This window comes from Micromonospora sp. NPDC003241 (assembly GCF_053589795.1).
In genome coordinates, this window is record NZ_JBSFSO010000017.1 from 1 (window position 1) to 115343 (window position 115343).

94 protein-coding genes and 2 pseudogenes (1 of these 96 running past the window's edge) are annotated in these 115343 nt (G+C 71.8%); 33 read left to right on the top strand and 63 right to left on the bottom strand.

Going from position 1 to position 115343, the window contains the following annotated elements; genetic code table 11:
• Both ACWDVW_RS15925 and ACWDVW_RS15930 read left to right on the top strand, forming a co-directional pair.
• Positions 1 to 108, top strand: a 108-nt coding sequence (locus ACWDVW_RS15925; RefSeq protein ID WP_449949272.1) for a ricin-type beta-trefoil lectin domain protein, incomplete at its 5' end; no start/stop codon positions are given.
• Between the two features lie 152 nt (positions 109 to 260).
• Entirely contained in the window at positions 261 to 1475 is a 1215-nt protein-coding gene (locus tag ACWDVW_RS15930; protein WP_449949018.1) for a DUF2786 domain-containing protein, read from the top strand.
• A gap of 137 nt (positions 1476 to 1612) precedes the next feature.
• Here the strand turns inward: ACWDVW_RS15930 and ACWDVW_RS15935 are convergent, their stop codons facing one another.
• Complete coding sequence (locus ACWDVW_RS15935) at positions 1613 to 2827, bottom strand: S8 family peptidase (protein ID WP_449949021.1); 1215 nt, start codon at positions 2825 to 2827, stop codon at positions 1613 to 1615.
• A gap of 221 nt (positions 2828 to 3048) precedes the next feature.
• Positions 3049 to 3513 (bottom strand): MerR family transcriptional regulator, encoded by a 465-nt coding sequence (locus tag ACWDVW_RS15940; protein WP_449949023.1) that lies wholly within the window; start codon positions 3511 to 3513, stop codon positions 3049 to 3051.
• Between the two features lie 123 nt (positions 3514 to 3636).
• Here ACWDVW_RS15940 and ACWDVW_RS15945 point away from each other — a divergent pair, with 123 nt between their 5' ends.
• Positions 3637 to 4362, top strand: a complete 726-nt coding sequence (locus ACWDVW_RS15945) for an SDR family oxidoreductase (protein WP_449949026.1) — start codon at positions 3637 to 3639, stop codon at positions 4360 to 4362.
• A 9-nt stretch (positions 4363 to 4371) separates the two neighbouring features.
• Here ACWDVW_RS15945 and ACWDVW_RS15950 read toward each other — a convergent pair whose 3' ends face one another.
• Positions 4372 to 5295: an NADP-dependent oxidoreductase gene (locus ACWDVW_RS15950; RefSeq protein ID WP_449949028.1), complete on the bottom strand. Its 924-nt coding sequence runs from the start codon at positions 5293 to 5295 to the stop codon at positions 4372 to 4374.
• Positions 5296 to 5387: 92 nt separating this feature from the next.
• Between ACWDVW_RS15950 and ACWDVW_RS15955 the strand changes: the two genes are divergently transcribed.
• Positions 5388 to 6311 carry an AraC family transcriptional regulator gene (locus tag ACWDVW_RS15955; protein WP_449949031.1) on the top strand — a complete coding sequence of 308 codons (924 nt, stop codon included), beginning with the start codon at positions 5388 to 5390 and terminating at the stop codon, positions 6309 to 6311.
• A gap of 57 nt (positions 6312 to 6368) precedes the next feature.
• On the opposite strand, the gene ACWDVW_RS15960 is transcribed toward ACWDVW_RS15955, so the two are convergent.
• Positions 6369 to 9488, bottom strand: coding sequence for a BTAD domain-containing putative transcriptional regulator (locus ACWDVW_RS15960; protein ID WP_449949034.1), 3120 nt, complete (start codon positions 9486 to 9488; stop codon positions 6369 to 6371).
• A 144-nt stretch (positions 9489 to 9632) separates the two neighbouring features.
• Here ACWDVW_RS15960 and ACWDVW_RS15965 point away from each other — a divergent pair, with 144 nt between their 5' ends.
• Positions 9633 to 10589, top strand: a complete 957-nt coding sequence (locus ACWDVW_RS15965; protein ID WP_449949036.1) for a hypothetical protein — start codon at positions 9633 to 9635, stop codon at positions 10587 to 10589.
• A 249-nt stretch (positions 10590 to 10838) separates the two neighbouring features.
• On the opposite strand, the gene ACWDVW_RS15970 is transcribed toward ACWDVW_RS15965, so the two are convergent.
• Positions 10839 to 11540 (bottom strand): CPBP family intramembrane glutamic endopeptidase, encoded by a 702-nt coding sequence (locus tag ACWDVW_RS15970; RefSeq protein ID WP_449949038.1) that lies wholly within the window; start codon positions 11538 to 11540, stop codon positions 10839 to 10841.
• A gap of 236 nt (positions 11541 to 11776) precedes the next feature.
• Between ACWDVW_RS15970 and ACWDVW_RS15975 the strand changes: the two genes are divergently transcribed.
• Complete coding sequence (locus ACWDVW_RS15975) at positions 11777 to 13456, top strand: ricin-type beta-trefoil lectin domain protein (RefSeq protein ID WP_449949040.1); 1680 nt, start codon at positions 11777 to 11779, stop codon at positions 13454 to 13456.
• Positions 13457 to 13459: 3 nt separating this feature from the next.
• Here ACWDVW_RS15975 and ACWDVW_RS15980 read toward each other — a convergent pair whose 3' ends face one another.
• The 14 genes from ACWDVW_RS15980 to eccD form a co-directional block, all read right to left on the bottom strand.
• Positions 13460 to 14284, bottom strand: a complete 825-nt coding sequence (locus tag ACWDVW_RS15980) for a zf-HC2 domain-containing protein (protein WP_449949043.1) — start codon at positions 14282 to 14284, stop codon at positions 13460 to 13462.
• 44 nt (positions 14285 to 14328) lie between these two features.
• Positions 14329 to 14817 carry a sigma-70 family RNA polymerase sigma factor gene (locus tag ACWDVW_RS15985; RefSeq protein WP_449949045.1) on the bottom strand — a complete coding sequence of 163 codons (489 nt, stop codon included), beginning with the start codon at positions 14815 to 14817 and terminating at the stop codon, positions 14329 to 14331.
• 227 nt (positions 14818 to 15044) lie between these two features.
• Positions 15045 to 18437 (bottom strand): right-handed parallel beta-helix repeat-containing protein, encoded by a 3393-nt coding sequence (locus tag ACWDVW_RS15990; protein WP_449949047.1) that lies wholly within the window; start codon positions 18435 to 18437, stop codon positions 15045 to 15047.
• Complete coding sequence (locus ACWDVW_RS15995; RefSeq protein WP_449949048.1) at positions 18434 to 20656, bottom strand: hypothetical protein; 2223 nt, start codon at positions 20654 to 20656, stop codon at positions 18434 to 18436. The genes ACWDVW_RS15990 and ACWDVW_RS15995 overlap by 4 nt, the downstream gene beginning before the upstream one ends.
• A gap of 75 nt (positions 20657 to 20731) precedes the next feature.
• Entirely contained in the window at positions 20732 to 21766 is a 1035-nt protein-coding gene (locus tag ACWDVW_RS16000) for a hypothetical protein (RefSeq protein ID WP_449949051.1), read from the bottom strand.
• Positions 21763 to 33678 (bottom strand): WXG100-like domain-containing protein, encoded by an 11916-nt coding sequence (locus ACWDVW_RS16005; protein ID WP_449949054.1) that lies wholly within the window; start codon positions 33676 to 33678, stop codon positions 21763 to 21765. Before ACWDVW_RS16005 ends, ACWDVW_RS16000 begins: the two co-directional genes overlap by 4 nt.
• A 32-nt stretch (positions 33679 to 33710) precedes the next feature.
• Positions 33711 to 34046, bottom strand: coding sequence for a hypothetical protein (locus ACWDVW_RS16010; RefSeq protein ID WP_449949057.1), 336 nt, complete (start codon positions 34044 to 34046; stop codon positions 33711 to 33713).
• A complete protein-coding gene (locus tag ACWDVW_RS16015; RefSeq protein ID WP_449949059.1) occupies positions 34043 to 34513 on the bottom strand; it encodes a YbaB/EbfC family nucleoid-associated protein in 471 nt (156 codons plus the stop codon). Before ACWDVW_RS16015 ends, ACWDVW_RS16010 begins: the two co-directional genes overlap by 4 nt.
• A gap of 15 nt (positions 34514 to 34528) precedes the next feature.
• Entirely contained in the window at positions 34529 to 36847 is a 2319-nt protein-coding gene (locus ACWDVW_RS16020) for a hypothetical protein (protein ID WP_449949061.1), read from the bottom strand.
• A 45-nt stretch (positions 36848 to 36892) separates the two neighbouring features.
• On the bottom strand, positions 36893 to 37216 hold the full coding sequence (locus ACWDVW_RS16025; RefSeq protein ID WP_131053792.1) for a hypothetical protein: 324 nt from the start codon (positions 37214 to 37216) through the stop codon (positions 36893 to 36895).
• A 13-nt stretch (positions 37217 to 37229) separates the two neighbouring features.
• Entirely contained in the window at positions 37230 to 37526 is a 297-nt protein-coding gene (locus ACWDVW_RS16030; RefSeq protein ID WP_387256962.1) for a WXG100 family type VII secretion target, read from the bottom strand.
• A 28-nt stretch (positions 37527 to 37554) separates the two neighbouring features.
• Positions 37555 to 37854: a hypothetical protein gene (locus tag ACWDVW_RS16035; protein WP_396694401.1), complete on the bottom strand. Its 300-nt coding sequence runs from the start codon at positions 37852 to 37854 to the stop codon at positions 37555 to 37557.
• A gap of 58 nt (positions 37855 to 37912) precedes the next feature.
• A complete protein-coding gene (gene eccB, locus ACWDVW_RS16040) occupies positions 37913 to 39310 on the bottom strand; it encodes a type VII secretion protein EccB (protein ID WP_449949065.1) in 1398 nt (465 codons plus the stop codon).
• 5 nt (positions 39311 to 39315) lie between these two features.
• A complete protein-coding gene (eccD, locus tag ACWDVW_RS16045; protein WP_449949067.1) occupies positions 39316 to 40713 on the bottom strand; it encodes a type VII secretion integral membrane protein EccD in 1398 nt (465 codons plus the stop codon).
• 137 nt (positions 40714 to 40850) lie between these two features.
• Between eccD and eccCa the strand changes: the two genes are divergently transcribed.
• Positions 40851 to 44846, top strand: coding sequence for a type VII secretion protein EccCa (gene eccCa / locus ACWDVW_RS16050; protein ID WP_449949070.1), 3996 nt, complete (start codon positions 40851 to 40853; stop codon positions 44844 to 44846).
• 7 nt (positions 44847 to 44853) lie between these two features.
• Here the strand turns inward: eccCa and ACWDVW_RS16055 are convergent, their stop codons facing one another.
• Together ACWDVW_RS16055 and ACWDVW_RS16060 are read right to left on the bottom strand one after the other, a co-directional pair.
• A complete protein-coding gene (locus tag ACWDVW_RS16055) occupies positions 44854 to 46050 on the bottom strand; it encodes a S8 family serine peptidase (RefSeq protein WP_449949073.1) in 1197 nt (398 codons plus the stop codon).
• A gap of 12 nt (positions 46051 to 46062) precedes the next feature.
• Complete coding sequence (locus ACWDVW_RS16060) at positions 46063 to 47595, bottom strand: S8 family serine peptidase (protein WP_449949075.1); 1533 nt, start codon at positions 47593 to 47595, stop codon at positions 46063 to 46065.
• A 132-nt stretch (positions 47596 to 47727) separates the two neighbouring features.
• Between ACWDVW_RS16060 and ACWDVW_RS16065 the strand changes: the two genes are divergently transcribed.
• A complete protein-coding gene (locus ACWDVW_RS16065; RefSeq protein WP_449949078.1) occupies positions 47728 to 49662 on the top strand; it encodes a hypothetical protein in 1935 nt (644 codons plus the stop codon).
• Here ACWDVW_RS16065 and ACWDVW_RS16070 read toward each other — a convergent pair.
• Positions 49581 to 51275, bottom strand: coding sequence for a hypothetical protein (locus ACWDVW_RS16070; RefSeq protein WP_449949081.1), 1695 nt, complete (start codon positions 51273 to 51275; stop codon positions 49581 to 49583). The two genes, ACWDVW_RS16065 and ACWDVW_RS16070, sit on opposite strands and share 82 nt — an antisense overlap.
• Positions 51276 to 51519: 244 nt before the next feature.
• On the opposite strand from ACWDVW_RS16070, the gene ACWDVW_RS16075 reads away from it, so the two are divergent.
• Together ACWDVW_RS16075 and ACWDVW_RS16080 are read left to right on the top strand one after the other, a co-directional pair.
• A complete protein-coding gene (locus ACWDVW_RS16075; protein WP_449949083.1) occupies positions 51520 to 52920 on the top strand; it encodes a S8 family serine peptidase in 1401 nt (466 codons plus the stop codon).
• A gap of 105 nt (positions 52921 to 53025) precedes the next feature.
• Positions 53026 to 54555: a DUF3592 domain-containing protein gene (locus tag ACWDVW_RS16080; protein ID WP_449949086.1), complete on the top strand. Its 1530-nt coding sequence runs from the start codon at positions 53026 to 53028 to the stop codon at positions 54553 to 54555.
• Positions 54556 to 54643: 88 nt separating this feature from the next.
• Here ACWDVW_RS16080 and ACWDVW_RS16085 read toward each other — a convergent pair whose 3' ends face one another.
• The 3 genes from ACWDVW_RS16085 to ACWDVW_RS16095 form a co-directional block, all read right to left on the bottom strand.
• Positions 54644 to 55747 carry a glycoside hydrolase family 53 protein gene (locus ACWDVW_RS16085; RefSeq protein ID WP_449949089.1) on the bottom strand — a complete coding sequence of 368 codons (1104 nt, stop codon included), beginning with the start codon at positions 55745 to 55747 and terminating at the stop codon, positions 54644 to 54646.
• Positions 55748 to 55935: 188 nt separating this feature from the next.
• The gene (locus ACWDVW_RS16090) at positions 55936 to 57480 is read right to left on the bottom strand and encodes an MFS transporter (RefSeq protein ID WP_449949092.1); all 1545 of its coding nucleotides are present in this window, start codon (positions 57478 to 57480) and stop codon (positions 55936 to 55938) included.
• 204 nt (positions 57481 to 57684) lie between these two features.
• Entirely contained in the window at positions 57685 to 58266 is a 582-nt protein-coding gene (locus tag ACWDVW_RS16095) for a TetR/AcrR family transcriptional regulator (RefSeq protein WP_449949095.1), read from the bottom strand.
• Between the two features lie 234 nt (positions 58267 to 58500).
• Between ACWDVW_RS16095 and ACWDVW_RS16100 the strand changes: the two genes are divergently transcribed.
• On the top strand, positions 58501 to 59244 hold the full coding sequence (locus ACWDVW_RS16100; RefSeq protein ID WP_449949098.1) for a DivIVA domain-containing protein: 744 nt from the start codon (positions 58501 to 58503) through the stop codon (positions 59242 to 59244).
• Positions 59245 to 59289: 45 nt separating this feature from the next.
• Positions 59290 to 59862, top strand: a complete 573-nt coding sequence (locus ACWDVW_RS16105; RefSeq protein WP_449949101.1) for a GNAT family N-acetyltransferase — start codon at positions 59290 to 59292, stop codon at positions 59860 to 59862.
• Positions 59863 to 59945: 83 nt separating this feature from the next.
• On the opposite strand, the gene ACWDVW_RS16110 is transcribed toward ACWDVW_RS16105, so the two are convergent.
• Positions 59946 to 60623 (bottom strand): hypothetical protein, encoded by a 678-nt coding sequence (locus tag ACWDVW_RS16110; RefSeq protein ID WP_449949104.1) that lies wholly within the window; start codon positions 60621 to 60623, stop codon positions 59946 to 59948.
• A gap of 39 nt (positions 60624 to 60662) precedes the next feature.
• Positions 60663 to 61286, bottom strand: a complete 624-nt coding sequence (locus tag ACWDVW_RS16115; RefSeq protein WP_449949107.1) for a CGNR zinc finger domain-containing protein — start codon at positions 61284 to 61286, stop codon at positions 60663 to 60665.
• 85 nt (positions 61287 to 61371) lie between these two features.
• Between ACWDVW_RS16115 and ACWDVW_RS16120 the strand changes: the two genes are divergently transcribed.
• The 5 genes from ACWDVW_RS16120 (at position 61372) to ACWDVW_RS16140 (ending at position 65334) form a co-directional block, all read left to right on the top strand.
• Complete coding sequence (locus ACWDVW_RS16120) at positions 61372 to 61950, top strand: hypothetical protein (protein ID WP_449949110.1); 579 nt, start codon at positions 61372 to 61374, stop codon at positions 61948 to 61950.
• 461 nt (positions 61951 to 62411) lie between these two features.
• Positions 62412 to 62765 (top strand): ArsR/SmtB family transcription factor, encoded by a 354-nt coding sequence (locus ACWDVW_RS16125; protein ID WP_449949113.1) that lies wholly within the window; start codon positions 62412 to 62414, stop codon positions 62763 to 62765.
• The gene (locus ACWDVW_RS16130) at positions 62762 to 63028 is read left to right on the top strand and encodes a hypothetical protein (RefSeq protein ID WP_449949116.1); all 267 of its coding nucleotides are present in this window, start codon (positions 62762 to 62764) and stop codon (positions 63026 to 63028) included. The genes ACWDVW_RS16125 and ACWDVW_RS16130 overlap by 4 nt, the downstream gene beginning before the upstream one ends.
• Positions 63029 to 63042: 14 nt before the next feature.
• Positions 63043 to 64011 (top strand): NAD(P)-dependent alcohol dehydrogenase, encoded by a 969-nt coding sequence (locus tag ACWDVW_RS16135; protein ID WP_449949275.1) that lies wholly within the window; start codon positions 63043 to 63045, stop codon positions 64009 to 64011.
• 66 nt (positions 64012 to 64077) lie between these two features.
• The gene (locus ACWDVW_RS16140; protein ID WP_449949119.1) at positions 64078 to 65334 is read left to right on the top strand and encodes a PP2C family protein-serine/threonine phosphatase; all 1257 of its coding nucleotides are present in this window, start codon (positions 64078 to 64080) and stop codon (positions 65332 to 65334) included.
• A 14-nt stretch (positions 65335 to 65348) separates the two neighbouring features.
• Here the strand turns inward: ACWDVW_RS16140 and ACWDVW_RS16145 are convergent, their stop codons facing one another.
• Positions 65349 to 65702: an STAS domain-containing protein gene (locus ACWDVW_RS16145; protein ID WP_449949121.1), complete on the bottom strand. Its 354-nt coding sequence runs from the start codon at positions 65700 to 65702 to the stop codon at positions 65349 to 65351.
• A 187-nt stretch (positions 65703 to 65889) separates the two neighbouring features.
• Here ACWDVW_RS16145 and ACWDVW_RS16150 point away from each other — a divergent pair, with 187 nt between their 5' ends.
• Both ACWDVW_RS16150 and ACWDVW_RS16155 read left to right on the top strand, forming a co-directional pair.
• Complete coding sequence (locus ACWDVW_RS16150; protein WP_449949124.1) at positions 65890 to 66309, top strand: ATP-binding protein; 420 nt, start codon at positions 65890 to 65892, stop codon at positions 66307 to 66309.
• A gap of 33 nt (positions 66310 to 66342) precedes the next feature.
• Positions 66343 to 66420: pseudogene (locus ACWDVW_RS16155) on the top strand (VOC family protein); the annotation flags it as partial.
• Positions 66421 to 66448: 28 nt separating this feature from the next.
• Here ACWDVW_RS16155 and ACWDVW_RS16160 read toward each other — a convergent pair.
• Positions 66449 to 67603, bottom strand: a complete 1155-nt coding sequence (locus ACWDVW_RS16160) for an acyltransferase family protein (RefSeq protein ID WP_449949127.1) — start codon at positions 67601 to 67603, stop codon at positions 66449 to 66451.
• Positions 67604 to 67798: 195 nt separating this feature from the next.
• Here ACWDVW_RS16160 and ACWDVW_RS16165 point away from each other — a divergent pair, with 195 nt between their 5' ends.
• Positions 67799 to 68662 (top strand): LytTR family DNA-binding domain-containing protein, encoded by an 864-nt coding sequence (locus ACWDVW_RS16165; protein WP_449949130.1) that lies wholly within the window; start codon positions 67799 to 67801, stop codon positions 68660 to 68662.
• Between the two features lie 5 nt (positions 68663 to 68667).
• On the opposite strand, the gene ACWDVW_RS16170 is transcribed toward ACWDVW_RS16165, so the two are convergent.
• The 3 genes and pseudogenes from ACWDVW_RS16170 to ACWDVW_RS16180 all read right to left on the bottom strand — a co-directional run bounded on the left by ACWDVW_RS16170 (position 68668) and on the right by ACWDVW_RS16180 (position 69559).
• Entirely contained in the window at positions 68668 to 68829 is a 162-nt protein-coding gene (locus ACWDVW_RS16170; RefSeq protein ID WP_449949133.1) for a hypothetical protein, read from the bottom strand.
• Positions 68825 to 69072, bottom strand: a pseudogene (locus ACWDVW_RS16175) (hypothetical protein); the annotation flags it as partial. The pseudogene ACWDVW_RS16175 and the gene ACWDVW_RS16170, both read right to left, overlap by 5 nt.
• Positions 69059 to 69559 (bottom strand): winged helix-turn-helix transcriptional regulator, encoded by a 501-nt coding sequence (locus ACWDVW_RS16180; protein ID WP_449949136.1) that lies wholly within the window; start codon positions 69557 to 69559, stop codon positions 69059 to 69061. The pseudogene ACWDVW_RS16175 and the gene ACWDVW_RS16180, both read right to left, overlap by 14 nt.
• A 72-nt stretch (positions 69560 to 69631) precedes the next feature.
• Between ACWDVW_RS16180 and ACWDVW_RS16185 the strand changes: the two genes are divergently transcribed.
• The 3 genes from ACWDVW_RS16185 to ACWDVW_RS16195 all read left to right on the top strand — a co-directional run bounded on the left by ACWDVW_RS16185 (position 69632) and on the right by ACWDVW_RS16195 (position 72753).
• Positions 69632 to 70600: a zinc-dependent alcohol dehydrogenase family protein gene (locus ACWDVW_RS16185; RefSeq protein WP_449949139.1), complete on the top strand. Its 969-nt coding sequence runs from the start codon at positions 69632 to 69634 to the stop codon at positions 70598 to 70600.
• A 408-nt stretch (positions 70601 to 71008) separates the two neighbouring features.
• The gene (locus ACWDVW_RS16190) at positions 71009 to 71191 is read left to right on the top strand and encodes a hypothetical protein (RefSeq protein ID WP_449949142.1); all 183 of its coding nucleotides are present in this window, start codon (positions 71009 to 71011) and stop codon (positions 71189 to 71191) included.
• 56 nt (positions 71192 to 71247) lie between these two features.
• The gene (locus tag ACWDVW_RS16195) at positions 71248 to 72753 is read left to right on the top strand and encodes a cellulose binding domain-containing protein (protein WP_449949145.1); all 1506 of its coding nucleotides are present in this window, start codon (positions 71248 to 71250) and stop codon (positions 72751 to 72753) included.
• Positions 72754 to 72811: 58 nt separating this feature from the next.
• Here the strand turns inward: ACWDVW_RS16195 and ACWDVW_RS16200 are convergent, their stop codons facing one another.
• Positions 72812 to 75256 (bottom strand): ATP-binding protein, encoded by a 2445-nt coding sequence (locus tag ACWDVW_RS16200; RefSeq protein WP_449949148.1) that lies wholly within the window; start codon positions 75254 to 75256, stop codon positions 72812 to 72814.
• Positions 75257 to 75826: 570 nt separating this feature from the next.
• On the opposite strand from ACWDVW_RS16200, the gene ACWDVW_RS16205 reads away from it, so the two are divergent.
• A complete protein-coding gene (locus tag ACWDVW_RS16205) occupies positions 75827 to 76114 on the top strand; it encodes a hypothetical protein (protein WP_449949151.1) in 288 nt (95 codons plus the stop codon).
• Between the two features lie 169 nt (positions 76115 to 76283).
• Here ACWDVW_RS16205 and ACWDVW_RS16210 read toward each other — a convergent pair whose 3' ends face one another.
• The 5 genes from ACWDVW_RS16210 to ACWDVW_RS16230 all read right to left on the bottom strand — a co-directional run bounded on the left by ACWDVW_RS16210 (position 76284) and on the right by ACWDVW_RS16230 (position 80870).
• Positions 76284 to 76454: a hypothetical protein gene (locus ACWDVW_RS16210; protein WP_350698235.1), complete on the bottom strand. Its 171-nt coding sequence runs from the start codon at positions 76452 to 76454 to the stop codon at positions 76284 to 76286.
• An 84-nt stretch (positions 76455 to 76538) separates the two neighbouring features.
• Positions 76539 to 77195: a hemerythrin domain-containing protein gene (locus ACWDVW_RS16215; RefSeq protein ID WP_396750253.1), complete on the bottom strand. Its 657-nt coding sequence runs from the start codon at positions 77193 to 77195 to the stop codon at positions 76539 to 76541.
• 237 nt (positions 77196 to 77432) lie between these two features.
• Entirely contained in the window at positions 77433 to 78845 is a 1413-nt protein-coding gene (locus tag ACWDVW_RS16220; RefSeq protein ID WP_449949156.1) for a carboxylesterase/lipase family protein, read from the bottom strand.
• A gap of 26 nt (positions 78846 to 78871) precedes the next feature.
• A complete protein-coding gene (locus ACWDVW_RS16225) occupies positions 78872 to 79762 on the bottom strand; it encodes an MBL fold metallo-hydrolase (RefSeq protein ID WP_449949158.1) in 891 nt (296 codons plus the stop codon).
• A gap of 211 nt (positions 79763 to 79973) precedes the next feature.
• On the bottom strand, positions 79974 to 80870 hold the full coding sequence (locus tag ACWDVW_RS16230) for a helix-turn-helix domain-containing protein (RefSeq protein WP_449949161.1): 897 nt from the start codon (positions 80868 to 80870) through the stop codon (positions 79974 to 79976).
• A gap of 205 nt (positions 80871 to 81075) precedes the next feature.
• Here ACWDVW_RS16230 and ACWDVW_RS16235 point away from each other — a divergent pair, with 205 nt between their 5' ends.
• Entirely contained in the window at positions 81076 to 81744 is a 669-nt protein-coding gene (locus ACWDVW_RS16235) for an NAD(P)-dependent oxidoreductase (protein WP_449949163.1), read from the top strand.
• Positions 81745 to 81798: 54 nt separating this feature from the next.
• Positions 81799 to 82236, top strand: coding sequence for a hypothetical protein (locus ACWDVW_RS16240; RefSeq protein ID WP_449949166.1), 438 nt, complete (start codon positions 81799 to 81801; stop codon positions 82234 to 82236).
• A 20-nt stretch (positions 82237 to 82256) separates the two neighbouring features.
• Here ACWDVW_RS16240 and ACWDVW_RS16245 read toward each other — a convergent pair whose 3' ends face one another.
• Positions 82257 to 83411: a sensor histidine kinase gene (locus ACWDVW_RS16245; protein WP_449949169.1), complete on the bottom strand. Its 1155-nt coding sequence runs from the start codon at positions 83409 to 83411 to the stop codon at positions 82257 to 82259.
• Between the two features lie 167 nt (positions 83412 to 83578).
• Between ACWDVW_RS16245 and ACWDVW_RS16250 the strand changes: the two genes are divergently transcribed.
• The 4 genes from ACWDVW_RS16250 (at position 83579) to ACWDVW_RS16265 (ending at position 86752) form a co-directional block, all read left to right on the top strand.
• Positions 83579 to 84751 (top strand): sensor histidine kinase, encoded by a 1173-nt coding sequence (locus ACWDVW_RS16250; RefSeq protein ID WP_449949172.1) that lies wholly within the window; start codon positions 83579 to 83581, stop codon positions 84749 to 84751.
• A gap of 158 nt (positions 84752 to 84909) precedes the next feature.
• Positions 84910 to 85557: a response regulator gene (locus ACWDVW_RS16255; protein WP_449949175.1), complete on the top strand. Its 648-nt coding sequence runs from the start codon at positions 84910 to 84912 to the stop codon at positions 85555 to 85557.
• A gap of 191 nt (positions 85558 to 85748) precedes the next feature.
• The gene (locus tag ACWDVW_RS16260; protein WP_449949178.1) at positions 85749 to 86438 is read left to right on the top strand and encodes a hypothetical protein; all 690 of its coding nucleotides are present in this window, start codon (positions 85749 to 85751) and stop codon (positions 86436 to 86438) included.
• 134 nt (positions 86439 to 86572) lie between these two features.
• Positions 86573 to 86752: a hypothetical protein gene (locus tag ACWDVW_RS16265; RefSeq protein ID WP_449949181.1), complete on the top strand. Its 180-nt coding sequence runs from the start codon at positions 86573 to 86575 to the stop codon at positions 86750 to 86752.
• 7 nt (positions 86753 to 86759) lie between these two features.
• Here the strand turns inward: ACWDVW_RS16265 and ACWDVW_RS16270 are convergent, their stop codons facing one another.
• The 6 genes from ACWDVW_RS16270 to ACWDVW_RS16295 are packed head-to-tail and all read right to left on the bottom strand — an operon-like array spanning position 86760 to position 92642.
• Positions 86760 to 87674 carry an alpha/beta hydrolase gene (locus ACWDVW_RS16270; protein WP_449949184.1) on the bottom strand — a complete coding sequence of 305 codons (915 nt, stop codon included), beginning with the start codon at positions 87672 to 87674 and terminating at the stop codon, positions 86760 to 86762.
• A gap of 4 nt (positions 87675 to 87678) precedes the next feature.
• Positions 87679 to 89223 carry an aldehyde dehydrogenase family protein gene (locus tag ACWDVW_RS16275; protein ID WP_449949187.1) on the bottom strand — a complete coding sequence of 515 codons (1545 nt, stop codon included), beginning with the start codon at positions 89221 to 89223 and terminating at the stop codon, positions 87679 to 87681.
• Entirely contained in the window at positions 89220 to 90035 is an 816-nt protein-coding gene (locus tag ACWDVW_RS16280) for an ABC transporter ATP-binding protein (RefSeq protein ID WP_449949189.1), read from the bottom strand. The genes ACWDVW_RS16275 and ACWDVW_RS16280 overlap by 4 nt, the downstream gene beginning before the upstream one ends.
• A gap of 1 nt (position 90036) precedes the next feature.
• Entirely contained in the window at positions 90037 to 90792 is a 756-nt protein-coding gene (locus ACWDVW_RS16285) for an ABC transporter permease (RefSeq protein WP_449949192.1), read from the bottom strand.
• Between the two features lie 11 nt (positions 90793 to 90803).
• A complete protein-coding gene (locus ACWDVW_RS16290; RefSeq protein WP_449949195.1) occupies positions 90804 to 91568 on the bottom strand; it encodes an ABC transporter permease in 765 nt (254 codons plus the stop codon).
• A gap of 3 nt (positions 91569 to 91571) precedes the next feature.
• A complete protein-coding gene (locus tag ACWDVW_RS16295; RefSeq protein WP_449949198.1) occupies positions 91572 to 92642 on the bottom strand; it encodes an ABC transporter substrate-binding protein in 1071 nt (356 codons plus the stop codon).
• A 146-nt stretch (positions 92643 to 92788) separates the two neighbouring features.
• On the opposite strand from ACWDVW_RS16295, the gene ACWDVW_RS16300 reads away from it, so the two are divergent.
• Positions 92789 to 93271 (top strand): MarR family winged helix-turn-helix transcriptional regulator, encoded by a 483-nt coding sequence (locus ACWDVW_RS16300; RefSeq protein ID WP_449949201.1) that lies wholly within the window; start codon positions 92789 to 92791, stop codon positions 93269 to 93271.
• Between the two features lie 207 nt (positions 93272 to 93478).
• Here the strand turns inward: ACWDVW_RS16300 and ACWDVW_RS16305 are convergent, their stop codons facing one another.
• From ACWDVW_RS16305 to ACWDVW_RS16325, 5 genes are all read right to left on the bottom strand, one after another.
• On the bottom strand, positions 93479 to 96241 hold the full coding sequence (locus tag ACWDVW_RS16305; RefSeq protein WP_449949204.1) for a CBM35 domain-containing protein: 2763 nt from the start codon (positions 96239 to 96241) through the stop codon (positions 93479 to 93481).
• 89 nt (positions 96242 to 96330) lie between these two features.
• A complete protein-coding gene (locus tag ACWDVW_RS16310) occupies positions 96331 to 98469 on the bottom strand; it encodes a glycoside hydrolase family 36 protein (RefSeq protein ID WP_449949207.1) in 2139 nt (712 codons plus the stop codon).
• Between the two features lie 110 nt (positions 98470 to 98579).
• Positions 98580 to 99923: an ABC transporter substrate-binding protein gene (locus ACWDVW_RS16315; RefSeq protein ID WP_449949209.1), complete on the bottom strand. Its 1344-nt coding sequence runs from the start codon at positions 99921 to 99923 to the stop codon at positions 98580 to 98582.
• Between the two features lie 75 nt (positions 99924 to 99998).
• The gene (locus ACWDVW_RS16320; RefSeq protein WP_449949212.1) at positions 99999 to 100949 is read right to left on the bottom strand and encodes a carbohydrate ABC transporter permease; all 951 of its coding nucleotides are present in this window, start codon (positions 100947 to 100949) and stop codon (positions 99999 to 100001) included.
• A 13-nt stretch (positions 100950 to 100962) separates the two neighbouring features.
• A complete protein-coding gene (locus ACWDVW_RS16325) occupies positions 100963 to 101874 on the bottom strand; it encodes a carbohydrate ABC transporter permease (protein WP_449949215.1) in 912 nt (303 codons plus the stop codon).
• A 184-nt stretch (positions 101875 to 102058) separates the two neighbouring features.
• Here ACWDVW_RS16325 and ACWDVW_RS16330 point away from each other — a divergent pair, with 184 nt between their 5' ends.
• Positions 102059 to 103090, top strand: a complete 1032-nt coding sequence (locus tag ACWDVW_RS16330; protein WP_449949218.1) for a LacI family DNA-binding transcriptional regulator — start codon at positions 102059 to 102061, stop codon at positions 103088 to 103090.
• Positions 103091 to 103314: 224 nt separating this feature from the next.
• Here ACWDVW_RS16330 and ACWDVW_RS16335 read toward each other — a convergent pair whose 3' ends face one another.
• A complete protein-coding gene (locus ACWDVW_RS16335) occupies positions 103315 to 104205 on the bottom strand; it encodes a hydroxymethylglutaryl-CoA lyase (RefSeq protein WP_449949220.1) in 891 nt (296 codons plus the stop codon).
• An 86-nt stretch (positions 104206 to 104291) separates the two neighbouring features.
• On the opposite strand from ACWDVW_RS16335, the gene ACWDVW_RS16340 reads away from it, so the two are divergent.
• The gene (locus ACWDVW_RS16340; RefSeq protein ID WP_396694313.1) at positions 104292 to 104948 is read left to right on the top strand and encodes a GntR family transcriptional regulator; all 657 of its coding nucleotides are present in this window, start codon (positions 104292 to 104294) and stop codon (positions 104946 to 104948) included.
• A gap of 30 nt (positions 104949 to 104978) precedes the next feature.
• Here ACWDVW_RS16340 and ACWDVW_RS16345 read toward each other — a convergent pair whose 3' ends face one another.
• From ACWDVW_RS16345 to ACWDVW_RS16400, 12 genes are all read right to left on the bottom strand, one after another.
• On the bottom strand, positions 104979 to 105938 hold the full coding sequence (locus ACWDVW_RS16345) for an ABC transporter ATP-binding protein (RefSeq protein WP_449949223.1): 960 nt from the start codon (positions 105936 to 105938) through the stop codon (positions 104979 to 104981).
• Positions 105935 to 106972: an ABC transporter ATP-binding protein gene (locus ACWDVW_RS16350; protein ID WP_449949226.1), complete on the bottom strand. Its 1038-nt coding sequence runs from the start codon at positions 106970 to 106972 to the stop codon at positions 105935 to 105937. The genes ACWDVW_RS16345 and ACWDVW_RS16350 overlap by 4 nt, the downstream gene beginning before the upstream one ends.
• A complete protein-coding gene (locus tag ACWDVW_RS16355; protein ID WP_449949229.1) occupies positions 106969 to 107835 on the bottom strand; it encodes an ABC transporter permease in 867 nt (288 codons plus the stop codon). The genes ACWDVW_RS16350 and ACWDVW_RS16355 overlap by 4 nt, the downstream gene beginning before the upstream one ends.
• The gene (locus ACWDVW_RS16360; protein ID WP_449949232.1) at positions 107828 to 108841 is read right to left on the bottom strand and encodes an ABC transporter permease; all 1014 of its coding nucleotides are present in this window, start codon (positions 108839 to 108841) and stop codon (positions 107828 to 107830) included. Before ACWDVW_RS16360 ends, ACWDVW_RS16355 begins: the two co-directional genes overlap by 8 nt.
• On the bottom strand, positions 108841 to 109476 hold the full coding sequence (locus ACWDVW_RS16365; protein ID WP_449949235.1) for an isochorismatase family protein: 636 nt from the start codon (positions 109474 to 109476) through the stop codon (positions 108841 to 108843). Before ACWDVW_RS16365 ends, ACWDVW_RS16360 begins: the two co-directional genes overlap by 1 nt.
• Before the next feature lie 11 nt (positions 109477 to 109487).
• The gene (locus ACWDVW_RS16370) at positions 109488 to 110660 is read right to left on the bottom strand and encodes a CaiB/BaiF CoA transferase family protein (protein WP_449949237.1); all 1173 of its coding nucleotides are present in this window, start codon (positions 110658 to 110660) and stop codon (positions 109488 to 109490) included.
• Positions 110661 to 110851: 191 nt separating this feature from the next.
• Positions 110852 to 112267, bottom strand: a complete 1416-nt coding sequence (locus ACWDVW_RS16375) for an FAD-dependent oxidoreductase (protein ID WP_449949240.1) — start codon at positions 112265 to 112267, stop codon at positions 110852 to 110854.
• On the bottom strand, positions 112264 to 113052 hold the full coding sequence (locus ACWDVW_RS16380; protein WP_449949243.1) for an alpha/beta fold hydrolase: 789 nt from the start codon (positions 113050 to 113052) through the stop codon (positions 112264 to 112266). The genes ACWDVW_RS16375 and ACWDVW_RS16380 overlap by 4 nt, the downstream gene beginning before the upstream one ends.
• A 1-nt stretch (position 113053) precedes the next feature.
• Positions 113054 to 113563 carry a BMC domain-containing protein gene (locus ACWDVW_RS16385; RefSeq protein WP_449949246.1) on the bottom strand — a complete coding sequence of 170 codons (510 nt, stop codon included), beginning with the start codon at positions 113561 to 113563 and terminating at the stop codon, positions 113054 to 113056.
• A 1-nt stretch (position 113564) separates the two neighbouring features.
• On the bottom strand, positions 113565 to 113852 hold the full coding sequence (locus ACWDVW_RS16390) for a EutN/CcmL family microcompartment protein (RefSeq protein ID WP_117230277.1): 288 nt from the start codon (positions 113850 to 113852) through the stop codon (positions 113565 to 113567).
• A gap of 19 nt (positions 113853 to 113871) precedes the next feature.
• Positions 113872 to 114501: a hypothetical protein gene (locus tag ACWDVW_RS16395; RefSeq protein WP_350698211.1), complete on the bottom strand. Its 630-nt coding sequence runs from the start codon at positions 114499 to 114501 to the stop codon at positions 113872 to 113874.
• 1 nt (position 114502) lies between these two features.
• Positions 114503 to 115343: the 3' portion of a methyltransferase domain-containing protein gene (locus ACWDVW_RS16400; RefSeq protein ID WP_449949249.1), read on the bottom strand. Its footprint extends 317 nt past the window's final position; the window shows 841 of its 1158 coding nt (coding positions 318–1158); its start codon lies beyond the right edge, outside the window; it ends in the stop codon at positions 114503 to 114505.

The window sequence follows — 115343 nt, forward strand, 5'->3', positions numbered from 1 at the left end:
CAATCCGGCCGCTGCCTCGACGCCTGGAACACCACCAACGGCGCCCAGATCCAGCTCTACGACTGCCACGGACAAACCAACCAGCAGTTCCGGCTCGCAGCCAGATGATCGTGACCGACCTGGCCGGTACGCAGATCCACCGACTGCGCGGCAAGGTCTGACACCTGCGAGGTGTGACTGATGAACCGGGCGGGCTCGACGTCAGGTCGGGCCCGCCCACCGCTGCACATCAACGACCCGGGCTCCGTAGGCTTGGGCTGGTGACATCGGTGCGGGAACGGATCAGGGCGGTTCTCGCCGGGGCGGTCGACTACGAGGCGGGGCTGGACGCGCTGACCGTCACACCGTCGGTCGACGTCGACCCGGCGCTGGTGGCGGCGCGGGACGAGGCGTTCGCGCGGCTGTGGCGGGGCGGGTGGCAGCCGACCGAGCTGCACCGGGTGGTCGCGCGACGGGGCCTGCCGCGCCAGGCCGAGCTGGTGACCGACGCGGTCGCCGAGTACCTGCGACAGTTTCCCCGCGCCACGGTCGACGGGCGGTGGCTGGCGCAGGCGGACGCCCTCGGGGCGCAGGTCTGGTGGGCGGACGACGCCACGTACGTCGACGCGCTCGTGGCCCGCTGGCGGCTCGACCGGGTGGCCGTACTCGACCTGGTGTTGGGCCTGCTCGCCATCCTGGCCGCGCTCCCGCCGATCGAGGTGCTCGTCCCGCCGCCCGGTTCCGCCGCCGCGCCGGTGGGCGGGTCGGGGTCGTCGCGGACCGACGCCCGGCTGCTGGATCGGGTACGCGCCCTGCTCGCCAAGGCGGAGTCGACGACGTTTCCGGCCGAGGCGCAGGCGTACACCGCCAAGGCGCAGGAACTGGTCACCCGGCACAGTCTGGACGAGGCGCTGTTGGCAGCGCGTAACGGTGGCACGACTCGGGTGGTGCCGTACGCGCGCCGGATCGGTGTGGACCACCCGCACGACGGGGAGAAGGCGTCCCTGCTGGCCGCCGTCGCCAAGGCGAACCGCTGCCACACGGTCTGGTCACCGGAGCTGGGGTTCAGCACCGTCTTCGGCTTCGACACCGACATCGACGCGGTGGACCTGCTCTACACCTCGCTGCTGGTGCAGGCGCACCAGGCGATGGCCCGGACCGAACCGCCGGGCGGTAAGGCCGGGCGAGGCAGGCTGAAGGCGTACCGTCAGTCCTTCCTGGTGGCCTTCGCCGACCGGATCGACGAACGGCTGACCGCCGCGGCGCAGGTCGCGTTGGCGCAGGCCACCGATCGGCGGGACGGGAACGGTGCGAGCGACGCGGCCGACCTGCTGCCGGTGCTCGCCGCGCGGGACGAGCAGATCCGCGAGACCATGCGACGGGTCTTCCCCGACACGGTCCGGTCCCGGGCCATCCGGGTGGACAGCCGCGACGGCTGGGAGTCCGGCCGGCAGGCCGCTGACCGCGCCTCCCTGCCGACCGACACCAGGCGGTGACAGGTTCCGCCCGTCCCACTGCGCACCAGTTGGTGCGGCAGGAGCGCCCTGGCCCGCACACCCAGGTCGGCGGCGGGCGGTTCCGGCGACCGGACGACCGTCCGCACCGGGTCACGGTGCGGACGGTCGCCCCGCTGTCAGCTCCCGAAGGTGCCGATGTAGAGCAGGCGGTTGGGTGAGCCGGCTCCGGGGTTGATGACGACGTTCGGGGTCGCGGCGGCGACGATCGCCGCGTTCACGGTCGCCGGCGACGCCGACGGGTTGTTCCGCAGATAGATCGCGGCGGCGCCGGCCACGTGCGGGGCAGCGAACGAGGTGCCGCTGCCGGTGTACGTGGCGGTGTTGCTGGTCCGCCAGGCGGCGGTGATCGAGACACCCGGGGCGAACAGGTCCAGCGCGGTGCCGTAGTTGGACCAGGCGGGACGGGTGTCGGTGCGGTCGGTGGCGCCGACGGTCAGCGCCTCGGTGACCCGGGCTGGTGAGGTGCCGGTGGCCGGTACGCCGGAGTTGCCCGCGGCGATGGCGTAGGTGATTCCCGCGTTGATGGATCGCCGGACCGCGGCGTCGAGGGTGGTGCTGGCGCCGCCGCCGAGGCTCAGGTTGGCCACCGCCGGCCGGGTCGCGTTCGCGGTGACCCAGTCGACACCGGCGATGACCCCGGCCGTGGTGCCGGAGCCGCTGTTGTTGAGCACCCGGACCCCGACGACGGTGGCGTTCTTGGCCACTCCGTAGGCGCTCCCGGCGGCGACCGAGGCGACGAAGGTGCCGTGCCCGTTACCGTCGTCGGTGTTGTAGTCGTTGTCGACTGCGTCGTAGCCGTGCACCGCCCGGCCACCGAAGTCCTGGTGGGTGATCCGGACTCCGGTGTCGACCACGTAGATCCGGACCCCGTTGCTCGGACCGTAGGTGAACGACTGGTTCAGCGGAAGGTACCGTTGGTCGATCCGGTCGAGACCCCAGGACGGCGGGTTCGGCTGGGTGGCCAGCGCCTGTACCCGCTGGTCCTGCTCGACGTAGGCGACGGCCGGGTCGGCCGCCAGGCGGCGGGCGGCCCGCTCGGTGAGGGTGGCGGAGTAGCCGTTCACCGTCCGTCCGTAGAGCCGGTCGACCTGGCCACCGCCGTGCCGGGCGGTGACACGCTCGGCGCTGGCTCGGGTGAGCTGCTGCCCGTCCCTGAGTACGACGATGTAGCTGCCCGGGACGGCGGTCGGCAGGTCGGCGCCGAGAACGGTGCCGGTGACCGGTGCGGCCGCCGCCGGGTTGAGCCCGGCCGTGGCGAGTAGTGCGCCCGCGAGCGTGGCGGCGCCCAGAGTGCCGAGCCGGCGGCGGGTGACGAGGTGGGTGAGCCTCACGTGGCTGCTCCTTCCTGGGCCGGCCGTGGCAGCGGCCGGCACATGCCGCGCCTGAATCCATAGTGGACGATGGGGCGCGGGAAACCTTGTGGTGCACCGGGTTCGGTGCGACACCCAGGCTAGGCAAGGATGAGCCATCGATGGTTGCGGTTGCTTTAGGCTTCTGTTGCCGGGTTGCTCCAGCGGTAACGAAAACACGTGGGCCGCGACATGCCTGCCGCTCAGCGGGCGGAGGCGGTCATCGGACGGCCTGACGCCCCACGGTCAGAAGTGACCGACGCGGCGGCGTCGACGGGCGCGTACGGCGTCCAGGGCGGCTCACGCAGCGCAGGGCAGTGTTCGGCGGTCGGATGGTTCGCAATGTCGATCATGCGGTCGAGGGCGTCGCGGGCGGCGGCGAGATCGGCCATGGCGGCGGTGATCCGGTCGCGCTCGGCGGTCAGCAGCGCGAACGCCTCGCGGGAACCGTGTCCGGCGTCGACGTAGGGCATCAGCTGCAGGATGGTTCGGCTGGGCACACCGGCGGCGAAGAACTGTTGGATCAACCGCACCCGTTCGACGGCTGACTCGGGATAGGTGCGCTGGCCCCTGGGAGACCGCTCCGAGGTGAGCAGACCCTGCTCCTCGTAGTACCGCAGCGCTCGCGTACTCACGCCTGAGCGCCGCGCGACGTCACCGATCCGCATCCACGTCCTCCATCGGCTCCACAATCCGACTTGCCCTTGACGTCAACGTCAGCTTTTACCGTAGTCGACGTCGGGCCGGACACGGTCCCACCCCGAATCGACCCAGGCAGGGAGCACGGAGCCATGAACATCGCCGACCAGATCGCCCTCGTCACCGGATCCAACCGCGGTATCGGCCGCCAGTTCGTGCTCGAGCTGCTCGATCGCGGGGCGAGCAAGGTGTACGCGACGGCCCGTCGCCCCGAGATCCTCGACTTCGACGACAGTCGCGTGGTGCCGCTGCGACTCGACCTGCTCGACCACGAGTCCGTCGTCGCGGCGGCGGCGACCGCGCGTGACGTCACGCTGCTGGTCAACAACGCCGGCATCGCGACCGGCGCCCCGCTCGTCACCGGCGAGCTGACCGAGGTCCGCCGCGAGATGGACACGCACTTCTGGGGCACGCTCGACGTGATCCGCGAGTTCGCCCCCGTACTCGCCGCCAACGGCGGTGGCGCGATCGTGAACGTGCTCTCGGCGCTGTCGTGGTTCGCCGGCCCGGGCACCGGCTCGTACGCCGCCGCCAAGGCCGCCGAGTGGAACATGACGAACGGCGTACGCCTCGAACTCGCCGCCCAGGGCACCCTGGTCCAGGGCGTGCTCCTCGGCGCCGCCGACACGGACATCACCGCCGACTACGACGGACCCAAGATCGACCCCCGCGACGTCCCGCGTCGAGCGCTCGACGGGCTGGCCGCCGGGTCGATCGAGGTGATCGTCGACGACTGGACCGCGATGGTGAAGGCCTCGCTCGCCGGCGACCCGGCCCCGTTCTACACCCGGATCACCGAGATGCTGGGCGCCCGCTGAGCGCCGACCTCACGGCACCAGGATCGTCTTGCCCCGGACGCGTCCGGACTCGGCGTCGCGGTGCACCGAGGCCAGGTCGGTGAGAGGACGCGACGCGGCGATGTCGAGACGGACGGCACCGGCGTCCACGAGGGCGACGAGGGCGGCGAGGTGGCGGGTGTCGTTGCGGGCCACGAAGCGTAACGCCGCCGTCGCCGACCCGGCGGGTGCCGTCAGCGCACCGGCGGCGGACACGACGACGCCTTCTGGGCGCACCAGCGACATCAGTGCCGCGGCGTGCCGGGCACTGACCACGACGACGTTGAGAATCACGTCGACCGGGGTGGCGAGCGCCTCGCCGAGGGGCGTGGTCGTGTAGTCGACGATCTCGTCGGCGCCGAGATGGCGGACCACGTCGGCACTGCGCGGGCTGGCCGTGGCGATGACGTGGGCACCGGCGTACTTGGCGAGTTGGACCGCGAACCCGCCGACGCCACCGCCCGCCCCGTTGACCAGCACCCGCTGCCCCGCGGTGATGCCCGCGTGCTCGAACACCGCCTGCCAGGCCGTGACACCGGCGATCGGGATGGCGGCGGCGTGCGGAAGGGGAACGGAGGTGGGCGCCGCCACGACGGTGTCGGCGGCGGCGGTGACGTACTCGGCCGCGGCGCCGCCCGTGTCGACCCGTCCGATCACCCGATCGCCCACGGCGGGGGTGTGCACGCCGCCGCCGAGTTCGACGATCGTGCCGGCGACGTCCCCGCCGAGGGTGTACGGCAGATCCAGCGGAAGGACGGCCCGCAGCAGTCCACGGCGCAGGCCGACGTCGGACGGATTGAACGAGGTCGCGGCGACCTTGATCAGTACCTCACCCCGCCCCGGCGTCGGGCGCGGCACGTCTTCCTCGCGGATGACCGAGGCATCACCGTACTGGTGGATTCGCAGGGCTCTCACCACTCGAACCTATGGCGGCATCCGAAGACGATCCATGCTCCTGAGTCCCCTGTTCATACTCGATCGTCTTCGGTGGCGATAACCTGCCCACGATGGACGTACTCAGTGACGTGATCACGGTCCTGCGAGCCGGCCGGCCGCGCTCCGCGCGAATCGCGTGGCACGCCCCGTGGGCGCAGCAGTTCGCACCCGTACCCGGCTCCGCCGGTTTCCAGATAGTCCTGCAGGGGCCGTGCTGGCTCATCGCCCCGGACACCGGCCCGGTGCCGCTTGCCGCCGGGGACATCGTGTTCCGGCCGCACGGTCGTGGCCACACGCTGGCCGACAGCCCGACGACCGCACCCACCGCGCCCGCCTGCGACCCGAACGACCCAGCCCTGGCGCGGTACGTCTCGGACGTCGGCGACGCCGCTGCCACGGTCACCCTGTGCGGCGCGTACCAACTCGATCCGGTCCATACGCATCCGCTGCTCGACGACCTGCCCGAGCTCATCCATCTGCCCGCGCACCTCGGGCGACACCCAGAACTCCGCGCCACCGTGGACCTGCTCGCCGGCGAGCTGGAACGGCCTCGCCTCGGTACCGACGCCGTCATCCCGGCGTTGCTCGACACCCTGCTGCTGCACATCCTGCGGTCCTGGCTCGACCACAAGCCGGCACCCGGGACCGTGACCACGGGCTGGGCAGCGGCACTCAACGATCCGGCCACCGCCGCCGCACTGCGGGCCATCCACAGCGACCTCGCGCGGCCGTGGACCGTCGCGACACTCGCCGCCGAGGCGGGGCTGTCCCGTGCGCCGTTCGCGCGCCGCTTCACCACGCTGCTCGGAAAGCCGCCGCTGACCTATCTGACCTGGTGGCGGATGACCACGGCCGCCCGGCTTCTCCACGAAACCGATACGACGCTGAGCGGCATCGCGGTACGCGTCGGCTACACGTCCGAGTTCGCGTTCGCCACCGCGTTCAAACGCCGGTACGGGACTGCCCCCGGCAGGTACCGCCGAGCCGGACGGTGACAGCGGATCTGGAACGAGCGCTTCCCGGTACGACGGCCGTTGCCGGGGCAGCGGCCGTTACCCGGGTGAGGGAACCGACGAGAGCAGGACGAGGAAGTTGTTGATCCGGTCGGTGCCCGGCTGGTGGCCGGTGTCGGCGTGCGACCGGGCGGCGAGTTGGGCGCTGTGCCAGGCGGTGGCCGAGTCGCCGCCCCGGTGCTCGGCGGCGGCCCGGGCGGCGAGTGCCCGGCCTTCGAGCAGCCGGTACCCGCACTGCCGCGCGATGGACAGCGCTGCGTGGCACCAGGCGAGTGCGGCGGGCTCGTCGAGGTCGGCGAGGCTGACGATGATGTCGGCCTCGATGTAGCGGTCCGCGGACGCGCGTGCGTACGTCAACGCGTCCAGCAGGATGCCGACGCTCCGATCCACGACGCCCAGGATGTGAAGTGCGACCGCTTCGAGTCGGGGCTCGGCCGGCTCGCGCGCCATGTCGAGTGCCTGACGGGCGAGCGAGGTGGCGCGGGCATCGTCGCCACGTGCGTGGTGCACCCGGGCCAGTGCGCACAGGGTGGTGGCGCGGCCTCGGCTGCCCGTCTGCTCGTGCAGCTCAAGCGCGGTCGTCAACGTCCGCACCGCATCGTCGGAGCGGCCGAGGAGGTGATAGACCGAGCCCAGGTTGCTCAGGATCAGCGCGCGGCTGCCCACCGCCTTGTTCCGTTGCGCCAGGGTGAGCGCAGCCTGGTGGTGATCGGCGGCTTCGGTGAGGCGTCCGAGGTCGGCGCAGACCAGTCCGAGGTTGTTGTGGTTGACGGCGACGCCGGCCGTGCGGCCGCTGCTCTCGTTCAGCTCCAACGCCTGTCGCACGACCCGCAGGGCTTCGTGTGGCTGGCCGGTCATCCGGTAGACCGGGCCCAGGTTGCCCAGCGCCGCCGCCTGCCCTTCGCGCCATCCCGACCGGTGCGCCGACCGCAGCGCCAGGCGGTACTCGTCGATCGCCTCGGAGAACCGTTCCAGTCGCCAGTACAGGGCCGCCAGGCTCAGTCGGGCTGCCGCCTCGGCCTGGTCGTGGCGCGCGGCCCGGGCAGCGGAGAGACCGAGGCGGGCGACCTCGGACCATTGGGCGGTGTGCATCCCCAGCCACAGGTATCCGCGTAACGCGTCCGCCAGTGACCAGGCCAGCGTGTGCAGTTCCTGACGCGTCGCGTGTCGGGTCGCGGCGACGAGGTTGTGCCGTTCCGCGTCGAGCCAGGCGAGAGCGTCGACGTGGCTGGTGAACCGCAGGTGCCCACGCGCGGGGACAGCTGACTGCACGGGTACGCGCAGCACCTGCGGATACAACCGGTCGGCTGCGGCGTACACGCTGAACAGGTACCAGGAGAGCAGGTCGTCCAGGGTCCGCCGGTTGTCGTCGAGGCTCGCGAGCTCGGCGACGTACCGGCCGAGCAGGTCGTGGGTGCCGAAGCGGCCCGCCGTCCGTTCCTGCACCAGATGGGCGTCGGCCAGGCGGGAGAGCAGTTCGGCCGCCTCCGCGGCTCCACATCCCAGCATCACGGCGGCCGACTCCGCGGTCACGTCGGCGCCGGGCACCAGGCCGAACAGCCGGAAGAGTCGCCGGAGTCGCGGTGGCAGGGTCCGGTAGGAGGCAGCGAACGCCGATCGGACCGCGATCTGCTCGTCCTCGCGGACGGTCAGCATGGTCAGCGGATCGCCGGCGCGCAGCCGGGCCAGGTAGTCGCTGATCGTCTCGTGCCGACGGGTTTGCAGGTCCGCCGCGGCGATGCGCAGTGCCAGCGGCAGATGGGCGCAGTCCCGAGCCAGTTCGGCGAGCGTGGCCTCCTGCCCGCTGACGCGGTCCTCGCCGATGACGCGGGCCAGCAGCTCGGTGGCCTCCGAGGGTGCGAGCACGTCCAACGACAACCGCTGTGCGTCGTGGCGGGTGGCCAGCCCACCGAGGTGACTCCGGCTGGTCACGATCACCAGGCAGCCGGCGCCGCCGGGCAGCAGCGGCTGGACGTGCGCCGTGTCCCGGGCGTTGTCGAGCAGGAACAGCATCTGCTTGTCGGCGACCACGCTGCGGTAGAGATTCGCCGCCTCGTCGACGTCGTCCGGAACCTGGGTGGGCGGCACACCGAGCGCGCGAAGGCAGCGTGACAAGGCGTCCAACGGTGCCAACGGTGCCCCGGGTGAGTGTCCGCCCAGGTCGAGGAAGAGCTGGCCGCCGTCGAACTGTGACCGGACCCGGTGTGCCCACCGGATCGCCAGGGCCGTCTTGCCGACCCCGGCGGTGCCGATGATCGCGACGACCGCCAGGGCGCCGCTCGCGCGCGCCCGCTCCAGCATCGCGTCCAGCTCGGCGAGCGCGTCCACGCGACCGGTGAAGGTCGACAGGCCGGCGGGCAGTTGGGCCGGGCGCGGGCTCGGGCCGGTGTCGGCGACGGCGGGCGCGGGCCGGCTCGGCGGGAACTGCTGCCGCAGCACCTGTCTGTGGGTCTCCGCGAGCCGCGCTCCGGGCTCGACGCCCAACTCGTCGGCGAGTCGGCGACGGATCCGCTCGAACACCCGTAGCGCCTCGGCCTGATGGCCCGATCCGGCCAGCGCCGTCATCAATCGCACGACGAGGCCCTCGTGCCAGGGGTTCGCGGCCGTCAACCTGCGCAGCGGCGCCACCGCCTCGGCGTGCCGGCCGAGTGCGAACTCGGCGTCGAACAGGTCCTCGGAGGCGGCCAGCTGCTTGTCGTGCAGGCTGGCGGCGGCCCCCGGCACGAACGCGGCGGACGCGCCCGCGAGCGCCGGACCGCGCCACAACGCCAGCGCCTGTCGCAGCAGGGTGGCCGCCGGTTCGTGCTCGCCCGCGTCGGTGTGGCGGCGAGCATCCGCGACGAGACCGGAGAAGACCGTCGTGTCCAGGTCGGCGTCGTGGAGGTCGAGACGGTACCCGCCGGATCCCGAGAAGATCATTTCGGGTAGGTCGGCGGTGCGGGTCAGGTGCCGTAATCGGGAGACGCAGACCTGGACCTGCGCGCGTGCCCGTGCGGGCGGCGCCCCGCCCCACAGCGCTTCGGCCACCTGTTCGGCCGACACCAGCACGTTCGCGTTGAGCAGCAGATAGGCCAGCACGGCGCGCTGCTGGGGCCGCCCCAACGGCACCGGCTCCCCGCGCACCACGGCCTCGACCGGACCGAGCAGGCGCCATCTCATGCGTCCCCCACCTCAGCGCATCTATCGCATTCTATTCGTCGCCACCTGGGCGGCTATCGGACGGCTAGCCGATGGCAAGGCGGCCCGCGCAGCCTCAGAGATGGCCGGGCGAACGACCCGGACCGATATCGCGAAGGAGCTTCAATGGGAGGAAGAATCCGCGCCGCCGTGGTCGCCGCAACCGTGCTCGGCCTGCTCGTCGCAGCAGCCGGCATGGCGCAGGCCGACCCGGCGTCGCAGCCCGCGTTGCGGGACGCCCGGGCCGCCGCGACAGCCTCGGACGGGCTCGGCACCGCCGCGAAGGGTGGCATCGGCATCGCCGCGACCTGGTTCACCGGTACGGTCGCAGTCGGCGGCACGCAGGGGTGGACCTGGAACAACGCCCCCGCCGACGCCGCCTACGTGGTCGGCTACAACCCAGCCGGCGCCACCACCTCGACGATGTGCCAGTTCGAGACGATCAGCAGCCAGTACGTCCAACTGTGGGGCGGGCAACGGCAGTTCCAGTTCACGCTCAAGAACGTCGGCTCGATCGCCTGTGGCGCGACGGTGCAGCTCGCCGCGGTGAGCAGCTCGGCCTACGCCTCCACCGGCGGTGTCAGCCCGGGCGGCACCCAGACCTACCTGTGGAACATCCCCTGGCACACCAACTGGGTGGTGGGGCTCAACCCGAGTGGCGCCACCAGCTCGGCGGCCTGCCAGTTCCGGGTGACCCGCACCTGGTTCGTGCAGCCGGGTGCGGCGGGTGCGCTCCGTCAGTTCTGGGTGGAGGTCAAGAACGTGGGCACCATCGCCTGCCAGACCGATATCCGACTCGGCTCCACCGCCGTCTCGTACAGCTTCAACATCGCATCCATGGCGTCCGGCGCCACGTGGTCCACGACCTGGACCAACGCGAACCCCGTCACCTCGGCCTACCTGGTCGGCGCGTCACCTCAGGGCAGCTACCCCATCACCTGCCAGTTCGAGGTCACCCGCATGATCTACCGCCAGCGCATCAACACCAACGGAACGTCCGAACGCCAGATCACGATCTCGTTCAAGAACCTCGGCGGGACCACCTGCGGAGGACTCGCCGAACTACAGACCCTCGCGGCCTGATCCCGTACCGCTCCGCCGACCGTCGGGCGACAACCACCGTTGTCGCCCGACGGCCCGACGCGGTCACCGCACGGTGGGAGCGGATCCGATCGCGACCACACCGCCCAGGCCGTCCTAGGAAGTCATCCTGATCGCAATAGGCGCCGAGCGCCCGTCACGTACCCTGGCCCCTCTCCGACGTCTGCGGTGGCACCGAACCGGTGCCACCGCTTCGAGCGTCCCGGTGTGTCGGCGCGTGGCACGGTCCGGTCAGGCCGCACTCGCCAGGAGCAGGGCCAGCACCTGCCCGAGCAGGTTGTTGGTGACGTGTACCGCGACGGCGGGCCAGATGGAGCCGCTGCGGCGGAACACTTCGGCGGCGACCAGGCCGACGACCAGTGCGGTCACGAAGACGAGGTTCAGGCCGTGCATCAGCGCGAAGATCAATGAACTGCCGACGACGCCGACGACCGCGCCGTAGCGCAGCAGTGCCGTGGTGACGATCCCGCGGAACAGGAACTCCTCGCCGATGGGCGTCAGGACCGCCAGAAACAGCAACGACAGGATCAGCGTGAGGATCCCGTCGCCGGCCGCGTCGAGATACGGCTGCTGGACATTCTCGGACGGACCGGTGAGGTAGTAGACCGCGGCGGCGACGATCCGGGAGACGACCAGGGCGACCAGGCCACCCGCTACCCCGAGCAGGAGCCAGCGGCCGGTCGTCGGACGGACACCGAGGTCGCTCCAGTTCGTGGAGCGGATGCGCGCGGCGGCCGCGAAGGCGATGAGACCGGCGACACCCGAGAGGGCGGCCAGAATGAGGCCGGACGTGACCGGGCTGAGCCCGTCGGCCGCTCCGGTCCGGTCGAGGGTGATGGGGAGGCCGTAGCCGACCAGCGCCATCACGGCCAGCCCGACGAGGATCTCCGGCCATCCGGGCCTCTTCGTCTGCACCGACACGTCAACGGCCATCGCGAGAACCTCCACTGTGTACTCCGAATCGGGCCGAGGCAGATAGTTGCCCTTGTTGTCCTATCCCAAACCGAACGATTCGGACCTTGCCCAGCGCGCTGTCCACCAGCGGACTGCGGGCGGGGCCGTCCGGCGGCCATGGTGGACAGTAGGCTTCGATTCAGGGCGATCGGTCGTGAACTTCGGCCCATTCGCGGGCGTAGTAGGCAGCGGATTCCATGACGAGGAGGGTCGCTGTGCAGGTGACGTCTGGCGCCGACGCCATCCGTCGGATCGGCGACCTCGCCGCGTCCCTGGCCAGGCGCTTCGTTGCCCGCTACCGCCGGCTCGACGTACGGCTGCGTCGGGCGGTCGCGATCACCGGAGTGCTCGCCATGCTCGGGGTCTCCGCCGTGGCGTCCAGCATCGGCACCGCGACCGCCGAACCGGCCGTTCTGGTCGGCAAGGACGTACCGGCCGACCAGGCGACGGCGATCGTCGCGGCGGCACTGTCATGTCCCGCGCTGACCCCGGCGCGGCTCGCCGGCCAGGTGATGGCGGCGTCGGGTTTCGAGGTCAACCAGCGCTCCGCCGCCGGCGGTGCTGGTGTGGCCGCCCTCACCGAGGCGACGTGGCAGCAGTGGGCACCGTGGCCGCAGGCGCCCCGGCTGGACGCCGCCGCGAACATCCTGGCGCTCGCCCGGCACATGTGTGACCTGGTCGGCCAGGTGCGACACGCCGGTGTCAGCGGTGACCCGTGGCGGTTGGCGTTGGCGGCGTACCACTCCGGCGCCGACGCGGTTCGTGCGGCTGGCGGGGTACCGACGTCCGCCGAGGACTACGTCGCGACGGTCGCCGCCTACGCCGAGGGTTATGCCAGCCGGTCGGACCTGGCCGTGACCGTCGAGCCGACTCCGCCACCGCGTCCGGTCGAAGCCGCGCCGACGCCGGGCACCGCGCCCCGGCCGGTCCCCGGTGCCTACCTCGACCTGGTGCTCACCGCCGGGAAGGTGTGCGCGACGGTGACCCCGGCCCGGGTGGCGGCACAGCTGATGGCGTCGTCCGGATTCAACCCCAACCTGCTCGGCCCCAACGGCGGGCAGGGCATCGCGCAGTTCCTGCCGGCCATCTGGGCCCGGTACGCCGCACCGTCGGCCTCACCGTGGGATCCGACCGTGGCGATTCCGACCCTGGGGCGGGCGATGTGCAGCCTCTCCGGTGAGCTGGCCGGACTCGGGACCGACCCGTATCCGATCGCCCTGGCCGCCTACCAGTGGGGCACGACCGTGGTGCAGCAGGCCGGTGGGGTACCGGACGCGGCCGGGCTGCGCGATTTCACCGGCATGGTGCTGGCGTACGCCGAGCACTATGCGCGGGACTCACGGCTCGGTGCGCCCCCGGCCGCGCCGACCACCGGCCCGAGGTCGGGTAGCCCGTCGGCACCGCCACTCGCCGACGCTCCCCCACCGGCTCCGCCGGCACCACCGACTCCGGCTCTGCCGACTCCGGGCCGGGCGACGCCGGCGCGCACGACGCCACCTCCGGCGACGACCGCACCACCCAGCTACCCCGGACGACCCATGATCGGCTGGGAGGACCGGTGCATCGAGGTGCCCGGGGCCAGGTCGGTGGATGGTGCCCAGTTGCAGATGGCGCGCTGTGTCTCCGGGAACGTCGGCCAGAAGTGGTCGTTCAGCAAGGGCACGATGATGGCGCTCGGCAAGTGCATGGATCTGGCCTGGGCGGGAACGACCGACGGTACGGCCATTCAGCTCGCCGACTGCAACGGTGGCTGGGCTCAACAGTTCCGGCTGACCAGTGCGGGCGACATCGTCAACCCGCACACCGACAAGTGCGTCGACATCCGGGACTGGGGCACCCGCCTGCAGTTGTGGACCTGCTCGGGTACGGCCAATCAGAAGTGGCGTCGGGGCTGAGGCTCAGCCGGTCGGCGTGGGGGTGACGGGGTCCAGGCGGGCCGAGACGACCGGGCCGCCGTCCGTCCGGGCGACGGTGAAAAAGGTCAGCTCGGCGAGGGTGGCGTCGAGTTCGCCGCTGACCTCCTGCGCGCCGGGCCGGCCGTCCCACTCGACCACCTCGTGGGTCTGTCCGTCGCGGGTGACCCCGAAGAGTCGGTAGCGGATGCCGCTCTCCAGCCCGACGACGCTGGCGACGATCGTCGACCGGCCCTCGGTCTCGGCGATGGAGACCGACAGGCGCGCCGAGCCGCCTCCCACGCCTTCGGCGGTCGCGACGCCGACCGGTGTGACCACCGTCGGCTCGCCGGTGAGCCGAGGCAGCCCGACGGCCAGGCCCCCGACGAGGACGACGGTCGCGGCCAGTGCGCCGGCAGCAAGCCGTAGCCGGCGGGAGAACCGACGCCGGGGGGCTCCCGGTCGGACGCCCTGAGGTCCGGTCGGAGCCGTCCGCCTCGGCGTGCCGGCGGAGGTCGGTCGGGTGCCGGGCTGGTCCTCGACCTCGCCGGACCCGGCTGTCGGTGCCACGGCGGATCCGGCCGCGTGGGTGGTGTGCGCGGGCGCGGCCACGGAGCCGGGCTCGGCGTGCGGGTCGAGGTCGGACGGCTCGTCGTCGAACTGCGCCAAGGCCAGCGCGAGAGGCCCCACCCGGTCGCACTCGTCGAGGCACTCCCCGCAGCCGGCGAGGTGCACCTCGAAAGCGGCCTCGGCCGCCGGGTCCAACGCGCCGGCCAGGTAGAGGGCGCAGGTCTGCCGCGCTGCTGCGTGGTCGCTGTCAACGTCAGTCATCACGCGGGTCCGGGTCCATGCTGTGCTGCGGCGGATGGCACATGTCATACCCCGTCCGTCGGCCCGACGATGGCGCGCAGTGCCCGCAGCCCGTAGTGGGCGCGGGACTTGACCGTACCCTCGGGGATGTCGAGCCGGGCGGCGATCTCGGCGGTGGACCGTCCGTGGAAGTACAGGTCGATCAACACCGTACGCTGCTCCGGCTTGAGCCTCGGCAGGGCGTCGTGGACGGTGTGCACGGCGACGATCTCCTCGACGTGGTCGGTCGTGGTCGGCATCCGGGAGACGTCGACGGCACCGACCTCGGTCGGGCGGGCCTGTCGGGCCCGCGCCGCGTCGATCGCGATCCGCCGGGCCACGGTGAACAGCCAGCGACGCTGGGTCTCCGGGTCCGACGACAGATGGTCGATGTTGCGCCAGGCCCGGACCATCGTCTCCTGCAACAGGTCCTCGGCGATGTGTCGGGCCCCGAGCGAGAGCCTGAGCAGGAAGCGGAACAGCGGTTCGGAGTGGGTCTCGTAGATCAGGCTCATCCGGGATTCGGCACCGGGTGTCGGTGTCTCGTCCGGTGTGGCTGAGGCGTCTGCACCGGCCCCGCTCGACACCGTCGCCACCGACCCGCCTTTCCTGTCCGGCCACCGTCGGTGCCGGGGCGGGGCCCACTTCTCGGCCCTGCCTGGCTTCGTGTACCGACGGTGCGGGCGAAAGCATACGGGCGTCACTTCACGATCCGGTACCGACCCGCGCATGGTCGCCGATGTCACATGTGGACAGTCGTTCGGGCCCGGACGTCGTCGACCCGCAGAGTCCGCAGGTCGTCGACGCTGGGGGCGGTGACCGAGCGGAGCCGGCGCGCCTGCCGGGTGACCACCTCGTCGAGCAGTTGCCGGGCGTACCGGCCGTTGCCGAACGTACGGCCGGTCTCCACCTGCTCGAAGTGGCTGCGTAGGGCCGTCAACGTGTCGCCCGGGCATTCGTACCCGCTGGCCCGGGCCAGTCCCTCGAAGATCGCGACGAGTTCGTCCGGCGAGTAGCCGTCGAAGTGGATCCGGCGGGTGAACCGGGACTGCAGGCCGGCGTTGGCGGCCAGGAAGGCGGCCATCTCCGTCTCGTAGCCGGCGGCGATCACCACCACCTCGTCACGGTGGTCCTCCATGAGCTTGACCAGGGTGTCGATCGCCTCCCGTCCGAAGTCGTTGCGGGCGTCCAGCGGCGCGAGGGTGTACGCCTCGTCGATGAACAGGACGCCGCCGCGAGCCCGTTCGAACGCCTCTTTGGTCCGGTGCGCGGTGTGGCCGACGTACTCACCGACCAGGTCGGCGCGGTCGACCTCGACCAGTTGCCCGGCCGTCAGCACGCCGAGCGCGTGGAGCAGCCGGCCGTAGAGGCGGGCGACGGTGGTCTTGCCGGTGCCGGGCGGGCCGGAGAAGACCAGGTGCCGCGAGACCGACGGGGCGGGCAGTCCGGCCCGGACCCGTTGGCGGATGTTGGCCAGCAGGTCGATCAGCTCGGCCACCTCACGCTTCACCCCGGCAAGTCCGATCATGTTGCCGAGTTCGCCGAGCAGCAGGTCCAGTTCGGAGAGTCGGGGCGTACCCGGGCTGCCTTCGGCTTCGGGCGCGACACCGAGGTCCTGGGGCAGCAGTTGCGCCAGTTCCACTCCGGAGGAGGCACCGGCCTCCGAGAGCCGGTAGGCCTGCCGGCCGATCATGTCCTCGAACACCTTGCGGGCGACCCGGGCGTTGCCGAACGACTCGCCGCGCGGCATCGCCCGGAACCATCCGGCCAGCGCCAGGCGGGTGTCGTACTCCAGCGAGTAGTGGTGGGTGCTGCACAGTCGCTCGACGATGGTGACCAGCTCGTCGTCGGTGTAGCTGTCGAACTCGACCGTGCGGGAGAAGCGGGACGCCAGCCCCGGGTTCGAGTCGAGGAAGGCCCGCATCTGCGGGGAGTATCCGGCGACGATCACCACCACCTCGTCGCGGTGGTCCTCCATGAGCTTGACCAGGGTGTCGATCGCCTCCCGTCCGAAGTCGTGACCGCCGCCGCCGTCGACCGGCGCCAGCGTGTACGCCTCGTCGAGGAACAGCACGCCGCCGATCGCTTCGGTGAACCGTTGCGTGGTCTTCACCGCCGTGCCGCCGACGTGCTCGGCGACCAGGTCGGCGCGGGACACCTCGACCAGTTGTCCGCCGGGCAGCACCTGGAGGGCGGCCAGGATCTCGCCGTAGAGGCGGGCCACTGTGGTCTTGCCGGTTCCGGGGGCGCCGGCGAAGACCATGTGCCGGGACATCGGCGGCATCGGCAGGCCGGCGGCGCTGCGCCGTCGCGCCACCCGGTGCAGTCCGACCATCGTCGCCACCTCGCGTTTGACTGCGGCGAGTCCGACCAGGGCGTCGAGTTCCGCCAACAGCGGGGTGGCCGGGTCGTCGCCCGGCCGGTCCGGTCCGTCCGCTGCGACGGGCGGTGTCGGGGTGCCGGTCGGTGTCGGGGTGCCGGTCGGTGTCGGGGTGCCGATCGGTGTCGGGGTGCCGATCGGTGCCGGTGCCGGGCGGGCCGCCGGTGCCGGGGCGTCGTCCGACCGGCCACCGTCCGCCGGTACGGATCCCGTCGCAGGTACGGAGCCCGTCGCGGGTACGGTCCGGCGGACCTGCTGGCCGGTGTTGCCACGGACGGTCGTGCCGTCCATCGGCACCGGCTCCAGGGTCTCCAGCACCACGCCGTCGCCGGTGTTGTCGAAGACCTCGCACCGGTCGAGTCGTCCCCCGGACCGGATGGCGAACCGTATGCCGTGGCCGGTGCAGCCGTGCACCCGGGTCTGCACGAGACGCAGCCGTGCGCCGGCACCGACGTCGGCACCCGGTCCCCCGGTCTGCGCGACGTCGCAGGAGGTGGCGGTGACCGATCCGTCGTCGGCGACGAGCAGCCCGACGCCGCCGCCACGGATCCGGCAGTCGGTCAGGGTCAGCGTGCTGTCGGCGGCCACCCGGACCGCGGCCGTACCGCCGGTGACCGTGCCGCCCTGCACGGTGCCACGCCCGCCGTCGACGGACTCGATGCCGTAGCCGGAGCAGTCGCGGACGGTGGCGTCGGTCAGCACCGGGTCCGCACCGGCGCGCACCAGGAAGCCGGTCCGGCCACCGTCGACGGTCACTCCGGTGAACGTGCCGCCGACCGCACCGTCGAGCAGCACCGCGATCCCGGTGCCGCCGCCGATCCGGCCGCCCTCGACCCGGGGCGTGGCCTGCCCGGTGACGGCGAACGCGGCGGCCCCGGTCGCGCTGATCTGGCAGTCGACAAGGGTGCCGGTGGTGGTGCCCAGCACGATCACGCCGTGGCCGGTGGTGCCGGTGACGGTGCACCGACGGGCGGTCGGATCGGCGTCCCCGGAGACGACGATGCCGTGGCCGCCGAGGTCGCGGAACTCGCAGTCGTCGAGTACCGGTCGGCCGCCGGTGGTGATCAGCCCGGAGCCGGGGCTGTCGTGCACGACGCTGCGTGCGACGCGTACCGTCCCGTCGTGCTCGACCGCGACGGCCGGGCCGTCGACCGCGCTGATGTCGCAGCCGTCGACCAGGCCCCGACCGGCGCGGGTGGACAGCACCCCGGCGCCCCGCACGTCGGTGACCGTGCAGCGGCGGAACACCGGATCGGCACCACCTGCGATCACGACGGCCGCCGCCGCCACGTTGCGCACGGTGGTGTCGGTGACCGTACCGGCAGCACCGCCGTCGATCAGGAAGCCGGCACCGCCCGGGTTGCTGACCAGGCAGTCGCTCAGTTCGAGGCGGCCGGCGGCGGCGTGCACGCCGACCACCGCGTCGGCGTGCACCTCGCACTGGGTCATGCACAGGGTGCCGGCGGCGACCTGGACCGCCGGGAACGCCTCGTCGCCGCCGGTGAGGACCAGCCCGCGCAGCGCCACGGTGCCACCGGAGTGGAAGACCGCCGGGCCGCCCACTCCGTGTACGGTGACCGACCCCCGGCCGTCCTCGGCGACCAGGGTCACGTCACCGGTGAGCCGTAACCGTTCCTGGTAGATGCCGGGCTGCACGACGACGGTGACGCCCGGACGGGCCAGGGCGAGTGCGTCGGAGATGGTCGGCAGGCAGTCCGGATCGGTCTGGGAGACCGACAGCACACCCTGGCTCACGGTCGGGTACCTCCACGTTCGGGGTCGGATGCCGGGCCGGTGGCCTCGGATGGCTCGGGGACGAGACGCCGGCCGTCGTCGTGCAGGCCGGGGGCGAACCGCAGCAGCCGGCTGGTCCCGTGGGGGTCGATGGCGTCGGACGGTGGCGGGACGTGCTGTTCCTGCGCCTGGCGTAGTCGGTCGCGCATCCGGCCGACCGTGCGGGCTGGTTGCGGCCCGGCGCCGGCCAGGTCGCCGAGCAGTACCCGGGACGGCCGGCCGGGGGTGTCGGCCGGGTCGACCGCGAGGACGACGAAGCGGCTGCCGGGCGGGAAGAGGGCCCCCGATCCGAACCGGTCGACGCGGCGGGCGGTGGCCGACCAGATCGCGAACTCCACGGTCGCCGCCGAGGTCGGCCGCCGGACCAGGTCCACGTCGACGAAGGCGGGCTCCACCAGTTCGTCGCCGGGCTGGTAGCCGTCGAGAATCGGGCTCGGGACCTCCCCGTGAGCGTGCACCGGTCCCAGGACGGTGGGCAGCCGGCGCAGTCCGTGCCGGGCCCCACGGGCGAGCAGCAACAGCTCCGGGACGCCGTCCGGGCCGCCGCGCAGGGCGTCGTTGATCCGGTCGCGCTCGGATCCGCCGTAGGCGCAGAGTGCCACCAGGGCGGCGACCACGTCGGCGGCGGCGCCGGCGGCCCGGAGTCCCGGCTCCTCGGCCAGCACCCGGGTCACCATTCGGGCGTACCCGTCGTAGCGGCCGTCGAGCACCTGTCGGAGTCGGGTCCGGTCGTCCGGGCCCCACCTGTCGTCGAGCCGGCGAGCGACGGCGCGGGACGGGGCCGGTCCGGGCGGCGCCTCGGGGTGTGTGTCGTCCGGGCCGGTGGGCCCGGGCGGCGGCGTGGGCGACCCGGACTCCCCTGGTACCACGGGCGGCGTGCCACCGGTCGGTCCGTCGGACGTCACCACCGGCGGGCCCGGCGGCGGGCCGTGGACGGGTGCCTGGCCGGCTGGGCCGGTCGGGCTCGGGCTCACGGGGACCGTGACCGGGATGTCGGTGGCGAGTCGGGCGGAGTCGGCTTCCGTCTGATCGGACGGGTCGACGCGGTGCGGCTCGGTGATGATCGTCGGGTCCGATGCCGGTGCGGAGGGCCGTCCCTCGCCAAGGGCGGGCGGCAGGCGATCCGGGGGTACGGCGCGGCCGGCGGGAACGGGTGCGGACCATCGGGCGGGGTCGACCGCCGTCGGCACCCGCCACCGGTCGCCGTCGCGCAGTTCGATGATCGAGGCAGGGTCGAGGGCCACCGGCATCGGTTCGTCGCTCGCCGCAGGACCGTCCGGATCCGGGTCGACGGAGAGCGTGGCACCGATCTCCTGTGGACGTGGTGTGGTGGGACCGTTGCGGGGCGGCCAGCGGTGGAACGTCGTCGTGGTCGTCAGCGTTCCGTCGTCGGCCGCGATGACCGTGCCGGTGCAGACGAGGATCGGTTCACCCAGGGCGGTGGCCAGCCCGCCGAAGATCAGTCCGGCGGCGGCCGACCCGGTCGGTGTCGTGCCGGTGACGACCAGCACGACCGGACGGGGGTCGTCGTCCCGGACGGTCGTGAGCAGGGTGGCCAGGGTCGCCGGTGGCACCGGTCGACCGGCATTCCGGAACCCGGTCGCGCCGACCTCGATCTCCACCACGAATCCGGCCGCAGCGCTGCCGGTGGCGGGCGAACCGGTTACGGGTGAGCCGGTGTCCAGCAACGACCAGCCGGTGGCGGTGCGTACGCCCGGCGGCACGGCGCGGGTGGGCGGTGCCGGGGCGGGCCAGTCCTGGCCCGTTCCGGCCGGGCGGCCGGGTGGGTAGACCCGCCATTCGTACGGGCCGGTCCACCCGGTCTGGTCCCCGGGCAGCGGGTCTCGTGGGATCGTCACCGCCTGGCCGATCCGCTCCGCCAGCCCACGTGCGGCCCGGTCGACGACGGAACGGTCGGCGTACTCGCCGAGCGGCAGCAACCGGATCCCATCGGCGCTGCCGCCCAACTCCGCCCCGAGCACCCGGGACAGCACCACGAAGAACTGCGGTAGAGCGGTGACCTGTGGCGTACTGACCACCGTGACCCGGTCGGTCTCGGCGGGCAGCGACCCGACCAGGCGTACCACGGGATCCGGGTCCTCGGCGGCGGTGCGCAGCAGCAGCGCGTCGCCGACCGGTTCGGTCAGCACCCCTGTCTCCGCCACCGTCGTCGCGGCCATCCGCGGTTCTCCCTTCCGCCGGTGGTGGGCGTCCCGGCCCGAGTGCCCCCACTACGACCGCCGGACCGACACGGTTCACGGTCGGCGCGCAGTTTCCCGTCGACCTGTGGTCGTCGCCCACAGCGCGGCCCGGGCACGGTGCAGTACGGCGGGCCCGACCTCGGGCGGGTGCGGGCCGCAGGCGCGCAGGTGGGCCAGGAAGGTGGGCCCGGGTGCGAGCCGGTGCCGGTCGAGGTAGTAGGTGATCTGTTCGCTCCAGATCCACTCCCCGTCGGTGCGCAGGTCCGTGGGTACGGTCCCGGTCCGGGTGCGGTCCAGGGCGTCGTCCAGGAGCGTCGCGGTGGTCAGCAGTGGCACGCCGTACGCGAGACGGGTCAGCACCCGATCGCGGTCCGGCCCGTCGAGGCGGGGTCGGTCGGGGGCGAAGCCCGGCGACTCGGCGAACCTGACCGGGGCGTGTGGCCGGGGTGTCCACAGCAGCGCCGCACAGTCCAGGGCGGTCCGGTGATGCGCGGGCAGGGTCGTGACGTCGTCGAAGACCTGCACCAGTGGCGCGGTCTCCCCCGCCTCGCGTAGCACGGCCTGCAACCGGGCGGCGGCCGTCGCCAGCGTCCCGTCGGGTCGGTGCACGAGGTACACGCGTCGGGGTGGGGTGCCGTCGGGCGGGTAGCGCCACGACCGCCACAGCGCCTCGACGTCGGCCAGCGCCGGCATCGCGGCGAGGACGGCGATGTCGATCGGGTCCGGGGCGCCCGGACCAGTGTGCCCGGCGGTGAGGTCGAGGATGGCCGGCAGTCGCTGCTCGGCGAGCGCCTCGGGGCCGGCGGGCGCCAGCGCGTACGCGGGCAGCGGCGGCCCGTCGGTGCGCCGGACCTCGGCGAGGGCGGCGGTGTCGGCCCCGGCCGACGACAGCGTTTCGGAGAGGACGACGAGGTCCGCGGCGCTCAGCGGAGCGTCACCGGTCAGCGCGGTGAAAACGACCGCTTCGGCGACGTCGCGCACCAGGCCCTCGGCCAGCCAGGTACGGGCCTCGCTGACCAGGTCGTCGGGGAAGTTCCCGTCGAGGCGGAGCAGGAGGTGGTGCAGCGCGAGAGAGGGGTGCTCGGTCATGGTCCCGCCAGAGTGGTCGTGGGGAAGTAGCCGTGGACGGCGGCGAACCGGTCGGCGGCGGCCACCGGGTCGTCACCCTGGACCAGGGCCTCCTGGACCCGGGTGCGCAGTCCGTGGAGGAACGTCGGGTCGACCGGTGGGGACAGGTCGTACCGGATGATGACGGCGTCGACGGCCTGGTGCAGTGCGGTCGGACTGAGATCGGAACGGTGCCACCGGACGGTGCTCCCCGACGCGGTGCTGCCGGATGCGGTGGTGCCGGACGGTGGCGGGTGCGCCCCACCGGCCCGCGGGGTGCCGTCGGTCGGTTCGAGGGACTGGAAGTGGTTGAAGTCGCGGGCGATGTAGAGGCCGTGGGGCGCCTCGGAGCGCAGTGGCAGGGGAACCCCTGCCACGAACGGCACGCGGTCGCGGCCCCGGTCGATGGGGACCACGACGATGTTGAGGTCGAGGGCCACGGCCAGGGCCGCCGGCAGGTCGTCGCCGATCGCCGAGTTCCACAGGTCGCGTTGCCGCATCGCGGCCTCGAGCAGTTCCACACCGCTGGGTGCCCGGCCGTGCCGTTCGACGGTGTCGAGGACCAGCCTGACCACCTCGGCGTTGCCGGCCTCGTCGCGGCCGGTGAAGTGGACGGCCAGCATCCCCAGGAGGTTGCGGTCGCCGCGGTCGATCCGGTCGGCGACCTCCCGGAGCCACTGCACCCTCGGCTGCCGCTGTTCCCGCTCGGCGACGGCGGCCCGAACGTGGTCGGCAAGGGTCCGAGCGGTGGTCGGGTCCTCGGCGGTCAGCAGGGCGCGCAGGTCCTCCCGGGTGAGGTCGTCGACGCCGACCATCTGGCGTGCCCTGGCGCGACGGCGTAGTTCGTCGAGCTCCGCCTCGGCACGCCATGCCTCCCGGGTCTCGGCGGTGGCCGGCGCGTACTCCCAGCCGGGGGTGAGTCGGGTGTCGGCGTGCTGATGGTGGAGCTGGTCGGCGATGATCCGGCCGGCGGTACGACCGAGATGTGGCGCGAACCTCGCCGGCTGCTGCGCTATCAGGTCGGCGGCATGGGCGCGGAGGTCCGCCGGGCCGGCCGGGTCGCCGGGCAGTGGCACACGTTGCCGCCGGCTCGCTTCGAGCACCGCCCAGAACAGACAGTCGCGGTCGTCGGGAACGTCACGCAGCCGCAGCCGCCCGGCACCGGGCACGTCGATCGGGATTCCGGCCGGACGCCAGGCCCGGGTGCGTTCGTGCAACCGGCGCAGCTCGGCGTGGTCCGGGCTGTCCTGCGGCACGCGGGACAGCATGTGGTCGATGCGGTCACGCAGGCCGTCGACCATCTGTCGGGTCTGCGCGACGGACAGCAGCCGTCGCACGTCGGCGATGGTCTGCCCGACCTCGGACCGGCTGCCGTCGGATCGGTCCACCGGGGCGTTGGAGCGTCGCTGGTGACCGCCGGTCTCCTGCCGGGACCGCTGGTGCGGCGACCCACCGGTGTGGGAGGCGTCCTTCGCTGCGGCCGGGTCGCGGTCCTGATCGAGGCCCGCACCCTCTGGCCGGCCGTCGGTCGGACCGTCCCCGTCGGTCGGACCGTCCCCGTCGGTCGGACCGTCCCCGTCGGTCGGACCGTCCCCGTCGGTCGGACCGTGTCCGGGGGGCGGTGGTCCAGGTGGGCGGGGAGGCCCGCCGTCCCGGTCGATGCTGCGCAGGCCGTCGGTCTCGACGATGAGGAGACCCCGTTCCTGCCGCGCCTGCCAGCCGAGCGGCACCCCGTGTGTGTCCTCGTCGTCCTGGTCGGTCCGCTCGGCCTGCGTGGTCTCGTCGCTGCTTGATCGGTCGGGAGTGCCCTCGTGACCGGCTCGCCGCATCCCCTCGGGCGGTGTGAAGATCCGGTCGAGTTCTCCCGGCGTCAGTCGCAGGTGCCGAGTCGGGTCCAGCTCGACGACCAGGGCGTGGGCGGCCTCGATCTGGTGATCCAGGACCGAGCCGACCAGCGGGTCGGGCAGGTGCGCGGGGACGCTGTCCGGGTCGAGGGCGAGGTAGGCGGCCAGCAGCGATTCGGCCAGGGCCTGGCCTCGGCCGATCCAGTCGGGCGCGTCGTCGGCCGAGGCGGTGAGCCGGACCTCCTGCTCCGTCACCGTCTGCCGCCAGTCGTCGATCGCCTCCCAGAGTTCGCGCAGGTGTGTCCGTCGTTGCGCGACGGTGGCCTCGGTCGGGCTCTGGTCGACGATGTGGGCGAGTCGGGCGTGGTGGACGAGCCACTCGGTCGGGGCCTCGAACCGCTGCCGACGCCATGTCGACACCGCCGCGTCCCGCTGCGGGACCGGACCGTTCGGCGCATCGCCGGAGCGGGCGACCCGATCGGTGGGGGCGCCTCGCGACGCGCCTCGTTCGAGGTACACGGTGTCGATACCGAACAGCGCGGACAGGTCGGCGGTGTCGTCCGACACGTCGACCGAGAGCAGTGGCCGGTGGCCGTCCTGGCGGAGCCGGTCGAGGAGGTACGCCTGTTCGGCGCGGTCGTCGGCGTTCGGACCGGCCGTCGACGGCGCACCGGTCAGGTGGGTGTCGGTGAACAGGTCGGGACGGCGGATCCGCAGGGCAGGGCCGGGGTCGTCGCCGATCAGCAGCACCCGTCCGGTCGGGTGTCGGTCCTGGTACTCCCCGGCGAGCTGCTCCAGGAAGGCGTCCGGCAGATCAGGTTCGGGGGACGTGCCCGGTTCCGGTGCGGGGCGGCGTACCCAGAGCAGCAGCACCGGCTGCCCGTCGTCGAGTCCGAGCAGGCGGATCCTGTCGTCGAGGTCGTTGCGGCGCTCCTGGGACAGTCCTCCGACCAGGTCGGCGCGCAGCCGGTCCCGGGTTGCCGGGTCGTCGGTGCGGAACCGTCCGGTGACCGGCTCGTACGGCTCGCTCGTGGTCGAACCACTGCGACGGCCGCCGGTGAAACGGGCGGTCCGTCGACGATGTTGCTCGACCGGGGACGTCGGGGGGTCGGTGTCGGTCGACGGGGCCTGGGTGTGGGCCAGCCGACGGGCGACGATGTGCGGATCGGTGCCGTCGAGCAGCGCGGCGGTGACCCGGTAACCGTGGTCGAGCAGGGCGGCGGCCGATTGTGGCGTACCGGTGCTGCGGCCGGCGACGATGGCGTCCACCCGGCGTCGGAGCTGGACCACGGTGTCGGGGTCCAGTGCCGCGAGTCGCCGGTCGACGGTGGCCCGGTCGACCGGTGCCAGACCGGGCAGTGGTGGAGGCGACAGTGGCCGGTCGGTGAACTCGGCCGCGAACCGGGCGGCGGCTTCGGTCGTGCCGGTGTGCCAGGCGGCCTCGATCTCCTCGGCCAGGGCGAGGAGGGCGGCGGCTCGCGCCAGCAGGTGGTCACCGCCGGCTCGACCGCCGGGTCCGACCAGTCGGCGGAACTCCTTGTGCAGGTCGCGCCCCGCGGCTTTGCGGTGGAGTCCACCCGCGGTGTGCGTGAGCCTGGCTGCGGTGCGCTGGAGCCCGGCCACGGTGTGCTGGATCCGGACGGACCTGGTCTGGAACCAGGCGCGCTGCCCTGCGCCGGGTGGTGGGAGCTGGTGACGCGACACCCGGCGCTGGGCCCGCAACACCGGGGTCAGGTCGGGCTCGGCGGGCGCGTTCGCCCTGACCTGGTCGAGCAGTGCGCGGGCGGCCGCGGCCAGGTGCACCAGCCGCTGGTCGACACCGGGTCGTCCGGATGGCTCCCGGCGCGCGTCGGCGACCGCCTCCGGAGTCAGCTCACCGCGACGCACCTGGTCGGCGAGTTGGACGAGCTGGTCCCGGTGCGCCCGGGCGGTCGCCAGGTGGCGCAGTTGGTCGACGGTGGCGGAGCGCGGTCGGCGCAGCGCCGTCCGGAAGTCTGCGGTGTGGCGGTCCAGGGCGGTCGCCAGGTCCTCGGCGGTGGTCAAGGCGAGGGTGTTCAGGGCCTGGCCGCGATCCTGCTCGAACCGTCGTCGGGCTGCTTCGTTCTCCGGCAACGCCGGGATCCGGTGGGCTGTCGCGTCGGCCGGTTGTCGGACGCGGCCCGCAGCGAGCCGGTCGGCAAGTCCCTCGGCGTCCGCTCTGGCCTGTAGGTATCGCTCCTGGGCCGCCCGGCTCTCGATCCGGGCTGCCGTGACCTCCGCTTCGGCCTGGTCACGCCGGCCGTCTGTCGCGTCCGGGGGAAGGTCGCGTAGCTCGGCGTCGGCGGCACGCCACTCGGCTGCCCTCTGCAACCAGTCGGCCCGGCTGGTCAACGCGTTCTCCCAGGCCGCGATCGTCGAGTCGATGGCGTGACGGCGGGCCGGGTCGGTGTCGTCGAGCCAGCCGTTGGCCCGGGCCACCTCCTCGGGTACCTGCACCTCGATCGTGCCGGGCAGTGTCACCTCGGTCCCGGCCCGGTCTCCGAGCGGGTCCGTCGGGTCGCGGACCACGTGCCGTTCCTCGACGGTGAAGGTGAAGACCATCGTGCGGCCCCGGTACTTCACGTTCGAGCCGGTGTTGGCGGTCGTACCGGACCGGGCGGCGCTGCCCGAGCCGACTCCGAGTTGGCCCGGCATCGGCGCGTCGTGTCGGGTGACCGGGTTGATGCCGGAGGTCCCGGTGCGGAGGTCGACCTCGAAGCCGGCGAGGTTGCGGGACTGCGTCTGGGTGGTGCTCGCCACCGATACCTGTTTGGGTCGTTCCATCCGGTCGTCGGTGACGATCCGGGCCAGCGACGGCGGGCCGAGGCGCGCGTACCGTTCGAGGACCGCGCGGTAGCGCGGCGCGATGCCGGGGCCGGTCAGCCCGGTCGTGACGCCCTCGTTCGCGATCCGGGGGTACTGAGCCTTCGACCATTCCGGGGTGGCCTGGTCGTGGACGGCTGCCGGGACGATGGACCGTGGATTGCGCAGCGGGTCGGTGCCGATGGCCCGCTGGAGGCGCGAGGTGCGGGCGTGCGCGGCGACCGCCATCCGGGCGGCGTCCTCGGACGCCCGCGCGGCCGGGAAGGACGTGACCATCGCCTCGGTCGGCAGGCGGGTGCCGCCGCGCTGCCACCGTCGTATGGCGTTCGGCTCGGTCTGTGCGGAGGTCAGTGCACGTGGTCCGCCGGTGGGCCGGTCTGCGGACGGCGGTTCCGGTACGGGTTCGCGTACCCGGCTGGCGGACTCGGGGATCCGCAGTCGGATCGGTACCCGGATCGGTACCCGGATCGGGGCGCTGCGGTTCGTGTCCGAGGTGGTGACGGTGAGTTCGAGGATGCTCTCGAACTCGATCAGTGGTCCGGTTCCGGTGACGACGCGCTCGTCGACCGCTGCCGTGGCGGTGGACCGGTCCGCGTCGCTCTGGTGTCCGAGGCGGGCACCGGGGCCGGCGCCGAACACTCCGCCGTGGTGCTTGGGGGGGTTCTCCGGGTCGCTGCCGCTGGTGTCCCGACCGGGGACGTAGCTTCCGCTGACGTCGACGGTGACGCCTCTCGACCTGTCCACGGCGGCGGTGCGGTTGGCCTTCGTGTAGTACTCGATCTCGGTCGGGTCGGAGATGATCTCTGTCAGGCGCGGTGGGGTGAGTCGGGCCTGGATCCGGACGTCGACTCCGGTGGTCGTCCGCGCCACGAAGACGAACCGGCGCATGCGTCGCCGGTCGTAGAGGCGTACCAGTAGGTCGTTGGAGAGCAGGCTGTCGACGAACGCGGCCAGGCCGAACCGGCCGAAGATCGCCTTGGCCCGGCCGACGTTGCCGAGCGGATCCCGCAGCGGCTCGTCCGGGAGCAGGTCGACGCCCTGCTCCCGGAGCCGGTCCCGAATCTGCTGGTAGAGGTCCGGGCCGCCCAGGTTGTCCACCCAGGCCCGGCCCAAGTCACCGGAGTCCAGCGTCAGGTTGTCCGGGATCCGCCAGGTCGGGGCACCGGTCGCCGGGGGCAGGTGGATGGTCTTCGGTGGGGTGGGTGGGTCCGGTGGCAGCGGCAGAGTCGGGATCTGCCGGTCGGCGTTGGCCGGGTCGGCGTTGTGCTGTTCGATCCAGGCGTTGGTGGTCTGGACGTCGCGTAGGGCGACTGCGATGAGCAGGCCGTTCTCCACGGACACACGCTGGTGTCGGACGCCGATCTGGCCGGTGAGGAAGTCGGACGCGCCGGCCCACTGGGTTCGTGCGGTCAGGTGCCAGTCGCCGTCGACCCGGTAGAAGACGAACGCGCCGCTCTGGACGACGTTGCGTTCGGCACCACCGGTGTCGGTGGCCGTCGTGGTCCGCAGGTCGTCGTGCCACTGCACACCGGGTTGCAGGCTGGCATTGCCGGCGTAGTCGCCGTCGCCCCGGTGCCCGAACAGCCCGAACAGGCGCACGGTGTGCATTCCCCCGGTGACCTGCGCCGAGGTGATCGGGTAGCTGCCCGCCATCGACGACTCGAGTTCCCAGGCGCCGGGGTCGACCGGGCGGAAGGCGGTCGGCGCGAACGCGACCTGCAACGAGCCGAGGTCGTCGCGGAACACTCCCCCGGCGAACAGCGTGCCCGAGGTCTCGCCGGGGCTGATCAGGTTACGGGTCCGGCCGTTGGCGAACTCCGGGGTGAAGAACCCGTCGATCTGGCTACGGGACGCGCTCCCCGGGGCGGTCAGCACGTCGCCGTGCGGCAGTCCCTCGAGCAGGTCGAGCGCCGCGTCCCGGATCGGGGCGAGCGGGCCGACGCCCTCGGTGTGGAACCGCAGCGGCAGGCCGGCGAAGGGCAGCGGCGGCGGTGCGGTCTCGGTGACCTCGTGGAAGACCGGGGCTGCCCGGTCGTCCGTGGCACCGTCCGGCCGGGGGGCCGGCTCCTCGACACCCATCCGGTCGGCCCACAACTCGGACAGCCAGATCCGCATCCTGCCGGGCCGAAGCCGGATGGTCTGCGGGGTGCCGGAGAACTCCAGGTGATTGGGGTCCAGGTTCTGCCCGTCCGGCAGCCCGACCCACCGCCGGTCGCTGCGGTGCGACAGCACGCCGCCGGTGACGGTGCGGTACAGCGATCGGGGGCGGCTGTACGAGGAGACCTCCACCTGGAAGTCGAGGTCCAGTTCGTACTCGCGGGCGGTGGTCCGGCCGTCCTTCGGCGTCGGGCTGACCGACATCTCCACCTGGGCGACCTGCTGTCCGGTCGCCAGCTTGCGTCCGTTGGTGCGGGTGTACTGGTAGCCGACGCCGGCGGCGGCCAGTGCCCGCGACGACGGCTTGCGCCAGCGGTCGAAGAAGCCGAAGCGGATGCCGGCCTGGTAGTCCCGGCTGACGGAGGTGTGGGCCTGCGCGCGGTCGCCACCGATGTCGGTCTCCCGCATCGAGATCGACTGGGACTGGCCGGTGCGGCGTCCCGCGGTCCGGGTCGCGGTCAGCACGATCCGGACGTACTCGTTGCGGAACCAGCCGTACCGCTTCAGTTCCACCACGATCCCGGTGTCGAAGAGGCTGTCCACCATGGCGCGTACCGCCGGCTGGCTCAGGGCGGTCCGCAGTGACTCCTCGTTGCGGCGGTGTTCCATCAGGTCCCGCAGGGTGCGGATGGTGTCCACCGGTGCCGGTCCGTCGACGACGAAGCCCGGGTGCGCCCGCAGGACGGTCTCGATGTCGGCGAGGACCTCGGCGAGACCAGTCACGTCCCGTACCGCGCCGTCACCGAGCGGTCCGGTCATTACCTGGGCATCGTCCGGCAGGCGGGTGCCCTGGCCGGTGGGCAGGTCCGGCGGCAGGTCGGTCGCCGCCCGGACGAAGAGGTGGTCGGGTTCGGTGGAGACCTCGTCGATGCCGGCGCCCTGGATTCTCCAGGTGACCGGGTAGTCGCGTAACTCGGTCTCGCCGGTGTAGATGACCGCCCGCTTGCGTCCGCCGCTGCCGCCGCCCAGCGCCGCCTGTTCCCGACGGCCGGCGACCCCGACGCCGACCGACCCGGTCAGTGGGAGGCCCGACTCGTCGCGTGGCCCGTTCCACCCGGCCTGGAGCGCCACCCCGAAACTCGCCGAGGCCGCCGCGCTGTGTTCGTTGGCCACCACCAACTGCGCACTGTCGCGTAGTACGACGTCGGTGGCGGTGGAACGGACGATGTGCTCGGCGCTGCTGGCCGTGATGGTGAACGGCCCGGCGACCTCGTTGGTCGTCTCGTTCCACAGGGCCGGGATGCGCAGCCCGCCGGTGAACTCCTCCAGTGCCGCCTCGACGTTGCGGGCGCTGAGCAGGCGCGACAGTTCGGCCCGGCTCGCCGAGCCGACCGCGAACAACCCGGGTGGCAGCGTGCGCTCGGCCAGCCGCCACAGCTCGGGTACGACTGCGGCCTCGACCTGGTGGACCCGGGGGATCGTCGACGGTCCGAGTCCCTCGGCGCGCTGCTCGTTCCGGTCGGCGACCAGGGCGTGCCGGGGGATCTTCAGGATCGCCTCGGTGGGTACCTCCCGGGCCGGGCCGACCTGCTGGTTGGTCCCGTCGGCGGCGCGTTCCCACAGCTCCAACCGGTACGTCGCGGTTGCCGCGATCCGGTCCGCGCCGTTGCTCGGCCGGGCCTGCCGGTGGGTCACCAGGGACCGGAGCGTGGACAGTGCCTGCGTCAGTCGCCGGAGGGTGGCGTGCAGGTTGAGTCCACCACCGACGAAACCGGGCTCGACGGCGCCGGCCGGGCTCACCGTCAGCGAGGCGTCGACGCCACCGCTCTTCGACTTGGTGATGCCGCTCGCGGTGGTGACCGCCCCCGCCCGGTCGATCCGGGTCAGCACCGTGTCCGGGTCCTGGTCAGCGGTGCGGCGCAGCTCGTCCAGCGTCACCGAGACGCGCAGTTCCACCTGCCGACCGTCGACGGTGACCGGGACGTGCTCCCCTCGACCGACGAGCCCGTGCAGGTCGCCGCTGCCGTCGGCGTCGTTGTGCAGCCGGCGGAGGAACTCGTCGAGGCCGCGTACCTTCCCACTGCCGCGCTGCCGGACCAGCTCCCGCGCGGCCCGCTCGACCTCGGCGAGACCGGCCACCCGGACCACCTCGGCGGCGCCCAGCGAACCGGCGGCCAGGTAGCCGACCGCCACCAGGCCGTCGTCGAGCGGGTCCGGCGCGGGATGCTCCCCTTCCGGGTGGTCGACGCTGAGCAGTGCCGTCTCCTCGGCACCGGCGGTCCCGCTCCCCTCGATGTCCTCGATGCCCTCGGGCCTCGGCAGCGGGACGACCGTCTCGGCGTCGCCGCCGGAGTCCGTGCCGTCCAGCCGTCCGCCGGTGGTCTCCGACGAGCGGCCACCGATCGGCACCTCCAGGCCCCGGACCGGCCCGTCGACCGGCACGCCGTCCGTGGTCGGGACGAACAGCACCGTGTCGGGCTGAATCGTGAGGTCGGCGAGCGTACCGTTCTGGCCGTCGAGGAAGACCACCCCGTTGTGGTCGTGGATCACGTTGAACGCGTGGGCGAAGTCCCGACCCGTGACGTGTACGACGACGATGCCCCGGGAGCCCTGCGGTGCGGACCGCATGAGTCGCGTGACGGCGGCGAAGTCCGCCACGGCCACCGGTGCGCGGTCGCGGTATCGGGTCAGGTGCGCCAACGGAGCCAGCGTGGACGGTGATGCCTGTAGGCGTTCACCGGGCCGCAGTCTCTCGGTGAAGGCCAGGTCCGTGACGATCGCCGTGAGTACGCAGTTCGTGCCGAACTCGCCGCCCCGGCCCCGGTTCGGGTTGACCCCGGACAGCCATGGGTAGTCCCGTCGCACGACCGTGGCGTCCGGCTGGGGATCCGCTCGCGGAGTGGCCTCGATCCCCGCCTCGACGTCCCGCGCTCGGAGGCCCCCTCTCGGTCCACCGTCCGTTCGCGGTGTGGTGTCCGTCGGTGTGGTGTCCGTCGGTGTGCGGGCGGGCGGGGTGGCCGGGCTGAGGCTCGGCGTGACGGTGCTCGCCCCGGTGGTGGCCGCAGTGGGCACGGCGCCCGGCCGGCCGGCGAGCGGGGCGGTAGACGGCGACGCGGAGGCGGTGGTGGCCGAGGCGGAGGCGGCGGTGGCCGAGGCGGACGGCCCCGGCGTCGGCGCAGCGGTGGAGGTGGTCAGGGACGACGACACCGGTGACGGCGCAGGGGTGGCAACCGTGCCCGTCACGGCCGCCGGCCGGACTGGCACCGGACCGGACGACGGCGTGCCGGACGACCCGGTGGATGCCGGGCCGGTGGATGCCGGGCCGGTGGATGCCGGGCCGGTGGATGCCGGGCCGGTGGATGCCGGGCCGGTGGATGCCGGGCCGGTGGACGAGACCGTGCTGGCCGGAGCAGTCGGGGTGCCCGTGGTGGTCGCCGCTGCCGGCACCGGTGTGGGGGCGGCGGGGGGTGCGGGCGACGGCCCGCCGTTCGCGGTGGGGTTGGCGGTCGACCCGCCGCCGTTCGTGGGCGTGCTCGCCGGGGAGGTGCCGGTGCTGGATCCGGATGTGGGTGCGGCACCGGTGGGGGCGGTGGTCGGGGTGGGACTCGTTGCCGCCTGCCCGCCCACCGATGGTGCGGGGGTCGCGGCCGCCTGGCCGCCGAGAGAGGGTGTGGGTGTCACCGGGGGCACGGGCGCGGCAGGCGGTGCCGGTGGGGTGGAAGTCGGCCCGCCGGCCGCGGCGATGTCTGCCGCCGGGACGGGCGAGGGCCGGGCGTCGTCCGGCAGCGGTGATCCTGACCGGTCGGCGTTCTGGCCACCGGGGGTGCCGGGGGCCGGGGCCGGGGCCGGGTCCCGTCCAGCGGACGTGCCGGATCGGCCGTCGGACGGTCCTCCGGGCGTGCCGATCACGGCGGGCGTGCCGGTGCCGTCGGATGCGGCGGGTGTACCGACACCATCAGGGCCGGGCGGCGGCGGAGTATCGGCCGACGAGGGGACGTCGAGGGGCGGCGGCGTGTCGGCAGCCGATGAGGCGTCCGTGGACGGTGGGGGCGAGGACTTCGAGGTGGGATCCGGTGTCGGCGTCGTGCTCGGGGGCCCCGGGTCGTCGGGCTCGGCGTCCCGGGTGCTGCCGTCGGGGCCCGGCCGGATCGCGTCGCCGATGTTCGTGCCGGCGGCGCTGGCCGCTCCGGACACCGCCCCGGAGACCGCCGCCGCACCGCCGACGTTCCATCCCTGGCCGGTCATCACCCCGTAGAGGCCCTCGGTCAGGTATTCGACGGCGGCCTCGGAGGCCATCTCACCGGCTGCGTCGGCGGTGGCCTGACGCCCGGTCGGTTTGGGTTCGGGTGTGGTCAGCGCCTGGCGGAACGTCTTGCCGGGCGGAGGCACCGAGTCGGCACCGGCGTCGGTCAGCGCCCGCGCACCGGGGCCGCCGAGCCGCCGGGCCAGGAGGTTGATCGCCGGACCGAGGAAGGTGGAGACCGCGCCACCGAGCGCGCCGACCGCCGCGGCGTCGCGGGTCAGCTTGCCGTCCCAGCGGTCGCGGGTGCCCATCGACAGTTGCAGCCGCTGGACGATGGCGTCCATCAGCACCTGCAGGCCGATGCCGACCACCTGGTTGACGGCGACCATCTGGATCAGCCGACCGAGCAGCGTACGGACCAGGAAGCGGAACACGGCGACCCGGGCCGCCAGCCAGTTCAGTGCCGCGCCCGGGTTGAAGAACGAGAAGGCGAGGGCGACGATGAAGTCGATCATCAGCTGGATCAGCGCGCCGATGATCATCATCTTGACGTACTGGACCTGGGTTCCCGAGGCGCGGCTCTTGGCGCCAAGGTCACGCAGCTGGTCGGCGGCGACCGCGAGGTAGCCGGGGTTGCGGACGTACTCCTGCATCGACTCGACGAACGCCTCGTCGGCCCGGCCGGACACGCCCCGTCGGATCGAGCGCACGGCGTCGACGAGGAGCGGAAGGGCGGAGTCGACCCCGTCGGCCGCACCGTTGTAGGCCCGGGAGAGCCCGAACAGGCGGTCCTCGTCGGTCCCGGGGAAGTCCTCCCCCGAGATCCACTTGAGGAAGCCGGCGAGGTCGTCCGACGCCTCGATCCCCATCTCCGCTCACCTTCCCCAGCGCTCGGGCACCGTCAGCTACGCACGGGTGGGCCGCCGGACCAGCCGGTCGCCGTGTCCCCGTTCTCCGCCTCGTACCTGGCCAGCAGCGCGGCCAGCTCCTCCACCCGACTCCCATCGCCGACGGCCAGCTCCCGCAGGCCGGTCAGCAGGTACCGCGCCGTCGGCAACTCGCGGTCCAGGTCGGCGGCGACCGCCTCGTCGACCTCGCCACGGACGCTGAGCACGACCGGGGTGTTAGCACCCACCTCGCCCTCGAACGTCTCGACGACCGCCTGCATGTGCGCGAAGTAGGCGGCGAACGCCTCCTGCCGCAGCCGGTCCGTGTCCGCCGACAGCGGGGCGCTCACGGTCGGCTCCCGGTACCGTCACCGCTGTCTGCCGCCGCTGCTCCGGTCGGTCGGGACGTGGGTGGGTCGGTGCCGGGCCACGGGTCGTTCACCAGCCGGAGGGCGTCGCGCATCATCGACTCGAAGTCGGCCTCTCCGTTGATCATGTCGAGGACCGGCATCCCGGGCGGCAGGACCGCGGCGAAGGCGGCCGCGACGGCTGCCTGGGCCTGCTGTCGGGCCGCTCCGATGGTGTCGACGAGCAGGGTCGCCAGCTCGGCCGACGGCATGCTGCGGTACGACCGGCTCAGGAACCGGATGTCGACGAGATCGCCACGGCTGTTGACGGTGACCGTGATGACCCGGTTCTTCGACGTCACGCTCGTCTCGGAGCCGTCCAGACGGGACTGCACGTCGGCGATCGCCGCCTGGCTGGCGGCCAGTTCGGCGTACGCCTGCTCGATCTGGTCCTGCAGGGGACCGGGCATGTCGTTACCTCCTCACTAGTTCCGACGCCGGGTGGTGTCCCGGTGCGTCGGGCCGTACGGCGATCCCGGACCACGCGACGGCACGTTCGACCGGCCGGGGCGCATACCCTCACCGGAGTCCGCCTCGTCGAGGTCGTCGCGACCGATCACGGCCGGGGCGCAGTCGGGATCGGTGCCCCACACCTCTTCCTCCTCGGCGAGCCAGGTGGTCCGTTCGCGGTCCTTGTCGTTGTCGCGGCCGCCGCCCTGCCCCAGGCCACCCATCGGCGGCATCATCGGGAAGCCGCCCATGCCGCCCATCCCGGGTATCCCGGCACCGGCTGCCCCGGCGGGTCCGAACGGTGCACCGGCCATGAACCCGCCACTGGTGACCGCGCCGGTGCCGTTGCCGGCCACGCCGGCGAAGCCGGGTAGGGCCGAGCCCGCCACGTAGCCGGGCGGTGGTTCGCCGATCGGACCGATGACGGCACCGCCGTTGAGGCCGGCCGACGAGCCGCCGGAGTCGAAGCCTCCGGAGCCCACACCGCCGACCGCCCCGGGATCGACGACCGAGGGGTACGACGTGGACGGCGGCGTCAGGCCACCCAGGCCACCGCTGCCGCCGGTCGACACGCCGCCCGACGCCGAGCCGTCACGGCCCGGACCGCCGACGACGCCCGAGTCACCGCCCGACGGATTCGACGTGGACGGCGGGGTCAGGCCGCCCAGGCCGGCGCTGCCGCCGGACCCGGATCGGGAACCGCCACCGGACGTCCCGCCACCGGGCGCGCCGCCCACGACACCACCGCCCAGGCCGGGCAGGAAGGAGCCGGAGCCGGCCGTACCGCCGCTGCCGATACCACCGCCCACACCGCCGGTACCACCGCCCAGGCCATCGAGGCCGACAGTGCCGCTGGATCCGCCGCCGCCAAGACCGGACGGGTCGAATCCACCGGTGGACCCCCCACCCGCGCCACCGCTGCCGAACGCTCCGCCCGACCCGCCGCCGGATCCCTCGGCGCCGAGGCCGGACGGGTCGAAGGATCCGCTGGAGCCGGAACCCCCCGGACCGCCGCCGACGTTCGCACCGCCGAAGCCCTCACCACCCGACCCATCGCCGAAGTCGGCGCCGCCCGAGCCACCGCCACCGAACTCCGCGCCGCCGGAGCCGCCGTCGTTCCCGCCACCGCCGATGTTCGCGCCGAACTCGTCACCGCCCGGCCCACCGCCGAAGTCGGAGCCGCCGGAGCCGCCCCCGCCCGGCCCGTTGCCGAACGGGTTGTTCGGACCGTTGCCGAACGGGTTGTCGTCCTGCGGCGAGTAGTAGACGCCCCGGTACAGCGGGAAGACCCCGCGTCGCATCGCCTGGATCGTCAGGTTGAAGCTGGTGATGAGCGCCTGGGTGGCGTTGACCGAGGCGAGGTTCAACGCCTCCAGGTTGCTGACCCAGGTCGACTTCATCGCGTCGTTCAGTTGGTTCCAGCCGTCGTTGCTCATCAGGTCGTACGTGCCGAGGCCCTGGTCCGGGAACGAGAACGTCCACGGCTGTTCGGGCCCGGCCGTCCAGGTCCCACTGCTCGTCCGCGCGTCGTGCTCGTCGACCTGGCGCTCCATGGCGCGCAGCACCTCCCACACCAGCCAGTTCGGGTCGTGGTAGCGGTAGGCGACGAAAGCGTTCCAGGCGTTCTCCATCGCGGTCTTGAAGGTGCCGATCGCGGTGCTGTTGTCGTTGAGCAGTTGGACCCAGTCGCCCTGTTCGGTGATGTTCTCCTTGAGATAGAGCATGGTCCGGGCCATGTCGGCCATGGCGAAGACGAACGCGTCGGCGGCCGTACCGTCGAAGCCGGCCCGGTCCTGGTCGATCCGGTCGACCACGGCCCGGACGGCCGGTTGGCCGCCGTTCATCAGCCAGTCCGTCACCTGCCAGTAGAGGTGGGCGGCGTCGGAGAACGTCTGGGCGTCCAGGAACTGGTTGGCGCGGATGCCGGAGACGATCGGACCGCTGGCGTTCACCGTCCGCTGCGAATGGCTGGCCGGGGAGTCGTCGCCGCCTTCGAAGAAGGTGACCCAGCCCCGGATGAGCTGGAAGTACATCCGGGAGTCCCGGCCGCCGTGCCGACGTTTGCGATAGAGGGTGATCCGGTTCCAGCCCTCCTGGTCACCGGGCATCCAGTGGTTCCACGGGCTCTGGTTGCCGTTCTCGGTCACCTGCCAGAACGAGGTGTCGAGCTGGATCCAGGTGTTGCGGGCCGCGACCCCCGGGTCCGCCTGTTCCTCGGACCCGAGCACGTCCCGCAACGCCGGCATCCACTCCATGGACCGGCTACCGGTGAACGCGTCACCAGGCTGGGTCATGTTGCTCCTCCCGTTGTCGCAGGTCGTGCCCGGGCCCGAGGGTGGTCAGAAGGCCGGCAGCCGGCTGCCGAACTCGGCGGCCGACATCTCGTTGAGCGTCTCGGCACCGTCGGTGAGCGCCATGAACGCCCGCAACTGCTGCCCGCGGGTGGCGGACAGGGTGCCGATCTCGTCCAGCCGGGCCTGGATCGCGGAGCCGTTGGTGCGGATCAGGTTGGCGAGGGTCTGCCCGACCACGAAGTTCTCGTGTCCGGGACGGATGACCAGGTTGTTGATCGGTCCCTGCGCAGCGCCGGGCGCCTGCGTGGCCAGGGTCATGTTGACGGCGACGAAGTCGTTGAGCATCCCGTCGTCGACGTGGATCGGCATTCTCGTACCCCGTTCAGAGGTTGCCCTGGAACAGGGCCGCGCCCTGGGCGTCCGCGACCTGGTACGTCTCGCGGATGCGGTCGATGGCGGCGGCACCGGAGCCGAGCGAGTTGTTCATCGTCGTCATTCCGCCCTCCCAGACGGTCTGCGCCGCCCGGTACGACTCGGCGGCACCGCCGAGGTTCATCGTGATGAACCGGTTGACGACGGCGTTCAGCTCGTCGAGGGCGTTGTCGATCGACCGGGTGACGCCGCGCAGTTCCTCGCCGCTGCCGAGCAGTCCGTCGGGGTTGAGTCCGTAGGTGGCCATCGGGGATTCCTTTCGTCGCAGGAGGCGGTCAGTCGCCCTGGTACCAGCGGGAGTGCGAGGAGGTCTCCAGCTCGGCGTTGCTGGTGGCCTGGAGGTACTGGCTCATCGCGGTCCGCAGCATCTCCAGACCGTTGCGGACCTGGTTGAGGCCGCCGCGCCAGTTGGACAGTTCCTGTCCGTAGAGGGTGCGGGCCTCGCCGTGCCACTGCATCGACGAGTTGACCGCGTCGACGCTGGCGTCGGCGGCGTTGCAGTTGGCCATCGCCACCTCGAACGCCGACAGCAGTTGGCGGATGGTCTGTTCGTCTACTTCGTTCTGTGCGGGCATCTCGCTCTCCTTCGTGTCGGGTGTCCGGTCCGTCCGGCCGTCGCGGTCGCGGTGCCGGTCATCTGCGGGCCAGCTCGGGGTCGAGCAGCGGTCCGGTCGGCAGCAGGTCCAGCAGGCCTCTGGTCACCGTCGCCGCGCCGTCCAGGTGGTAGCCGAGAGCCTCGGCGACGGACGGGTCGGCGAGCGGATACTTGATCCCGGCGTCGGTGACCAGGAAGTAGCCGATGCCGGGAAGCTGACCGGGGCGACCGAGCCGGACGAGGCCGCCGACCCCGGGGGCGATCGACACCGCGCCGGCCGTCTGGGCGGTGCGGGTCACACCGGTGCCGTCGACGGTGCGGGCAGCCGGTGCGGTCAGGGGTGGTCGTGACGTCACCCCGATGCCCCCGCCGTCGGTGTGCCGCACGCACCAGACGCGGCCCGGTCCGGGTTCGGCCCGGGTCGGCGGGGTGGGTGGCAGGTCGGCGGGGACGGTCGGCTGGGTGGAGACCGGCAGCCGGGCCAGCGCCGCAGGGCTCATCGCCGTCGGCGCCACCGGCGCGGGCCGGTACGCCCCGGCCGTGTCCGGGTCGCTCTCCACCAGGCCGTAAGCCAGCGGGCCGAGTTGGCTGAGCCCGTCGCGGTGCAGCAGGTAGTGACGTTCGGGCAGGCCCGCGACGCGGACCACGAAGAGTTGGCCGATCCGGGTGGGGCGGCCGTCCACCTCCGGTCCCGGTCGACCCCGGTCGGGTACGGGCACCGGCGCGAGGTCCGGGCCGACCGGCAGTTGCTCCAGCCAGCCGGGCTCGACCAGTACGGGTATGCCGTCGTAGCCGAAAGCCCGACTCAGCCAGTCGCGGGTCAACGCGAAGCGTCGCCCCTGCCAGACCAGGAACGTCGGACCGGCCGCGACGCGGGCGACCATCGCCTGGTCCGCAGGCAGCGGGATGTCGGTCATCGACCGGTCGACCGCCAGGGTGGTCGTGGTGGCCTGGGTGTCCGCGCCGTCCCGGGTTGCCGGCGCACAGACGTGCCAGGCGGTGCCGTCGAGCGCTCCGGGTGCGGGGAGGGCGTCGGGGGCACCGACGATGCCGAGCGGGCGTCCGCGTGGTACGTCGGCCAGCGAGCGGCCGGAGACCGAGACGACCTTGGGTACGGCGCCGAGGATCAGCCGGGCGGAGGTGTAGTTGAGCACCGGGCGCAGCGTGCCGTCGACGAGGACGTACCGGCTGCCGGTCTCCTTCTCGACGACGAGTTGTCGGGGCGCTCGCCAACTGTCGGCGCCGCCGGGGCGCAGGAAGCCGTAGACCGCGAAGCCGGCGACGACCAGGGCGGCGACCAGCAGTCCGGCGAGGCTGCCGACCAGCATGCGACGGTGCGGGTTCTCCGGTGTCTCCGGTTCCCCCGCCACCAGCGCGCCGGTGAGTCGGCCCAGCACGTACGACTGGGCCTGCACCTGGTCCCGACGTGACTGCACGACCCTCAGCCGCCCAGGGCCCGGGCGAAGGCGTAGACGTCGAGGACGGCGAGCAGGACCGGGAAGACCGCGACCATCGCCAGGGTGTGGGTCAGGTCGCCGATGCGTCCCCAGTACGGCATGAGCCGCCGACCGGGCAGGGTGCGGGCGGCGGTGATCAGCAGTGCCGCGCCGATCGGCACCAGGACGGCCGGGACCAGTAGGCGCGGCCAGCCGGCGCCGGCGGTGCTCACGTGCAGCAGGACCGTGGCCAGTCCGAGCACGGCCGGTGTGCACAGTGCGAGTCGGTGCCATGCGCTGGTCATCGGGCGGGCGGCGAGCAGCCGTACGGTGGCGACGAGGACGACCAGGGTCGGTGCCGCCCAGCCGTCGGCGGCACCGACCAGCGTCAGGGCGACGAGCGTGACGGCGGCCAGGCCGGTGTACAGCGCGGTCATGTAGCGGTCGGCGGTGGCGGTCCGGTTCAGCAGCGGTTCGCTCGGCTCGGGGTCGATGCCGTCCTGCAGATGCTCGGGCTGCACGGGCAGCGGTTCGAGGTGCAGTCCGGCGAGGCGGAAGGCGAGCAGGGGCACGGCCGTACCGGCGACGGTGGCGGCGACCGCGACGACGGCGGCGGCCCGCACGGTGCTCATCGGGACGAACGCGGCGAGTGCGGCGCCGGCGGCGGTGAACAGGGCTGCGGTGAGGACGGTGGCGAAGAGTGGACCGGCCCGGCCGAGCAGGATCCGGCCGAGGGCGGCGGTGGTGAACACGGCGGTCGCCGCGACGACGAGCCGTGGCCCGTCCACCGTCAGGGTGGTGTCGGGGCGGCCGATCTCCGGCACCAGCAGTCCGGCGAGGCCGGCGTGTGCGACGGCGGCGACCAGGAAGACCGTGCCGGCGGCCCGGTCACCGACGGCCCGGGTGAGCGCGAACGCGGCGGCCAGGCAGCCCAGCGCGAGCCCGGCCGCGCAGAGCAGGCGGGGTACGGGTGGGCCGGGTGCCGCCAGCACGGCGACGCCGGTGCCGAGCAGTACACCGAGTACGCCGAGCGCCGCCCAGCGCACCATCTGCGGTCGCCACAGGCCGGACCGCGCGCGGGCTCCGGTGGCCACGCCGTCGATCAGGTCGTCGAAGTCGACCGGCGGGATCTGTTCGGCGCGCGGGCGCAGGTGCACCGTGTCGCCGTCGCGGAGGCCGAGGGAGGCGACGGTGCCGTCCTCGTCGAACGGTGGTGCGCCGAGGCGCTGCAGCACCCAGCCGCCGTGCAGCAGACCGGTGTCCGCCAGGTCCTCCCCGAGGTGGTGCAGCAGTGCCGGCAGCAGGTCGGCGACCAGCACCTGGGCGGGTACGGCCAGCTCGATCTGCCGATCCGGTCCGCAGACGACCAGTCGGCACATCTGCTCACCAACGGCGATGGTCATGCCCTCTCTACGGGCCGTCGTCGAGGCGGTTCAACGCAGGTGCGGAAAATTTTTTGACCCGTCGCCCGAGTCGGTGCGTAGTAGGAGCGCGCGGGCGGTCGATCGGGGCGGTCCGCAGCGGGACAGGAGGGCGGACCGTGACCACAGTGGTGTTCCGGCGACCTGCGCGGCGTAACGGCCCGGAGATGCCGGCGGGTGAGATCAGCCTCCAGGAGCCGCCCGAACTGCCCGAGACGCAGTCGGGTGGGCTGCGTCAGGTCATGACGATCATGCCGATGATGGTGATGTCCGGCGTCATGATGCTGATGTTCGTCGGTGGCGGCCGGGGCGCGATGACCTGGGTGATGATCGGTCTGATGGTGGTCGCGATGGGCGGGATGCTGATCGGGCTGATGGTGAGTTCCGGCGGTGACCGCAAACGTCGGCTCGGCGGCGACCGCCGCGACTATCTGCGCTACCTGGCGCAGAACCGCCGCCGGGTGCGACGGACCGTGGCCCAGCAGCGCGACGCGGGCGCCTGGCGGCATCCCGACCCCGGTGCGCTGTGGTCGGTGGCGATGACGTCGCGGCGGTGGGAGCGCCGGGCCAGCCATCCGGATTTCCTGGAGGTTCGGCTGGGCACCGGTCGCGCGCGGTTGGCCACCCCGATCGTGCCGTTGCAGACCAAGCCGATCGAGGATCTGGAGCCGTTGTCGGCGAAGTCGCTGCGCCGTTTCATCAAGGCGTACAACACGCTTGAGGACCAACCGGTCGCCGTGTTCCTGCGCGGTTTCGCGCTGATCCGGTTCACCGGTGACGCCGACGGTGTCCGTGCGGTGCTGCGCGCCATGATCACTCAGTTGGTGACCCTGCACGCGCCCGAGGAGGTGGTGGTCGCGCTGTGTCTGGGTGGTGAGGGCGCCGCCGCCTGGGAGTGGGCGAAGTGGCTGCCGCACATCCAGCATCCGGTCGAGCAGGACGCGGCCGGGGCCACGCGGCTGGTCGCGGAGAGCATCGAGGGGGTGGAGCGGCTGCTCGGTGAGGGGTTCCTCGCCCGCCCGCGCTACGAGCAGGGCGCCACGCCGAGTCGCGACGAGCCGTACGTGCTGGTCGTCTGTGACGGTGGGCGGATCCCGACCGGGGCCCGGATGACCTCCGGCGGTTACCGCAACGCGGTGCTGGTCGACATCGGCACCGCGCCGGCCAGTACGCCCCGGCATCTGCTCTGGCTCGACCTGGTCGAGGACCGGTTGGAGATGGTGCGGCACGACGCGGTCGGTCGGGAGAAGCGGTCGCCGTTGGCCCGCGCCGACCGGCTCAGTGTCGCCCGGGCCCGGGCGGTGGCGCGGATCCTGTCGCCGTACCGGCTCGGTGTCGCCACCGAGCCGGTCGCCGAGGCGCTCGACTCCGACTTCGACCTGGGGGCGCTGCTCGGGGTCGCCGACCTGAGCCGGCTCGATCTCGACGTCGCCTGGGCGCCCCGGTCGGCGACGGACCGGCTGCGGGTGCCGATCGGGGTGGACTCCGACGGTGCGCCGGTGGAGTTGGACATCAAGGAGTCGGCGCTGGGCGGGATGGGTCCGCACGGCATGCTGATCGGGGCGACCGGCTCGGGCAAGAGCGAGCTGCTGCGTACGCTCGTGCTGGCGCTCGCGGCGACGCACTCCAGTGAGACGTTGAACCTGATCCTGGTGGACTTCAAGGGCGGTGCCACGTTCCTGGGGCTGGACCGGCTGCCGCACACCTCGGCGGTGATCACCAACCTGGCCGACGAGGCGGCGCTGGTGAGCCGGATGCGCGACGCGCTGCACGGGGAACTGGTCCGCCGGCAGGAGCTGCTGCGGCAGGCCGGTGGCTACAGCTCGGCGCTGGACTACGAACGTGCCCGCGCTCAGGGAGCTCCGCTGGATCCGTTGCCCACGTTGTTCGTCGTGGTCGACGAGTTCAGTGAACTGCTCGCCGCGCACCGTGACTTCATCGACCTGTTCGTCATGATCGGTCGGCTGGGACGGTCGCTCGCGGTGCATCTGCTGCTGGCCAGTCAGCGCCTCGACGACGGTCGGATCACCCAGTTGGAGTCGCACCTGTCGTACCGGATCGGACTGCGGACGTTCTCGTCGATGGAGTCGCGATCGGTGATCGGTGTGCCGGACGCGCACGAGTTGCCCAGTCAGCCCGGCAACGGTTATCTGCGGACCGACGTGTCGACGCTGATCCGGTTCAAGGCCGCCTACGTCTCCGGTGCGCACCGGCCCAGGGCCGTCCGGTCCCGGCAGGACGTGGTGCAGCGGCAGTTGGTGCCGTATCTGTTGGAGCACGTGCCGTACCGCACTCCGGTGGAGGCGCCCTCGGCGGCGGAGGTCACGCCGGACGAGGCCGACGTGACGGCGCCGAGTGTGTTGTCGGTCGTGGTGTCCCAGCTCGTCGACCAGGGGCCGCCGGCGCATCAGGTGTGGCTGCCGCCGTTGTCCGCCGCGCCGACGCTGGACCAGTTGCTGCCCGCGCTGGCCCCGGATCCGCAGGACGGGCTGCGGGCCGCCGACTGGCCCGGCGCCGGTCGCCTGGCGGTGCCGGTGGGGTTCGTGGACAAGCCGTTCGAGCAGGTCCGTGAGCTGATGGTGGTGGACCTGGCCGGCGTCGGTGGGCACGTGGGCATCGCCGGTGGTCCGCAGAGCGGCAAGAGCACGCTGCTGCGTACGGTGATCTGCGCGTTGGCGTTGACCCACAGTCCGGCGCAGGTGCAGTTCTACTGTCTGGACTTCGGTGGGGGCACCCTGTCGACGATCGCCGACCTGCCGCACGTCGGCAGCGTCGCCGGGCGGTTGGAGATCGACCGGGTGAGCCGGATCGTCGCCGAGATCAGTGCCCTGGTCACCGAGCGGGAGCGGCGCTTCGGCAGTCTCGGCGTCGACTCGATGGCCACCTACCGGCGGGCGCGGGCCGACGGCACGATCGCCGACGACCCGTACGGTGACGTGTTCCTGGTGGTCGACGGCTGGTTCACGGTGCGGCAGGAGTTCGAGGCCGCGGACACCGCGATCCGGCAGATCGTCGCGCGGGGGCTCAACTTCGGGGTGCACGTGCTGCTCACCGCCGCCCGCTGGTCCGAGGTGCACCACGGCATGCGGGACCAGCTCGGCACCCGGCTGGAACTGCGTCTCGGTGACGCCGTCGACTCCGCCATCGACCTGCGGTTGGCGGCCACGGTGCCGCACCTGCCCGGTCGAGGGCTGACGGCACAGAAGATGCACTTCCTCGGCGGGTTGCCGCGTATCGACGGCTGCGGTGACGCGGACAGCGTGGCCGAGGGTGCTCGGGACCTGACCGCGTCGGTGCGGGACTTCTGGGCCGGGCAGCCCGCGCCGCCGGTGCGTACGCTGCCCGCCCTGCTGCCGGCCACCGAGCTGCCGCCGCCGGACGGCGACCTGCGGGTGGCCCTCGGCATCGACGAGGAGCGGATGCAGCCGGTCTGGCACAACTTCGAGGAGGTGCCGCACCTGACCGCCCTGGGCGACACGGAGAGCGGCAAGACCAGTCTGCTGCGTCTGCTGGTCGACGGGGTGACCCGGCGGTTCACGCCGAAGGAGGCCCGGATCATGGTGGTGGACTACCGTCGGCGGCTCTTCGACTCCGTTCCCGCGCCGTACCGGCTCGGGTACTCGGTGTCCCCGGGGGCCACGAAGGAGACCGTGGCCAGTGCGGTCGAGGGGCTGCAGAGCCGGATGCCGGGCACCGACGTCACGCCCGAGCAACTGCGTCGCCGGGACTGGTGGACCGGGCCGCGGCTGTTCGTCCTCGTCGACGACTACGACCTGCTCGCCGGCCACGACAGTCCGCTGGCCCCGCTGATCCCGTTCCTGCCGCAGGGCACCGACATCGGCTTCCACCTGGTCCTGACGAGGGGTGCGGCCGGGGTGATGCGGATGTCGATGGACCCGCTGATCCGTCGGCTACAGGAGACGAACAGTCCCGACCTGGCGCTGTCCTGCCCGCCGTCGGAGGGGCCGCTGCTCGGCAACACCAAGCCGCGCATCCTGCCGCCGGGGCGCGCGCTGCTGTGCACCCGCCGGGGGCACCGACTGATCCAGACCGGGTGGACGCCGCCGCCGGAGCTGTCGCCGTCGGCCGGTGCGGTGGCCGGCGTCGCCGGATGACGTGCGGTCAGCGCGGATCCCAGCGGCGGCGTCGGCCACGCCGCAGGATCGCGACCGAGAGCAGTGCCACGGCGGTCGACAGGAGCAGGAGGGCGGTCCCCACGGCGGCGCGACGGACCGCCGGATCGGGCGCCGGGACGGGTGCCAGGACGGCCGCCGGGACCGGTTCGCGGGTCGGGGTTCCGGCCAGCGTCGGGTCGATCACGGTGACCGCCGCGTACGGGTCGACGGTGCCGGCGCCCAGCCAGGGGTCACCCGGCACCGACGGTGGTTCGGCGGTCAGCCGCAGCCGGTCGCGGACCTGCGCCTGGGTCAGCCCCGGGTGGTACGACCGCACCAGCGCGGCGGTCCCGGCGACGTACGCGGCGGCGACGGCGGGACCACCGACCCGGTAGTGGCCGGTGCCGGTGGGTGCGACGCTGACCGCGCCAGTGGCGGGCGCCACCAGGTCGACGCCGGCCGACGGTGGGCTGTCCTCGGTCGGTGCGCCGTCCGGGTCGATCCCGCCGACGGCCAGCACCTGCGGGAACGCGGCCGGATACCAGGCCGATGGCGCGGTGGCCGACGACGGTGTCGCCCGGTCGTCGACGGCGGCGACCACCACGATGTCGCGGGCCACGGCCTCGGCGACCGCCGAGGCGAGCCGGTCGTCGGTGCCGGGACGGCCGGTGCCGACCAGGATCACGTCGGCGCCGAGGGTGGTGGCGGCCCGGATCCCGTCGGCGAGCCCGGTCGGCGGCACCCGCCCGTCGCGATCGATGATCCGGATCGGCAGCACCGTCGCCGCCGGGGCGATCCCGACGACCGCGGTGCCGCTGATCGGGCGGGCGGCGACGATCCCGGCCAGCGTGGTGCCCCGGCCGAGGCAGTCCCGGTCGGCGCGGGCACCGTCGGTCACGTCCCGACCGGCCGACACGGCTCCGCGCAGTGCCGGGACGGTGGCGCTGACCCCGCTGTCGACCACCGCCACGATCACCCCGGCACCACGGGTCAGTGGCCAGGCCGCCGACGGACCCAGCCGGGCCACCGCCCACGGCATCCCCGTGACGGTGACCGGTGACGCGCCGACGCACCCGTCGGTCACCGTCGGCAGGGCCGGCGGTTCGTTCTGTCGGGAGTGGGCGGGGGCCGCCGGTACGACCAGCGCCGTGACCGCGACACAGATGCCGAGCGCAGCTCGGCAGACCGTACGTCCGACGGGCACCGCCGTCTCCTCTCAGTCGATCCGGTCGGCCGGCGGTCGGGCCGGCAGATCATCGTCGGGCCGGTGCTGGTGGTCGTGGCTCGGCACGTCGTCGGGGATCGTGCCGCCGGATCGGTTGCGGAACCGTCGTGACCACCAGGCGAGACCTCCGGCCGCCGCGGCCAGCAGGAGCACCACCAGCACGGCCACTGCCGCCGGTGCGGGGGGCGCGTCGTCGCCGAGGGTGGCGAGTTCGTCGTGCCGTTCCTCCTCGGACAGCGTCGCGGTCACGGCCGCGCCGGCGTCGACCATGCCGAAGCCGGTCAGCGGGTCCGGTACGCGCGAGGCGGCCGGGTTCGCGGTGACCCGCAGCCGGTGGGCCACCGCCGCGGCGTCGAGGTTGGGCAGCGCCGCCCGGACCAGCGCGGCGGCTCCTGCGACGAACGCGACCGCGTACTGGGTGCCGCTGCCGGCCCGCGTCCCGTCCCTGCCGGCGACGAGGGTGGCGATGTCGATGGCGGGCGCGACCAGGTCCACCGCACCGCTGCGGTAGTCGGCGGCCAGTTGGCCGTCGGCCCCGACACCGGCGACCCGCAGCAGGCCGTCCGCGTCGTCGGGCCCGGTCGCGGGGTCGGTGTTCGTCGCGGCGCCGGCCACGACGACCACGTCGTGCGCGAGCGCGGCGCGGATCGCCGCGGCCACCTCCGGGGCGGCCGGGTCGACGTATCCGCCGAGCGCCACCACGGTGCTGCCGGCGGAGACGGCGACCTCGATGCCGGTGGCGACGTCGGCGGCCCGCGCCTGTGGGGTCGTCGTCACCACCCGCACGGGCAGCACGGCCGAGGCGGGGGCGACGCCGCCGCCGGTCTCGGTTCCGTCGTCCCGGGCGGCGATGATGCCGGCCATCGCGGTGCCGGAGCCGAGACAGTCGACGTCACCGCGCTCGTTGCCGGCGACGATGTCGACCCCGGTGGTGACCCGCCCGCCGAGCGGGGGACGGCTGCCGTCCACTCCGGAGTCGACCACCGCGACCAGGACGCCGCTGCCCTCGGTGAGTGCCCATGCCTGCTCGGCGGCCAGTTCCTGCCGGGCCCAGTCCGAGCCGGTCTGCGGGCCGGCCGCGACCGCGCAGCGGCCGGTGTCGGGTGCCGGGGACCGCGTCGGGGTGGGGTCGGTCGACGGTCGGGTGCCTGGCGTCGGGGTGGGGGTGCCGACGGCGGAGAGCATGCCGTAGCGGACTCCCTCGCCGTAGGCGTCCCAGGGCAGCACGATGATCCAGCCCGGACGCAGCGTGTCCGGGTCGGTGAGCCGGCCGCCGTCGGGTTGCACCCGGCCGGTGTTGAGGTGCAGGACGTCGGTGGTCCGTGCCGTGGTGCCCAGGAACCGCTGTGTGATCACCGACAGCCGCTCCGGCTCGCCCTGGTAGGACGAGGTGACGACGTAGTACTTGGCGTAGGTCTCCACCGGGGCGGCGGCCGCCGGACGCGGTGTGGCCAGCGACGCGACGACGGCCAGCACGAGCAGCCCGCACCACCATCGGATCCACAGACGCCGCTGTGTCGTCACCGACAGCCTCCTCCGCTCGGGTGGGTCCACCCCATGTCGACGCCTGCACTACGCACGCCGGGCCGGACCGGTTCATCGCGTGTGTCGCCGGTGATCCACATAGGTCGTACGGCGGTGCTATAGATGGACGATATGCGGCCCATCGCGCGCGCGGCGTCCGGCGGTCCCCCTCAGATCCGTCGCCTCGACGTGGCCCGGCACCGCCGGGTGGAGGGACTGTTCGACGTCTGGTTGGAGCCGCGACCGGACGGCGCGCTGGCGGCGCTCGGGTCGGACGGCCCGGCGCTGACCGCGAAGGACATCGCCGACCTGGTACGCCGCTCGGGGGCCGCCGGTGACGACGTGCGGATGCTGACCGCCGACGGGGAGCGCCGGGCGAGCCTGTTCCGCGAGGTCGCCGCCATGCTCGGTCAGGACGTGCTGATCACACCGGCGGGCGCCGACGTCCGGCACCGGTGGCTGCCCGAGGAGCCGGAGGCACCACGGGACGCGGTCGCCGTGGAGCGGGCCGGCGGCAACCCGGTCGACTGGATGGTGATCCAGCCGCCGGGTCTGGAGTCGTCGCTGCCCGGCTGGTTCGATCTGGTCGACGGGACTGTGCAGGCCCGGACCGGGACGGTCGCGCTGGCGCTGCCCGGTGGGCTGGCGCTGGCGACGCGGGCCGATTTCACCGCCCGGCGGGCGGCGGTGGCCCGCCTCGCTCCGGGCGACCCCGATCTGGTCACCGTGGCCGTCACGATCCGGTCCGCCGGGTTCCTGGTCGGCGACTACCGGGGCACCCAGGAGATCCTGACCGGCCCGGCGCTGGCCGCGGCCCTGTCCGCCCTGCCGCTCTACGGTGGTGACCTGCGGCTATGGCTCACCTGGCCGGCTGATCCGGCCGAGCGGGTCCGGCTGGCCGCCGCGCTCGCGGCGCTCGCCGAGGCCAGTGGGGCGACGGTGTGGACGCCGCCGGTCGGTGGCACCGCCGAGATTATTGCCGACTCCGGTGACCTGCGGGCGCTGGACGCCGGTGGCGCGCCAGGCCGGTGGCAGGACCATCAGCCGGACAGCGACTGCGGCGGTGCGCCGCGCTACCTGAGCACCGCCGACGGCCGGCTGCTGCCGACCACCGAGGTCATCATGGCCGGCCTGACGGCCGCCCCTCGGACCAGCGTGGTGCCGACCGACATGCCGACCGACCAACCAGCGGGCCGTCGGCCGGTGCTCGCCGCCGATCCGCAACGGCCCGCCGGGTACGGCGTGAGCTGGTTGACCGACGGCCTGCCGGTGAACACCGCCCCGGTCGAGTTGTACGTGACGGCACCGGTTCCGCCCGCCGAGGTGCTGGCCGGTGGCATACCGGCCGCGGAGCTGTTCCTGATCGGTCGTCCCGATCTGGCGCAGGCCGCCGCCGGCCGCCGTGGCGAGTATCTGTTCCGGGCCCGGGTGGCACCCGGCGGGGCCGTCCGGGTCACCTCTCTCGACCTGCACGTGCCGGCCGACCTGCAGCACCTGCTGGCGCAGGCCGACGCGTACCTGTTGCCGGCCGGTCGGCTCGACCGGGTCCGGTTGCTCGCCGCCTATTCCCTGGACCGGGCCTCGGTGTCCACGCTGGAGCAGGAATTCGACGAGCCGGCACCGGTCTGGCTGCGGTGTTCCGGGGCGCGGCACGGGGTGGTCGGCCTGCCCAACGACGCGGACCGCTGGCCCCGGGCCCGCATCGGCCGCTGCTACGCGTTGGTGCCCATCACGGCACGGGCGCTGCCCGGCGGTTGGCTGCCGCTGCACCGCGAGCAGCCTGGTGTCCGGGACGGCCACTGGCTGGTCGAGTTGCGGGTGCCCCCGCGGCGGGCGATCGACGTCGCGGCGACCGCGGATCGGTTGGGCGATCTGCCGCTGGTGCGCTCGCGGGCCCCGCGCCTGCGCGCTGCCGGGATCGCTCTGGCGCTGCCGAGCCGGGCCTATCCCCGGGTGACGGTCACCCGCAGGTTCCGGCCGACGGCTCAGGGCTGGATGGTCCTCCCCGGGTCGTCGGCCGCTGTGTCGTTGCCGGCGATGCTGTCGGCCGTGCCACCGTCCGCCTGAGTCGGGGTGACCGCTCCGGTCGGGGTCGTCACGTCGACCACGATCGACCATCGGGCGCGGAGGACCTCCCCGGTGAGCACCGGCACCACCCGGCCGCCGCTGTCCGCCGCCATCCGTCGCGCGGCCCGCAGCCGGGCGCCGCGTAACCCGCCACTGAACACGACGGTCGGGCCGCTGCCAGGGTCGGGCACGTCCAGGGGGAAGTCGTCCCACCAGCGGACGCCGGGCGGCGGGTCGGCACCGAGAGCGTCGCCGACGACCATCACGCCCACGCCCGACGCGAGCAGTTGCCCGGCGAGTGACGCGGCCCGTCGTCGGCAGGCGACCGGGTCACCGGTCACGGTCAGGACGTCGGGGGTCCGGGCCAGGTCGACCCAGAGGGCCCACCCGTCGCGGTGGCCCAGCAGGACCGGCAGTCTGGCGCCGATGAGCTGTTCGTCGTCGGCCAACCAGGCGTACGCGGGCGGCTCGGACGGTCCGGCCGCCCCGACGAGCTGGACCCGCAGTGCGGTGGACGCGTCGTCGAGTTCGGTCCGCAGTTTGGTGTATCCGCTGGTCCCGCTCTCGGGTCGAGGGTGCACGGCGGGGTCCGGCCGGCCGGAGGTGAACCGCTGGTCGATCCCGTCCCGCGAGCTCGACGCGACGATCGGACCGTCCGACGTGCTGGCCGGGCTGCGGGAGGTGACGGTCGGGCCGTCCGGCGCGCCGCTGGTCTCGGGCCCGTCAGTGAGATCCGGCGCGCTCGTGGGGTCCGGGCCGGCATCGGTGAACGGGCTGGCGCTGACGGCCGGGCCGACATCGGTGGTCGGGGTGCTCGCCGGGCGGGGCCCGACATCGGTGGCCTGGTCGCTCACGGGGCCCGGCCCGGCCTCGGCGGTCAGACCGACGCGGGCGGGCACCGGTGGCGGGACCGGGGCGGCAATCCTCCTGCGCGGGTCGGATGCCGGGACGGTGTCCGACGGTCCGGTGTCAGCCGAAACGACGACGGCGGGCATCGGCGGTCCGGACGCCCGGGCGACCTGCGCTCCGGATGCCGGGCTGCGCTCCGGTCGGATGCGCGGTGCGGACGGTTCCCCGACCGACGCGGTGACAGCCTGGCTCGGTCCCGACCGCCCGCGTCGCAGCATCCACAGCACGATCGCGAGCAGCACCACCATGACACCGAAGGCAGCCAGCCGGAACAGGAAGCCGCCGACATCGTCCGGGTCCGGGTCGGTCGGCGGCGGTCCGGCGACCGGCGCCTCACTGGCGGATGCGGCCGGTGCCGTCACCTCCGGCAACGGTCCCACCGTCACCCCGGGTCCCTCGGCGTCGGCCGGCAACTCCAGCAGCCAGCCCTCGCGCAGCACCAGCGGGTCGGTGAGCCGCTCGCCGTCCGGCTGCAACCGGTCCCGGTTGAGCTCGAAGATCTCCCGGAACCGGTTGCCGTCGCCGAGAGTGCGAGCCGCGATCTGGTACAGGAACTCCGGTGTGCCCTGATCGGTCACGCCGACGACGTAGTACCGGGTGGAACCCGTGGTCGCTGGCGTCGGCGTATCCGCCGGTGCAGCGGCACGGGCCGGTCCGACAGTCGCGAGCGCCAGCAGGGCGGACACCAGCACTACCGCAGCCATGCCACCGGTCCGGCGTCGACTGACGCGAAGCCCCATCGTCGACCGTCCCTTCCCGACCGAGATCCACTCCGGACCACCGGCCCGCTACACCCCGGTTGCCGCACCCACTACGCACGCCACCGTCGTCAGGTTCACACGGTGGCGGGAGCGCGATGATCGGTCAACGGCTACGACGGATCCGGGTATCTTGCAAGACGGCGGGGCAGTCGTGACGGGGCCGGCTGGTGACCTGGAGGTGTGATCGTTGGGAGCACCACGACGGTTCATCGCACCGTTGGTCGCCGCTCTGCTGTTTCTCGGCGCCCCAGCGCCGGCCCGGGCCGGACCGGTGCCGAATCCGGCCGGTTCCCACGTCAAGTACTACGTCGTGCGGGGCACCGACAGCGGCGCGGCGGAGTCTCTGTGGGACATCTCGACCCGGCTGCTGGGCAGCGGCGACCGCTACCTGTCGATCGTCGCACTCAACCAGGGACGCATCCAGCCGGACGGTGGCACGCTCACCGACCCGACGGTGCTCCGGGTCGGGTGGCTACTCGTCCTGCCCTGGGATGCGTACGGCGACGGGGTCCTGCACGGACTCCTGCCGACCCGCGTCCCGACCCCGCCCACGCCACCGCCGCCGAGAGCCGACGGCCGTTCGTCCGGCGACGGTTGCGGTTCAGCGGCCACCACCAGCGACATGGCGGTGCCATGGGCGCAGTTGCGGCTCGCGCCGAGCGTCGCCTGGCAGCGGAGCACCGGCAACGGGGTGACCGTGGCCGTGGTCGACTCCGGGGTCGACGCCACCGTGCCGGCGCTCGCCGGGCGGGTCCGCCCCGGTGCGGACGTGGACGTCGTCGACGGCCGGGGCGACACCGACTGCCTCGGGCGGGGCACGGCCCTGGCCGGCATCGTCGCAGCACAGGCACGCCCGGGAAGTCACTTCACCGGGATGGCACCCGGGGCCGTGATCCTCCCGGTCCGCATCCCGCTGCGCGACGGGAGGGCGACCGGTGACAACGTGGTACGCGCCGTCGGGCTGGCCGTCGACGCCGGTGCCGACGTGGTGATGGTGCCGGCCGAGGTGACTCTGACCGAGGCGCACCGGGCCGCCCTGCTCGGCTTCTCAGCCGACGCCGACGTGGTGCTCGTGGTCGCCGCCCCGCCAGCCGGCTCCGCGCTCGGCGACGGCCCGTACGACGGGCTGCTGCGCGTCGGGGCGGTCGGCACGGACGACGAACCGGCGTACCCGTACCCGAAACGGGCCGTGGACGTACTCGCGCCCGGCGTCGCGGTGGCCAGCGTCGGGCTGGGCGGCACCGGGGAGGTCGAGGCCAGCGGCACCGACTTCGCCGTGCCGTTCGTGGCCGGCCTGGTCGCGCTGGTCCGTTCCGCCCACCCGGACCTGGACGCCGCCGCCGTGGTCGCCCGCGTCGTCGACGGTGCCGAACTGGGCCAGGAACGGGCGCCGGATCCCCGGTACGGCTGGGGTGTCATCGACCCCGCCGCCGCCGTCGGTGCCGCCGCCCAGGCGGGGACCGCAGGCGGGCGGACCGGCACCTTCACCGTCGACCGGGGTCCGGGCCTCGCCGTCGTGGTGGTGGTCCTGCTCGGGGTGCTCGGGTTGCTGGTGGTCGGGGTACGACAGGGGCGACGGCGCATCTGACCACGGAGACGGTCGACTCTCTACAGTGGGGCAGGCCAGGCCGGACTCGTTCCGGGGGTCACGTGACGGCGTACGGGAGCGGGCATGTGGCATCGCATACGAGAGTTGTCGGCGCGTGAATGGGCCTCTCTGGTCGGGTACGGGATCGTGCCCGTCCTCGCCGGGATCGTCCTGGCCGGGCTGGCGGTCGACTCCCTTCGCGCCGAACGTGCCGGTGTCGCGGGCGTCGTCGTGGTGGAGGACTGCCAAGAGCAGGAGGACGACGGGGGCCGCTGGTGGCGGTGCTCGGGACCGTTCGTATCCGACGACGGCACGATCCAGGTCGACGCGGTCTCACTCGCTTCCCTGTTCGCGGAACCCCCCGCCTACGGAGATGCGGTGCCGGCCGCGATCACCGGCCCGTCCGCACGGCGCGCCCATCAGCGCGACGTGACCGGTTGGCTCTGGGAAGCACTCATCGCGGGTCTCCTCCTCGGTGGTGGAGGTCGGGCCCTTGTGCTGGGCCTCAGGGCGACCGCTGTGCCCCACCAGGAGGTGCCGCCAGCCGATCCCGACGCGGTGGCGCGGCTGCGGCAGTTCGTCCGGGAGTGGGACCTCCTGCCGGCACCTACCGACGCTATGGCGGTGGGACCCACGGTGGCCGCCGGGCCGAGGCGGGCCAACGTCGCGATCTGGCGGGTCGTGACGAGTTGGCTCCTGCTCGCGCTGGCCACCGGCGGTGTGTTGTGGCAGTTGGCAGCCTGGAACCGTGATCTGGACGCGGTCATGACCGCTGTCGCGGTGGGCACGGTCACCGCCGACCGTCTCGGCGCGGACGACCGGATCGAGGTGGCCTACCGCGACGGCGACGGCACCGACCGGTGGGTGCGGTTGACACCTCTGGATGCCGAGCGGCTGCCGGTGGGCAGTCGCGTCCCGCTGCGGTACGACCCGTCGCATCCGGAACAGGTGACACCGGTGCAGCCCGAACTCTTCGCACTCGGCTCCCGCGACCGCAACGTCCTGGCCGGCCTGGTCCTGGCGCCCGGCTTCGCGTTGATCGGTGCGTGGGCCTGGCGGCTCGGTCGCTGGGCCCTCGGCACGGTGCGAAGCCCTGCGCCGGGCATCGCACGCGTCCATGCCGCGCACCTGCTCTGGGGCACCGAACCGACCGCCTTCTGGCTCGAACTGCACAGCGGGGGGCGGGTCTGGCATCAGCGCATCATCTGGGACCGTCGACTGGTGCGCTGGCTGGACGGCTACCAGTGGGGAGCCGACAACGTACCGGTGTCGCAGACACGCCGACCGATGCGGGTTCACCTGCGCCGATGCCCCGGCCTACGGCGCATGTACCTGGTCGACGTCGAGGGAGTGGGGCGGCTCTGGCCGGCGAGTACCGCCCGGGGCCGACCGCCCGGCAACTACCAGCTCGACCCGGTCATGCCGGGCGATTTCGGCCATCCTCAACCGGTGTCACGGCACCTTGGGATCGTGGCGGCACTGGCCGGACTGGCGGCAGTCGCCTGGTTCCTGACCGGGCCGACCAGCAGTGTGTACGTCCTGACGCTGGTCGGTGCGTTTACCCTGTGGGGCGGTGGTGCGCCGTGGCGCGGTCTCTACGCGGTACGACCGCGAGGCGGTACCGGACACCGGTGACCGCCCTGCGGTCGCTGTCGATTGGCGCGGACACCTCCCCGGCCGTCGGATCAACGTGGACAGGTGCGGTCGACCACGGGTGGGCGGGTCACGGGGTCCAGACCACGTGCGGGTTGACGCGTCCGGTCCAGTCGAAGACGGCCATGTTGTCCCAACCGTTGCCGGTGCCGTTGATGTCCGCCGGGTCCCAGCCGTTGCCCCGGATCGCGTACCAGGTCGGCTCCCAGTAGAAGACGCCCACGCCGCCGGCGTTGCGCACGGTGTTCTGGACCCAGGTGAACTGTTGTGCCTGCCCGGCCCAGGTGGCCGGGATGTTGTCGCACAGCACGGTGCCGGGGATCGCGTTCCCCTGGTGGTCGGCGTCGGCCGTGGTGAACTGGTACGCGGTCTCGGCGAGCACCACCGGCTTGCCGTAGCGGGACTTCACGTCGACGATCACGTTGTACAGGTTCGCCAGGGAACCGTGCCACATGCAGTAGTAGGACAGGGCGGTGACGTCCCAGGTGACGCCCTGCGCCCGGATGCCGTCGTAGAACCAGCGGGCGTTGGCGAAGCTGTCGGCGTTGGCGGTGTGGATCCACACCTGGGTGCCGCTGTTGCACGCCTTGGTGGCGTGGTAACCCTGCTTGAGCAGGCTCGCCAGCGGGGCGAAGTTGTTGTTGACGACCCGCCCGGTCGGCCACAGCATGCCCACGTTGATCTCGTTGCCGATCTGCACCGCGTCCGGGGTGGTGCCCTGTGCCTTCAGTGCGCTGCACACGTCGTGGGTGTAGGTGTAGACGTCGGTCTGCAACTGGCTGAGCGAGTGGTTGGCCCAGGCCGCGGGCGGATACTGCTTGCCGGGGTCGGCCCAGGTGTCCGAGTAGTGGAAGTCGATAAGGAGCTTGAAGCCCTTCGCCTTGATCGTCCTGGCCTGCTGGAGCACCTTCGCCTTGTTGTTGTAGCCGCTGGCCGGGTTGTTCCAGACGCGCAGCCGCAGGTAGTTGACGCCCTTCGCGGCGAGGATGTCGTAGGGGTCGGCCTGGGCGCCGGAGGCGTTGTAGTAGCGCGCGCCGAGGTCGAGGCTGCGTTGCAGCGACGAGACGTCGGCACCGCGCATGGTGAGGGTGGTGGCTGCCTGCGCGGGGGCGGTCAGGGCCAGCGGGGCCGCGAGGACGACCGCCGCCAGGACGGCCCGGAGGGACGGTTTCATGGCGCTCCTTCACGTGGAGGATGCGATGCCCGCCCGGGAGCGGGCACGTCCGGCGGCACTACCGGACGGCTCGGGAACCAGGTGAGGTGGTGGTGGGCGCGCCGGCGGACCGTGGTGAGAGGTGGGTCCAGTGTGGCAGCCAACCCGCCAGGTGTCGACGCATGTCGATGCACTGGCGGGCGTGCGGGTCAGTGCTCGTGCTCCTCGGCGAGGTCCGCGTTCGCGGCGGCACCTCGTAGCGTGACGAGGGCCCAGATCGCCGCGAGAACCATGATGGCTGCGCCGATCGCGCCGGTGACGGTGATCGCGTCGGTGAACGCGGTCGTCGCGACATCGAGGATGGCGGCTCCGGTGCGGCCGTCGACCTCGCCGGCGACCAGCAGGGCCTCGGCCATCGTCGAGGACGCCCGTTCGGCCAGGGACGCCGGCAGGTGCAGCGCCTCGGTGCCGGCGGTGAACGCCCGGGTGTACCAGGCGACGAGCATCCCACCCAGCACGGCCGTGCCCAGCGTCGTGCCGACCTCGTACGCGGTCTCCGAGGTCGCGGCGGCCTGTCCGGCTCGTTCGGGCTTGATGGAACTCATGATGATGTCGTTGCTGAGGGTCAGGCCGACACCCGCGCCGAGCGAGACCAGTGCGAGGGAGGTGGCGACCAGGGCGGGGCTCGATGTCGGCGCCAGGAACGTGGTCAGCCCGAAGCCGGCGGCGGCGATCAGGAGTCCGGCCGCGATGACGTACGCGGGAAGGATGCGCTTGACCAGAGCTGCCGCGACGAATCCGGCGGTGCCGGCGAGGACCGCCTGGGGTATGAGCCAGACGGACGCCTGGAGTGGATTGAGGCCGAGCACGAGTTGAAGGTGCTGGACGAGCGCGACCAGCGCGCCGACCATCGCGAAGATCGACAGCAGATCTCCGATGACGGCGCCCCGGAAGTGCCGCACCCCGAACAGCCGGACCTCCATGAGCGGCGTCGGCAGGGTGAGCTGCCTGCGCACGAACTGGACGACCGCGATCAGGCCGACGACGAGGGCCGCCACCGCGAGACCGGTGTCCTTGCCACCGGCCAGGGTCTTGACGGCGTAGACCACGCCGATCATGCCCACCAGGGACAGGCCGACGCTGGGCAGGTCGATCCTGTGCAGCGCGGGGTTGCGGCTCTCGGGCAGCAGGAGCGGACCGACGATCACGAGGAGCAGCATCACGGGGATGTTCATCAGGAACGCGGCCTGCCAACTGAATGCCTCGATGACCCAGCCACCGAGGATCGGCCCGACCGCCGCACCGACTGACGCCATCGCGCCCCACACGGCCATCGCGTAACGGCGCTGCTGCCGGTCGAGGAACATGTTGCGCACCAGCGACAGCGTCGAGGGCATCATGATCGCACCGCCCACGCCCAGGAGAGCGCGGGCGCCGATCAGCATCCACGGCGCTGTGGCCAGCGCGCCGGCAACGGAGGCGATCGCGAAGACGACCGCGCCGATGAGCAGGTTGCGTCGTCGACCGAAGCGGTCACCCACGGTGCTCATCGCCACGAGCAGACCGGCGAGGACGAGTGAGTAGATGTCGATCATCCAGAGCTGCTCGATGCCGGTCGGGCTCAGGTCGGCGGAGATCGCCGGCAGCCCCAGGATCAGGACGGTGCCGTCGATCGTGATCAGCAGCAGGGGCAGGACGAGGACGGCGAGGCCGAGCCAGGTCCTGGTGGTGGCCTTGGGAGGGGCGTCAATCATCACGATTCCTCGTCAGCAGTCGGCAGGGCGGTGACCTCCACTCAAGTTACCGTCCAGATGGACGGTTAGACAACACTGATGGTTTGTTGAACCGGGCGATCGTGCGGTCAGGTGCGACACGTCACCTGTCCGCCAGCACTCTCGGCACGCAAAGAGGTCCGCTGCGCCAGCCGGCGCAGCGGACCCGAAGGAGTAGTCAAAAGGTCAGATGGGTGCGGGAAAGGTGCCGTCGGTGGCGAGGTCGAGCAGGAGCCGGCGCGCAGTCGCGATGCTCGCTTCGTCCTCTTCCCCGTGCAGGACCGCGAGCGCGACACCCTCAGCGGCTCGACGCACGAGCTGGATCCGCTCGGCACTCAGCCCGTCGGCGGCGAACTGCTCGCTCCACCACACACCGCGCTCGCGCACCACGGCGGCGACCCCGGGGATCGCGTACAGGCCGTTCCAGATCGGCGCCGACGTGACGTCGCGCGCCGCCACCGCGTCGGCGCTCCCGGCGCAGAGTGCGCGGACGTAGGCACGGAGCATCTTGCCGGGGTAGTTCTCCGACAGGTCGAGGTGGCCGAGGACCGCCTCCCCGAAGCGTTCGTACATGTCCTCCACCGCGGCGATCACCAACTGCTCCCGGCTGCCGAAGTGGTGGATCAGGCCGCTCTTCGACACGCCTGCGGCCGAGGCGACCTGCGCCAGGGTGATGGCGTCGCCTCTCTCCAGGAGCATCGGAGTGGCCGCGTCGAGCACCGCCCGCCGGGTGCGCTCGGCGTTCCGCGTCTGCCGCCCCTCAGTCACCGGCACACCCACCCGTCATCGACTCAACTACGGACCAGTTGGTCGACAGTACAACGCAAGCGGACCGACCACCCCCACGAGCGGTGCGCGTTGCGCGGCCGCACGACCAGCGGACTCCCGTATCGGACGGGAGGGTGGCGGCACAGGACGGGACTTCCGCACGGGATCTTGGTGACTGGCGAGGTGCGGTCGTGCGATGCTCTCCACGGCCGTCTCGTGGATCGAGGTCTCGCAATGGAGTTGACGCGGAAGCGAGGTTCGTCGGCGCTCGGCGTACTGCTTCTCGCCTTCGGCGTGTTCCTGTTGCTGGGGACGGCGTCGCCCGGCGTCGGCACGTGGATCCTCGCCGGTGCCGCGCTGCTCGTGGGCGGCACGGGCCTCGCCGCCGCGTTCAGGCCGTTCCGGTTCCGGATCACCACCGACGGGCTGGACCTGCGGGTCGCCGGTCTCGATCGGCTGGTGCCGTGGAGCGAGATCGAGGCGGTCGTCCTCTTCCAGCCGACCCCGGGAGCGGGGGCCAGTACGTCGCCACTCCCCTCGTTGATGCTGGTGCCGGCCGCCGGCAGCACCATCGGGACGGCGTCCGGCCGGCGCGGTTCCGCAGCCGGCCTTCGGGGCCTGATCGTGCTGGATCTGGCCGACGTGCGGCAGTCACCGGACGAGACGGCAGCCGCCCTGGCCCGCTTCGGCGGTGACCGCTTCACCGATGCACGGCAGGACGAGGAAGGTCTTGGTTCGCCGTGCTTCGACATCGCGTTGCGCGGCTACGAGAAGCGTCAGGTGGACGATCTGATCGGGCGTGGCGAGGAGGCACTCGCCACCGACCTGCCGACTCGACGCAGCGCCGTTCGCGCGGAGGTCGAGGCGGCGCGCGGGGAGCTCCCCATCGCCCTGCGTGGGTACGACATGACGCAGGTCGACGCCTACCTGAAGAGGCTGTCGGCGGAGCTGGGCAAGGACAGCACCGGCTCCGGCTGAGCGGCAGGGTCGGCAGTGTCGGTGGGCGGTGGCAGGGTGGGCGTCATGGAGATCGAGGTACGTCCCGCGACCGTGTTCGAGGATGTCGCGGCCCTCGTCGGCCCGAAGCGGCCGGACGCGAACGTGTGCTGGTGCCTGAGCTACCGCATCGGCGCGAAAGCGAACCAGCAACTGCGTGGGCCGATGCGCGGCGAGCGCGTTCGTGAACTCGTCGGGATGGATCCCCCTCCCGGCGTGCTCGCCTACGACGGCGACGAGCCCGTCGGGTGGGCGGCGGTACACCCGCGCGCCGACACCAGCTTCGCCGGCACCAGACGGATCCCCCACGTCGACGATCTCGATGTGTGGAGCGTGTGGTGCTTCCGGGTCCGGCCGGGCCACCGTAAGCGGGGCATCGTGCACCACCTGCTTGCCGGCGCCGTCGATTTCGCCCGCGAACGCGGCGCGCCGGCGGTCGAGGGCTATCCCGTCGACAATCGCGGTCAGAAGGTCGACCTCACCATGGCCTACGTCGGCACACGCGCCGTCTTCGAACACGCCGCCTTCGTCAAGGCAGCCGACACCACCTCGGTACTCGCCGGCTTCCCGCGCGTGCTCATGCGGCTCGACCTGCGCTGACGACCTGCCCTCGGTGTTTGCTCGCTCGCTTCCGGCCGGCTGCCGTCCGCCTCGCCAGCGAGCTCCTCACGGTGGGTGTCGAGTCAGGACGAGCGGATTCCTTGATCGTCGTCGTGTATCGGTCTGGGTGTCGGGTACCTCGGCCGATCAAGGCCGGCCTGACGTCGCGCCAGACGCATCAGGACAGCGGCCAGGCCGGCGCAGGTCGCTGCCGCGGCAGCGATGCTGACGGTGAACGTGACGACGGCGTTGGCCTGGTACAGACCGTGGACCGCTGCGGCGGTAGCCGTACCGAGGAACATCGACGCCAGCACGACCAGCACGAGCCAGGCGGCGAAGGTCTTGCTTCCTCGCGGGTTGGTGAACGGCGTCGGCCAGTCGTCATAGATGGTGTCCGACAGATAGGGCTGGACCTCGGGTGCCTGGCTGACGAAGTAGTGACGCAGCCTGGTCTGCGCCTTCTCCGCCTCCGTCAGACTGCTGCGGGCGACGAAGTCCCGATAGATGACCAGCACGGTGAACACCGACGACATGGCGCACACGGCCGCTGCGGCAAGCCAGAACCGGCTCCGGTCGGCCGGCCAGGTTGCCGCGTAGACCGCCACCAGCGCGGACAGTAGCAGCGTCAGACCGGTGCCGAGGATGGTCGGCGTCTGATCCACCCGGGCTGATGCGGCCTGTGCCTGTTGCACCCGACGCTGGTACTCCTGCGATGCGATCGTCAATGCCACGCTCGTGGATTCGTCCACCACCACCGCCATCCCTCAACGCGAGCCGAATCGTACAACCCGCCGGACGTGTCAGGACGGTGGCCGGTGCGGTTGTCGGCGTGCGGTGTAGGCCCGCACTTTGGCGCGGTTGCCGCAGGTAGCCATGCTGCACCAACGGCGTCGGCCCCGAGGGTCGAGGAAGAGCCATCCGCAGTCGTCGGCGGGGCAGGCGCGCACCTCGGTGCGGGCGGGGGTGGTGAGCAGGTCGGCGGCGGCGCGGGCGCCGGCCAGCAGCGGGAGCGGCAGGCCGAGGTCGTCGGGCAGTGTCCAGCGGGCGAGTCCGGTGTGGTCCGTCTCGAGTGTCGCGGCGGCGACGGCGCGTTGTGCCTGTTCGGCGACGTGCCGGAAGGCGCGGGCGTCGCTCGGGTCGAGCAGGACGTCGTGCAGCGCGGTCCGCAACTGTCGGGTCGCCGCCAGGACCTCGTGGGCGGCGGCGGGGTCCCGGCGGCCGTGCTCCCGGAGTCGGGCGACGGTGGTCGGGGTGAGGAGTCGGACGTGTCCGGTCCATACCGCGAGGCGGTCGAAGTCGCGCAGCCACTCGCGTTGCGGGCTTGGTGGGGCGGTCCAGCCGGCCCAGGTGTTGCAGAGTTCGAGGGCGGGGTGCCCGCCGATCGGGATGGGCATCGGATAGCCCTCGACGTTCACCCAGTGCATCTCGACAGTGTGCCTTGACTCCACCCGACTAACCAGTAGTCTCATCAACACCGGTTAATGCATTAGAACTGGTTAGGTGGATGACATGCCCCTGGCAAGAACGGTGTTCGCCACCCTCACGGCCGCTGCCCTGCTGGTCGCTCCCGCCGGCCCGGTGGTCGCTCGGGACACCGGAAACCATCTGACGGCACCCGACCGGCAGGTCGGGCAGGGCCTCCATCCCGAGCCCTGGCGTCCCTACATCCAGCAGGAATGGACCGGCCCCGCCGGCCGTTACTGCACGTTCCCGCTCAGCGTCCGCGTCGTCTCCCAGGACATCCGGGTCCGGGTGCTCGCCCGGCATCCCGACGGCGCCGTGCAGCGCGAGGAGTTCGCGGGACCGCTCACCGTGGACTTCGTCAACACCGACACCGGGCAGTCCGTACGCCGGGACGCGGGCGGCTCCGGGTTGCTGGAGTACCGGCCGGACGGCGGATGGCGGCGATACACGATCGTCGGTCCGGCGGGGTTCGGGTTCCGACCGGGCGACCTCTATCCGCGTGGCTACTACATTCTCGACGGCCTGCACGTCATCTCGATCGACGCCGCCGGCACCCGGCGCCTCGCGCTCGGTGTCGGCCGGCAGGACGACGTCTGCGTCGCCCTCGGCGACCCGGCCACCTGAGCCCCGACGCGGGCAGGCCGACCTGAACACCGGCGGCCCAGGACGCGCGTCGTCAGCGTAGATGCATGCGCTCGTCCACGACGGTGGTCGGCTCGCCGAGGAAGGTGTCGGGAGTCACCGCGCCGAAGGCGATGTTCCACGTGTCCAAGCTGTGCGATGCAGGGTGACGTGAGGCTGGAAGCTGCCCCGCCCGTCCATCGTGACCTCGTGGGTGAAACCGGCGGGCTCCTGCGGGAGCGCAAACGCCACGGGTAGGGCGCTGCGGTTGACCCGAGGCCCGTCCCGGGACTGTTTCGTCCAACCGACCCTGACCCGCTGCGCGATGACGTCCATCCATGGGTCGCGCGTCGCACTCCGAACTCGCAACGAGACACAAACGGACGCGGGACCAGGCTTGTCGCGCCACACCTGTGGTGCTAACTTTTCACCTGTAAGGCTTCTCTTACACATGGAGGCGGATGATGACAGTGGCCCAGCCGACCGGCGACGAGCTGGTCGAGATGCTGGCCGCACTCGCCAATCCGCTCCGGCTGCGGATCATGGCGAAACTCGCCGGTGGCCGCGACTACGTGAGCCACCTGGCCCGCGAGATCGGCGTGAGCCGACCCCTGGTGCACATGCACCTGCAACGGCTGGAAGCCGCCGGCCTGATCACCGGCAGCCTGGAGCTGTCCGACGACGGCAAGGCCATGAAGTACTACGAGGTCACCGAGTTCGACCTGCACCTGACCGCGTCGACGCTCGTCGCCGCCGCACAGACCCTCACCAGCCCCGAACCCACGACGGGTCCGGCACCGAAGGAGCGCTCCCGATGACACAGACCTGGCCCGCGACGGTCCTCGTACTCGGTCTGCTGCTGTTCGCCTTCCTGATCCTCGGCGGCACCGCCGCCACCGTCCTCGAATTCCGCAAGAACCGGATCGACGCCCAGCGCGACGAGGAGCTGCGGCAGCTCGTGGGCCGGTACGAGAAACTGGCCGAGAACACGTTGGACGCCCAGCAACGGGTGGCCGCCGACGTCTCCGAGCTGCGGACCCGCACCGCCTCCATCGAGCAGATCCTGCGGACCGTGGAATGAGCGCGGCGGCCACCATGAAGGCCATCACCCAGGAGCGTTACGGCACCCCGGACACTCTGGCCCTGCGCGACGTCGCGCGGCCCGAACCCGGCAAGGACCACGTCCTGGTACGGGTCCGGGCCGCCGGCATCCACCGGGGCGACCGGATCCTGCTCGCCGGACGGCCGTACGCGGTCCGCGTCGTCGGACCCCGCGCGCCGAGACACCGGGTCGCCGGCACCGAGGGCGCCGGTGAGGTGCATGCCGTCGGCAGCGCCGTCACCGAGTTCGCACCGGGTGACGAGGTGCTCGGCTGGGGCACCGGCCTGTACGCCGAGTTCGCCTCGATCCCGGCGAAGAACCTCGTCCCGAAGCCGGCAACGCTCACGTTCGCGCAGGCCGCCGCCGTACCGGTCTCCGGCATGACCGCCCTGCAGGCCCTCGACGGCCGGACCCGCCCCCGGCCCGGACAGCGGGTCCTCGTCATCGGCGCCGCCGGCGGAGTCGGCACCTTCGCCGTCCAGATCGCCAGGGCGTACGGAGCCGAGGTGACCGGCGTGGGCAGCACCACCAAGGTCGATCTGATCCGGTCGCTCGGCGCCGACCACGTCATCGACTACACCCGCGAGGACGTCACCCAGAGTCGACAGCGCTTCGACGTCATCGTCGACCTGATCGGTGACCACCCGGTGAACCGGCTCCGCCGACTCCTCACCCCGACCGGAACGCTCGTCCTGGTCGGGGTGGAGAACGGTGGCCCACTGCTGGGCGGGTTCGAACGCAACCTCACCACGATGCTGACCGCGCCCTTCCTGCGGCGGCGTCCGGTACGACCCCTCTCGTCGATCGGCCGGAGGGCCGACCTGCTGGCGCTGACGCACCTCGTCGACGCGGGCAGTCTCGCGCCGGTCGTCGACCGTACGTATCCACTCGGACGGACCGCCGAGGCATTCCAGTACCTCGCCGACGCGCACGCACGCGGCAAGGTGGTCATCACCCTGTGAGCCGTCACCCCGCACCGCCCTCGCCGCGCGGTGCTGGTCGGCGGAGTGGTTCCGTAAGATTCGGGGGTGGAGAGCAGTCAGGGACGTGTACTGGCCGGTCTGTTGGACGCGGCGGAGAATGCCTCACCGGTGGAGGCGGTCGAGGCGGTCACCCGTGAGGTCGGCGCGGCGCTCGGTGCGTCGACGGTCTCGTTCTTGATCACCGATCTCAGCGGTCGGGCGTTGGTGCGGCTCGCTCACGTGCCGTTCGGCGACGCGGGTGGCGACCGCCGCCATGGCGACGAGGTCGCCACCGTGCAGCCGTTCGACGGGGGTCCCGCAGAGCAGGCGTTGCGGACCCAGACGGTGCAGGTGACCAGGCAGGCCGACGACTGGACGGTGTTGGCACCGGTGACCGACCGTGGCGAGGCCATTGGTCTGCTGGAGATGACGTTACCCACCGAGCCTGGCGCGCAGGCGCTGGGCGAGATCACCCGTACGGCGCACGCGTTGGCATTCGTGGTCATCGCGAACCGGCGACACACCGATCTGTTCGAGTGGGGACAGCGTACGACCCCGTTCACGCTGTCCGCAGAGATCCAGCGTCGCCTGCTGCCGAGTGCGTTCACCTGCGAAGCCAGTGCGTTCACGCTGTCCGGCTGGCTGGAACCGGCTGCCAGCATCGGCGGCGACACCTTCGACTACAGCCTGGGCCGCGATGTCCTGCACTTCAGCGTCACCGACGCGATGGGCCACGGGGTGTCCAGCGCGCTGACCGCCACCCTGGGGGTGGGCAGCCTGCGCAACACCCGCCGACGCCCCGCCGGTCTGGTCGAGCAGGCCGACGTCGCGAACGCCGCAGTCGCCGAGCACGCCGTGGTGCGCGGCAGCTACGTCACCGCGGTCCTGGGACGCCTCGACCTCCGCACCGGAGTCTGCGCGCTGCTCAACGCGGGACACGTCCCGCCGCTGCTGGTACGCGACGGGATCACGCAGCCGGTGCGGCTGCCGGGCAACCTGCCGTTGGGCATGTTCGCCGACGCCGAGTACCACCACGAGGAGATCACGCTGCAGCCCGGCGATCGACTGGTCGTGGTCACCGACGGCATGCTGGAGCGCAATGCCGCCGGCCTAAACCTCCCGGCGGTGTTGCCGACGCTCGGTGACCTGCACCCGCGCGAGGCCGTCCGGGCGTTGGCCGACGCCGTGCTCCAGGTAGCCGGACCCACCCTGGCCGACGACGCGACCCTGCTGGTCCTCGACTGGTACGGCGGGCACAAGCGCGGCCGGGTCGCCAGCGCCGGCGCCGACTCGGAGCGTGCCAGCGCGGCGTTGTCCGACTGACCGCTGTCGGCCCGTCACACCGCCGACCGCGGGTACGTCGCTTCGGCGGTCGGTACGTCGTCGTAGATGTCGATCACCCGATCCACCGAGGTGACGCTGAGCACGCGGCGCACTCCGGGCTGCACCGCCGCCAGGCTGAGCCGTCCGTCGACCGCGCGCAACGACTTGAACGTCACCACCAGTGCGCCCAGTGCGCTGGAGTCCATGAACCCCACCCCGGCCATGTCCACCACCACCTGCCGGTCGCCGGAATCGACGAGCTTCTGCAGGGTGTCCCGCAGCTGCGGGGAGGTCGCCATGTCGAGGTCACCCTGCACCTCCACCACCGTGCACCCCTGGCCCGACCGGGCCGACACCTGCAGACTCACCACAACCTCCTCGTGCGCGATCCGCACCCAGACTATGTGTCCGGCGGCGAAACCACCGGAGACGTCCACCCGTCGAGGCGGCACCTCGGCCGTTTCGGCAGACCGACCGCGGGTACGGTGGATCACAGTCGGTGCGGGCAACCGCACACCGACGCGGCCAGCCGACGGCCGGGAGGGAGCTGCGGGAATGCACGTGACCATGACGCTGTCGCTGCCACGGCAACCCTCCTCGGTGACCCGCGCCCGCCACGTGCTGACCACCCTGCTCAGCCTCACCGACGCCGGCGAGGAACCTCGAGATCACCTCACGGTCATGATGTCCGAGGCCTGCGCCAACGCGGTGCTGCACGCCGACAGCGGCAGCACCGTCGACGTGACGATTCTCATCGACGGCCACGAGTGCCTGATCGAGGTCGGCAATCGCGGCGACACTCCCCACGCCGGGAAACTGGCCGCCGAGTTACCGGATCCGTTGACCGTCGGCGGCCGTGGGCTGCCCCTGATCGGCGCCCTCGCCGACACCGCTGCCTTCCTCGACGCGGAACCCGGCCGAGTTCTGCTCCGCCTCACCAAACACCTGAGCACGATGCCGGCCGCCGCCAGGTGATGATCCAGGGCTGAGCTGGTCGTCGACCGGCGTGAGCCACGCACCGAGCCCTACGGCCGCGTCGCGGTCTTCCTGGACATCGCCGGCAACCGCTGGGACATGCTCGGGTGACGGCCTCCGCGCACGCGGCAGCGACGGGCTACCGGGTCACGGCACGGGCCGGAGTGTCCCTGCGCTTGAGTCCGAACAGCGGGCGGATCCAGGAGACCCGTCGGATCAGCAGTTCGTGCAGCACTGCGCAACCGAGCAGGGTGCCGAGAAGGATCACCGTGGCCTCGATCCACAGGGACACGGTGCTGTCGAGGAACGCGTACCCCAGGACGACGGTGATGCTCTGATGCAGGATGTACCACGGCAACACCGCCTCGGTGGCGTACGTCAGCGCCCGTGACGGCCGTGCCAGGAATCGCTGCGCCAGGCCCAGCACCGAGGCGATGACCGCCCAGGCGTAGGCCGCCCGCGTCACCGCGAACAGTGCCCCCGAACTGCCGGTGTCGACACCGGTGGACAGTGACAGCGCTGTACCCAGAGCGACTGCGATCAGCAGCGCCGGCACCAGACAGGCCCGGATCGCCGACCAGAACGTCGCACTCTTGGCCGCGAACCACCCGAGCAGCACCATGGTGAGGCTGTGCGCGTGGGTGGCCCAGTCGTTGATCATCATGTGCGTCGGCGGGAAGGCGGGATCGAGGACGATCGCGTAGACCATGGCGGGTAGCGCCGGCACCACCAGCACCAGCCACGGAGTGCGTCTGAGCACCATCGCCGCCGTCGGGCCCGTCCTGGCGCGCACCCGGCTCATCCGCGTGTGGCAGGCCGCCAGCAGCAGGCTGTAGACCAGCACGTAGGCGAGGAACCAGAGATGGTTCCAGGTCGGGGTGACCACGGAGAAGGACTCGAAAGGCGAAAGGTATCGGGGAAAGAACCCGAGCAGTCCCGACTCGATCTCACCCTTGGCGCGCAGTTCGACGTAGGCCTGCGGCATGACCACCACGAGCATGCCGAATCCCAGGGGAAGCAGCAGCCGGTCGATCCGGTCCGAGGCCACCGCGCGCGGCCCTCGGGAGTCGAGCAGGAATCGCAGCGCCACCCCGGAGATGAAGAACAGCAACGCCAGCCGCCATGGATTGACCAGGGACATCAGCGGTTCCAAATGCGGCGACATGTGGTCGCTCTTCACGTGCCAATCCCACGTGACATAGAACATTCCCACGTGATAGAGGATGAGGGTGGCGAAGGCCAGGACGCGCAACCAGTCCAGGTCATGACGACGGGGAGATCTGGTGAGGGTCATCGCATCGCAACTTTCCAACGGGGGTCGCATTACCTCGGGTCGCACCTCGCACGCTAGGCACGCCGACCGAGGGGTCGAAACCCGGCGGGGACGGGCGGCGGACGGCCGGGACCGGTGGCGGACTCGCACCGCCGGTCAGGGACGAGTGGTGCAGCGCGACGACCTCCCCGACGCCGCGCCGTGGCGGGCCCCTCGGTGAGCACCCCCCGGGGACAGGACCACGAGCTGGAGCGTCGGACCTGGGTACGCGTCGCGCTGATCTGCGTCGTGTCGTTTCCGTTGGTGGCGGCGGTCAACGCGATGACACTCGTCACCGATGCTCGGCGCTCCACCGGTGATGTCCGGTGGGCTGAACCGTGGTTGCTGGAAATGACCAGCGTGGTCGGGGCCTTGCTGCTCGTTCCCGCCGTCGCCGCCCTGGAACGCCGCGTCCCCTTGGTGTCGGGAATGGCGCTGCGGCACGGCGCAGTGCTGCTCGCGGCGAGCGTGCCGTTCTCATTGGCCCATGTCGGAATCATGGTTGGTTTACGCACGGTCCTGATTCCCCTGGCAACCGGCAAGGCGTACACATTCTTCGTCGACCCGCTGACCGATCTGCTCTACGAGTACCGCAAGGACCTGTTTCTCTTCATCGTCATCACCGGGCTCCTGACGCTCTCCCGTCAGATCGAACTCGGGCGGCAGGAGGCGGCGGCGGCACGCGCCGACGCACGCGAGAGCGGCCGACTCACCCTGAAGTCCCAGGGCCACACGATCCACCTGCGTGCACGGGACTTCTCCTGGGCACAGGCCAGCGGCAACTACGTCGACGTCATGGCCGCCGGGAAGTCCTATCTGCCGCGGACAACGCTCAACGATCTCGAACAGCAACTGCACAGCGCCAAGGTCGACGTGGTCCGCGTCCACCGCTCACGGCTGGTCAACCGGGAACAGATCACCGAGGTGCGCCCGACACGCAGCGGCGACGTGGAGATCCACCTTGCCGACGGCACGACTGTCAAGGGTTCCCGGCGTTACCGCGACCGGCTGTCCCTGCCCGACAACGCACCCCCGCAGTAGCGTGGCTACGCGTCCGGGAAGTCGGCCAGCTCTTTCACCGCTGTCTCCAACGCCACGTCGACGCTGTGTTCGATCATCTGCTGGTAGGCCGGGTCACCGGCTGCCGCAGTGTGCCGGACGCCCCGGGCGGAGGCGCCGACGCGGTCGCGTGATCCCGACGACCTCACCGGGCAGGTACGAGAGCACTTCCCGGCCGTACTCGTCGAAGCCCAACGCCCGGGGCGCCTGATCGAAGCCCCGCCGTTCCGGGTGCCGCAGCAGCGCATGCACCGACGGCGTCCACGCGCCGGGACGCGACGCACGGTGTCGCCGACCCGAACCGCTCCACCTGTGTTCCCACCCGCAAGACGCTGCTCCTCGCTCACTCCCCCATCCTGTCCAGCGTCGCCGAAACACCTACCGATCGACAGGATCGAACGTCCGCGTCAGCGAGGCTCGGACCGGCGACTGAGAACGCGGCGGCGGCTCTGCACGTCGCGGAGGCAGACCACGCTCGGCGGGCCGAGCAGGCGCGGTTTCTTGCGCCGTCTCTTGGAAGTCGGCGATGGCCCCGCCGTAGTCCCTCGCCCAGGCGGTCAGGACCTCGATGGGTTCGACGAGGGTTCGGCCGAGGTCGGTGAGGTCGTACTCGACCCGCCGTGGCGCTTCGGCATGGCGTTCGACCAGACCGTACTGCTGAAGCCGGCGCAGGGTCTGGGTGAGGACCTTCCGCGAGACGCCGCCGATGAGGTCCACGAGTTCACCGTGTCGGCGGGGCTGATGGCTGAGCCCGAAGATCACGAGCACGGCCCATTTGTCGGAGATGATCTCGACCGCCAGGCGGGTGGGGCAGTCGGCGAGGAAGGACGGTCCAGCCGCGTTCTGCATGGAAATCGAAGGTACCAGGAGGTAACTCACGGCTCCGTAGCGTCTTCCGTGAGCACGAAGGCCAGCACCGGATGCGGAGGAGTCACCATGCCACGAATCGTTGTGTTCGACGAGTTCGGCGGGCCGGATGTCATGCACGTCGTCGAGGAGCCGGGCGTCCCGCCCACAGCCGACGAGGTCCGGATCAGGATCGAAGCGTTCGCCGTCAACCCGTTGGACCAGATGATGCGGTCCGGCGCCCTTCCCGCAATCGTCACCCTGCCGCACGCTCGCCTCGGTGTGGAGGGAACCGGCGTCGTCGACGCGTTGGGCTCCGGGGTCACCGGGTTGGAGATCGGCGACCCGGTCATCCTCACGGCCGTTCCGGACGCGAGCGTCCGGGGCAGCTACGCCGAATACACCACGGTGCCCGCGAGCCGGGTCGTCGCCCGGCCGGCCGGGCTCGCCGTTGCGGAGGCGGCGGCGATCTGGGTCGCGTTCTCCACCGCCTATGGGGCGCTCGTCGAGAAGGCGAGCATGCGGCCCGGCGACCACGTCCTCATCACTGCCGCGTCCGGCGGCGTCGGCCGGGCGGCGATGCAGATCGCCAATCAGATCGGCGCCGTGCCCATCGCCGTCACGCGGCACACCGACAAGCGGGACGACCTGCTCGCCGCCGGTGCCGCCGCAGTCATCGCCACCGACCGTGACGACGTCGCCGACGCCGTGCGCCACCACACCGGCGCCACCGGTGCCGACATCGTCCTCGACGTCGTCATGGGTCCTGGCCAGCAGGATCTCGTGAAGGCGGCCCGTCCGGGCGGGACGCTGATCGCCGCAGGCTTTCTGGACCCTCGGCCCACTCCCTTTCCGGCCGGCACACCACTCACGATCGTCAGCTACCGCAGCTTCGAGCACACCCTCGACGCCGTCGTGGTGAAGCGCATGGCGGCCTTCTTGAACGCCGGTGTACGCCTCGGCGCACTGCGGCCCGCGATCGACAGGATGTTCACCCTCGATGATGTGGTTGAGGCACACCGCCACCTCGAGAAAGGGCTGCACGGTGGAAAGAAGATCGTCGTCACGGTCTAGAAACCGACCACGCCGGCGCTGCTCTCAGACCGATACCGGGAACTGGCTGTTCGATCCGCAGTTGCCGGACCAGTAGACCGATCGCGAGAAGTTCGAACGGGCGGGGGCGGCCACACGGTGCAAGGACGACCGACAGTCGCCGTCGGTGACGGCCCGCGAGGCTGCCGGTGTGTGAACGATGCCGGAGGTTTCGGCGTCCAGGTACCAGGCGATCCCCACAGCCGAGACCGCGCGCGGTCGGCGGCAAGATCATGCTCGATCCGGGATCGAGTGGTATCCAAGCGCCGCGATAACCACTCGATCCCGGATCGAGCGATGCTGTACTGGCGGACAGCTCGTCCCCAGCCGCGACCTGTTCGACTGCGGCGTTGGCGTTGCCCGGCGGCATCCGGACGTCGGTGAGCCCGGTTGCAGAACGCCGAGCAGTTCGCGCCGCAGGAGTACAAGACCGACGCCAGACTGGCCAACAGCATGACCATGGCGGGATACGGGCGGCGCACCGACTTCGCGGTGATGAAGTCGGCCGGCGGTACCCGGCGACAGGTGCTCGGCTTCGCGGCCGCAGAGACCGGCACATGCCCGGCAGGTTGACTCCTGCCGGGCGTCCTGCCTGTCTCGGACCATCGGACGCCGCTTGACTCACTGTCATGACACGCATTCGGAAAGCGATCACCTGTACGGTGGTCGTCGGGGCACTGGTCGGTGCGACGGCGATCAACGGTCCCGCCTCCGCGTACTCGCCGACCGGCGAGCCGGAGGCCGCCGCGTCCATCCTCGACCTGATCCCGGCCCCGACCCTGGACCGGATGGTCGCCCAGGCGCCGCTGGTCGACGCGGCCAACGTCATCCGCACTGCGGTGGACCGCGCGCCGGCACGCGGCTACGCCGGTATCGGGCTCGTCGACGACCACGTCACCCTGTGGTGGAAGGGTGCGGTGCCCACCGACATCGTCGCCGCCGTGACGTCCGCCCGCCGGATCGCGCCGGTCGAGGTGACCCGCGCCGCCTACTCCCGCGCCGAGCTGCGGACGGCGGCGGCCAGGATCACCCGGGCGGTGGAGGCCGATCCGGCGGACGCGGTCCACGCGGTGCGGGTGCGTACGGACGGCGCCGGCATCGAGGTCGCGGTGGACGACGCTTCCGGCGTCACGCGGCCGACGTTGCCGGCCACCGGTGTGCGGACCAGCTTCGTGGAGCGTGACCGCATGGTCGAGCGGTCACGGGCCAACGACGCGGCGCCGTTCGACGGCGGCTCGGGCATCGGTTTCACCACCCCCGGGTGCACCGCCGGTTTCGGCGTGCGCAACGCGGACACCAACGCCGGGTACGTCCTCACCGCCGAGCACTGCGGCGCCATCGGTTCGCCGTGGCACGTCGGGTGGAACACGAGCACCAACACCGGGACGCTGGTCGGCTACGCGGTCGACAGCAACGACGACCACGACACGATGATCATCTCGACGTCGTCACCGGGCGACCACCTCTATGTCGGCGGCCAGCACGACGAGGTACGCGCCCAGGTGGTCGGGTGGACCGAGGTGTACCCCGGCCAGCTGCTGTGCCAGTCCGGGTACACCTCGGCGGGTGAGCTCGGCGGCCCGGTCTGCAACCTGCGGGTCGATTTCCACTACGACGACATCGAGGATCTCGTCGAGGCCACCCAGCTCGACGGCGACGAGGCCGCCCGCGGCGGTGACAGCGGTGGTCCGGTCTATGCCGTGAACGCCAACGGCACCGTGCTCGCTGCCGGCACCACCACCCGGTCGGCCGGCCCGGGCTTCGGGTTCCAGGACTTCGCCACCGCCCGCGACGACTACGGCAACATCCTGCCGGCGACGGCGATCGTCAGCACCTGCCGGGTCTCCTTCGTCGTCACCGATTCGTGGTCCACCGGCTACACCGCCAGCGTCACCGTCTACAACGACGGCCCGGCCGTCAACGGCTGGTCGCTGGGCTGGTCCTTCCCGGGCGGGCAACTCGTCCAGGGCCACTGGAACGGCGTCTTCCAGCAGACCGGCGCGGCGGTGACCGTCACCAACGAGAACCACAACGCCGCCATCCCGACCGGCGGCGCCGTCAACATCGGCTTCACCGCGAACGGCACGCCCGCCACCCCGGCGCCGTTCACGCTCAACGGCACCACCTGCAACTGACCCTGTTCACCGGAACCGGGCCCCGCCGTATCGTCGGCGGGGCCCGGTGTGTGTCCGGTCAGGCCCGTGCCAGTTCCCGTCGCAGGGTGGCGCGAAGGCTCCGTACCTCGGGGGCGTCCAGTTCGCCGCACCGGTCCAGGGCCCGCTGGCGCAGCAGGTCGGCCTCGACAACCCGGGCCGGGGCCACGTCGGCCAACGCCGCGAGCGCGTACAGGGTCTGCGCCTCCCACCACGGGCAGCACAGCGCGGCGTACAGCGCCAGCGCCGCCTGCAACGCCTCGCCCGCCGCGTCGGCCTCACCCAACGCCTGAAGGGCCAGCCCGTACTGGCGGATGGCGTTGGCCTCGCTGAACGTCGCGCCGAAGGTGTGGAACACCCGCCGGGCGTCGGCGTAGGCGTTCGCGGCTTCTCGCCACCGGCCCAATCCGGCCAGGTCCGCTCCGAGACTCATCATCGCCCCGGCGCCGGCCACCGCCGCGCCGGTACGGCTGAGCCCGTTGCCTCGGCCGTAGAACGCCAAGACCTCGCGGTGCAACTCGGCCGCCTCGGCGAACCGGCCGAGCGCGGCCAGCGCCCCACCCTGCACGCTCGCCGCGCTGTGCTCGCCGAGGGCGTACCCGACCTCACGGAACAGGCCCACGGCCCGGCGGCAGTGGTCGACCGCCCACCCGGCCCGACCGGTCCGGATGAAGATCACGGCTATGTAGGTCAGCGCCCACCCCTCCTCCCGGCGGTCCCCGATCCGCCGGGCGAGCTCCAGCGCCCGTCCCAGGGCGGTCAGCCCGTCGGTGTTGCGGTCCCGGCAGAAGTACCGGGCCCAGCCCAGGAAGTTCAGGAGGACCGCCTCGTCGCGGGGGCTGCCGACGGCTCGGGCGGCGGCCACCCCCAGCGAGAAGATCTCGTCCCAGGGGTGACGGTGGCTGTGGGCGTCGGAGTACCAGTGCAGTGCCCGGGCCACCGCGACCACGTCGGTGTGCCGACCGCACCGGGCCGCGTCCCGCAGGGCCGCCAGCCAGTTGCCGGACTCGCGGTCCAACCAGGACGCCGCCGCGCGATCGTTGACGAACGGGGAGTCGGTCCGACAGCCGGCCGGTTCGAACATCGCACCGGCCTGTCGGGTGCGCCGCAGCAGCCAGCGGGTCATCCGCTCGTGCGCCCCCGTCCGGCAGGACTGGTCCTCCTCGGCGTCGAGGCGTTCCTGGGCATAGAGCCGGACCAGGTCGTGGAGCTGGTACCGGTCCCCCGTCGCGACGAGGACGCCGGCCTCGACCAACTCCTCCAGGGCCGCCGCCGCGGCCTCCTCGTCGACGCCGGCCACGGCGGCGACCAGCCCGGGTGCGAAGTCGGCGCCGGGGATCAGCGAGGCCCGCCGGAACACCTGCGCGGTCCTCGGGTCCATCTGTCGGTAGGACACCTCGAACGCGGAGCGCACGCCCAGGTCGCCGGCGGTCAGCACGGTCAGCCGCCGACGCTGGTCGCGGAGCAGGTCCACCAACCAACCGACTGACCACTGGGGCCGGCTGGCCAGGCGGTTGCCGGCGATACGCAGGGCCAGCGGCAGCCGTCCGCAGAGGTGGACGAGCTGGTCGGCGGCGGTCGGTTCGGCGGCGACCCGGTCGGCCCCGACGATCGCCGCGAGCAGTTGTCGACCGGCTGCCGGGTCGAGCAGGTCGAGCGGCTGGCGGAGCGCACCGGCGAGACCGGTCAACGGACGTCGGCAGGTGACCACCGCGAGGCAGCCCGGTCCGGCCGGTAACAGGGGGCGCACCTGGGCCTCGTTCGCGGCGTTGTCCAGGACCACCAGCAGCGGCCGGTCCCGGGTGAGGGTGCGGAACAGGCCGCCCCGTTCGGCCGGTGACACCGGCACCCGAGTGTCCGGCACGCCGAGCGAGCGCAGCAGTCCGGCCAGGGCTTCGGCCGGGTCGACCGGTCCGTCCGGCGAGACGCCCTGCAGGTCGACGAAGAGTTGCCCGCCGGCGAAGGCCGGGCTGAGGCGATGTCCGGCTGCGACGGCGAGGCTGGTCTTGCCGATCCCGGGAGGCCCGTACAGCACCACCACCGAGGCGGTGTCCGGCCGCCCGGCGGCGACGTCGTGGGCCACCGTCGAGAGGCGTTCCAGGATCTCCGCCCGGCCGGCCAGGTCCGGAACGGAGGCGGGCAGTTCTCCGGGTACGACCACTGCCGGTGGTCCGGACGGCACCATCGTGCCGTGCTGCGGCGCGGGGCGGTCGGGTGGCCCGGTGGCCGGGTCTGACGGTTGCCGAGCGGCCCGGGCCGAGGCGACGAAGCGGTCCCGGTCCGCCCCGCCGAGTCGCAGGGCATCGGCGAGCAGCTCCACCGTGCGGCGCTGCGGACTGCGTACCCGGCCGCGCTCCATCTCCCGGATGCCGCGGACACTGGACCGGGCCGCCTCGGCGAGCTCTTCCTGGGTCATCCCCCGCTCCAGACGGAGGGCCCTGAGCAGGTCTCCGAACTGGTCACGCTGTACCTGACCTGTGGGCATGTTCCCCCAACCACCCGACGCCCGCACTCACGTACCGGTGTCGATGCTCGCACGTCAGTGACGATCAGCGGATCCCTCGTATACGGGGTGTGAGCATCGCCATGAAGAATCCGGGACGAGCCATCGAAATCAGCCCATCCCGTCCGTGACGCCTCCCGGCTTGTCCGGTGTGGACGGCGAGGTCTACCGTGTTGGATCGTCGGGCAGGGCGGCTCCCCCCGTGGCCGCCCTGCCCGACGCTTCGCCGACCGCATCAGTGTCGGCCTCCCTTCGCCACCGTGCCGACACGCTGCCGCCGCACCTTCGCGCTTCAGGCTCGGGCGCCGGCCTGAATGCCCGCTGCCGACGGGTGGCGAGCCCTTGCGAAACGCCTCGATCGCGGGCTTCGGCACCGGCGCGGGTCCACCTGCCGGGGGACGCGGGAGGCCGGCGTCACCCGCCTGGTGTACGCGGCAGGTCAGATCGTGGGCCGACGACCAGAACCCGTTCTCGGCGCAGCATGAACGCATCGATCATCGAAGGACGCCCTCGGCCGGACATCCGGCCCCGGGCGCGTGGGAGGAGAACCCGATGCGCAAAAGATCATTGCGGCAGCGACTGGCGACGACGACCCTGGCGGTCACCCTGGTGGCCACCGGCCTGGGTACGACGGCCGGGGCCGCCCAGGCCGCCCCCGTTTCCGCCGTCAAGACGGCGGTGAGCGCCGCGCCGGTCACGCAGGCCGCGGCGGGTGCCTGGCTGCTCCAGGGTGTCTTCCCCGACCCGATCACCTGCCACATCGCTGGAGTCGCGTCCGGCCGGGAGTACGTCTGCGTCTGGTACGTCCTCGCCTGGGCCCTGAACGTCTGGCAGGACTGAGCCCGTCGTCGCTCCCCTCGCTGAACCGTCGAGGAGCCAGCACGCATGACAGTGTCGCCCGGTCCGCGATGACGGACCGGGCGACACCTGTCGGTGCCGGTCAGGCGGTGGACTCGCCGACGAGGGTGTAGCGGCCGGGAGCATTGATCGGCACTGACCGCGACCGCCGTCATGCCGGCTCGGGTACGCCTCCCGGATCACCGTCGTCGGGCGACGGCTCGACCGGCGCCTCGGGCAGCTCGCCGGGCGTGTCGGGAAGAAGCTCGCCGACGTCGTCCGGCACGGGCTCACGAGGGTCGAGGGGCGGATAGACGTCCGGATCGAGGTCAGGGTTTGTCATCGGGCAATTATCCGCCACGACCGGCGCCGCCGCCTCTCACACCGCAGGCCAGGGGGCGGCCGGTCCGGGCCGGCCGCCCCCTGGTCAGGCTGCGCTCACCCGGTCCAGGCCCAGTCGCCGGACGTACCTGCCGTAGGCCACGGGTCCCAGGCGGGAGAGCACGAACCAGACCGGCGCCGGGACCACCGCCTTGAGACTCTCGGTGTGTTCGGGCCGGGCGTCGTGCAGCAACATCCCGAAGATCATCGGCAGTTGGCTCTTCTGCGCCGAGGCCATCCCGTGCTTACCCGCCTCGGCCCACTCCTCGTCGGTCAGGTATTTGTCGATCAACGGCAGTACGTGGGTCTCCTCGGCGTCCAGGTGTGCCGACATCGGCGCGATCAACGCTTCGACGGCTGCGGCGAGCGCTTCCCGGTCGGCCACGCTCGCGGTGCGGCGCCACACGGTCGCCCGGTCCTCCACGTCGGCCAGCGCCGCGTGCAGGCTCTCGTGCTGACTCTCCATGGTCTCGACCAGCGGCGCGATCTCGTCCGGGCCACGTTGCCGCAACTTCGGCCAGACATGCTCGTCCTCGCCGCTGTGATGCGTGTGCAACGCGCCGGTGAGCAGCAGCACGTGGTCCGCGACGCGGGCGGCAGCCGGAGCATCATCCGCAGGCACTGTCCGGACCAGGGCCGCAGCGGCCGGGAACTCGCGCCTGAAGAGGCTGTGTACGACGTACATGTCACGGCTGTCGGCCATGGTCCTTCTTTCCGCTCGATCCGAGGGAGGGCGGGTCTCACCGATGTGGACTGACTCCCACTGAAACCCGTACGTGGCCTGACATATCGTCCGGTTGCGTACGGGCACGGGTGTACCCATCGGCGGCGCTCGCCACGCCGACCGACCTCGATTCCGGCGTTACTCCGATCATGGCTTTCGACCGTCCTCATGCTGAGGGGCATGCTCGGTACCGGCAGCACACCCGCTACGCCGAGGTCAGCCTCCCGGTCCGAATGAGTGGACTTCGGGGTGACGCGGCCAGCCGGGGTCGCCGGTGGTCGCGAAGCGGATCCATGCCGCGTGCATGTTGGTGGCGAGTTCGCCGGGGGGTGCGGTGTCGCCCAGCAGGGCCTGGGGGCCGTGCAGCGCCGGCAGGTGCAGCCGGTCGAAGACGAACGGCAGCTCCATGACGTGACTCGCGCCCAGTCGGCCGTTCAGGGCCGCGGACCGCCAGGTGAACAGGTACGCCCACGTCGGTCCGTGCGGAGCGTGCGCCTCGGCCAGTCGCCGGGTGCCGGTGCCGAAGAGGCCGTCGCCGAGGATCGCGGTGCGCAGGTCGGCGGCGCAGGCGTGCGGCCGGGCCTGCCGGTACGCCCGGACCGCGGCGTCAGGGTCGGTGTGGAACCGGGCGGCGGTGGCGTGCACGTCGGCGTCGGTGCTGCCGTCGAGAAGACCGACCGGTGCCAGGTAGAGCGCTCCTTCGTCCCGGTTGGTGCCGACCAGCAGGTCGACGTCACCGCCCTGACCCGCGCCGACGGCGTCGGCCGGCTGTTCGTCGAGCACCAGGCTGAACGCGGTGATGCCGCCGAGCGGATCGTGGTGTCCCCGGACCCGCAGGTCGAGGCCGGACAATCGGGGCATCAGGGCGACGAGCCGGTCGTCGTCGACGTCGGCGAGGGTGCCGACGGTGGGCTCGACGTGCAGCTCCCGGCCCACGGCGGCGGTGACGACGGCCGCCTGCTCCGGCGTGAACGCGCCGACACCGCTGCCGCTCTGGACGATCGCGCGGCGGATCAGGCCGACCGACTCGGGATCGGCGAGGAGGCCGCCGACGAGGATGGCGCCGGCGGACTGGCCGAAGAGCGTGACGTTGTCCGGGTCGCCGCCGAAGGCGGCGATGTTGTCGCGTACCCAGTGCAGCGCCGCCCGGACGTCGAGCAGACCACGGTTGTCCGGAGCGTCCGGCAGGTGCAGGAAGCCGGGGATGCCGAGCCGGTAGTTGACGCATACGAGGACGACGCCGTCGCGGGCGAAGGCGGTGCCGTCGTAGAGCGGGGAGTCGGCGGAACCGGCGACGAAGCCGCCGCCGTGCACGAAGACCATGACGGGCACCGGCTCGGCCCGCGTCGGCGGCGCCCAGAGGTTGAGGGTCAGGTACTCGGTGCCCCGCTGCCAGCCGGGACCGAAGTACGGCGACATGTCGAGTGCGCCGAACGCGGCACGCGACGGTTGCGGTGCGGTCGGGCCGGGCCGGGTGGCGTCCCGGACGTCGGTCCAGGGCCGCGGCGGCGTGGGTGCGGCGAACCGCGCGGCGCCGGTCGGCCCGGCCGCGTACGGCACGCCGAGGAAGGCGGTGCCGTACGCGGTGGGCCGACCACGGACCGGCCCGGAGGTGGTGACGATCTCCATGGTGCTCTCCCGGGGGCGGCGGACGATCAGAGACGGGTGAAGGGCGCCCACTGTCCGATGGCGAACTCGTCGCCCCGGTGCTGGACCTCCAGCGCGCCATGGCCGCTCAGGTGCGCCGGCAGGACCAGGGCGTGGTGGTCGGCGGCCCAGCCGAGCAACCTGCGGCGGGTGGCGACGGCGGTGGCCGGGTCCTCGCAGAAGCAGCTGTTGTGGCCCGCCTGCATGATCTGCAGCGGCGTGTGGATCAGGTCGCCGGCGAACAGGGCAAGGTCGTCGCCGGAGCGCAGCTTGAGCACGCTCGATCCCGGGGTGTGTCCCGGGGCGGCTTCCAGGCGCAGATTCGCGTCGATGGTGTGGCCGTCCTCCCAGAGCAGGACCTGGCCGGCGGCGTGCACCGGGGCGACACTGTCCTCGAAGACGTTCTCGTTGACGCCTCCGCCGAGCTGAGTGTGATTCGCCGGGTCCCAGAAGTGGAAGTCGGCCCGGGGCATCAGGTACGTGGCGTTCGGGAAGGTCGGCACCCAGTCGCCGTCCACCAGGCGGGTGTTCCAGCCGACGTGGTCGACGTGCAGGTGGGTGTTGACCACCAGGTCGACGTCTTCCGGGCGTACGCCGGCCCGGGCGAGGTTGCCGAGGTAGTCCAGGCCCAGGTGGTCCCAGGCGTCGACCGCCGGCCGCGACTTGTCGTTGCCGACGCCGGTGTCGACCAGGATCGTGCGGCCCTCGCTGCGCAGCACCCACGTCTGGATCGCCACGTGCACCATGCCGTCGCCGAGGTGGTCGGGGACGAGTTCGGCCTCGTGGCGTCGCCACGCCTCGTCGGGCATCGACGGGAAGAACGCCTCGGTGGGCATGATCGGGCCGTGCATCTCCTCCACTCTGGTCACGGTGACATCGCCCAGTTTGATCTCGGTCATGTGTCCTGCTCTCGTGTCGAAACCGGCGCGGTGCGCCGGTCGGTAGCGGTTCGGGTCGGTGGCGGTTCGGGTCGGTGGCGGTTCGGGTCGGGTCGGTGGCGACCGCGCGGTGTGACCGCCGGTGGTGCCGAGGAGGCCGGTCGGCCGTGTTCGAGGCACGGCGGACCGGACGGTCGCGGTACGACCGTCGGTGGGCAAGGGTGCGGTGGTGCTACCGGCGCCGCGCTGTGGCCGGTGCCACCGGCTGAGGGTCGGCGGAAACCGAGGTGAGGTGGGTCAGCAGGGACATCGCCTCTCGCGACGACGAGCCGGGCTCGGTGGTGGCGACCACCACCGAGCGGCCCTGTTCGGTACGGAGGAGCTGCTGTGTCACGGTCATCGCTCCGACCAGCGGATGCCGCATCTCGTAGGTGGCGTCGCCTCCGCTCTTGACGCGGTGCGCCGCCCACATGTCGCAGAACTCCGGACTGCGGACCGTCAGGTCACCGATCAGCGTCGAGATCGCCGGGTCGTCGGGGTGCTGTGCGGCTGCCAGCCGCAGGGCGCCGACCACGCTTCGGGCCTTGGTGGGCCAGTCGGCGTACAGGTCGCGGGTGTGCGGATCCAGGAAGACCAGTCGGGCCATGTTCGGCCGGTCACGTGGCGACTCCGGGTCGGCGGGGTCGAGATGGCTCGCGAACAGGGCGTGTCCGGTCCTGTTCCAGGCCAGTACGTCGCTGCGCCGGCCCATCACCAGCACCGGGGTCTCCCCCAACGCCTCCACCAACTGTGTCAACTCGGCCGTCATCCGCTCCGGCGCAGCCCGGCGTGCGGCGGCCGGCCGGACTCGGGTGCCGGCCGCCAGGTCGTAGAGATGCCGGTGCTCGGCCTCGTCGAGTCGCAGCGCGCGGGCGATCGCGTCCAGCACCTCCGGTGACGCGTTGAGGGAGTACCCCTGCTCGAGGCGGGCGTAGTAGGAGGCGCTGACGCCGGCCAGCAGGGCGAGTTCCTCGCGGCGGAGACCCGGTACGCGCCGACGGTCGCCGTACCCGACCAGGCCCACGTCCTCCGGACGGAGCTGGGACCGGCGGGTCTGCAGGAACGCACCGAGCTGACGTCTGCTGTCCATGAATCGAGTATCAGCACTGCTCCTGGGCACCGCCACACCCTGCGAGGGGTAGGCATCGGAGGGTGTGGCACGCCGCCTGCCGAACGATGTGGCTCGATGGCAGGGATCGCGCGGCGGGCTACCCGGGGGCGACGTCGCGTGGTGCGGACTCGCTAGCCTCGGGCGGGCAGAGAGTCCGGGCGAGTGCGGGAGCGGTAGCGGTAGCGTGAGGCTGACGATCGTGGCGGCGACCGGCGGGATCGGACGGCAGCTCCTGACCCAGGCCGTCGCCGCCGGCCACCAGGTGACCGCCCTCGTACGGAATCCGACGCGGCTTCCCGACGTACCGGTACGCGTCGTCACGGCCGACCTCTCGGCGCCCGATCCGACGGTGCTGCGGGCCGCGGTCGACGAGTCCGACGCGGTGCTGTCCGGACTCGGGGCGCGGTCGGGTGCCGAGGCGGGTGTCGCGTCCCGGGGCACCCGGGCGTTGATCGAGGCGATGGGGTCCACCGGCGTCCGGCGGATCGTCGTCGTCAGTGCCGCGTCCGTCGGCACCGTGCCGTCGCCGGGACGGCCGGACCCGCCACGGCACAATCCCGGTGACGGGTTCTTCATGCGACATCTGGCCGCGCCGCTGGCCAAGGCGGCGTTCCGTCGGCACTACGTCGATCTCGCGCTGATGGAGGACGCCCTGCGGGACAGTGGCCTGGACTGGACGGTCTCCCGTCCACCCCGGCTCGTGGGTGGACGCCCGACCGGGAGGTACCGGACGGCGTACGGGCAGAACGTGCGTGCCGGTATGTTCATCTCCCGCGCCGACGTCGCTCACCAGATGCTCGACGTGCTCGACCGTCCCGAGACGATCCACCGGGTGATCGGGGTCGCCTACTGAGTTCGCGTGTGCCGTGCGGGCCGACACGAAGGAGCGGACATCCGACGTCGGAGGTTGCACCGGGCGACGTTCGTCGCCGCCGGGGCGTACAACATTCTCTGGGGCTGCTACGCGGTCCTCGACCCACAGTGGTTCTTCCGCCTGACCGGGCTGCCGCTGTCGAACTCGCCGCAGATCTTCGCCTGCCTCGGCATGGTCCTCGGCCTGTACGGTCTGCTCTACCTGGAGGTGGCTCGGCGGCCCGAACACGGTTGGCCGGTCGCCGCCGTCGGGCTGACCGGCAAGGTCCTCGGCCCCCTGGGCCTGGCCTGGCTCATCGTCACCGGCGTCTGGCCGATCGACACCGTCGTCATGATCATCACGAACGACCTGATCTGGTGGTTGCCGTTCAGCCTCTACCTGCGCGACGCCTGGCCGGACTTCCGCGCTTCGTGGCCGCACGAGTCTGGGCGCTCCGACCGGTCCGCGGAGCGTCTCGACACGACCCGCTGACCGCCGCCGGCCCGCGTCGTCTATTCAGCCCGTAGCGGCAGGTCCGCGAGCACCTGCCAGCCCGCTCCGGGCACTCGGCCGGCCTCGAACCGGCCGCCGAGCAGGTGTACCCGTTCCCGCATACCGATCAGGCCGTAACCGCCGCCACCGGACCTTCTCGGTCGGTCGGTGTGCCGGCCGTCGTCGCGTACCCGCACGCGGACCGCACCGTCGCCGGCCCGGACCGTCACGGTGATCTCACGGGCGCCGGCGGCGTAGCGCCGCGCGTTCGTCACCGACTCCTGCACCAGCCGCAACACGGTGGTCGCGACCACCGCCGGCACGGGCTCGGCGAGTTCCACCGCCAACCGGACCGGGCTGGCGCCTTCCGCAGTGGCCGTCGCCGCGCGCAGGTCGGCGAACAGGTCCGTGGACGGCGTCACCGGTTCCGCGCCGACGTCCTGCAGCATGGCGACCATCCGCTGCATCGCCGACAGGGCGTCCGCGCCGGCGCGTTCGATCACCGGAAGCACCCGCGCCGGAGCACCGGGATCAGGCACGGCCACCGCCTGCGCCGCCTGGGCCTGCACCACCATGCCGCCGATGTGATGGGCCACCACGTCGTGCAGCTCCCGCGCCAGGGCCACCCGCTCCTGCACCTGCGCCGCGACCACCACCGCGTGCGTCTCCCGCGAATGTCGGGCATCGCGCAGCCGCAGGTACCACCCGGCGAGAATGGCCACGACCGGCAGGATCCCGCTCCAACCCAGGTCCTGCGGAGAGCCCGGATGCTCCGGGCGTAGCACACCGACCACCAGACAGCTGAGCAGGAGCAGCCCCACCAGCCCGATGGTGGTGTACCTGGACGACCGGCGGACCAGCGCGACGATGACGGCCAGCACCGAGGCGATCTCGGCTACCCCCAGCCCGCTCGCGGCGGAGGGGACCGCGACGCCGGCCAACCGCAGCACGACCGACCCCACCAGCAGGACCACCACGACACCTACGGCGGCGGCAACCGGCCAACGAGACGCCACCAGTGCGAGGGCACAGACCGCGAGGAAGCCCGGCAGCTCCCACCGCCCGTCGTAGTGTCCCACCTCGCTCGCCGCCGCCCCGTCCAGCAGCAGCGCGATCACGAGCAGCCCGGCCAGGGGCCAGTCCCAGGTGATCAGACCTCGCCAGTCACGCTTCACGCCGCCATCACCGCAGTCCTCGCATCGGTCCGGATTCCGGGGCAGTCACCGGTGACGACAGTGCCACAGCTGTACTGATCCGGCGACGACGAACCGTACCCGACCCGTACAGTCTCCGGTGTCCCTCCGTCGCGTGTGGAGGAACTGCCCGGGACGGTGGGAAGACGATGGTGACGGCTTCGCTGCGGCAGCTGCCGTGGGTGGTTCTGCTGGTGGTCCTGGCCCTGCTCGACGTGCAGATCACCGGGGAACTCGGCACCGCCGGCCGGGCGTGGCTGATCCCCGGCATCGTCGTGACGGCGGCCATGGCGCTGCTGGCACAGGCGCGGCCGGTTGCCGGGGCGCTGGGTGCCGCGGCAACTATCGTCGTCTCGACGGGGCTACTGCGGGCGGTCGACGCCGAGACGCTGGGAGGTCTGGCGTTGACCGAGGTCGGCGCCCAGGTGATCGTCATCGTGGCGGTGGTCCGGCGCGTTTCCGGTGTCGTCGCCACCGGCCTCGTCGGATTGGTCCTGGCCGCCGGGGTGGCAGCGGACCACCTCCGGCCGGATCACTGGTCGCTACCCGCTGGATCGATGCCCGAGCCGTGGTGGAGCGTCTCGCTGTCGGACGTGGCGACGGTGGTGCTGCCGGTGGCGCTCGGATGGTATCTGCGGGGTCGTGACCGGCAGCGGGCCCGTGCGAGTCGGGCAGCGGTGATCGCGGTACGGCAACGGGAGCGGCTCGGCCTGGCGCGGGAACTCCGCGACGTGGTGACGCACCAGGTCACTGCGATGATCGAGCAGGCACGGGCCGCACAGGAGCGATCGCCGTCGGACCCCGGCGCGGCGGCCGAGGCACTGCCGGTGATCGAACGCTCCGGCATCGAGGCGCTGGCCTCGATGCGTCACCTGGTCGCCGCGCTGCGCGAGGCCGAACCGGGCACAGGCCGGACACCGGCACCGCTGACCCGGACCACCGACCTGGCGGCCGACCTTCGGGCGATGACGTCGGCCGGTAGTCCGCCGGTCCGGCTGACGGTCGATCTGGCCGAACCGGTGGCCGACGAGGTCGCGACCTCAGTGCTGCGCCTCGTCCAGGAGTCGGTGACCAACTGCCGTCGGCACGCCGACGAGGCACGGGAGATCGTGGCGTCGGTACGCACCGAGCAGGGGCACGTCCGGATCGAGGTCCGCGACGACGGCAGGGCGACCCGGACGATCCGCAGACGTGACGGTGGCTTCGGACTCGTCGGCATGCGGGAACGGGTGCGCCTGCTCGGCGGCCGGTTCACCGCCGGCCGCACGAGCGGCGGCTGGCGGGTGATCGCCGACGTGCCACTGCATCGGGCCGAGCGGTAGCACCGGACGAGCGGTGGACCGGGCCACGCACGGTGGCTCCGGGCAGCACTGCGCCGACCCGTATCATTCGTGCTCGATGGTCGGTGGACCGTCGGCCTTCCCGGCGCGCTCCGTCAGTGGACTCCGAGAAGCGGTCACGAGGACGGGGACGGTAACCGGTGCGGGTCTTGATCGCCGATGACCAGGAACTGATGCGCGTCGGGTTCCGGATGATTCTGGAAGCCCAGCCGGACATCACCGTGGTGGCCGACGTCGCCGACGGGCGAGCGGCGGTCGAGGCGGCGCGTCGGCTGCGCCCGGACGTGTGCCTGTTGGACATCCGCATGCCGGGCCTGGACGGACTACAGGTCACCCGGCTGCTCGCGGGTCCCGACGTGGCCGATCCGATCGCCGTCGTCGTCATCACCATGTTCGACGACGACGAGTACGTGGATACCGCCCTGCAGTCGGGGGCGAGCGGGTTCCTGCTCAAGGACTGCGGTCCGGCCCTGCTGGTCGAGGCGGTCCGCGCGGCCGTGCGCGGCGACGTCCTGGTGGCGCCCCAGGTCACCGTCCGGCTACTGCGTCATTTCCGGCACCGGCCGCAGGTCGGGACGACCGCGCCGGTGGAGGCCCTGACGGACCGGGAGAGTGACGTCGTACGGGCGGTGGCCCGGGGACTGACCAACCAGGAGATCGCGGGCGAACTGTTCGTGGCGGTGTCCACCGTCAAGACCCACCTGGCTGCCGCGCAGGCGAAACTCGGCGTCCGCAACCGGGTCGAGGTCGCATCCTGGGCGTGGCGAGCCGGTCTGGTCGACGCCTGACGGCACCCGAGCGTCGGCCGGGTCGGCGCGGTGACGTTGCCTCCACCTTTCGGATGAGGCGCGGCGCGTGATCTCCGCCCAGCGCCGAGTCGACGCCGGCTCGCGGACGGAGGAGGCCGCAGCCTGTGTTCGGCAGTCTCTAGGGCATGAACACGCCGCAGTACGAGGCGGGCCCTGGAGGAGAAGAGCGCATGCGTCACACCCGTTCGTTCGTCATGGGGGCTGTCCTCGCCACCGCCACCCTGCTCACCGCCTGCACCAACGGCCAGGGCACGTCCGCCGCGCCGTCGGGCACGCCCGCACCCACCACGGCCACGTCGGCCGGATCGCCGTCGGTTCCGGCGGCCCCCGCCGAGCCGGAGACCGCGCCGACGTCCGTCACGCCGACCGGAAGGACCGCAGCCGTCCCGGCCACGCCGACGACCAGGGCGCGGGTCACCTCGGATCTGTCCGGGCTGCGCATCACCGGCATCAAGGCCGGAAAGAGCGTCCTGATCGACGTCGCCGGCGACGACGCGGATCGGTTCCTGCAGGTGGGCCAGGGCGCGGTCGACTTCACCGGCACCGACCGGACGGACTCCACGATGATGGCGCTGTATCCGGCTGCGGTGTCGGCGGCGAACCGGGTGGTCATCAAGCCGCCGTTCTGGAACGAGGAGGTCGGCGGCGGGTACTGCGTCGCGGACACCGCCGGTGCCGCGCTGAAACTGGAGAACTGCCAGGACGGAAAGACGTCGCAGATCTGGCGGGTGGCCCTGGCAGGTGACTCCGGCCTGTTCGAGCTGCACGGAGCCCACGGCGTCATCGGCGTCAAGAACGGCCGCATCACCGCCTCCGGGGACGGGGACACCGGCCTGCAGGTCCTGCCGTACGCCCCGTGACGGCGTGCGACCGGTCGGTCCGCTCGTCGTCGTCGATTACCTGAACAGTTTCCGCTCCCCGCCGGCACCGTACGACCTCGACCTGAAGAGCAGTCCGGTGCGGCGGTTCGCCTGAAAGAAGAGAGAAGCAGAACATGGCATTCACGAGCTATTTGGCGCTGTTCGCAGTGGCCGCATCCGCAGCCGTCTTCGTCGTGGCCCGCAAGCGCCTGAGCCTCGCTGCCGCGGCGGGACTGTCGGCGCTCACCTTCCTGGGCATCGCCGCAGCCTCGATCATGTGGGTGCAGTTGGCCGTCAGCGGCATGGACGGCTGAACACGCTCTACAGGTACGTCGCGAACCAGTCGAGCATGGGTTCGGGGCGGCGCTGGAACTCCAGGTAGCCGTCCCAGCGTGCGGTCGTCCCGTCGATCCAGTGCAGCTTCTTGTCGGTGACGGGGATGTTGTCGTACATGGTCTGGACGTCGTCGGGGTCGGTGAGGATGTCGGCGCGTACCTGGTAGAGGAAGGTGGGGACGCGCACGTGGCGGGCCCATTCCTGGGGGCTGCGACGGGCGAAGTCGATGCCGGTGTGCCGGATGATGAGCTGTTCCAGGTCGCTGAGGCGGTCCGCCGCGTCGAGCAGCGCCAGTCGGCGTTCCATGATGACGCGGGCGGTCACCGGCTGGGGCGCGACGAGGCAGCGGACGCCCTCGAACGCCTGGGGGAACTGGGTCATGGCGGCGAAGGTGGAGCTGGCGCCGAGGCATCGGCTGAACAGGCCGATGGTCGCGTCGCGGGTGTCCGGGCGGTGGCGGGCGTAGGTGAGTGCGCCGACGACGTCGCGGGCCTCGAAGAGGCCGCTTGAGCTGATGCCGCCGTTGGCGGCGCCGCTGAGGCCGTGGTTACGCAGGTCGTAGGCGAGGACGTGGTAGCCGGCATCGTGCAGGATGCGGTAGTCGGGGACGAAGTCGATCTCGAAACCGTTGCCGCTGGCTGCCCAGGCCGAGTGCCAGGGCTCCAGGTGGGTGGGCAGGCCGGCGCGGGTGAAGCCCATCGGGTGGTTCGCGATGACCAGCTTGGTCGAGCCGGGCGCGGGCAGGAACCAGCCTTCCAGCGGCACCCCGTCGTGGGACGGGAAGGTGACGTCCTCGAAGTCGAGCCCGACCTCGCGCGGTGAGTGCAGCACCGGTGAGCGGGGTGGGTGGCTGAATCCGGCCGCGATCCGGTCCAGCAGGTGTGACATCTGGTCGCTCATGGTGTCAGTTCCTCTCCGTCTGGTCGTCCTCGTCGAGCCGGTCACGCGCGGCGGCGAGGGCTCTGGCCATGGCGCCGGGTGCACGCGCGAAGGTGGTGGTGGGTGTCGGGGTGGTGCCGGTGTGGACGGTGATGGCGTGTGGGTAGACGAATTCGAGGAGTCCTTCGTCGCCGTGCTTGCGGCCGTGGCCGCTGTGTCCGCGCCCGCCGAACGGCAGCCCGGCGTTCAAGGAGAAGGCGAGCGCGTCGTTGACGCTGGTCATGCCGACGCGCAGGCGACGGGCGATGTCCTCGCCCCGGTCGCGGCTGAACACGGCGCTGCCCAGGCCGTACGGGCTGGCGTTGATCCGGGTGATCGCCTCCTCGGTGTCGCGGACCCGGACGATCGCCAGCACCGGCCCGAAGGTCTCCTCGGTGGCGGCCAGGGCGTCCGGCGGGACGTCGACGAGGATCGTGGGTTGGACGTACCGGTCGTCGGTGCTTTCGCCGGCCGGTGCGCCGACCACGGCGGTGGCGCCCCGTCGGAGGGCGTCGGCGACGTGGTGGCGGATGACCGGGATCTGCGCCGATAGTGGGACCGGGCCGATCAGGTCGTCGTCGCCGCTGCCGGCGTGCACCCGGCGGGCGTGGGCGGCGATCTTCTCCACCAGGGTGTCGTGTACGGCGTCCACGACGTAGGCCACCTCGAGGCTGATGCAGCCCAGGCCGGCGTTCTGCAGCGCGCCCCAGGTGATGTGGGCGGCGGCGGAGTCCAGGTCGGCGTCCTGCGCCACCACGACGGCGTCGTTGCCGCCGAGTTCCAGCAGCGCCGGGGTCAGGCGCGTGGCGCAGTCCGCGGCCACGGCCCGGCCCGAGCGGACGCTGCCGGTGAACGCGACCTTGTCCACGCCGGTGGTGAGGTGTCGGCCGGTGGCGGCGAAGCCGACGACGGTCTGGAAGGCGCCGGGCAGGTCGGGTACGGCCCGCCGCCAGGCCCGGGCCAGCCAGACGCCTACTCCGGGGGTGATCGGGCTGGGCTTGAGGATGACGGCGTTGCCGGCGGCCAGGGCGTGGATGACGATCGCTCCCGGGGTGCCGAGCGGGAAGTTCCACGGCCCGATGACGCCGACCACGCCGTACGGGAGCTGTTCCACCCACGCCCGCTGGTGCGGCATCGCGGCCGGCGCGGGGATCTCGCGGCGGCCGAGGACCCGTTCGACGTTGTCGAGTGCGAAGGTCAGGTGCCCGAGGACGGAGAGCACCTCTGCCCGGCCGTCTTCCAGGGACTTGCCGTTCTCCGCGTGGATCAGCGCCGCCAGGTCCTCGCCGCCCCGGGCGATCTCCCGGCGCCAGGCACGTAGTCGTACCGCCCGTCCGGCGAAGTCGAGGTCCCACCACGGTCCGGCGGCGGTCCGGGCGATCTGGACGGCCGCGTCGACCTGCTCGGGGCCGGCCGCCCGGTAGCGGGCCAGTTCGTCGCCGGTGCTCTGGTCGAGGGTGATCACCTCGTCGCCGGTGGTGTCCGGGTCACTGTCCCGGGTCGCAATGCTCTGCGCGGTCTGCGTGTTCATCGTCGTTCCCCGATCGTCGAGTGTCGGTCCGGCGTCGGCGTCGAGGCCTCGAGGGCGGTACGCCGGATCAGCGTCAGTACGTGTGCGCGCAGCTCCGCGAATCGGGGCAGGCGCTTGGTGGACACCTGGTCACGTGGGCGGGGAAGGTCGACCTGCACCGTGTCGAGTACGACGCTCGGGCGTGTGGACATCACCACCACCCGATCCGCCAGGTAGACCGCCTCGTCGATGTCGTGCGTGACGAGCAGCATGGTGACGCCGGTGTCGTCGCGTACCCGCAGGATCAGGTCTTCGAGGTCCGCGCGGGTCTGGGCGTCCACCGAGGCGAACGGCTCGTCCAACAGCAGGATCTCCGGTGCGTACGCGAGGCCCCGGGCGATCGCCACGCGCTGCTGCATGCCGCCGGAGAGCTGCCACGGGTAGCGGTCGCCGAATCCGCTCAGGCCCACCGCGTCCAGCGCCGTGGTGACCCGTTCGGCGCGGTCGGCCGTCGACCGGTACCGGTTGCGCAGCGGCAGGCCGACGTTGCGTCGCACGGTGAACCAGGGCATCAACGACCGGCTGTAGTCCTGGAAGATGGAGGCGATCTCCTTCGGTGGACCGGTGACCGGGACACCGTCGAGGGTGACCGTGCCCGACGACGGCTTCAGGAGGCCGCAGAGGCACTTCAGCATGGTCGTCTTGCCGGCGCCGGACGGCCCGACGATGCAGACGAACTCTCCCTTGTCGACCGTCAGGGTCAGGTCGCGGATCGCCTCGACGGCCTGTGCGCCGGAGCCGTAGGTCTTGCCCAGGTTCGTGACCGAGAGCATGTCAGTTCCTTTCCGTCATGCCGATGTGCCAGCGCAGGACGCGTCGTTGCAGGACGAGGAAGAGGGCGCTGAGTACCACCCCGAGCAGGCCGAGCAGCACGGTGCCGGCCCACATCTGCGGTACGTCGAAGGAGTTGCGGGCGCTGAGGGTGACGAAGCCGACGCCGTTGGTCGCGGCGTACAGCTCGGTGACCACCATCATGATGAAGGCGATCCCCAGCGCGGTGCGGATGCCGGCGAAGATCTGTGGTGCCGCCGCCGGCAGCAGGACGAAAGCCAGTCGCTGCACGGGGGTGAGCCGGTACGAGCGGGCCACGTCCTGCAGGTGCGGGTCTGTGCCACGGACCGCGTCGGCCGTGTTCAACAGCACCGGGAACAGGCAGACGAACGCGATGACCAGGATCTTCGAGGCGTCACCGATGCCGAAGAGCACGACGCTGATCGGGATCAGTGCGGTGCCGGGTAGTGATCGGCAGAACTGCACCGCCGGGTTCAGGGCGTTCCGGAGCAGTCGGTGGCGGCCGAGTGCGGTGCCGACGGCGATACCCACGACGGTCGCGATCAGCAGGCCGGCGAGGAGCCGGGCGACGCTGGGAACCAGGTCCGAGCCGAGTCGCGTGAACAGCCACGACTCGGCGAAGGCGGCCAGGACGTCGGGCAGCGGCGGGTAGAAGGGTGAGGTGCTCGCCGTCGATGTCGTCCACCAGAGCAGGACGAGCAGCACGGGTACGAGCAGCCGGAGGCTGGTTCTCTTCACGTTCGGCCTCCTCATGCCTGCTGCGTCCGGTAGGCGGAGTGCCAGCGCAGTGCCCGCCGTTCCAGCCGCTCGAAGACGGCGTTGAGGCCGACGCCGAGCAGGCCGGCGATGACGATGACGCCGTACGTGGCGTCGTAGCGGCCGTTGCCGGCGTAGGTGGCCAGGGTGTTGCCGAGGCCGGGTACGGCGCCGATGAGTTCCATCGCGATCGCCACCAGCAGCGTGATCGTCGAGGCGATCCGCAGACCGGTGAAGAGGTACGGCAGCATGCTCGGGGTCGTCACCCAGAGCAGTCGCTGCGGTGTGGTCAGTCCGAACACCCGTGCCGTGTCGGCGGTGACCGGATCGACGTCCCGCACGCCGTAGAGCGTCTGGAGCAGCATCGGCCACAGGGCCGCCACCGCCGCGAGCACGACCACCACCACCGGCCTGGCGCCGAGCAGCAGCAACATGATGGGCAGATAGACCACGACCGGGATCGGGCGGAAGAACTCGACCACGCCGAGCAGGAGCTCGTTGACCACGGGGACGCTCGCCATGGCGGCCCCGACGAGCACGCCGAGCGTGACGCCGATGACCAGCGCGGCGGCCCAGTGCGCCAGGGTCTGCGACACGGCCGTCCAGAGGACGGCGGTGCCGATGTTGGCCCAGAGCCAGGTGGCGATGGCGGAGGCCGGCGGGACCTCGGCCGGGAGCACGCCGGTGCCGGCCGCCGCCTGCCAGGTGCCGAGCAGCGCCGCCGTGGTGAGTACGGGGAGCAGCGGGGTGGGTCTCATCGGCTACCCCGAGACCCGGAGCCCGCGCGGGGGCGTGTCGAGGTCGTACGCGTCCGGTGATTCCGACCAGGTGAACTCGTCCAGCGTCGGTGCCGTGTCGATCCGGTCGTAGTCGACCATCAGCCGGGCGATGAGTTCCGCCGAGCGTCGGTCGATCCCGCTGACGTACCAGGGCAGCGGCAGTTGCGCCACTGCCTCGGGGGGCGCGCCGGTGGTCCGCACGATCGTCGCCCGGACCGCGTCCGGGTTGTCGTTGGCGTACGCGGTCGCCTCGTTCCACGCCTGGAGGAAGCGTCGCATGACGTCCGGATTGCGGTCCACGAACCGCTGGGAACCCATCAGGATGCTCGGGACGCTACGCGGGCCGAGCGCGCTGGTGGCGGGGTTACCGAGGGAGCGGAACTCGCCACCGGTCAGCAGTTGCCCGGCGAACGGTTCCAGGGTGCTGATCGCGTCGACGCGGCCCTGCCGCAGCGCGGCGACCTGGTCCTCGAACGGTACGGCGAGGATCCGGACCGCGTCGGGGTCGCCGCCTGCCTGGCGTACCGCTTCGAGGAGGGTCAGGTCGAAGAAGCTCTCCAGACCGTTGACGGCGACGGTCCGGCCGGTCAGGTCCGCGAACGACCGGATGTCGCTGTGTTCCGGCACGATCAGGGAGAAGGCGTCACCCTCCGGCGACTCGTAGTCGGTGACCAGCGAGGTGACGATCTCCACCGGGAAGCCGGCGGCGACGGCGGCCGGCACCGCGGTGATCTCGCTGACGGCCAGGTGGATCTGTCCGTTCAGGAGCAGCGCGACGCTGTTGGCGCTGGCTCCGGAGCCTGGGACCTGGTCGATCTCGAAGCCGTGTCGTTCGAAGATCCCCTGGTCGACGCCGAGCGAGAGCTGGGCGTTGTTGGCGGTCGGGCTGAAGTCGATGACGAGTCGGGTCAGGCCCGATCCGGTGGTCTCGGCCGGTTCGCCGTCGGTGCCGCAGGCGCCTGCGGCGGCGAGTAGGCCGAGGGCCAGGCTCGTGGCCGTCAGCGTCCGGCGGAATCCGCGGTGTGGCGGGTGCCGCCCCTGTGTCCTGTGCATGGCCTTGATCCCCTTCCGTGCTCAGTGCGCGTGAGTGGATGGATCGTCGGCGGAATCGACGACATCGACCCGCATGACGACAGTATCAAGACATTGATATGGCGCAAGTCATGAACTCAGATCAAGATGCGGTAGGCTCCGTGACCGTGACCGACGAAACGGCAGTGACCTTCGATCGCGAGGAGATGCTCGGCCGCGTCGCGTCGACCCTGCGCCGGGCCGACCTCGCCGTGCTCGCCGCCAAGGAGCCGCCGCTGCGCAAGGTCGGCGTGTCGGGCTCGCTCTACGCCCTCCTGGCCAACCTGGGAGTGGCACCCGGCCTGACCGGCGCGGAACTGGCCCGCCTGGTCGGGGTGACACCGCAGGCGATCACCCCGCTGGTCGTGAAACTCGTCGAACGCGGCCTGATCGAACGTCGGCCGCACCCGCGCCACGCCAACATCCAGGAGTTGCACCTCACCGACAGCGGACGCCGCGAGACGGCCAGAGCCGACCGGATCATGCTGCACCTGGACAACCACATCCGCGATTCGCTCGGCGACGAGGACTACCAGCGACTCCGCGTCCTGCTCGACGCCGTCATCCGGAGCATGCCCTCCTGGGTCCCTCCGCCGGACGAATCGTCCTGACGTAGGTCTGCTCGCCGGGGAATCGACGGCGTAGCGCTCGCGAGCGGGGGCCGCCGCACGTGGGGGTTCCTTCGTCGGCGCAGGCGCGCGGCTCGTGAGGTGATGATGGACGCCAAGATGCGCCCGCTCGGCGTCACCTCGAACGCCACGTGGCCCGGGAACGGGCCCGGCCGCAGCCGAGACCCGTCCCGGGCCGCTACCCGAGGATCAGCCGATCCGGATCGGGGCCAGATCGAACCGGTCGAGGTTCGGCGCCCACTGGCTGTCCAGGGCGGGCATGCAGGGCGTCGGGCACCCCTGCGCCGTGGCCCCGTTGGCCGGGTCGTTGAACATGGTGATGGTGTTCGTCCCGGCGGTGAGGGTCACCGGCACGCCACGCGCCCACCAGTTGCCCCACGACCAGGTGTTCTTGAACCAGTACCGGGTGGCGTCCCCGCCGTTGACGACGAGGTCGACCGGGCGGGAGATGATGTCGGCGTTGTAGACGTGACCGGTGTCCCGCTCGTCGTTGGCGTAGTGCACCACGAGCATGTAGTCACCGGCGGAGTCCACGTCGACCTGGAAGGACAGCCGGTTCTGCGGTCCCTGGCCGACCCAGCCGACGAACTGTCCGCCGGAGGCGTGGCCGTGGCTCTCCACCCGGGCCGAACCGGCGAGGGTCGCCGACTCGGCCTCCACCGAGCGCACCGCCGGTGCGTTCGCAGCCCGGGTGACACTGAGCTTGTCGAGGCGGACCGGGGTGCCGGCGGCCGGCTCCACGGTCACCCGGTTCACCCCGGCGGAGAGGAAGAGCCGGTGCCGGTCGGTCTTGAAGAACGCGCCACCGCCCGGGTTGGCCCGGAGCACGGCGCCGTCGACCGGACGTCGGTCCAACTCGATGTTCGCGGAGACCGACCCGGGCCGCCCCGGGCTGTTGTGCCGGAACTCCAGGTCGTAGTAGCCGTCCTCCTCCGCGTACACCGAGAACATGGCCTCACCACCACGCTTGAGGGTGAGGTGGCCCGCTCCCGACTGCTGCTTCTGGTCGTACTCGTAGGTCACGTCGCCCTTGGTCTGGGACCGCTCGGCCTCGTAGTCGCGGGTGACGATCTCACCGGAGAGCCGCTCCAGGTCGATCCGGTCCAGCGTCGCCTGGGCGACCGCCGTGCCCAACTCGGGGTGGGACTTGGCCAGCCGGATCTGGTTCTCCCCGGCCCGGAGCTGGACCACCACGTCCTTGCGCGTGCGCCACTGGAAGTTCAGCGTGGCCTGGTAGTCGACGAACTGGGCCTGGCCACCGTTGACGGTCAGCGCCTGCTGGGAGGGCTGGCCGGTCTGGTTGCCGTAGAGGATGCTGAGCTTGTAGTCGCCGGCCTCGGGCACCTCGACGTCGAAGGTGACCGCGCTGTTGTTCTGGGTGAGGTTGCCGACGTGACGGCTGCCGGAGGTGGCGGCCGCGTTCCAGTTCGCCGGCGTGCCGAAGGTCTGGATCGTGCCCGCCGTGACGGTCGCCGACTCCGCCTCGTACGAGGCGCGCCAGGGCAGGTCGATCGACTGACGGGTGCCGGCGCCGCCGGGCGAGAGCACGATCTCGTACGCCGCCATCAGGTCGACGTTCGTGGCACCGTCGCCGTGGAAACCGAGCCCGCGGATCGGGATCACCAGGGAGCCGTTCTTCGGAGTGAGGTCCTCGTCGCGGAGCACGACCGGCGGCGGGGCGTCGGAGTTCTGCCCGCTCCAGGTGGTCGCGGAGACCGTCACGTTGACCTTGCCGCCGAACAGCTTCCGGTCGATGTTGTCGATGACGACGTCGAAGTCCGTCTCCGTGCCGCCTCCGGCGATCACCCGGGCCTGACGGCGAGCGTCGTCGATGGCGCCGATGGCTTCGAGCTTGTCGATGGTGGTGGCCGGCGGTGGGGTCACCTTGACGGTGTCGGCACCGCCCAGGTCGGCGTACATCTTGTAGAACCACCAGCCGCCACCGGGCTTGTTGGTCTCCACGACGTCCCCACCGAGCAGCCCGGCCGCGGTCCAGTACGCCTTGCCGCCCGCGTCGACCTTGGCCTCCTCGAACATGGCGACGTACTGCAGGAGTTGGCCGGGCACGGTCAGGTCCCGGTTGCCGCCGTACTCGTTGATGTTGATCGGGATCGGCGCGATACCCCGGTCCCGTTCGAGTTGCCGGTAGGTCTGGTAGTTGGTCCGGAAGTAGTTGCCGTGCTGCGGGTCCAGACCGGTGGAGTCGAGCTGGTGCCAGGAGACGAAGTCGGGCAGCACGTCGTTGTCGCGGGCGAAGGTGAGGAAGTCCCCGTAGAAGCGCTCACGGAACAACGCGTCGTTGGTGCCCATCACCCGGGCGCCCTCGTGGTGCTCGCGGATGTACTCGACCGCGGTCTTCCAGTGGCTGAGCAGCGCGTCCCTGCGCTGCTGATACTGGGTGGTGTTGCCGGTGGAGGTGCCGTACCAGATGAAGTCCGGCTCGTTGAACGGCACGTACACGATGCGGTCGGCGTGCGGGTGCGTGGAGACCTGGTCGACGACCCAGGCCAGCTTCTCCATGTAGTTGTCGAAGCAGACCTGGTTGCAGGGGATGACCCCGCCGACGTTCTCGTAGGTCCACTGCGCGTACATGTCCTGGACGTTGATCTGGATGTACTCGCCGCCGGTGCGGAAGAACGGCTCCGCCACGACCAGGGCGTCGCCGTTGGGGTGCTGGGCGCCGGCGGGCGGCTTCTGGTTGACGGTGGTCAACCGCAGCGGCTCCAGGGTGTTGTCGCTGGGCACGCCCTCGTCGCTGAGCCCGTACAGGGCGCCGCTGGCGGCACCGAGGAACTCCCCGGTGCGCTCACCGAGGTCGACGACGATCTGCTGGGTGGCCTGCTGTTCCTGGGCGTGGGCGGGCACGGTCGCCGCCGCGGCGACGAGGGCGATCGCGGTGACGAGTGCTGGTACGGCTTTCCGTGTCGGCAGTGGTGTGCGTGTTCTGGCCATGCTTCTCCTCCTGCGCTACGAGTGCTGCCGGTGTGGTGGGGTGGTGGGGTGGTGCGCCGGTCTGTGGTGACGACCAGGTGGGCCTCCAATCAGCTCTCGGGGACCAGTGCGAACAGTCGGGCCGACGGTGCGGTGTCGGGGGTGAGCACCGTCAGGCGGCCCGACTCGGGCTCCCAGCTCGGCTGCCAGTGCGGCAGGTCGTGCGGGTACACGAGCTTCGGCTCGACGCGTCGTCCGGCCAGGTGGGGCAAGTGGACGGTGAGCTTCTGGTCGGCGCCGGGGCGGCGCCACAGCGCGAGGTAGGTGGGCTGGTCGTCGCCGTCCGGCGGGCGCAGCCCGAGGGTGATCCAGGGATCGGACCAGTCGGGCAGGCCGGCGGGCCAGCAGGGCACGGCCCGCGCGAGGTGGTCGCGGATGCCGCGGTAGGCGCTCACCCCGTCGGCGACCAGCCGGTGCTGGTCGGCTGTCATCAGGTCCAGGTGGCCGGAGAGGTAGAGCCGTCCGGTCATCCCGGTGACCAGGCAGAAGGCGATGGTCTCGGCGGTCATGCCCGGTTGCGGGTACGCCCAGTTGCCGGCCTGTTCCGGCAGGACACTCATCGGCGCCGCGGCGGCGATGGGTGGATACCGTTCGGGGTTCTGCTGGTCGCTGGTGGACTGCAGTTGCAGCCGGGCGAGCATGGCGTAGTCCATCCGCATCGCGCCGGAGGCGCAGTTCTCGATGACCAGGTCGGGATGCCGGTCGAGTACCCCGTCGAGCCAGGCCAGCACGGCGCGGCCGTGGCCGAGCAGGCCGTCGCCCGGGCTGGCGGCGGCCACGTCGGTGCCGGCGCCGGAGTCGATGTTGTAGTCGAGCTTGAAGTAGCCGATGCCGAGGTCGCCGACCAGCCGGTCCACGACCCCGTCGAGGTGGGCGCGGGCGGCGGGATGGCGAAGGTCCAGGTGGTGGCGGCCGTCCTCGATGAGCCGTTCGCCGTCGCGCTGGAAGAAGGCGTCAGCCGGCAGATCGGCGGCGACCGGGCTGTCGACGCCGACCACCTCCGGTTCCAGCCACAGCCCGGGCACCATGCCGGCGGCGCGGATGCGCCCGATCACCTCGCCGAGGCCGTGGGTGAAGCGGGTGGTCGACGGGATCCACTCGCCCATCAGTTCGTGCCACCGAGCGGACCGGCTGTCGTCGTGCCAGCCCGCGTCGATGCAGAAGTACTCGGCGCCGGCGGCAGCGGCGGCCTCGATCAGGGGGTTGAGGGCCTCGCTGGTGGGCTCGCCCATCAGCGTGTTCATGTAGTCGTTGAAGACCACCGGCAGGTTCCGGCGGTCGGGGTGCGGGCGGACGATGTGCCGGCGGTACCGCGTGATCGCCGCCGCCGCCCCGTCCAGACCGCCGTCGGTGACCGCCATCCCCACCGGTACGGAGGTGAAGTGTGCGCCCGGTGCCAGGACGTGCCGCCACTGGTGGTCACTGTCGTTGGGGCCGGTGGCGGTGAGGTAGAGGCCCGCTTCGCGTTCACCGACCTCCCAGCGCCAGCTCCCGTTGTGCTCGATCTGCCAGCACCAGGAGCGGCCGGTGGGGCGGTGCACCAGCACCCCGACCGGCAGTGCGTGTTTGGTCGACCAGGAGCCGGTGCTGGTCACCACGAAGGCGTCGCGTGACCGGTGCCCGTGCAGCGGTAGGTCCAGGTCGGGCAGATCGAGTTCGCGTACCGGCTGACGGCGCCAGCGGTTCTCGGCGAGCCAACTGGTCTGCGCCCAGTGCAGGTCGACGTCCTCGACGCCGGCGCCGGCGGGCAGGATCAGGTTGGCCACGACGGTGCTGACCGCCCGCAGGGTCAGCGGGGTGGGGGTGGGGTTGTGGACCACGGTCCAGGTCCGTAGTGCCGGCACTCCGTCCGGCGTGGCGAACCAGACCTCGGCCCGCAGACCGCTGCCGGGGTCGCTGACGTCGACGCGCAGATGGTGCCAGCCGTCCTCGACGCTCTCGTGGTGGCCGTCGTACCGCAGCCGTCGACCCACCGCGGTGCCGGTGGAGCGGGTGCCGGACCAGGCCCGCCCGTGCCCGCCCACCTGGATCTCGACCAGCGGGTGGTGCTGGCCCGGCTGGTGCACCTCGTGGTGGTCGATCGCGAGGTGCACCAGGCTCGGCGGGGCGTCGGAGGGGGTGGCGACGAGGACCGCGAGCGCGGAGTGTCCCCAGTGGAGGTAGTCGTTGTCTCGGTGGATCGTGCTCACACGGGCTCCTCAACAGGGTTGACGGCGCGCTTCGGGGCCATCGGATGAAAAGGTTTTCAGCGCGTGGACGGAGAGCCCCCAGGACAGATTCCGTCCAGGGGTTGCTGGCCCTACCGCCCCATGACCGAGTCGACCTGACGTTGGGCGGCGGTCAGCGCCTCGGCGGCGGGACGGTTGCCGAGCAGGATCTCGTCGACGGCGGCACCGACCGACTGCGTCACCTGGTCGAAGTTGACCGTGACCGGGTAGAGGAAGGTGTTCTGCGATTCCAGGTAGCTGGTGTAGGCGCTGACATCCAGGCCGGCCTGCTGACGGGCCTGCTCCCCGATCTCCAGCGAGGCCGGGATCGCCGGGAAGACGACGGCCTTCTCGCCGACCACGTTCTGGCACTCGGCGGACGCGAGGTACTTCACCCACTGCCACGCCTCGTCCGGATGCGCGCTGTTGGCCGAGATCGCGTCGGCGAGACCGTTGTAGATGCTCCACCGGCCCTGCGGCCCGGCGGGCAGCGGCGCGAAGTCCACCGTGACGCCGGAGATTCCGGTGAAGCTGTTGATCGCCCATGAGCCGTTGAGCGCCAGCGCCACGTCACCCGCCTCAAAGAGCGAGACGTACCCGACACCCTGCAGGTCCGCCAGCGGCGTCACGTAACCGGCCTTGACCATCCGGGCGAACCAGTCGAGCGTCTGTGCCAGCCTCGGGTCGTCGAACTGGTAGTCGGTGCCCCACGGATTGCCGTCGGCGAGCAGCTCGAAGCCGAGGCTGCGGGCGAAGTTGCCCCAACTGGTCTGGCCGGAGGCCGAGTTGGAGGGGTTGTCGAAGCTGAGGCCGTAGACGGCGACCTTGGTCGCGTCGAAGCCCGGTTCGTTACCGCGTACGCCGTTCTCGTCGACGCTGAGCCGGGCGATGATGTTCTCGAAGGTGCCCCCGTCGGTGGGGTTCCAGGTGGCGTTCCAGACGTCGTCGCGGCTCAGGCCGGCGTCGGTGAGCATGGTCGTGTTGTACGCCATGGCGATGGTGTCCCAGTCCTTCGGCAGTCCGTACCTCTTGCCGTCCTGGCCCACCCACAGGTCGGCGAGTCCGGGGTAGTACTGCCCCAGGTCCACGTTGTCCCGCTCGACGTAGTCGTTGATCGGCAGGATCACCTGGTTCTGCACGAAGGACGGGTAGAACGCCAGGTGGTCGGTGAAGACGTCGGGTGCGCGGCGGGCGGCGAACTGGGTGTTGAGGTTGCTCCAGTAGTCCTCCCAGGCGTACTGGGTGATGTTGATGTTGATGCCGGTCTGCTCGGTGAACGCGTCCGCGCACTCCTGGTACTGGGGGATCTGCCGGTCGTCCCAGAGCCAGTAGTCGAGTGTCACGTTCTCGTCGTCACCTGTGCCGCTGCACGCGGCCACCAGCAGGAGCGCGGCACACATGGGTGCTGCGATCCGCCGACGCCAGTTGAGCTTCATCATGCTCCCCTTTCGGAAGTGGTGCGTGGTGCGTGTCGTCCATCCCCCCGTGCGGTCGCCGACGGCGGCCGCGTGTCACTTGAGTCCGGTGAATCTGATCGAGTCGACGATCCGCCGGCCCATGGCCAGGAACAGCAGGATCACCGGGAGGGCGCCCAGCACGGTGGCGGCCATCAGCCCGGTCCAGTCCGGTGCCGCCTGGGGCTGCCCGGACCGGAAGGCCGACAGGCCCACGGTCAGCACCCGCACGCTCGGGTCGCTGCCCGCCACGAGCGGCCACATGAACTCGTTCCAGGCCATCACGTAGGCGAGGATCGCGGCGGTGGTGAGCGGTGCCGCCATCACCGGGACGCAGATCCGCAGGAAGATCCGGGGGTGGCCGGCCCCATCGATGCGGGCGGCGTCCTCCAGCTCACTGCTGATGCCGAGGAAGAACTGGCGCAGGAAGAACACCATGAACGGCGTCATGAAGAAGTACGGCGCGACCAGGCCGGCGAAGGTGTCCAGCAGGCCGACCTCGCTGAGCAGCACGAAGTTCGGGATCAGCACGAAGATCGGTGGCACCATCAGCGTCGACAGGAACAGATAGAACACCGCGTCCCGGCCACGCCAGTGCAGCCGGGCGAAGGCGTACGCCGCCATCGCGCAGCAGGCCACCTGCCCGACCGTGACCAGGGTGGCGAAGACGACCGAGTTGCGCAGGTAGAGCCAGAACTGCAGTTCGGCGCCGGAGCCGCCGGCCGCGCGCACCTCCTCCGGACTGGCCAGGCCGAGCACCCGCTGGAAGTTGATCCAGGTGGGGTCCGGCGGCAGCACCGACTGGTCGCCGGTGAACAGCGACGAGTTGGTGGAGAAGGCGGTACGCAGGATCCAGTAGAACGGCAGCAGCGTCCCGGCCATCAGCAGGATCAGCACCGCCCAGGCGCCGATGCGGGTCAGCCGGTACCGCAGCGGGCGGCGCGGCTTGCGGGCCGGGCGGCGGGGCACCGCCGGCCGCTCGGTTGGTGCGGTGGTGCTCGAGGTCATCGCCAACCTCCCTTCACGCCAGGTCGGAGCGGGAGCCGCGCAGCGCCCGCATGATGAAGAAGGTGACCGCGGCCAGCAGCACGGCCAGCACGGCCGACATGGCGGCGGCGTAGCCGACGTTGTTGAAGTTGAACGCGTGTCGGAAGATGTAGACGTAGATCACCAGGCTGGAGTTGGCCGGGCCGCCCGGCTGTCCGCCGATGCCGCCGGTGGCGACCTGCACCAGGTCGAACACCTGGAACGAGCCCACCACCGACAGCACCAGCACCAGTGCCAGCACCGGACGGAGCAGCGGCAGGGTGACCCGCCAGAAGGTGCGCCACTCCCCCGCGCCGTCGAGCGCCGCCGCCTCGTACAGGTGGCGGGGGATCATCTGCAGGCCGGCGAAGATCAGCAGCGCGGTGTAGCCGACGAAACGCCAGGTGTTCACGCCGGCCAGTGTCGGGATCACCTGTGCCGGTGAGCCGAAGAAGTCCTGGCCGCCGATGCCCACCCAGTCCAGCGTGTGGTTGACCACGCCCAGTCGAGGGTCGAGCATCCACAGCCAGAGCAGGCCGACCACCACCTGCGGGATCAGCCACGGCAGGACCAGTACGCCGCGGACCACGGCCGACCGGGTGAGGCGGTCCATCATCACCGCCATGCCCAGCGCGAGGGCGGTCTGCACGCCGATGTTCAGCACGACGTACAGCCCGGTCACCCGCATGGAGTGCCAGAACAGCGGGTCGGCGGCGAGATCCTGGTAGTTCTGCAGGCCGACCCAGTCGCCGGAGCCTCGCAGGAGGTTGTAGTCGGTGAAACTCATCCACAGCGCCCGGACCGCTGGCCAGAGGTAGAAGACGACGAATCCGAACCCCGCGGGCAGGAGGAACAGTGCGGCCACCGCGCCAGGGTGATGGCGCACCCGTTGCCAGCGCTCGCTCATCTCAAGACCCCTCCCGATGCCCGCGGTGTCCCGCGTGGTGGGTTGACGGCGGACCGATGATAACGTTTTCACGCGATCAGAAAACAGGTCGTAACCTATCCGTAATCCTTCGACGGTCATCTACCTGGCGCTCCGTGACGGCGCTACGCGGGCAGGAGCGGGATCCGACTACGATGTGTAGGCCATGCCCAGATCAGTGAGTCGCACGCCCGCCATCACCGACGTCGCCAAGTTGGCCGGCGTCTCGGTGCCGACCGTGTCCCGCGTACTGACCGGCTCGGTGCCGGTCAGCCCGGAGCGCCGGGAACGGGTGCTGCGGGCGATCCAGGAACTCGGCTACCGACCCAACGGTGCCGCTCGCGCCCTGATCAAGGGGCACCAGTCGGTGATCGCGGTCCTCGCCGGCGCCACCACCCGGTACGGGTACGCCCTCACCATCCAGGGCATCGAGGAGGCCGCCCGACTGGCCGGTTACATCGTGATGATCACGGTCGTCGAGGCCGACGATCCGGACACCGTCCGCAAGACGATCGACCTCGCCCTGGCCAACCCGGTCGCCGGGGTCATCGTGCTGAAGTTCGACCCGGCGGGCATCGCGACGGTCCGCGCCATGCCGCCGGGCGTACCGGTCGTGGCCGTCGCCGGCAGTCGGGGCTCCGGCGTCCCGCACGTCGTCCTCGACGACACCACCGCCGCGATGACCGCCACGGACTATCTCCTCGAACTCGGTCACCGCACCGTCCACCACGTCGCGGTGCCGCTCGCCGGGCGTCGCAGCGGCCGTTCCGCCGGCTGGCGCAAGGCCCTCGAGCGCGCCGGCGCCGAGGTCCCCCCGCTGATGGAGGCCGGCTGGGACCCCCACCGCGCCTACGAGATCGGCCTCACCCTCGCCGACCGCGAGGACGTCACCGCCGTGCTGTGCGGCAACGACGAACTCGCCATCGGCCTGCTGCGCGCCCTGCACGAGAAGGGCCGCCGGGTGCCCGAGGAGATGAGCGTCGTCGGCTTCGACGGCCACCCGCTCGGCGCCCTGTGGAACCCGTCCGTGACCACCGTGCAGCAGGACTTCGTCGACGTCGGGCGGCGGGCCTTCCGCGAGGTGGTGGCCATGATCGGAAAGAGTCAGCCACCGCAGAACTCCTCCGGCACCCCGCAGCTGGTGATCCGGGAGAGCAGCGGCCCACCGCCCGAGGCCAAGCGCCGCTCACCTCACTGACGACATCGGTGGTGGCGCCGGTCAGGCCGCTGTCCGCCCCCGACGTACCGGATGACACACCGCCGGCTCCGACCATGCCGGCACGGCGGACAGGCTCACGCCGCGCGTGCGCCTGATCAGTCGCTCACCGGCGCCTGGCAGCGCAAGACTGCCCGGCCCCGCCCCTGGGTCAGCCGGGTCAACCGCTTCGCGGCACCAGCCACCGCCCCGGGCCTTCGGCCCGGCTACCGAGCCACGGGCGGGAACCAGCCGGCCCGACCGAGGGCGCCGGGTAGCCGGTCCTTGCCGAGCTGCTCGCCGATCCACGCCGCCGTCTCGATGACCTTCGACGGGTCGAGGCCGGTGGGGTGGCCGGAGCGGTGCAACGCGTAGGTGAGGTCCTCGGTGGCCACGTTGCCGGTGGCCGCCGGGGCGAAGGGGCATCCGCCGATGCCACCGACGCTGGCGTCGAGCACGGTCACGCCGGCTTCGACCGCCGCCAACGCGTTGGCGATGGCGGTGTTGCGGGTGTCGTGGAAGTGGGCGCGCAGCGGCACGCCCGGTGCCGCCGCCGTGACGGCGGAGACCAGGGCCCGCACCTGAGCGGGTACGCCCACCCCGATGGTGTCCGCCAGGGCGATCTCGTCGGGTTGGCCCTCGACCAGCCGTCGCGCCAGGTCACCGACGGTCTCGGCGGAGACGTCGCCTTCGAAGGGGCAACCGAACGCGGCGGCCACCGTCACGCTGGCCCGGACGCCGGCGGCGTGGGCGGCCTTGGCGATGTCGGTCCAGGCACCGAGCATGGCCTCGACGGAGGCACCCTGGTTGCGCTGACTGAAGGTCTCGGTGGCGACCACGACGCAGTTCACCTCGTCGACTCCGGCCGCCAGCGCCCGGTCCAGCCCGCGTCGGTTGAGCACCAGGCCGATGTACGATACGTCGCTGCGTCGTGGCACTGCGGCCATCACCGCTTCGGCGTCGGCCATCTGCGGCACCCGGTCGGCGCGGACAAAGGAGACCGCTTCGACCCGTCGGGCTCCGGCCTCGACACAGCGCCGGATCAACTCGATCTTGCTTGCTGTCGACAGGATCTCGGGCTCGTTCTGTAGACCGTCCCGTGGAGACACCTCCACCACCTGAACCACCATATGTATACAATCTCAGACTGTCAGACCGGCGGCAAGGGTGCCGACGACATGCGGCTCACACGACGGAGGCACGGGTGACGAATGCCGCGGAGGACGCGTACGAGGCGCTGCGGAGCGCGATCCTGAACGGCTCGATCGGCCCGCGTGCCCGCCTGGGCGAGATGGAGTTGTCCCGGCAGTTCGGCGTCAGCCGGACGCCGATCCGGGAGGCGCTGCGCAGGCTCACCGCGGAGGGACTCGTCGTCTTCCAGCCCAACCGTGGGGCACGGGTCGCCGAATGGTCGCTCGGCGATCTGCAGGACATCTACGAGATCCGCGCACGGCTGGAAAGCTACGGCGCGGCCCTGGCCGCCAAGCGCATCGAACCCGAGGTCCTGGACCGGCTGGACGGGCTCTGCGATCAGATGGAGGAGCTGGCCCGGCGGATGGGTCCGCAGGATCTGGACCGGATCGCCACCCTCAACGCCGAGTTACACAACGCGGTGCTGAAGGCCGCCGCCAGCCCTCGGCTCACCTCGCTGCTGTCCGCGGTGGTGGAGGTGCCGTTGGTCGTACGGGCGTTCCGCCTCTACACGCCGGATGCCCTGGCCCGCAGCATGGCGCACCACCGGGACCTGGTGGCGGCGCTGCGGGCCAGGGACGCCGAGTGGGCGTCGAGCACGATGCGCGCCCACGTGCTGGCCGCCCGGACGGTGCTGCTCGACGGCATGGTGGACCGCCCCGAGCTGTGAGCGGTCGCTACTCCCCCACCGCCGTGCGGGTCAGCTTCCGGGCGCTCCGGGCTTGATGCAGGCCACCTCCCGGTCGGCGCCGATCGGCATCAGGTGCACCTCAGTCTGTACACATCTGTCCTCACCGACCGGGCAGCGTCCGTGCAGGACACATCCCGGTACGAGCTGGGTCGGACTCAGCGGATCACCGACCAGCCGGGCCGGGGCCAGCTCCTGGTCGGGATCGACGGGCAGGGCCGCCGCCAGCAGGGCGCGGGTGTACGGGTGCTGTGGGTCGGCGAACACCAGCTCGGACGGTCCGGTCTCGACGACCCGCCCCCGGTACATCACGGCGATGCGGTCGCTGACGTACCGGACCGTGTGGATGTCGTGCGAGATGAACAGGTAGCCCATGCCGAGTTCGGCCTGCAGGTCGGCGAGCAGGCGCAGGATCTGGGCGCGGACCGACAGGTCGAGTGAGGACGTGGGTTCGTCCAGCACGACCAGGGACGGCTCGGTCACCACGGCCCGGGCGATGCCGACCCGCTGCTGCTGCCCGCCGCTGAGTTCACCGGGATAACGCCGTGCCATGTCGGGGGCGAGTCCGACCTGTTCGATCATCTGCGCGACCCGGGCACGGCGCTGTGCGGTGGACATCGCCGGCCGGTGGATGGCCAGTGGTTCACCGATGATGTCGGCCACCCGCATCCGGGGGTTCAACGACTCGAACGGCTCCTGGAAGATGATCTGTAGCTTCGCGCGCAGCTTGCGCATCTCGGCGGCGGGCAGCGCGAGCATGTCGGTGCCGTCGAAGCGCACCGACCCCCGGGTCGGTTCGATCAGGCGCAGGGCCAACCGGCCCAGCGTCGACTTGCCGGAACCGCTCTCGCCGATGACCGCTACGGTCTCTCCGGCGTCCACCGACAGCGACACGTCGTCCAGCGCGTAGACGCGGGTGGCGCCACCGACGTGGAACTCCTTGCTGACGTTGGTCAGCTCCAGCAGACTCACCGCGCTGCCTCCTTCTCCTGAGGCAGGTGACACCAGTAGGTCCGGCCGGAGGCCTGCGTCACCGCGGCCGGGACCACCTGGGCGCACGGCTCGAAGGCGTGCGGGCAGCGGTCCCGGAAGGGGCATCCGGTCGGGTAGTCGATCAGGTCGGGCAGTCGACCGGTGAGGTGCACCAGCGGCTGGCCTGGTCGGGGAATGGCCCGGATGAGCGCCTGCGTGTACGGGTGGCGGGGGTCCTTGAGGACCTCCCGGACGGTGCCGTGCTCGATGACCTTGCCGGCGTACATGACGACGACCCGGTCGCAGTACTGCGCGACGACGCCGAGGTCGTGGGTGACCAGCAGCATCGAGCGGTCGTGTTCGCGGACCAGGCGGCGGATGAGGTCCAGGATCTGCCGTTGCACGGTCAGGTCCAGGCCGGTGGTCGGTTCGTCGGCGATCACGAAGGTCGGGTTGAGCAGCATGGCCATGGCGATCACCACACGTTGGGCCATGCCGCCGCTCAACTGGTGGGCGTAGCCGTCGAGGACCCGGTCCGGTCCGGCGATGCCGACGTCGGTGAGCGCGGTGCGGGCCCGGTCCCGGACCTCGCCGTCGGCCTTGACCCCGTGCGCGGCCATGATGGTGGCGAACTGCCGGTGGATGCGCATCACCGGGTTCAGGGCGCTGAACGGGTTCTGGGCGATGAAGCCGATGTCCTTGCCGCGCAGTCGGCGCAGCTCGCTGCGGCGCAGGCCGAGCAGGTCGACACCGTCGAAGCGGGCGGTGCCCTCGACCACCCGGCCGGGCGGTCGGACCAGGCCGAGGATGGACCGGATGGTCACCGACTTGCCGCATCCACTCTCGCCGACGACGCCGACGATCTCGGCCCGGTCGACGTGGAAGTCGACTCCGTTGACCGCGTGGACCAGGCCGTCGGGCGTGTCGAAGCGGGTGGTCAGTCCGCTGACTTCCAGCAGCCGTCCGGCGGATCCGCCGGACGGCGGCGGGGTGGGACGGCTGTCGGGTCGACGTCGGGCGTTGAGCAGGCTCATCGTTGCCTCGCCCGGCCGAAGGTGTCCTGCAGTTCGTCGCTGATGGCGTTGAAGCAGAGCACGGTGAGGAAGATGGCGAGGCCGGGGAAGACCGAGACCCACCACTGGCCGGTCGTCATGTTCTGCGCTCCTGTCTGGATCATCGCGCCCCAACTCGCGTCGGCGGCGTTGATGCCGATGCCGAGGAAGGAGAGCGAGGCGATCACGACGATCGAGTGCGCGACCGCCAGTGACGCCTGGGCCAGGATGATGCCGGTCATGTTCGGCAGGACGTGCCGGAACATCACACGTGGCCCGGTCGCGCCGATGGCGTGGGCGGCCTCGATGTAGCGGCTCTCCCGGATGGTCAGTCCCTCGCTGCGGACCAGTCGGACGAAGCGGGGGACGTTGATGATGGCGATGGCGACCACGACGTTCTCGATGTTGTTGCCCATCAGCGCCACCAGGGCGATGGCCAGGATCAGCAGCGGAAACGCCTGGAAGACGTCGAGGGCCCGGACGACCCGTTCGCCCCACGGTCCGCGGTGCAGGGCGGCCAGCCCGAGCAGCACACCGACCACCAGCGAGATCAGCATGCCGGCGAGGGCCAACGGGATGTCCACCCCGGCGGAGGCCACCAGGCGGCTGAACACGTCGAGACCGAACTTGTCGGTGCCCATCCAGTGCTCGCCGTCGGGGGCGGTGAGGGTGTTGGTGGACGGTTCCGTCGGGTCGTGCGGCAGTGGTGCGAGGTAGGCCGCGGCGAGCATGCTCGTCAGGACGGCGCCGGGCACCCAGAGTCGCCACCGTCGGCGGCCCCGGGGGCGTTTCCTGGTCGTCGGGGCGGTGACCGTGGTGGGGTCGGCGGCCAGGGTCTCAGTCATAGCGCACCCTCGGGTCGAGCGCCGCGACCAGGATGTCCAGCGCGGTGAAGGCCAACAGGGTCCCGAGGCCGGCGGCCAGGATGAAGCCCTGCACGGCCGGGATGTCGAGCTGGAGGATCGAGTCGATCGCCCACTCACCGAAGCCACCCCAGGAGAAGATGGTCTCGATGATGGCCGCGCCGCCGAGCAGCGCGGCGAGCAGGATGCCGCCGTAGGTCAGGATCGGGGTCCGGGCCTGGCGGAAGGCGTACGCGAGGACGGTGCGCTCGCGCAGGCCGCTGGCGCGGGCGAACTCGACCTGTTTGGACTCCAGCGCCGGCACCAGGGAGGCGTAGGTGCTGCGGGCGAAGTACGCGGAGTAGTAGATGCCCAGCGTCAGGACGGGCAGCACGGAGTGCGCCACCGCCGATCGGAAGGTGCCCATGTCCCCGGAGATCAGGGAGTCCAGCAGCAGCGCCCCGGTCACGGTCGGCGGTGGTTCGTCCATCAGACCGAGTCGGCCGACCGGTGCCGGTGCCCACCCGGCGAGATAGAAGAGCAGGTAGATGAGAAGCAGCGCGAGGAAGAAGTCCGGGATGGACTGGAAGGTGGTGACGACGAAGCGCGAGGTGCGGTCGGCCACCGTGCCCTTGCGGTAGGCGCCCAGGGTGCCGAGGCCGATGCCGAGGAGCGCGGCGAGGGTGAGGGAGAGGAAGACCAGTTCCAGGGTTGCCGGGGCGAACCGCAGGATCTCGTCGAGGATGGGCCGGTCGGTGTAGTAGGACGCGCCGAGGTCGCCACGGACCAGGTTGCCGAGGTAGTCGACGAAGCGCTCCCACAGGGGCAGGTCCAGGCCGAGGCGGCGTTCGATCTCGGCCAGTTCTGTCGGGGAGGCGGCCGGTCCGGCGATGACTCCGGCCGGGTTGCCGGGTAGCGCGTTGACCAGCAGGAAGGCCAGCACGATGACGGAGAGCAGGCCGACCGGGAGGAAGAGGATCCGGCGGCGGGCGTATCTGAGGACCCGCATCACGCACCTCCCGGTTCGAGCAGGGTGGTCGCCTCGTCCAGGGTCAGGACCTGCGCGTACTTGGCGTCGAGGTCGAACAGGGCGGCCTGGTGCGGGCGGGGGTCCCGGTCCAGGCAGGCGTCGGCGACGACGAGTGGGACGAAGCCGTGTTGCAGGGCGTCCACCGCGCTCGCCCGGACGCAGCCGCTGGTCGAGGCGCCCGCGATGAGCAGGGCGTCCACGCCCAGGACGCGCAGGGTGCTGGCGAGGCTGGTGCCGAAGAAGGCGCTGGCGTACTGCTTGGTGACGACCGCTTCGTCGGCGGCGGGTGCCAGGATCGGTGGTGCGGCGGCGAGGTGGCTGCCGCGTTCGAAGACCCGCAGGGCGGGCACCTTGCGGGTGAACAGGCCGCCGTCGATCCCGCCGGGGGCGAGTTCGACCCGGGTGTGGATCACCGGGGTGCCGTGGCGTCGGGCGGCGTCGAGCAGGTCGGCGCAGGCCCGCAGGGCGGGTGGGTTCTCGTCACCGGCGTAGAGCGGTGAGGCCGGGTCGAGGTAGGCGCGCACCAGGTCGACGAGCAGGAGCGCGCGGCGGGTGCCGTGTCCCAGGTCGCCGCCGAAGCCGGCGTTGCGGTAGTCCGCGTGGAGGTCATTCACCGTGTCCGCCTCTAGATGACGCCGCTGGCACGCAGTTCGTTGATCTCGGACTTGGCCAGGCCGACGATGTCGGTCAGCACCTGGTCGGTGTGTTCGCCGAGGCGGGGGCCGGTCCATTTGACCCGGCCGGGGGTGCGCGACAGTCTCGGCACGACGTTCTGCATGGGGAACTCGCCGAACTCGGGGTGTTCGACGCGGACGATGGCCTCGCGGGCGGCGAAGTGCTCGTCGTGGAGCATCTCCGGGGCGCGGTAGACGCGGCCGACCGGGACGTCGTGTTTGATCATGACGGCCATCAGGTCCTCGGTGTCGTGCCGGCCCGACCATTCGGCGATGATGTCGTCGAGTTCGCCCTGGTGGTGGCCTCGGGCGGCATGGGTGGCGAAGCGGGGGTCGGTGCTCAGCTCGGTCATGTCCATGGCCGAGGCGAGACGCCGGAAGACGGTGTCCTGGTTGGCGGCGATGAGCAGCAGGCCGCCGTCGCGGGTGGGGTAGACGTTGGAGGGTGCGATGTTCGGCAGGATCGCGCCGGTACGTTCGCGGACGTGGCCGCCCAGCGTGTACTCGGGCAGCAGCGACTCCATCATCGCCAGGACCGCCTCGTAGATCGCCGAGTCGACGACCTGGCCGCGGCCGCTCTGGTCGCGTACGCGCAGGGCCATCACCGCGCCCAGGGCGGCGAAGGTGCCGGCCAGGGAGTCGCCGAGGCTGACGCCCACCCGGCTGGGCGGGGTCTGCGGGTCGCCGACGACGTAGCGCAGGCCGCCCATCGCCTCGCCGACCGAGCCGTAGCCGGGTCGGCTGGAGTACGGCCCGGTCTGGCCGAAGCCGGAGACGCGCACCATGACCAGGCCGGGGTTGTCGGCGGAGAGGTCCTCGTAGCCGAGGCCCCAGCGTTCCATCGTCCCGGGTCGGAAGTTCTCGACGACCACGTCGCTCTGCGCGATCAGCTGCCGGGCGACGGTCTGACCTTCGGGTGTGCGCAGGTCGACGGTGATCGACTTCTTGTTGCGGGCGACGATCGGCCACCACAGCGACTTGCCGTGCGGCTTCTCCTGGCCCCATTCGCGCATCGGGTCGCCCTGGCGTGGCGGCTCGCACTTGATGACGTCGGCGCCGAAGTCGGCCAGCAGTTGGCTGCAGAAGGGGCCCGCGAGCAGGGACCCGAACTCGATCACGCGCACGCCGTGGAGCGGTCCTTCGTGGTGCGTTTCGCTAGACATGGACACCTCTCATAGCAGCCCACCCGAGTGGGTGTTTGTATACAACAGTTCTGCGTCGTCCGCTGTCAACAGCGGTTTCTGTCAGCCAGAGCCAGAGCTGGATCCCGTGGTGGACCTCCGTGCATACAGTGGTGAGTGGTGTGCCATGCCGATCACCCGCCGAGCCGACGGCCGAGCAGCCGCCCGAACGCCAGCGCCGGGGTCACCGCCATTCCCCCGCAGAACGCGGCGCCACTGGTGGCGCCCATGCCGATGGCCTCACCGACGGCGTACAAACCGGCGACGACCCCGCCGTCGTCGCGGCGTACCCGGAAGGCCGGATCGACGTCCAGGCCGCCGAAGCTGCAGAGCAGCGCGGCGGCCGACCGCACCGCGTAGAAGGGCGGCCGGGCCACGCGGTGACCCAGCGCCCGTCGGCCGAGCGGATCGACGCCCCGGTCGACCGCCAGGTGGTACGCCCGCACGGTGCGCCGCAGGCCGTCCGGATCGATGCCCGCCCGCCGGGCCAGGTCGGTGAGATCGTCGGCGACCCAGGCGACGTCCCCCTGCCGCGCCTGGGCGCGGAACCCGTCCGGCCCCCACGCGGGCACCAGGGGTGACCCGGCGTCGACGGCCGCGTCGTCGCACACGATCCAGAACGCGGCGTCCGGCTGGCTCTGCACGGCCCGCTCGTGGCGGGTGACGTCGCCGAGATCCTCGGCCACGAACCGGTCGCCGTCGGCGTTGACCCAGATCTCCCGGGGTGCGCGTTCGGCGGGTGCCAGATGCGCCACCTCGGACCAGAAGTCCACCCGGCCCGGCGTCGAGCGACGTTCGAGCAGGCCGAGGCGGGGGGTGTGCAGGTCGGCGAAGCGGACGGCAGCACCCAACGGCGTGGCCATCTGCATCGCGTCGCCGGTGGACGTGGGCTCGGCGTTGGTCACCAGGCGGGGTGCGCCCGGGGTCACCGCGGAGAAGACCTGCGGGTTGGCCCCGTACCCGCCAGAGGCCAGCACCGTGACACCGGCGCGCAGCTCGCGGTCACCGTCGGGGGTACGCACGACGGCGCCGGTGACGGCACCGCCCTCGGTACTCAGGTGCAGAGCGCGCGAGCGCAGCCGCAGGGTGACCCGGCCGGCGTCCACCTGCGCGGCGAGCAGTGGTCGTAGCGTCTCGCGGATCGAGCGGCCCCGGTCGACGCCCCAGTAGGTGCGGGGTCGGGAGTACGGCGAGTGTCCGTGGTAGAGCACCGGCATGCCGGGGGCGAACGGGAAGCCGTTCTCGTCGAGCCAGTCGACGACGCCGGGTGCCTCGTCGACGGCCAGCCGGATCAGGGCGGGGTCGCCATGGCCGTGCCCGATGCGCTGCACGTCGGCGAAGTGCCGGTCCGGGTCGTCGTCGATGCCGGCGGCGCGTTGCCGGCGGGTGCCGGCGGCGCTCATGTGTCCGGCGGAGACCCGCAGGGTGCCGCCGATGTCGGTGCCGACGTCGACCAGGTCGACGCGGAGCCCGGCCCGGGCCGCCTCGATCGCGCAGGGCAGACCTGCGGTGCCGGCACCGATCACCAGGACGTCGGCGTGGCTGGTCACGGTGCCCGTCCGGATCCGGTGACGAAGGAGACCACGGCGGTGGCGAACTCCTCCGGCACCCGCCACGGCAGTTGCCCGGTGGTGTCGGTCAACTGGATCGACGTCGCGTCCGGGCGGATCTGCCGGGCGATGTCGTCGCAGTGGGCCAGCATGTCGCGGGCCGCGGTGAGCAGCAGCACCGGGCAGGGTGCGGTGCGCAGCGGTGCGGTCGGGTCGTAGCGGAAGGCGGCGCGGTAGGCCCAGTTGTACCGCTCGAACACCGAGGCGATGTTGGCCACCGCGAGGTTGACCAACTCCGGTGGCTGCTCCCAGATGTCCCGGTACCGCGCCCAGAGATCGCGAAGATGCTCACCGGACGGGTCGATCGGCTTGTCCGGCGCCCAGGTGGCCCCCAGCCGTTCCCGTTCGGCCCGGTCGAGCACGAGGCCGGACAGGATCGCGTGGGTGACCCGGCCGGGCGTGGCGAGGTCGGTGACCGCCAGCGCCAGGGAGGCGCCGGTGTGCTGTCCGGCCACGGCGAACTCGTCGATGCCCAGCGCGTCGACGGCGTCGAGCAGCAGGCGCGCGTAGCCGGGGATGTCCGGGGGCTCGGGCGGCGGGTCGGACTGCCCGTAGCCGGGGGTGTCGAAGGCGTACGCGCGCAGTGATCGGCCGAGCGCGGGCATGGCGGGCGCGAAGACGTTGGAGGCCTGCGGCGACTCGTGCAACAGCACGAGCGCCGGTCCCCGGGTGCCGCTGCTCCGGTAGTGGATCTGGGCTCCCGGCGGGCCCACGTATCCGCGCATGTCACTCCCCTCGCTCGGTCGGTGGTGCAGGCGGCGGGGGCCGCCGCTTCGGGGCGGTCGACCGCGCCGACCGTCGCTTCGGGCTAACGCCGGGTGTGGGCGTCGCGGGGCGGTCGGCCTCACCGGTGGTCTCCCCGACCGGGTCCGGCCGGTCGTCGCCACCGGTGACGTCGGGTTCCGGTCCGGCGCCGTCGGGGCGTTCGGCCTCGCGGGGATGCCGGTCCGTCGGTGGGGCGTCCCGGACGAGGTGGGCCGGCACGGCGGGACGGCCGAGGACGGTCGCGACGATCGTGCCGCCGGTCGCCGCGACGGCTCGCCGGGCACTGTCCACCGCCGCCGTCACCGAGGCCATGTCGCCGATGAAGGAGACCGTGACGAGGCCGTCGCCGATGCGGCTGACGCCGATCACCGTCACCTCGGCCGCCTTGGCCATCACGTCGACGGCGACGATCGAGGCAGCCAGTCCGCGCGTCTCGACCATGCCGAGCGCACCCGCATTCCACAGGTCCACGTCAGTCCTTCACATAGTTGACCCACGCCTCGGTCTCCAACCGGTCGACGATCGCGACGATGGTGGAGTCCACGGGCGCCTGGCTGGATTGCCGTTCCGCAAGCCGCGCGGCACTGCCGCACGCGACCAGGACGACCTCGCCCCGGCCCGCGCCGACGGTGTCGACGGCGACGTACGGCTCCACGGCGTGCCCCTCACCCAGGGGCGTGACGACGAGCAGCTTGGCGCCGGTCAGCGTGTCGGCCTTGACGGTGCTGACCACCGACCCGATCACCCGGGCGATACGCATGCCGGATCACCTCGTTCCTCTAGCGCCGGGACCAGGGCGTCTTCTCGAAGGCGAGCCGGACGGCCTGCCGTGCCGACTCGATCTCGGCGTGCAGCCCGGAGACCCACAACCGGCCGAACTGGCCGACGCCCCGCACGTCCACGATCTTGACGTCCGCGGACTTCTCCACCTCGTTGCCGACGGCGGAGATGTAGGCGGCCGGCTGGCACTCCACCACCAGCATCGACTCGCCGGCCACCAGCAGGGAGCCCTTCTTCGACCGGTTGACCAGTTGCGCCTGGTAGGCGTCGATGTTGGAGACCACCTTCGCCGAGACCAGCTCCGCGGGCTGCGCGTCGGCCTCGGTCATCCCGAGCAGGTCGAGGATGGTGCGGCCGGCCTGGCGGACGGCGTCCTGCGACATCGAGTGCAGCTCCGTCATGCCGTACTGGCGCTCGACCACCTGCGAGCCGGGCCGGACCCCGGCGCCCTTCACGGCCGCGTCGACCAGGGCGTACACGTCGCTGCCGGGGGAGATCTCCAGGAAGAGCTGGGACATCCCCTCGACGACCGGGTCACCGGACATCACGCTGCCGAGCAGGGCGGCCATCTGCGGCTGGAGTCGGTCGACGAACGCGTACGTGCGCAGCTCGACCTCGCTGCCGGCCACGTCAGCGCCGACCCACGAGCAGCGAGAGGGTGCCGCTGCGCCGACGTTCGCCGCTCTGCAGGACGCGACCGGTCGGCGTGCTGACCTCCTCGACGCACTCCCGTTTGCAGGACAGCTCCGAGCAGTCGCCGGTGAATCCGGCGTCCCGGGCGGCCTGGAGGAGGTCCATGTCCCGCATCGGGCCCCAGAACGGCTCGTTGTTGTTCCAGGTGTCCCAGTCGATGAGGAACTGCACCAGCGGGTCGAGGCCGGCGTAGCCGGGGAAGTCCGCGTGGATCATCATGCCGCCGGGGGCGAGCAGCCGGTGGCACTCGCGCAGGATGGCGCGTACCGCGTCCGGCGGCACCTCGTGCAGCACGATGTGCGAGACGATCAGGTCGAAGTGCCCGTCCGGGAACGAGGTCGCCTCGGCGTTCTGCTGGGAGAAGTGCACCTTGCGGCCGAGTGACTCGGCGCGGGCATGGCCGTAGCGCAGCAGGGCCGCGCCGACGTCGATGCCGTGCACCTCGGCGTTCGGGTAGGCGTCGACGTAGGGCAGCGTCGAATTGCCCACCCCGCAGCCGATCTCCAGGATCCGCTTCGGGCGGAAGTCCCGGTGGGACTGTTTGAGGTAGTTGTTGACCACGGACTGGCCGTAGTCGTCGTTCAAGGCACCCATCTGGCCCATGGCGTAGACGTAGACGCCCCGGTCGTAGAGGGCGCCGGCGGTGAGGTCGTCCGCCGTGTACTCGCCCCGGTAGCCGCCGGGCATGGCGTGGATGTCGATGCCCCAGAAGTACCAGGGCAGCTCGAAGGCGGGATCCAGTTCGAGGGAGCCGAGCCCCCGTTCGGCCCGCTGCGCG

Bases quoted from the DNA above. Each gene is read 5' to 3' on its own strand.
- ACWDVW_RS16230 (WP_449949161.1), bottom strand. From the start codon at position 80,870: ATGGACAGCAGACGTCAGCTCGGTGCGTTCCTGCAGACCCGCCGGTCC.
- ACWDVW_RS16265 (WP_449949181.1), top strand. From the start codon at position 86,573: ATGGCATTCACGAGCTATTTGGCGCTGTTCGCAGTGGCCGCATCCGCA.
- ACWDVW_RS16360 (WP_449949232.1), bottom strand. From the start codon at position 108,841: ATGCGGGTCCTCAGATACGCCCGCCGCCGGATCCTCTTCCTCCCGGTC.
- ACWDVW_RS16160 (WP_449949127.1), bottom strand. From the start codon at position 67,603: ATGACCCTCACCAGATCTCCCCGTCGTCATGACCTGGACTGGTTGCGC.
- ACWDVW_RS16070 (WP_449949081.1), bottom strand. From the start codon at position 51,275: ATGGCTGCGGTAGTGCTGGTGTCCGCCCTGCTGGCGCTCGCGACTGTC.
- ACWDVW_RS16305 (WP_449949204.1), bottom strand. From the start codon at position 96,241: ATGGCCAGAACACGCACACCACTGCCGACACGGAAAGCCGTACCAGCA.
- ACWDVW_RS16090 (WP_449949092.1), bottom strand. From the start codon at position 57,480: ATGATTGACGCCCCTCCCAAGGCCACCACCAGGACCTGGCTCGGCCTC.
- ACWDVW_RS16065 (WP_449949078.1), top strand. From the start codon at position 47,728: ATGCGGCCCATCGCGCGCGCGGCGTCCGGCGGTCCCCCTCAGATCCGT.
- ACWDVW_RS16085 (WP_449949089.1), bottom strand. From the start codon at position 55,747: ATGAAACCGTCCCTCCGGGCCGTCCTGGCGGCGGTCGTCCTCGCGGCC.
- ACWDVW_RS16150 (WP_449949124.1), top strand. From the start codon at position 65,890: ATGCACGTGACCATGACGCTGTCGCTGCCACGGCAACCCTCCTCGGTG.
- ACWDVW_RS16315 (WP_449949209.1), bottom strand. From the start codon at position 99,923: ATGAAGCTCAACTGGCGTCGGCGGATCGCAGCACCCATGTGTGCCGCG.
- ACWDVW_RS16320 (WP_449949212.1), bottom strand. From the start codon at position 100,949: ATGACCTCGAGCACCACCGCACCAACCGAGCGGCCGGCGGTGCCCCGC.
- ACWDVW_RS15965 (WP_449949036.1), top strand. From the start codon at position 9,633: ATGGGAGGAAGAATCCGCGCCGCCGTGGTCGCCGCAACCGTGCTCGGC.
- ACWDVW_RS16295 (WP_449949198.1), bottom strand. From the start codon at position 92,642: ATGCACAGGACACAGGGGCGGCACCCGCCACACCGCGGATTCCGCCGG.
- ACWDVW_RS15945 (WP_449949026.1), top strand. From the start codon at position 3,637: ATGAACATCGCCGACCAGATCGCCCTCGTCACCGGATCCAACCGCGGT.
- ACWDVW_RS15985 (WP_449949045.1), bottom strand. From the start codon at position 14,817: ATGAGCCTGATCTACGAGACCCACTCCGAACCGCTGTTCCGCTTCCTG.
- ACWDVW_RS16120 (WP_449949110.1), top strand. From the start codon at position 61,372: ATGCCCCTGGCAAGAACGGTGTTCGCCACCCTCACGGCCGCTGCCCTG.
- ACWDVW_RS15970 (WP_449949038.1), bottom strand. From the start codon at position 11,540: ATGGCCGTTGACGTGTCGGTGCAGACGAAGAGGCCCGGATGGCCGGAG.
- ACWDVW_RS16025 (WP_131053792.1), bottom strand. From the start codon at position 37,216: ATGCCGATCCACGTCGACGACGGGATGCTCAACGACTTCGTCGCCGTC.
- eccD (WP_449949067.1), bottom strand. From the start codon at position 40,713: ATGACCATCGCCGTTGGTGAGCAGATGTGCCGACTGGTCGTCTGCGGA.
- ACWDVW_RS16105 (WP_449949101.1), top strand. From the start codon at position 59,290: ATGGAGATCGAGGTACGTCCCGCGACCGTGTTCGAGGATGTCGCGGCC.
- ACWDVW_RS16260 (WP_449949178.1), top strand. From the start codon at position 85,749: ATGCGTCACACCCGTTCGTTCGTCATGGGGGCTGTCCTCGCCACCGCC.
- ACWDVW_RS16000 (WP_449949051.1), bottom strand. From the start codon at position 21,766: ATGACCGAGCACCCCTCTCTCGCGCTGCACCACCTCCTGCTCCGCCTC.
- ACWDVW_RS16325 (WP_449949215.1), bottom strand. From the start codon at position 101,874: ATGAGCGAGCGCTGGCAACGGGTGCGCCATCACCCTGGCGCGGTGGCC.
- ACWDVW_RS15960 (WP_449949034.1), bottom strand. From the start codon at position 9,488: ATGAGATGGCGCCTGCTCGGTCCGGTCGAGGCCGTGGTGCGCGGGGAG.
- ACWDVW_RS15980 (WP_449949043.1), bottom strand. From the start codon at position 14,284: ATGACTGACGTTGACAGCGACCACGCAGCAGCGCGGCAGACCTGCGCC.
- ACWDVW_RS16290 (WP_449949195.1), bottom strand. From the start codon at position 91,568: ATGAGACCCACCCCGCTGCTCCCCGTACTCACCACGGCGGCGCTGCTC.
- ACWDVW_RS16035 (WP_396694401.1), bottom strand. From the start codon at position 37,854: ATGCCCGCACAGAACGAAGTAGACGAACAGACCATCCGCCAACTGCTG.
- ACWDVW_RS16210 (WP_350698235.1), bottom strand. From the start codon at position 76,454: ATGACAAACCCTGACCTCGATCCGGACGTCTATCCGCCCCTCGACCCT.
- ACWDVW_RS16220 (WP_449949156.1), bottom strand. From the start codon at position 78,845: ATGGAGATCGTCACCACCTCCGGGCCGGTCCGTGGTCGGCCCACCGCG.
- ACWDVW_RS15955 (WP_449949031.1), top strand. From the start codon at position 5,388: ATGGACGTACTCAGTGACGTGATCACGGTCCTGCGAGCCGGCCGGCCG.
- ACWDVW_RS16195 (WP_449949145.1), top strand. From the start codon at position 71,248: ATGACACGCATTCGGAAAGCGATCACCTGTACGGTGGTCGTCGGGGCA.
- ACWDVW_RS16380 (WP_449949243.1), bottom strand. From the start codon at position 113,052: ATGCGCGGATACGTGGGCCCGCCGGGAGCCCAGATCCACTACCGGAGC.
- ACWDVW_RS16250 (WP_449949172.1), top strand. From the start codon at position 83,579: ATGGTGACGGCTTCGCTGCGGCAGCTGCCGTGGGTGGTTCTGCTGGTG.
- ACWDVW_RS16225 (WP_449949158.1), bottom strand. From the start codon at position 79,762: ATGACCGAGATCAAACTGGGCGATGTCACCGTGACCAGAGTGGAGGAG.
- ACWDVW_RS16205 (WP_449949151.1), top strand. From the start codon at position 75,827: ATGCGCAAAAGATCATTGCGGCAGCGACTGGCGACGACGACCCTGGCG.
- ACWDVW_RS15995 (WP_449949048.1), bottom strand. From the start codon at position 20,656: ATGGCCGCGACGACGGTGGCGGAGACAGGGGTGCTGACCGAACCGGTC.
- ACWDVW_RS16030 (WP_387256962.1), bottom strand. From the start codon at position 37,526: ATGGCCACCTACGGACTCAACCCCGACGGACTGCTCGGCAGCGGCGAG.
- ACWDVW_RS16200 (WP_449949148.1), bottom strand. From the start codon at position 75,256: ATGCCCACAGGTCAGGTACAGCGTGACCAGTTCGGAGACCTGCTCAGG.
- ACWDVW_RS16350 (WP_449949226.1), bottom strand. From the start codon at position 106,972: ATGAGCCTGCTCAACGCCCGACGTCGACCCGACAGCCGTCCCACCCCG.
- ACWDVW_RS16015 (WP_449949059.1), bottom strand. From the start codon at position 34,513: ATGCCCGGTCCCCTGCAGGACCAGATCGAGCAGGCGTACGCCGAACTG.
- ACWDVW_RS16280 (WP_449949189.1), bottom strand. From the start codon at position 90,035: ATGCTCTCGGTCACGAACCTGGGCAAGACCTACGGCTCCGGCGCACAG.
- ACWDVW_RS16355 (WP_449949229.1), bottom strand. From the start codon at position 107,835: ATGACTGAGACCCTGGCCGCCGACCCCACCACGGTCACCGCCCCGACG.
- ACWDVW_RS16135 (WP_449949275.1), top strand. From the start codon at position 63,043: ATGAAGGCCATCACCCAGGAGCGTTACGGCACCCCGGACACTCTGGCC.
- ACWDVW_RS16270 (WP_449949184.1), bottom strand. From the start codon at position 87,674: ATGAGCGACCAGATGTCACACCTGCTGGACCGGATCGCGGCCGGATTC.
- ACWDVW_RS16115 (WP_449949107.1), bottom strand. From the start codon at position 61,286: ATGCACTGGGTGAACGTCGAGGGCTATCCGATGCCCATCCCGATCGGC.
- ACWDVW_RS16275 (WP_449949187.1), bottom strand. From the start codon at position 89,223: ATGAACACGCAGACCGCGCAGAGCATTGCGACCCGGGACAGTGACCCG.
- ACWDVW_RS16020 (WP_449949061.1), bottom strand. From the start codon at position 36,847: ATGACCCAGCCTGGTGACGCGTTCACCGGTAGCCGGTCCATGGAGTGG.
- ACWDVW_RS16100 (WP_449949098.1), top strand. From the start codon at position 58,501: ATGGAGTTGACGCGGAAGCGAGGTTCGTCGGCGCTCGGCGTACTGCTT.
- ACWDVW_RS16330 (WP_449949218.1), top strand. From the start codon at position 102,059: ATGCCCAGATCAGTGAGTCGCACGCCCGCCATCACCGACGTCGCCAAG.
- ACWDVW_RS16215 (WP_396750253.1), bottom strand. From the start codon at position 77,195: ATGGCCGACAGCCGTGACATGTACGTCGTACACAGCCTCTTCAGGCGC.
- ACWDVW_RS16390 (WP_117230277.1), bottom strand. From the start codon at position 113,852: ATGCGTATCGCCCGGGTGATCGGGTCGGTGGTCAGCACCGTCAAGGCC.
- ACWDVW_RS16130 (WP_449949116.1), top strand. From the start codon at position 62,762: ATGACACAGACCTGGCCCGCGACGGTCCTCGTACTCGGTCTGCTGCTG.
- ACWDVW_RS15940 (WP_449949023.1), bottom strand. From the start codon at position 3,513: ATGCGGATCGGTGACGTCGCGCGGCGCTCAGGCGTGAGTACGCGAGCG.
- ACWDVW_RS16125 (WP_449949113.1), top strand. From the start codon at position 62,412: ATGACAGTGGCCCAGCCGACCGGCGACGAGCTGGTCGAGATGCTGGCC.
- ACWDVW_RS16110 (WP_449949104.1), bottom strand. From the start codon at position 60,623: ATGGCGGTGGTGGTGGACGAATCCACGAGCGTGGCATTGACGATCGCA.
- ACWDVW_RS16005 (WP_449949054.1), bottom strand. From the start codon at position 33,678: ATGGGGATCGAGGCGTCGGACGACCTCGCCGGCTTCCTCAAGTGGATC.